112 protein-coding genes, 1 pseudogene and 3 other annotated features (2 of these 116 running past the window's edge) are annotated in these 115,343 nt (G+C 49.1%); of the genes and pseudogenes, 92 read left to right on the top strand and 21 right to left on the bottom strand.

Features of this window, described 5'->3' with window-relative positions:
* The 3 genes from BBB58_RS12675 to BBB58_RS12665 form a co-directional block, all read left to right on the top strand.
* A protein-coding gene (locus tag BBB58_RS12675; RefSeq protein ID WP_074037579.1) for a DEAD/DEAH box helicase family protein crosses the window boundary here: on the top strand, positions 1-2,346 show its 3' portion. Its footprint begins 18 nt before the window's first position; the window shows 2,346 of its 2,364 coding nt (coding positions 19-2,364); the start codon falls outside the window, past its left edge; the stop codon is at positions 2,344-2,346.
* A gap of 45 nt (positions 2,347-2,391) precedes the next feature.
* Positions 2,392-2,637: a hypothetical protein gene (locus BBB58_RS12670; protein ID WP_074037577.1), complete on the top strand. Its 246-nt coding sequence runs from the start codon at positions 2,392-2,394 to the stop codon at positions 2,635-2,637.
* Between the two features lie 140 nt (positions 2,638-2,777).
* Positions 2,778-4,316, top strand: coding sequence for a hypothetical protein (locus BBB58_RS12665; RefSeq protein WP_074037576.1), 1,539 nt, complete (start codon positions 2,778-2,780; stop codon positions 4,314-4,316).
* A gap of 491 nt (positions 4,317-4,807) precedes the next feature.
* Here the strand turns inward: BBB58_RS12665 and BBB58_RS12660 are convergent, their stop codons facing one another.
* Both BBB58_RS12660 and BBB58_RS12655 read right to left on the bottom strand, forming a co-directional pair.
* On the bottom strand, positions 4,808-5,701 hold the full coding sequence (locus BBB58_RS12660; protein WP_084543102.1) for a S8 family peptidase: 894 nt from the start codon (positions 5,699-5,701) through the stop codon (positions 4,808-4,810).
* Between the two features lie 242 nt (positions 5,702-5,943).
* Complete coding sequence (locus BBB58_RS12655) at positions 5,944-6,375, bottom strand: helix-turn-helix transcriptional regulator (RefSeq protein WP_074037572.1); 432 nt, start codon at positions 6,373-6,375, stop codon at positions 5,944-5,946.
* 274 nt (positions 6,376-6,649) lie between these two features.
* Between BBB58_RS12655 and BBB58_RS12650 the strand changes: the two genes are divergently transcribed.
* The gene (locus BBB58_RS12650; protein ID WP_074037570.1) at positions 6,650-7,501 is read left to right on the top strand and encodes an SAR2788 family putative toxin; all 852 of its coding nucleotides are present in this window, start codon (positions 6,650-6,652) and stop codon (positions 7,499-7,501) included.
* Positions 7,502-7,516: 15 nt separating this feature from the next.
* Positions 7,517-7,996, top strand: a complete 480-nt coding sequence (locus tag BBB58_RS12645; RefSeq protein ID WP_074037569.1) for a YxiG family protein — start codon at positions 7,517-7,519, stop codon at positions 7,994-7,996.
* Between the two features lie 169 nt (positions 7,997-8,165).
* On the opposite strand, the gene BBB58_RS12640 is transcribed toward BBB58_RS12645, so the two are convergent.
* The 5 genes from BBB58_RS12640 to BBB58_RS12620 form a co-directional block, all read right to left on the bottom strand.
* Complete coding sequence (locus BBB58_RS12640) at positions 8,166-8,528, bottom strand: DUF1304 domain-containing protein (RefSeq protein ID WP_074037567.1); 363 nt, start codon at positions 8,526-8,528, stop codon at positions 8,166-8,168.
* A 1-nt stretch (position 8,529) separates the two neighbouring features.
* Entirely contained in the window at positions 8,530-8,814 is a 285-nt protein-coding gene (locus BBB58_RS12635; protein WP_074037565.1) for a putative quinol monooxygenase, read from the bottom strand.
* 27 nt (positions 8,815-8,841) lie between these two features.
* Positions 8,842-9,480, bottom strand: a complete 639-nt coding sequence (locus tag BBB58_RS12630) for a nitroreductase family protein (protein ID WP_031421356.1) — start codon at positions 9,478-9,480, stop codon at positions 8,842-8,844.
* Positions 9,481-9,503: 23 nt separating this feature from the next.
* Entirely contained in the window at positions 9,504-9,914 is a 411-nt protein-coding gene (locus BBB58_RS12625) for a MarR family winged helix-turn-helix transcriptional regulator (RefSeq protein WP_074037564.1), read from the bottom strand.
* A gap of 104 nt (positions 9,915-10,018) precedes the next feature.
* A complete protein-coding gene (locus tag BBB58_RS12620; protein WP_074037562.1) occupies positions 10,019-10,786 on the bottom strand; it encodes a hypothetical protein in 768 nt (255 codons plus the stop codon).
* Between the two features lie 180 nt (positions 10,787-10,966).
* Here BBB58_RS12620 and BBB58_RS12615 point away from each other — a divergent pair, with 180 nt between their 5' ends.
* From BBB58_RS12615 to mnhG, 16 genes are all read left to right on the top strand, one after another.
* The gene (locus BBB58_RS12615; protein ID WP_074037561.1) at positions 10,967-11,356 is read left to right on the top strand and encodes a GntR family transcriptional regulator; all 390 of its coding nucleotides are present in this window, start codon (positions 10,967-10,969) and stop codon (positions 11,354-11,356) included.
* On the top strand, positions 11,343-12,224 hold the full coding sequence (locus BBB58_RS12610) for an ABC transporter ATP-binding protein (protein ID WP_074037559.1): 882 nt from the start codon (positions 11,343-11,345) through the stop codon (positions 12,222-12,224). The genes BBB58_RS12615 and BBB58_RS12610 overlap by 14 nt, the downstream gene beginning before the upstream one ends.
* A complete protein-coding gene (locus tag BBB58_RS12605; RefSeq protein ID WP_074037557.1) occupies positions 12,214-13,344 on the top strand; it encodes an ABC transporter permease subunit in 1,131 nt (376 codons plus the stop codon). Before BBB58_RS12610 ends, BBB58_RS12605 begins: the two co-directional genes overlap by 11 nt.
* 12 nt (positions 13,345-13,356) lie before the next feature.
* Positions 13,357-13,821 (top strand): DUF4825 domain-containing protein, encoded by a 465-nt coding sequence (locus tag BBB58_RS12600; RefSeq protein ID WP_074037556.1) that lies wholly within the window; start codon positions 13,357-13,359, stop codon positions 13,819-13,821.
* Positions 13,822-13,957: 136 nt separating this feature from the next.
* The gene (locus BBB58_RS12595; protein WP_074037555.1) at positions 13,958-15,631 is read left to right on the top strand and encodes an AMP-binding protein; all 1,674 of its coding nucleotides are present in this window, start codon (positions 13,958-13,960) and stop codon (positions 15,629-15,631) included.
* 79 nt (positions 15,632-15,710) lie between these two features.
* Positions 15,711-16,289: a fatty acid metabolism transcriptional regulator FadR gene (gene fadR / locus BBB58_RS12590; RefSeq protein WP_074037553.1), complete on the top strand. Its 579-nt coding sequence runs from the start codon at positions 15,711-15,713 to the stop codon at positions 16,287-16,289.
* A 79-nt stretch (positions 16,290-16,368) separates the two neighbouring features.
* On the top strand, positions 16,369-17,142 hold the full coding sequence (locus BBB58_RS12585; protein ID WP_015881088.1) for an electron transfer flavoprotein subunit beta/FixA family protein: 774 nt from the start codon (positions 16,369-16,371) through the stop codon (positions 17,140-17,142).
* Between the two features lie 14 nt (positions 17,143-17,156).
* Positions 17,157-18,122, top strand: coding sequence for an electron transfer flavoprotein subunit alpha/FixB family protein (locus BBB58_RS12580; protein ID WP_074037552.1), 966 nt, complete (start codon positions 17,157-17,159; stop codon positions 18,120-18,122).
* Between the two features lie 107 nt (positions 18,123-18,229).
* Positions 18,230-18,544 carry a thioredoxin gene (gene trxA, locus BBB58_RS12575; protein WP_015881090.1) on the top strand — a complete coding sequence of 105 codons (315 nt, stop codon included), beginning with the start codon at positions 18,230-18,232 and terminating at the stop codon, positions 18,542-18,544.
* 346 nt (positions 18,545-18,890) lie between these two features.
* A complete protein-coding gene (locus BBB58_RS12570) occupies positions 18,891-21,332 on the top strand; it encodes a Na+/H+ antiporter subunit A (RefSeq protein WP_074037551.1) in 2,442 nt (813 codons plus the stop codon).
* Entirely contained in the window at positions 21,304-21,741 is a 438-nt protein-coding gene (locus BBB58_RS12565; RefSeq protein WP_015881092.1) for a Na(+)/H(+) antiporter subunit B, read from the top strand. Before BBB58_RS12570 ends, BBB58_RS12565 begins: the two co-directional genes overlap by 29 nt.
* Positions 21,741-22,082 carry a Na(+)/H(+) antiporter subunit C gene (locus BBB58_RS12560; RefSeq protein ID WP_074037549.1) on the top strand — a complete coding sequence of 114 codons (342 nt, stop codon included), beginning with the start codon at positions 21,741-21,743 and terminating at the stop codon, positions 22,080-22,082. Before BBB58_RS12565 ends, BBB58_RS12560 begins: the two co-directional genes overlap by 1 nt.
* Entirely contained in the window at positions 22,075-23,559 is a 1,485-nt protein-coding gene (locus BBB58_RS12555) for a Na+/H+ antiporter subunit D (RefSeq protein ID WP_074037548.1), read from the top strand. Before BBB58_RS12560 ends, BBB58_RS12555 begins: the two co-directional genes overlap by 8 nt.
* A gap of 7 nt (positions 23,560-23,566) precedes the next feature.
* Positions 23,567-24,052 (top strand): Na+/H+ antiporter subunit E, encoded by a 486-nt coding sequence (locus BBB58_RS12550; RefSeq protein ID WP_074037546.1) that lies wholly within the window; start codon positions 23,567-23,569, stop codon positions 24,050-24,052.
* Positions 24,052-24,348 (top strand): Na(+)/H(+) antiporter subunit F1, encoded by a 297-nt coding sequence (locus BBB58_RS12545; protein ID WP_026826530.1) that lies wholly within the window; start codon positions 24,052-24,054, stop codon positions 24,346-24,348. The genes BBB58_RS12550 and BBB58_RS12545 overlap by 1 nt, the downstream gene beginning before the upstream one ends.
* Entirely contained in the window at positions 24,326-24,685 is a 360-nt protein-coding gene (gene mnhG, locus BBB58_RS12540) for a monovalent cation/H(+) antiporter subunit G (RefSeq protein ID WP_074037545.1), read from the top strand. The genes BBB58_RS12545 and mnhG overlap by 23 nt, the downstream gene beginning before the upstream one ends.
* 42 nt (positions 24,686-24,727) lie before the next feature.
* Here mnhG and BBB58_RS12535 read toward each other — a convergent pair whose 3' ends face one another.
* A complete protein-coding gene (locus tag BBB58_RS12535) occupies positions 24,728-26,041 on the bottom strand; it encodes a dihydrolipoyl dehydrogenase family protein (RefSeq protein WP_074037543.1) in 1,314 nt (437 codons plus the stop codon).
* Positions 26,042-26,111: 70 nt separating this feature from the next.
* On the opposite strand from BBB58_RS12535, the gene uvrC reads away from it, so the two are divergent.
* Together uvrC and BBB58_RS12525 are read left to right on the top strand one after the other, a co-directional pair.
* Positions 26,112-27,902: an excinuclease ABC subunit UvrC gene (uvrC, locus tag BBB58_RS12530; protein ID WP_074037542.1), complete on the top strand. Its 1,791-nt coding sequence runs from the start codon at positions 26,112-26,114 to the stop codon at positions 27,900-27,902.
* Positions 27,899-28,675, top strand: a complete 777-nt coding sequence (locus BBB58_RS12525) for an aminoglycoside adenylyltransferase domain-containing protein (RefSeq protein ID WP_074037540.1) — start codon at positions 27,899-27,901, stop codon at positions 28,673-28,675. The genes uvrC and BBB58_RS12525 overlap by 4 nt, the downstream gene beginning before the upstream one ends.
* A gap of 24 nt (positions 28,676-28,699) precedes the next feature.
* Here BBB58_RS12525 and BBB58_RS12520 read toward each other — a convergent pair whose 3' ends face one another.
* Positions 28,700-29,092: a YslB family protein gene (locus BBB58_RS12520; RefSeq protein ID WP_244150747.1), complete on the bottom strand. Its 393-nt coding sequence runs from the start codon at positions 29,090-29,092 to the stop codon at positions 28,700-28,702.
* A gap of 222 nt (positions 29,093-29,314) precedes the next feature.
* Between BBB58_RS12520 and BBB58_RS12515 the strand changes: the two genes are divergently transcribed.
* The 24 genes from BBB58_RS12515 (at position 29,315) to BBB58_RS12395 (ending at position 55,153) form a co-directional block, all read left to right on the top strand.
* Entirely contained in the window at positions 29,315-29,932 is a 618-nt protein-coding gene (locus BBB58_RS12515) for a succinate dehydrogenase cytochrome b558 subunit (RefSeq protein ID WP_015881102.1), read from the top strand.
* 16 nt (positions 29,933-29,948) lie between these two features.
* Positions 29,949-31,706 carry a succinate dehydrogenase flavoprotein subunit gene (gene sdhA / locus BBB58_RS12510; RefSeq protein WP_015881103.1) on the top strand — a complete coding sequence of 586 codons (1,758 nt, stop codon included), beginning with the start codon at positions 29,949-29,951 and terminating at the stop codon, positions 31,704-31,706.
* Positions 31,707-31,714: 8 nt separating this feature from the next.
* Positions 31,715-32,503, top strand: a complete 789-nt coding sequence (sdhB, locus tag BBB58_RS12505; RefSeq protein WP_193343274.1) for a succinate dehydrogenase iron-sulfur subunit — start codon at positions 31,715-31,717, stop codon at positions 32,501-32,503.
* Positions 32,504-32,511: 8 nt separating this feature from the next.
* Positions 32,512-32,952 (top strand): acyl-CoA thioesterase, encoded by a 441-nt coding sequence (locus tag BBB58_RS12500; RefSeq protein ID WP_074032771.1) that lies wholly within the window; start codon positions 32,512-32,514, stop codon positions 32,950-32,952.
* 74 nt (positions 32,953-33,026) lie between these two features.
* A complete protein-coding gene (locus BBB58_RS12495) occupies positions 33,027-33,290 on the top strand; it encodes a phosphocarrier protein HPr (protein WP_015881106.1) in 264 nt (87 codons plus the stop codon).
* A gap of 112 nt (positions 33,291-33,402) precedes the next feature.
* Complete coding sequence (gene racE, locus BBB58_RS12490; RefSeq protein WP_074037958.1) at positions 33,403-34,206, top strand: glutamate racemase; 804 nt, start codon at positions 33,403-33,405, stop codon at positions 34,204-34,206.
* The gene (gene rph, locus BBB58_RS12485) at positions 34,199-34,948 is read left to right on the top strand and encodes a ribonuclease PH (protein WP_074037537.1); all 750 of its coding nucleotides are present in this window, start codon (positions 34,199-34,201) and stop codon (positions 34,946-34,948) included. Before racE ends, rph begins: the two co-directional genes overlap by 8 nt.
* Entirely contained in the window at positions 34,945-35,535 is a 591-nt protein-coding gene (locus BBB58_RS12480) for an XTP/dITP diphosphatase (RefSeq protein WP_074037535.1), read from the top strand. The genes rph and BBB58_RS12480 overlap by 4 nt, the downstream gene beginning before the upstream one ends.
* 5 nt (positions 35,536-35,540) lie before the next feature.
* Positions 35,541-36,053: a metallophosphoesterase family protein gene (locus BBB58_RS12475; RefSeq protein ID WP_015881110.1), complete on the top strand. Its 513-nt coding sequence runs from the start codon at positions 35,541-35,543 to the stop codon at positions 36,051-36,053.
* A gap of 538 nt (positions 36,054-36,591) precedes the next feature.
* A complete protein-coding gene (locus tag BBB58_RS12470) occupies positions 36,592-37,503 on the top strand; it encodes a hypothetical protein (RefSeq protein WP_074037534.1) in 912 nt (303 codons plus the stop codon).
* 89 nt (positions 37,504-37,592) lie between these two features.
* The gene (tig, locus tag BBB58_RS12465) at positions 37,593-38,885 is read left to right on the top strand and encodes a trigger factor (protein ID WP_074037532.1); all 1,293 of its coding nucleotides are present in this window, start codon (positions 37,593-37,595) and stop codon (positions 38,883-38,885) included.
* Between the two features lie 211 nt (positions 38,886-39,096).
* The gene (clpX, locus tag BBB58_RS12460) at positions 39,097-40,365 is read left to right on the top strand and encodes an ATP-dependent protease ATP-binding subunit ClpX (RefSeq protein ID WP_015881113.1); all 1,269 of its coding nucleotides are present in this window, start codon (positions 39,097-39,099) and stop codon (positions 40,363-40,365) included.
* A gap of 72 nt (positions 40,366-40,437) precedes the next feature.
* Positions 40,438-42,738, top strand: a complete 2,301-nt coding sequence (lon, locus tag BBB58_RS12455; RefSeq protein WP_074037530.1) for an endopeptidase La — start codon at positions 40,438-40,440, stop codon at positions 42,736-42,738.
* Positions 42,739-43,332 carry a ribosome biogenesis GTP-binding protein YihA/YsxC gene (yihA, locus tag BBB58_RS12450; RefSeq protein ID WP_015881115.1) on the top strand — a complete coding sequence of 198 codons (594 nt, stop codon included), beginning with the start codon at positions 42,739-42,741 and terminating at the stop codon, positions 43,330-43,332. It begins immediately after the preceding gene.
* Positions 43,333-43,442: 110 nt separating this feature from the next.
* Positions 43,443-44,612 (top strand): AI-2E family transporter, encoded by a 1,170-nt coding sequence (locus tag BBB58_RS12445; RefSeq protein WP_015881116.1) that lies wholly within the window; start codon positions 43,443-43,445, stop codon positions 44,610-44,612.
* Between the two features lie 185 nt (positions 44,613-44,797).
* Positions 44,798-46,144: a glutamyl-tRNA reductase gene (gene hemA / locus BBB58_RS12440; RefSeq protein WP_074037529.1), complete on the top strand. Its 1,347-nt coding sequence runs from the start codon at positions 44,798-44,800 to the stop codon at positions 46,142-46,144.
* A gap of 52 nt (positions 46,145-46,196) precedes the next feature.
* Positions 46,197-47,114 carry a hydroxymethylbilane synthase gene (gene hemC, locus BBB58_RS12435; RefSeq protein WP_074037527.1) on the top strand — a complete coding sequence of 306 codons (918 nt, stop codon included), beginning with the start codon at positions 46,197-46,199 and terminating at the stop codon, positions 47,112-47,114.
* 25 nt (positions 47,115-47,139) lie between these two features.
* Positions 47,140-47,772 carry a uroporphyrinogen-III synthase gene (locus BBB58_RS12430; protein ID WP_074037526.1) on the top strand — a complete coding sequence of 211 codons (633 nt, stop codon included), beginning with the start codon at positions 47,140-47,142 and terminating at the stop codon, positions 47,770-47,772.
* The gene (gene hemB, locus BBB58_RS12425) at positions 47,769-48,749 is read left to right on the top strand and encodes a porphobilinogen synthase (protein WP_074037524.1); all 981 of its coding nucleotides are present in this window, start codon (positions 47,769-47,771) and stop codon (positions 48,747-48,749) included. Before BBB58_RS12430 ends, hemB begins: the two co-directional genes overlap by 4 nt.
* Positions 48,746-50,050 carry a glutamate-1-semialdehyde 2,1-aminomutase gene (hemL, locus tag BBB58_RS12420; protein WP_031421390.1) on the top strand — a complete coding sequence of 435 codons (1,305 nt, stop codon included), beginning with the start codon at positions 48,746-48,748 and terminating at the stop codon, positions 50,048-50,050. The genes hemB and hemL overlap by 4 nt, the downstream gene beginning before the upstream one ends.
* A gap of 47 nt (positions 50,051-50,097) precedes the next feature.
* Positions 50,098-50,319: a binding site (T-box leader), on the top strand.
* Between the two features lie 58 nt (positions 50,320-50,377).
* The gene (locus tag BBB58_RS12415; protein ID WP_074037522.1) at positions 50,378-53,029 is read left to right on the top strand and encodes a valine--tRNA ligase; all 2,652 of its coding nucleotides are present in this window, start codon (positions 50,378-50,380) and stop codon (positions 53,027-53,029) included.
* Between the two features lie 94 nt (positions 53,030-53,123).
* A complete protein-coding gene (locus tag BBB58_RS12410) occupies positions 53,124-53,888 on the top strand; it encodes a hypothetical protein (RefSeq protein WP_074037520.1) in 765 nt (254 codons plus the stop codon).
* A 46-nt stretch (positions 53,889-53,934) separates the two neighbouring features.
* The gene (locus BBB58_RS12405; protein ID WP_084543101.1) at positions 53,935-54,381 is read left to right on the top strand and encodes a GNAT family N-acetyltransferase; all 447 of its coding nucleotides are present in this window, start codon (positions 53,935-53,937) and stop codon (positions 54,379-54,381) included.
* A gap of 424 nt (positions 54,382-54,805) precedes the next feature.
* Positions 54,806-55,153 (top strand): hypothetical protein, encoded by a 348-nt coding sequence (locus BBB58_RS12395; RefSeq protein ID WP_074037518.1) that lies wholly within the window; start codon positions 54,806-54,808, stop codon positions 55,151-55,153.
* Positions 55,154-55,213: 60 nt separating this feature from the next.
* On the opposite strand, the gene BBB58_RS12390 is transcribed toward BBB58_RS12395, so the two are convergent.
* Positions 55,214-56,650: a protein adenylyltransferase SelO gene (locus tag BBB58_RS12390; protein ID WP_074037516.1), complete on the bottom strand. Its 1,437-nt coding sequence runs from the start codon at positions 56,648-56,650 to the stop codon at positions 55,214-55,216.
* A gap of 109 nt (positions 56,651-56,759) precedes the next feature.
* On the opposite strand from BBB58_RS12390, the gene BBB58_RS12385 reads away from it, so the two are divergent.
* The 3 genes from BBB58_RS12385 (at position 56,760) to BBB58_RS12375 (ending at position 62,456) form a co-directional block, all read left to right on the top strand.
* Positions 56,760-57,962 (top strand): bifunctional folylpolyglutamate synthase/dihydrofolate synthase, encoded by a 1,203-nt coding sequence (locus BBB58_RS12385; RefSeq protein ID WP_074037515.1) that lies wholly within the window; start codon positions 56,760-56,762, stop codon positions 57,960-57,962.
* A gap of 92 nt (positions 57,963-58,054) precedes the next feature.
* Complete coding sequence (locus tag BBB58_RS12380) at positions 58,055-61,789, top strand: DUF5057 domain-containing protein (RefSeq protein ID WP_084543100.1); 3,735 nt, start codon at positions 58,055-58,057, stop codon at positions 61,787-61,789.
* Between the two features lie 22 nt (positions 61,790-61,811).
* Positions 61,812-62,456, top strand: coding sequence for a hypothetical protein (locus tag BBB58_RS12375; protein ID WP_074037513.1), 645 nt, complete (start codon positions 61,812-61,814; stop codon positions 62,454-62,456).
* Positions 62,457-62,501: 45 nt separating this feature from the next.
* Here BBB58_RS12375 and BBB58_RS12370 read toward each other — a convergent pair whose 3' ends face one another.
* Genes BBB58_RS12370 through BBB58_RS12360 form a run of 3 tightly spaced genes read right to left on the bottom strand, consistent with a single transcriptional unit; the run spans position 62,502 to position 65,134 of the window.
* On the bottom strand, positions 62,502-64,151 hold the full coding sequence (locus BBB58_RS12370; protein WP_074037511.1) for a hypothetical protein: 1,650 nt from the start codon (positions 64,149-64,151) through the stop codon (positions 62,502-62,504).
* Positions 64,152-64,167: 16 nt separating this feature from the next.
* Entirely contained in the window at positions 64,168-64,731 is a 564-nt protein-coding gene (locus tag BBB58_RS12365; protein WP_244150746.1) for a prepilin-type N-terminal cleavage/methylation domain-containing protein, read from the bottom strand.
* Complete coding sequence (locus BBB58_RS12360; protein ID WP_047795513.1) at positions 64,679-65,134, bottom strand: type IV pilus modification PilV family protein; 456 nt, start codon at positions 65,132-65,134, stop codon at positions 64,679-64,681. Before BBB58_RS12360 ends, BBB58_RS12365 begins: the two co-directional genes overlap by 53 nt.
* A 157-nt stretch (positions 65,135-65,291) precedes the next feature.
* On the opposite strand from BBB58_RS12360, the gene BBB58_RS12355 reads away from it, so the two are divergent.
* From BBB58_RS12355 to BBB58_RS12230, 25 genes are all read left to right on the top strand, one after another.
* Positions 65,292-66,506, top strand: a complete 1,215-nt coding sequence (locus tag BBB58_RS12355) for a G5 domain-containing protein (RefSeq protein WP_047795512.1) — start codon at positions 65,292-65,294, stop codon at positions 66,504-66,506.
* Positions 66,503-66,793 (top strand): hypothetical protein, encoded by a 291-nt coding sequence (locus BBB58_RS12350; RefSeq protein WP_047795511.1) that lies wholly within the window; start codon positions 66,503-66,505, stop codon positions 66,791-66,793. Before BBB58_RS12355 ends, BBB58_RS12350 begins: the two co-directional genes overlap by 4 nt.
* 1 nt (position 66,794) lies before the next feature.
* Positions 66,795-68,465 (top strand): GspE/PulE family protein, encoded by a 1,671-nt coding sequence (locus tag BBB58_RS12345; protein WP_143180251.1) that lies wholly within the window; start codon positions 66,795-66,797, stop codon positions 68,463-68,465.
* Complete coding sequence (locus tag BBB58_RS12340) at positions 68,458-69,495, top strand: type IV pilus twitching motility protein PilT (RefSeq protein WP_031421415.1); 1,038 nt, start codon at positions 68,458-68,460, stop codon at positions 69,493-69,495. Before BBB58_RS12345 ends, BBB58_RS12340 begins: the two co-directional genes overlap by 8 nt.
* A 6-nt stretch (positions 69,496-69,501) precedes the next feature.
* Positions 69,502-70,719, top strand: coding sequence for a type II secretion system F family protein (locus BBB58_RS12335; protein ID WP_074037509.1), 1,218 nt, complete (start codon positions 69,502-69,504; stop codon positions 70,717-70,719).
* Positions 70,720-70,860: 141 nt separating this feature from the next.
* Positions 70,861-71,337, top strand: a complete 477-nt coding sequence (locus tag BBB58_RS12330) for a prepilin-type N-terminal cleavage/methylation domain-containing protein (protein WP_074037507.1) — start codon at positions 70,861-70,863, stop codon at positions 71,335-71,337.
* Positions 71,338-71,426: 89 nt separating this feature from the next.
* The gene (locus tag BBB58_RS12325) at positions 71,427-72,179 is read left to right on the top strand and encodes a prepilin peptidase (RefSeq protein WP_074037505.1); all 753 of its coding nucleotides are present in this window, start codon (positions 71,427-71,429) and stop codon (positions 72,177-72,179) included.
* 12 nt (positions 72,180-72,191) lie between these two features.
* Positions 72,192-73,763 carry a pilus assembly protein PilM gene (gene pilM, locus BBB58_RS12320; protein ID WP_074037504.1) on the top strand — a complete coding sequence of 524 codons (1,572 nt, stop codon included), beginning with the start codon at positions 72,192-72,194 and terminating at the stop codon, positions 73,761-73,763.
* Entirely contained in the window at positions 73,760-74,467 is a 708-nt protein-coding gene (locus BBB58_RS12315) for a hypothetical protein (protein ID WP_074037502.1), read from the top strand. The genes pilM and BBB58_RS12315 overlap by 4 nt, the downstream gene beginning before the upstream one ends.
* 140 nt (positions 74,468-74,607) lie before the next feature.
* The gene (locus BBB58_RS12310; RefSeq protein WP_074037500.1) at positions 74,608-75,192 is read left to right on the top strand and encodes a Maf family protein; all 585 of its coding nucleotides are present in this window, start codon (positions 74,608-74,610) and stop codon (positions 75,190-75,192) included.
* A 20-nt stretch (positions 75,193-75,212) separates the two neighbouring features.
* Complete coding sequence (radC, locus tag BBB58_RS12305) at positions 75,213-75,842, top strand: RadC family protein (protein ID WP_074037954.1); 630 nt, start codon at positions 75,213-75,215, stop codon at positions 75,840-75,842.
* A 431-nt stretch (positions 75,843-76,273) separates the two neighbouring features.
* Entirely contained in the window at positions 76,274-77,107 is an 834-nt protein-coding gene (locus BBB58_RS12295) for a DUF2785 domain-containing protein (RefSeq protein ID WP_074037497.1), read from the top strand.
* 69 nt (positions 77,108-77,176) lie between these two features.
* Positions 77,177-77,617 carry a hypothetical protein gene (locus BBB58_RS12290; RefSeq protein ID WP_074037495.1) on the top strand — a complete coding sequence of 147 codons (441 nt, stop codon included), beginning with the start codon at positions 77,177-77,179 and terminating at the stop codon, positions 77,615-77,617.
* A gap of 198 nt (positions 77,618-77,815) precedes the next feature.
* On the top strand, positions 77,816-78,853 hold the full coding sequence (locus tag BBB58_RS12285) for a rod shape-determining protein (RefSeq protein WP_074037493.1): 1,038 nt from the start codon (positions 77,816-77,818) through the stop codon (positions 78,851-78,853).
* Positions 78,854-78,866: 13 nt separating this feature from the next.
* On the top strand, positions 78,867-79,757 hold the full coding sequence (gene mreC, locus BBB58_RS12280; protein WP_047795500.1) for a rod shape-determining protein MreC: 891 nt from the start codon (positions 78,867-78,869) through the stop codon (positions 79,755-79,757).
* A gap of 1 nt (position 79,758) precedes the next feature.
* Entirely contained in the window at positions 79,759-80,253 is a 495-nt protein-coding gene (mreD, locus tag BBB58_RS12275) for a rod shape-determining protein MreD (protein ID WP_049759982.1), read from the top strand.
* Between the two features lie 5 nt (positions 80,254-80,258).
* On the top strand, positions 80,259-80,927 hold the full coding sequence (locus BBB58_RS12270) for a septum site-determining protein MinC (RefSeq protein ID WP_230872790.1): 669 nt from the start codon (positions 80,259-80,261) through the stop codon (positions 80,925-80,927).
* A 5-nt stretch (positions 80,928-80,932) separates the two neighbouring features.
* Positions 80,933-81,790, top strand: coding sequence for a septum site-determining protein MinD (gene minD / locus BBB58_RS12265; RefSeq protein WP_074037492.1), 858 nt, complete (start codon positions 80,933-80,935; stop codon positions 81,788-81,790).
* A gap of 43 nt (positions 81,791-81,833) precedes the next feature.
* The gene (locus tag BBB58_RS12260; protein WP_074037489.1) at positions 81,834-83,159 is read left to right on the top strand and encodes a ribonuclease E/G; all 1,326 of its coding nucleotides are present in this window, start codon (positions 81,834-81,836) and stop codon (positions 83,157-83,159) included.
* Between the two features lie 55 nt (positions 83,160-83,214).
* Positions 83,215-83,288 (top strand) — a sequence feature (ribosomal protein L21 leader region).
* Between the two features lie 15 nt (positions 83,289-83,303).
* Complete coding sequence (gene rplU, locus BBB58_RS12255) at positions 83,304-83,612, top strand: 50S ribosomal protein L21 (protein WP_015881153.1); 309 nt, start codon at positions 83,304-83,306, stop codon at positions 83,610-83,612.
* Positions 83,613-83,615: 3 nt separating this feature from the next.
* Positions 83,616-83,951 carry a ribosomal-processing cysteine protease Prp gene (locus BBB58_RS12250; protein ID WP_015881154.1) on the top strand — a complete coding sequence of 112 codons (336 nt, stop codon included), beginning with the start codon at positions 83,616-83,618 and terminating at the stop codon, positions 83,949-83,951.
* 12 nt (positions 83,952-83,963) lie between these two features.
* Positions 83,964-84,245 carry a 50S ribosomal protein L27 gene (rpmA, locus tag BBB58_RS12245; protein ID WP_015881155.1) on the top strand — a complete coding sequence of 94 codons (282 nt, stop codon included), beginning with the start codon at positions 83,964-83,966 and terminating at the stop codon, positions 84,243-84,245.
* Positions 84,246-84,311: 66 nt separating this feature from the next.
* Positions 84,312-84,752: a Spo0B domain-containing protein gene (locus BBB58_RS12240; protein WP_074037487.1), complete on the top strand. Its 441-nt coding sequence runs from the start codon at positions 84,312-84,314 to the stop codon at positions 84,750-84,752.
* A complete protein-coding gene (obgE, locus tag BBB58_RS12235) occupies positions 84,753-86,042 on the top strand; it encodes a GTPase ObgE (RefSeq protein WP_015881157.1) in 1,290 nt (429 codons plus the stop codon).
* Between the two features lie 40 nt (positions 86,043-86,082).
* Positions 86,083-87,357 (top strand): hemolysin family protein, encoded by a 1,275-nt coding sequence (locus BBB58_RS12230; RefSeq protein WP_015881158.1) that lies wholly within the window; start codon positions 86,083-86,085, stop codon positions 87,355-87,357.
* A 43-nt stretch (positions 87,358-87,400) separates the two neighbouring features.
* On the opposite strand, the gene BBB58_RS12225 is transcribed toward BBB58_RS12230, so the two are convergent.
* The 4 genes from BBB58_RS12225 to BBB58_RS12210 form a co-directional block, all read right to left on the bottom strand.
* Entirely contained in the window at positions 87,401-88,174 is a 774-nt protein-coding gene (locus BBB58_RS12225) for an NUDIX domain-containing protein (protein ID WP_074037485.1), read from the bottom strand.
* A 118-nt stretch (positions 88,175-88,292) separates the two neighbouring features.
* Positions 88,293-88,871, bottom strand: a complete 579-nt coding sequence (locus BBB58_RS12220) for a DedA family protein (RefSeq protein WP_074037484.1) — start codon at positions 88,869-88,871, stop codon at positions 88,293-88,295.
* 107 nt (positions 88,872-88,978) lie between these two features.
* Positions 88,979-89,518: a transcription repressor NadR gene (locus BBB58_RS12215; RefSeq protein ID WP_074037482.1), complete on the bottom strand. Its 540-nt coding sequence runs from the start codon at positions 89,516-89,518 to the stop codon at positions 88,979-88,981.
* Positions 89,496-90,626 (bottom strand): cysteine desulfurase family protein, encoded by a 1,131-nt coding sequence (locus tag BBB58_RS12210; protein ID WP_074037481.1) that lies wholly within the window; start codon positions 90,624-90,626, stop codon positions 89,496-89,498. Before BBB58_RS12210 ends, BBB58_RS12215 begins: the two co-directional genes overlap by 23 nt.
* 95 nt (positions 90,627-90,721) lie before the next feature.
* Between BBB58_RS12210 and BBB58_RS12205 the strand changes: the two genes are divergently transcribed.
* From BBB58_RS12205 to yajC, 8 genes are all read left to right on the top strand, one after another.
* Entirely contained in the window at positions 90,722-92,155 is a 1,434-nt protein-coding gene (locus tag BBB58_RS12205; RefSeq protein ID WP_074037479.1) for an L-aspartate oxidase, read from the top strand.
* Positions 92,109-92,978 (top strand): carboxylating nicotinate-nucleotide diphosphorylase, encoded by an 870-nt coding sequence (gene nadC / locus BBB58_RS12200; RefSeq protein WP_074037477.1) that lies wholly within the window; start codon positions 92,109-92,111, stop codon positions 92,976-92,978. The genes BBB58_RS12205 and nadC overlap by 47 nt, the downstream gene beginning before the upstream one ends.
* Entirely contained in the window at positions 92,941-94,020 is a 1,080-nt protein-coding gene (nadA, locus tag BBB58_RS12195; RefSeq protein WP_074037475.1) for a quinolinate synthase NadA, read from the top strand. The genes nadC and nadA overlap by 38 nt, the downstream gene beginning before the upstream one ends.
* Positions 94,021-94,113: 93 nt before the next feature.
* Positions 94,114-94,701, top strand: a complete 588-nt coding sequence (ruvA, locus tag BBB58_RS12190) for a Holliday junction branch migration protein RuvA (RefSeq protein WP_074037474.1) — start codon at positions 94,114-94,116, stop codon at positions 94,699-94,701.
* 10 nt (positions 94,702-94,711) lie between these two features.
* A complete protein-coding gene (gene ruvB / locus BBB58_RS12185) occupies positions 94,712-95,713 on the top strand; it encodes a Holliday junction branch migration DNA helicase RuvB (protein ID WP_074037472.1) in 1,002 nt (333 codons plus the stop codon).
* A gap of 3 nt (positions 95,714-95,716) precedes the next feature.
* Entirely contained in the window at positions 95,717-96,775 is a 1,059-nt protein-coding gene (gene queA, locus BBB58_RS12180; RefSeq protein WP_074037470.1) for a tRNA preQ1(34) S-adenosylmethionine ribosyltransferase-isomerase QueA, read from the top strand.
* Positions 96,772-97,917, top strand: a complete 1,146-nt coding sequence (tgt, locus tag BBB58_RS12175; RefSeq protein ID WP_074037468.1) for a tRNA guanosine(34) transglycosylase Tgt — start codon at positions 96,772-96,774, stop codon at positions 97,915-97,917. Before queA ends, tgt begins: the two co-directional genes overlap by 4 nt.
* Before the next feature lie 84 nt (positions 97,918-98,001).
* Positions 98,002-98,280 (top strand): preprotein translocase subunit YajC, encoded by a 279-nt coding sequence (gene yajC / locus BBB58_RS12170; RefSeq protein WP_026826452.1) that lies wholly within the window; start codon positions 98,002-98,004, stop codon positions 98,278-98,280.
* A gap of 25 nt (positions 98,281-98,305) precedes the next feature.
* On the opposite strand, the gene BBB58_RS12165 is transcribed toward yajC, so the two are convergent.
* Positions 98,306-99,457 (bottom strand): NAD(P)-binding domain-containing protein, encoded by a 1,152-nt coding sequence (locus tag BBB58_RS12165; RefSeq protein ID WP_074037953.1) that lies wholly within the window; start codon positions 99,455-99,457, stop codon positions 98,306-98,308.
* 180 nt (positions 99,458-99,637) lie between these two features.
* Between BBB58_RS12165 and BBB58_RS12160 the strand changes: the two genes are divergently transcribed.
* Positions 99,638-101,410, top strand: coding sequence for a methyl-accepting chemotaxis protein (locus BBB58_RS12160; RefSeq protein WP_074037467.1), 1,773 nt, complete (start codon positions 99,638-99,640; stop codon positions 101,408-101,410).
* Positions 101,411-101,445: 35 nt separating this feature from the next.
* Here BBB58_RS12160 and zupT read toward each other — a convergent pair whose 3' ends face one another.
* On the bottom strand, positions 101,446-102,306 hold the full coding sequence (gene zupT / locus BBB58_RS12155; RefSeq protein WP_074037465.1) for a zinc transporter ZupT: 861 nt from the start codon (positions 102,304-102,306) through the stop codon (positions 101,446-101,448).
* A 211-nt stretch (positions 102,307-102,517) separates the two neighbouring features.
* Between zupT and secD the strand changes: the two are divergent.
* From secD to aspS, 7 genes and pseudogenes are all read left to right on the top strand, one after another.
* Positions 102,518-104,735 (top strand): annotated as a pseudogene (gene secD / locus BBB58_RS15470) (protein translocase subunit SecD).
* A gap of 99 nt (positions 104,736-104,834) precedes the next feature.
* Positions 104,835-107,129, top strand: coding sequence for a single-stranded-DNA-specific exonuclease RecJ (gene recJ / locus BBB58_RS12145; protein WP_074037464.1), 2,295 nt, complete (start codon positions 104,835-104,837; stop codon positions 107,127-107,129).
* A 1-nt stretch (position 107,130) separates the two neighbouring features.
* On the top strand, positions 107,131-107,649 hold the full coding sequence (locus BBB58_RS12140; protein ID WP_074037462.1) for an adenine phosphoribosyltransferase: 519 nt from the start codon (positions 107,131-107,133) through the stop codon (positions 107,647-107,649).
* A gap of 188 nt (positions 107,650-107,837) precedes the next feature.
* Positions 107,838-110,027 (top strand): RelA/SpoT family protein, encoded by a 2,190-nt coding sequence (locus BBB58_RS12135; RefSeq protein WP_074037461.1) that lies wholly within the window; start codon positions 107,838-107,840, stop codon positions 110,025-110,027.
* A gap of 16 nt (positions 110,028-110,043) precedes the next feature.
* Entirely contained in the window at positions 110,044-110,487 is a 444-nt protein-coding gene (gene dtd, locus BBB58_RS12130) for a D-aminoacyl-tRNA deacylase (RefSeq protein ID WP_031421442.1), read from the top strand.
* Positions 110,488-110,525: 38 nt separating this feature from the next.
* Positions 110,526-110,760: a binding site (T-box leader), on the top strand.
* A gap of 43 nt (positions 110,761-110,803) precedes the next feature.
* Positions 110,804-112,084, top strand: coding sequence for a histidine--tRNA ligase (gene hisS / locus BBB58_RS12125; RefSeq protein WP_074037952.1), 1,281 nt, complete (start codon positions 110,804-110,806; stop codon positions 112,082-112,084).
* Positions 112,081-113,853 carry an aspartate--tRNA ligase gene (aspS, locus tag BBB58_RS12120; protein ID WP_074037459.1) on the top strand — a complete coding sequence of 591 codons (1,773 nt, stop codon included), beginning with the start codon at positions 112,081-112,083 and terminating at the stop codon, positions 113,851-113,853. Before hisS ends, aspS begins: the two co-directional genes overlap by 4 nt.
* Positions 113,854-113,961: 108 nt before the next feature.
* On the opposite strand, the gene BBB58_RS12115 is transcribed toward aspS, so the two are convergent.
* On the bottom strand, positions 113,962-114,183 hold the full coding sequence (locus BBB58_RS12115; protein ID WP_143180248.1) for a hypothetical protein: 222 nt from the start codon (positions 114,181-114,183) through the stop codon (positions 113,962-113,964).
* Entirely contained in the window at positions 114,156-114,506 is a 351-nt protein-coding gene (locus tag BBB58_RS12110; RefSeq protein WP_015881180.1) for an iron-sulfur cluster biosynthesis family protein, read from the bottom strand. The genes BBB58_RS12115 and BBB58_RS12110 overlap by 28 nt, the downstream gene beginning before the upstream one ends.
* A 119-nt stretch (positions 114,507-114,625) precedes the next feature.
* Between BBB58_RS12110 and BBB58_RS12105 the strand changes: the two genes are divergently transcribed.
* Positions 114,626-115,343, top strand: the 5' portion of a protein-coding gene (locus BBB58_RS12105) for an ABC transporter ATP-binding protein (RefSeq protein ID WP_074037457.1). It continues 995 nt past the right edge of the window; only the first 718 of its 1,713 coding nucleotides appear in the window; the start codon lies at positions 114,626-114,628; its stop codon lies off the right edge, out of view.

Genomic DNA, 115,343 nt, shown 5'->3' with positions numbered 1-115,343 from the left:
CATACGAGCAATCTTGGCATCCCTTTACAAGAACACATAGACGCGGCGACTGAAATTTATATGGTCGTCGCGTTTGCTCAAGTGTCGGGAGTGAAGGAATTATCGGCTTCTTTAAGAAAAGCGAGTGAACGTGGCGCTCAAATCAGAATCTTGTTAGGAGACTATCTGTACCTCACCGATCCTGATGCATTGGATATGTTATTCCAAATACCGAATGTTGAGCTCCGGCTATACCGCTCAAAAGGGAGGTCGTTCCATCCAAAGGCATATTTGTTCCGTACAATAGAAAGCGGTACGTTTTTTGTAGGTTCCTCGAATTTGTCGCATAGTGCGTTAAATCATGGTGTCGAATGGAATGTTGAAATTCCTTCGAATGTATCAGAGGAAGTGTTTGAAGAGTCAGTCGCTGCGTTCCATGAATTATTTTATAGTGAATATGCGCAAATAATGAATCCAGTCTCGTTACAGCCTTATCGCGAAGAGTATGAAGCGCGAAAGGATCGAACGAAAGAATTGGAGGTCGCTGAACATTCTCCCGTCTACATAGAAGATGATTCGATTACCCCGACGTCTGTCCAAGACGCAGCGTTATTGGCACTCCGAGAAACGATGGCGGAAGGTCGGAAAAAAGCGATGCTCGTCTTGGCGACAGGATTAGGGAAAACGTATTTGAGTGCATTCTTTGCACGACAATTCAAACGTGTCCTTTTCGTCGCACATCAAAGAGAACTTTTGTTACAAGCAGAAAAGTCATTCCTCAATGTGGCGACCGACTGGAAGACCGGGTTACTACTCGGTGGTGAATCAAGAAATCAAGATACTGCTGACGTCGTGTTCGCCTCGATTCAAACGTTAGCTTCGAAACAAAGAATGGAGCAATATGACCCGGAGCAATTCGATTTGATAATCGTGGATGAGTTCCATCATTCGGCTGCTCCTTCCTACCGTCGGGTGCTAGATTATTTTCAACCGAAGTTCTTACTCGGTTTGACTGCAACGCCTGACCGTTTAGACGGAGGAGACGTATATGCACTTTGTGATGATAACGTCGCCTTCCAGATGCACTTTACGGAAGCGATTGAAGAATCGTTTTTAACCCCGTTTCATTACGTTGGAATCTATGATGAAATCGACTACTCTCAGATTCGTCTGATCAATGGACGTCGTTACGATCAAGAAGAGTTATTGGCAGAACAGTTAAAAGAAAGTGTTGCTGAGAAGATTTATAGAGCTTGGTCAGAGCATCATCAATCGAGAGCACTCGGCTTTTGTTCTTCCGTTATACAAGCTGAATATTTGGCTGATTATTTCAGGAGGCAAGGAGTACAAGCGGTAGCACTTCATAGTCAGGCCGATTATGATCGAACGGAAGTAATTACCCAATTAAAGCAAGGACAATTGGACATCATTTTTTCAGTGAATCTATTTAATGAAGGTGTAGATATTCCTGAAATCGATACGCTATTGTTCTGTCGTCCGACTGAATCATTGACAGTGTTCACCCAGCAAATCGGACGAGGACTACGTCTATCAAAAGGAAAGACACATTGTACGATTATCGATTTGATTGGGAACTATAAAAACATTGATAAGAAACTGGCGTTATTGACGACAGGCGGTCCAGATTCACTGAAGAAGGTTCCAACATCAAATAACTTACCTACTTCGTGTACAATCGAATTTGATTTAGAGACTGTCGATCTTTTGAAGAAAATGATGACTCGTCCTTCGACACGACATCAATTATTAGAACGAAATTATTTCATGGTGAAGGAAGAACTAGGGAGACGACCGACCTACCTAGAACTAATCCAACGAGGCGAATATTCATTGGAAGCTTATCAATCCGAAAGGAAGCACTTTGGTGGCTTCTTCGGCTTTTTAAAGAAGATTGGTGAGTTAACAGACAGTGAGTTAAGTGTTTTTGAAAATATGTATCCTCTTTTGTACGAAGTGGAGGATACAAGAATGACAACAAGTTATAAGATGGTTGTATTATCCGTCATGTTAGAGCGGGGAGAACAAATGTGGTACACTCCTTTGAAAGCATCTGATTCCGCTTATCCGTTTTATGATTACTTGACGAGCGTACCTTATCGTCAACAGATTGATGGAAAGACAAAAGACTTTCAGCAACCTTTCCATCAACAACGGATTGAAAAATTGTTGTTGCGGATGCCATTCGATAAAATTGCCAAAGGACCGTTTTATGTAGAAAATGAAAGCCTACATATCGAATTCAATGAAGCGCTCCGCAATCCGGTAGTTTATGAATGGGTGAGCCAGATTGTAGAAGTTCGCTTACATTACTACTTCAGTCGGAAAGCACAACGATCATCAGATTGATTGATTTAGTGATGTTGAATGAAAAATTAGAGAGGTGGGGATAAGGTGAAACGCCTGTTACTACGTAAAATCCAATTCGCCCTCCAACACCACGGTGGGACAGCATCTTTAAAAGACATTTATGCGTATGTCGAAAAATCATACTATCAACTCGAACTCGATCGATATAAAGATTGGAAAGGGCACATCAATAAACAGATTCGTGCGCATTCCAGTGATTCGGCGAGCTTTACCGGAAAAGAAGACCTCTTTTATTCCACGGGAAATAAAGGCATTTGGGGTCTTAGATAATCCAATAACTAACGAAAGCGGGACCAATTTCACTTGGTTCCGCTTTCAATGTTTACAAAACATCACACCCTATTGTCACACAATGTTCATTCCTGTACACTTCGATATTGTGTGCTAAAAATTATGTTAGGGGTTAGTCAATGGAACTTGTACAGCAATTATCTCAAATGCAACTCATCAACCAATTCTGGTTGCTTATGGCCTTCGTCATTCCAATGGTCATTTTATCTCGTATGGTCGTGGCTGGGACGCGCTTCTCACCGATCCTCGTCATCGTCATCTTCGGTCTCGGTCTCGGATTCGGTATGGTCGAGCTCGGTATCGCGACGCCGGGTCTTCCTGAATTCCCGCTCGTCGACTTCTTGTCACGGACGACGATCATTGCGTTAGTCGTTTCATTCTTCGTCGGCGGACAAGAACTTCGTAAAATCTTGAGTAAACAAGAGCTCGACATGGAGGACATCGTCATTCCTGCCAAAGAGGAAATGTTCCTCGGGACAGGACGTACGCAGTTCATCTTCATCCTTCGTTCGTTCTTCTTGCTCGTCGGTTTGGAAGGGTTCTTCCGTATGGCAATCGAGCCAGGTACGGCAGAAGGGATTGCGCTTTACTACCCAATCCTCGCACTCCTCGGTCTTGCCGTGTCGTTCTTACTCATCGACCATAAAGCACAAATTCAGGACAAGAAAGTATACATGCAAAAAGGTCTTATCGAGACAGTTCTCTTGCTTGTCATCTTGTTCGTTTCGTTCTTGATTGCGACAGCGATTCAGCCAATTATCGCACTTCCGCAAATCTTCTTCGCGATGTTGATTTCGTCAGCACTCGGTGCCATCTTCCATAACTGGACGTATGGACCGACTGTCCGCGCGCTTCTCTTCGCAGGGATTCCGGTCGTCTTGGCTGCCAACTTCATGGTCGGGGGTTCAAGAATCGGTGACGCGTTCGCAATCGAAGGCATGAATTCGATTCTCGTGTACGGTTTCTTCGGTCAGTTGTTCTGGATGTTCGGTGGAATCGCACTCATCATGTGGTTCGCTCGCACGGGTCACATCCGTAACCTCGCACCAGGTATGGCAGGTTCACTTTCACACAGTGGTCTTACAGGAGCGTGTACGGCTGGTGACTTCGGTCAAGTAGCAGCGAAACGTGCGCCAATCATGATCAACATCCCGTTCTTCGGACATATCTTCGTCTTCTCCATCCTCGCGGTCAGTGCCGACAACGGTGCTCTCTGGATTTGGCCGACAGCCATCATCGTCTTGGTCGGTCTCGTACTCACTGCGCTCGCGTTGAAAAACTTACGCGCGGCGAACGGGGAAGACTTCAAAGAAGTCAAAGCCCTTATGCAGTTCTCGTTCGGGTGGCAGATGATGGCCGTCTTCGGTGGTCTCGTCATCTTGACGTTCAGCACGATCGCATTCGACTACACGACGATGGCACAATCGTCAGCGATCTCGCACTTCGGCTTGTTCGCAGCGGTTCAAGGTGGAATGTTCGGGACGGAAGCCTCGCTTCTCATCCCGCTCATCTTCTCGATGCCGTTCCTCGTGCACCCAATCGTCTTCTACATGTTCGGGAAAGCGCTCGACAACAATGGCGAAATGCCACGTGTGCCGGTATATGCGATGGCGCTCGTTGGTGTCGTCGGTGTATCTGCTGCGATTTTCGCCTTATAATAGGACTCCGCTCTGACTTCGGTCAGGGCGGTTTTTTTGATGAAATCGATATGATGAACAATTAACTGTGAAGAGGGGGAACGTGTATACATAGTCGCTCATTACTTTAGTTGAATGAATTGTAATTAGAGTCTGGATTTTAAATAATCTTATAGATGAGCTTGACTAAGCAGTCATAATCTACTTCAAAGAACTATATTTTATTCAATTTATAGGTGAAATTGTGACTTGCGCAAACAAATTAAAGTTGTAAAGAAATCTCGTTTACTATGAAAAAATATTTTATTTGTACAAGACGAAAGAACATTTCGATTTTCTATACAAATTAGTACTGAATCCACTGTAAAAAGTAAAACAGAGAACCATTCATTGTTTGAGGTGATGATTTTCTGTTGAATAGCATTTAAAAAAATAATAAGTCACGATACTCTGATTAAATGCAAGTTAGATAATAATCATCTAAATATTTTTAAACGCACTATAAAGTGTTTTTAATTTTCGATGTATTGAATCAATCCATTTCCATACTGATTAATTGGACCTAAATTTATAGAGTTTTGCTCTAATTTTGCTATTAAGTTTTTTCTTTCTTCATTGTTGAGTAATAAGGAAACAACAGCAGTGGCATATGCGGTTGAAAAAGATGTTCCTGATTGAGATTCGATTTTACCGTCTAGGTTTAGAACAGGCACTTCCACTCCTGGTGCTACAAAATCGACTTTTCCTTTAGCGGCATATGCATAGATTGATTTATTTTTATCAATAGCAGAAATAGATAGTACTTCTTCATAGCGGGCGGGGTAATCTGTCGATAAACCGAGTGTATTACCAGCAGCTGCTAAGATTATGATTCCGGCATCGTGGGCCCTCTTAATAGCATTCTCTAAAGATTTATCATGATGGGAAAAACCGTAGCTCATGTTAATGATATCTACGTTTTGTTTTATAGCCCAATCAATTCCTCTAACTGTATTATCAAGTTCTCCGTTTGCTTGGTCATCTAAGGTTTGAACATCATACAAATGTATATTCTCGTTGATTCCAATCTTTGAATTTTCAAAAGAGGTAGCGGCGATGATACTTGCAATCATAGTTCCGTGAGGATGTATAGCTGAAGTATTCGAAGAACTATCTAGCGTATTATACTGTTTGATAACGTACTTATGTAATTGAGTAATATCACTATTGATTCCTGTATCCATTATCGCAATCTTAATTGGTTGTTTAGAGGATGATAATTTGTTTTTAGTTAACGAAAGAGCACAATGCGTCCAATTTTGTTCACACTCCATTCCTTGCTTGATATTCGTTGAACGATCACTCCCTGTTACGATTGTTGAAATCAAAACTACTACTGCTAGAGTGCATATTTTTAGTTTGATCATATTGATTTTCCTTTCTGAGTAAAACTTAATACTGAATAAAAAACGCTATTTTAAAGTTTATATTGAGTCTTTCTTTTCTTAAATTACTTCTTTATATTTTTTTGATAATTGTTTGTTTCATTCTTAATTTAAAGAATCTGAATATACCAAGGCTACTACACAATTTGATAACGTGTTTTACCAACTATCAGTTCGTACGATGAGATTCATGAAAAAGTAAGAGAAGATAGTTATTTTAAACACTAGATATAATAAGTAGAGTGGATATTTTTAATTAAAGCCATTAAGGATAAAAACGTAAGTAATAAACGATGTTCGTCTGTTCTTTTCATAAAAAAAAGTACTGCTGCCAACGTGATAAATCCGAAAGGCGCAAGAAAGTAACTTGCGACAATGGTCAAAACCAATGCACAGTGTCTCATCTCAGATCGAACACTATTTTTTCGGACGTTTATTTTCTCTTCAGTAAGAACTGAATTTTCAAGAATATTGTCTAAAGAAACGTTATAGATTTCACAAAGTAATTTCAAATTTTCAATATCTGGTATAGATTTACCATTTTCCCATTTGGATACTGCTTGCCTGGTGATGTTAAGTTTGTCAGCAATTTGCTGTTGTGAATATTTATTTTCTAATCGTAACTGTTTTAATCTCTTTTTCAATTTACAGTTCATAACTCTTTACACCCCTTAAAAGACTGATACGACAACAATGCCACTATTAGTTTACATTAAAAAAACCAATGAGGAACCGATAGTTTCTTTTTTGAAAAGCTAGTATAGTTCAGAATGATTATATGATTTGTAAGATAAATACATTGAATAAAGATGGGGGAGGGAGTAATTTTATTGGAAATAGTCACTGCTATTTTCTTTTCTTATTTTGTCAAACAAATCAGTACGATTATTTATTTGGGTTATTCGATTTTAGAAAACAGGGGGATATATTATGAGAAGTTTAATAACAAAATTAATTGTAATTACATTAATATTTAGTTCAGTAATCAGTGGTTCCAACGTTTCGGCATCAGATTCAAAAAAATCAGAGATAAATATAATCGAAGAAAAAGTTCAAGAAATCCAGAGTAATCCGTCTTCTACAGAAGATATTGATGTTCAAGAAGAGTTAGGGTTGAATGATGAAAATTTGGACATGAAATTATTAACGTCAGGTTCTCAAGATGTCCTAGTAAATTCGAATATTGAAATCGATAATCAAAGTATTGAATCGAATATTATTTTTAATGAAGAGGATTTAGAGATTAAGGCTACTATCTCTTCAAATGATACTGAAAATAGTATTAAAGAAGTTTATACTGTAGAAATCAATAGAATCGAAGGGGAGAACTTCGAGGGGGAAATCAGGAGCTTAAATAGTGGTGAAACATTTTCTGTAAATACGATTGAAGCTTCTGCATCTGTACTTCCGGCTCTAATCCCGCTTATTCTTAGAGCTGGTCTGCAATACGTGATTAAGCATTACGGTAAAAAAGTCGCTATGCAGGCTATGATTGATTTAGGAGTTTCACAAATTACAAAAGCGTATGGTGGAGTAGTTAAAGATGCTAAAAATGGTAAAGGTAAGGTAATTACGATACCAAATAAGAAGCAAGAAATTGTTATTCGATTAATGGAAGCTGGATCCGGTGGGCGTAAAGAAGCATATTGGAGAATGTCTGTCGGTAACAAGGCGTTAAACCGAGCCGGTAACTTTTCGAATAACGCTTCTGAAACTCACATTACATTGCAAGAGTCATCTCCATCAACCATTATTTCGCTTATAAAAAAATTTAAAAAGTGAATGAGGTAAGGGAAAATGAATGAGAACGAAATCAAAATGAATGAGTCTTTAGAATTCTTGGTCAACGGTTGGGAAATTGCAAAGTTAGATATCGATTACTTCAATGAGACGATTACACTCTTGGTAGAAAGTGTAAAACAGCAATCTATATTAAAAACACGAGTTTCTTTCAAAGAGGTTCTTTCATACTATGTTTATCAAGAAGAAGTCGTTTATAATGAAGATCCTTATGAAACGTATAGACTTAACAACCGTGAGAAAGATGATAGTTCTTTCGTCAGCGAGATTGGTTATCACCCAAATGGATTTGCACACATAAAAATTAAGAGCTTAGATTCTGAATTAACAGCGATTGAAGAAATAACATCAAAGACTAACTTATATTTTCAAGTGAACAACAAAGATCATTTCTTTATCGAATGCAATGTCATTGAAATCAATGACGAGACTTTTGAAGACTTGATTCAAACGAGCGATAGTTTAAGAATTACTTAATACTTTTCCAGTCATACAAGGAACGGATGTCTACTAATGATGGCTATCTACCTTTTCTTGAAGAAATACCTGTCGAAACTGTTGTTATCAAGAATCTTTCCATTGTACTGGAACGATGACACTCAATAAAAAAGCGTCCGACCATTTCTCAGGTCGGACGCTTTTTCTGTCATAAGATCACCATCGAGATCAACGTCAAGATGGCAAGCCCACCTTGTGTCAGGATAATCTTCTTGTCACTCGTGATACTGCCATATAGGGCAACGAGAATGATATAGAGCAGAATCATGGTGACAATCTCGACCGGGTTGGGGGAAAGATAGAGTCCGTACAAGAGTCCGACCCCAATCAATCCGTTATAGACGCCTTGATTTTTGAACAAAACCGACACCGAGTCTCTCGTTAGCTCGTCTTTCGACATACGGAAGACGCGTGACGTCGACGAGGATGCCGTCGCAATCGTCTCTAAATAGAAGATATAGAAGAATTCGATGGCGACAAGCGTTCCGAACACAAGGGTGAGCGTCGACATATTAGTTGACCGCTGCTACTTGTACGACTGGTTTTGCAGACACGTAGTTCGCCACGTTTTGTGCGAAGTTGATGAGGACCTGGTTTTGGTTGTGCTGCTCGAGAGCGGCTTGGTCTTCCCAGTTCTCGATCATGACGAAACGGTTCTCGACAGACGTTGACTCGTATAGGTCATATCCGACGCAGCCCGCTTCTTGTTTTGATGAGTCGATCAAGACTTGGATGTCACGCAAGAAGTTCTCGCGTTGTGATGCTTGGATATCGAATGTGGCGTTGACTAAGATCATGGTTGATTCCTCCGATTGTGTGGTGAATTATTTGAACGATGTGACCGTTTGAGCGTCAAGACGGACTGATTCGTAACCTTCTTCTGCTGCTTTCCCTACAGACAAGATCATGACTGGTACGTAGCGATCTTTATCGAGACCGAACGCTTCTGCAAGCTGGTCTTTCTCGAAACCACCGATTGGGTTCGTGTCATAGCCGTGTGCACGGGCTGTGAGCATGAATTGCATCGCTGCAAGACTCGCATCGATTTTCACGATGTCGTTCATCTCTTGTTTCGAGAGGTTTTTGTAGTAAGGGATGATTGCGCCGAGCTGTTGGTCACGCACTTCTTGTGGCATTTTGCCTTCTGCGACCGCTTGATCGTAGATTTGTTCGCCGTACTCGTAGCACTCCATGTCTCCGAAGATGAGGAGCATCGCAGAAGACGTGTCGTTTTGACGTGTGTTGAAACGGATGAGTGGTTTGAGCGTCTCTTTCGCTTCTGGGCTCTCGACGACGACGAAGCGCCATGGTTGCATGTTGACCGATGATGGGGCAGTCGTTGCTTCTTGAATCATCTCGAGCATTTCTTCTTGTGAGATTTTCACGTTCTCGTCATAGACACGGATTGATTTACGACCGAACATAACGTCTGTAAATGTATTGTTTTCGAATGTAGTTGCCATTGGTGAATTCCTTCTTTCTCTGTTTAGGTGTGACTGTTCAATTTTTGAAGCAGTCCGGATAAGTGTTGAATCTCTTCAGCGGACAAGGCTTGTAAGACGAGGTGGTTGGTCTGTTCGTCTCGTTCGCAGTGCCCGAGGTCTTGCTCTGCTTTCTCTGTCACACGGACGAACATCTCGCGATGGTTCTCCGCGTTTCGCTCTCTGACGACATACCCTTTCTCTTCAAGGATTTTCAAATGTCGGGTGATGGCGGCATTGTCGATTTTCATCTCTTCTTTAATCACGCGTTGCGAACAAACGCCTCGTTCTTTGACGACTTGTAACATCTCGTAGCGGGTCAGGCTGAAGCCCGTCTCCCGTTCGAACGACGATGCGACGTTTTGTTCCGCCAACTTGATTTGGTAAAGTAATCGGCTGATTTCACGTAGGTCCATTGCGTCCCACCTTTCTCAATTGACTTATCAATCGTTGACTTGTCAAACGATACAACGTTTTGGATTGCCTGTAAAGTCAAACGCTCGAAAAAGACGACACCGGATTATTGTGTCGTCTCCTCTTCGATAGGGGTGCCATCAAATCGATATTCTGTCGTGAATGTCGTCTCGTCGAATCCATACATTCGGTCGTAGGCATTCAAGTCCTCAATCGTCCGCACGTCGAGGAAGGACGGGTCGATGTCAGACGCTTTGCGCGTGAACATCATGTACCGTTCTGTGTAATCGTCATTTCCTCCAGGCTTTCCGTCGAACGAGAAGTGAATCCAATAGACATCGGATTCCACTACGCGCATGACGTCGAGAATCCGTTGTTTCTGTTCGTCCGTATTGTTCCAGTCTTCATGAAACATGATCGAGACGTCGAGATACGTCTTCGGATTCGTTTCATAGATGGACGTCGGGGTCGGGCTGACTTTTGCTTGCGCATCATCGGACACTCCGGTCGGTACTTCCGCACGGACGGTCTCTTCTTCTTTTATGATTCCTTGCGACACGAGTCGCTCGTGAATCGTCCGCTCTGCCTCGCGTTCCCAATACGTCTCGAGCACGTTATCGTGGATGGAGCCGTCACCATACGTTTCAAGATAGTAAGTTCCAACGAATGGTTCTTTCGTCAATGTCATTTCCCCGATATAACCGCCCATATGCCAGTCGCGAGACAGTTCGATATCGGCTTGTTCGTTGTACGTTTCCTTCACATACGCGGTATAAGTCTCCCGTGCCTCTGACTTTTCAAGCGTCGTATATACGAAGAGGCCGCCAGCAAGAAACCCACCGGCCATACCTGCCAGTAATCGTTTTTTAATCATTTCGTCACCTCTCGTTCAATCTACCTGATATTGAAGGAGAATACCTCGGTCCAAAGTCTTATTCAAATCATTTCCATTTCGCTGTAAACTAAAAGTGCCCTCAAAGAACTATTGTAATTGCGTGTACTAATACATATAATACACTTAAAGAGTAACATTGATTATGAGAGGGTGTGACCCATGTTATACAAAATCGATATGAAAAGTTCAGAACCGCTATACGAGCAAATCGTCAATCAAACGAAAGAACTTGTTATCCGTGGAATTTTACGACCAGGAGATAAGGTGATGTCCGTGCGTGAACTCGCCACCGATCTCGTCATCAATCCGAATACGGTCAGTAAGGCGTATCAGGAGTTGGAACGGCTCGGGCTGCTCGAGATGCGACGTGGACGTGGGACGTTCGTCTCCGAGGACTGGGTGGACGATGATGCGGCACGTGAGCCGGTCATCGCCTCGATCAAAAAGATTGCGATCGATTGCCACTATGCGAACGTGCCGTTAGACGAAGCCATTGACGTATTGCGAACGGAATATGAGAAAGTAGGGAAATCCAATGCTGAAAGTTGAACAGTTAAGTAAAAAAATTGACCGTCAAACGATACTCGATGGCATCGACTTTACGGTCGAATCTGGAGAAATTATTGCGCTCGTCGGACGTAACGGTGCCGGTAAGACAACGCTTCTCCGCACGATGGTCGGCATCATTCGCCCAGATATGGGCGACGTGCTCTATGGTTCGAAAAGTATCTTTAAAGATGCGGGATTGAAGCGTGACGTCATCTTCGTACCGGATTCAGCCGATGCGCTCAAAAATTATACGGTGAACGAGGCGACGGACCTGTATGAATCGATCTATCCATCCTTCAACCGTACCGTCTTCCGTGAGACATTGACACGATACAACATCGACAACAAAAAGATCCGCCAGCTTTCTAAAGGACAAAAGGCACTCGTGACGTTATCACTCGCCTTCGCCGTCCAAGCGAAGTACTACCTGCTCGACGAACCGACGGACGGACTTGATGTCGTCGCCAAATCCGATGTGTTAAAACTGATGATTGCCCAAGTCGAGAATCGGAACTGCTCAATCATCGTCTCAAGTCACCAACTCCATGAACTCGAACGCATCGCTGACCGCATCATCATGATTGAGAATGGACGTGTCAAAGCGATCTTGTCACTCGAAGAGGCACGTGCCCTCAGCATCAAGTGGCAAGTCGTCTTCAACGACCATGTCCCGGTCGAACTGCTCGAACGAAAAGATATCGAAATCATTAGCGTGACGGGACGTGTCGTGCTGTTCATGGCGAAAGAACGGACGGAAGAGCTCGAAACGTTCATCGATTCATATAATCCGATGCTCATCGAAGAGATTCCGATGTCTCTTGAAGACGTCTTCCGTGTCCAGTTAGGAGGAGAAGCCCATGTTGTCTAAAGTATTGTTAAAGAAAGATTGGAAGCAAGTGTCGTTGCTTTGGATGCTGCTCGTCTTCTTAGGAGTCGTCGCCTTCACTGTGCCGGCTTGGACACAATTCGAACAGTTTGATGAGCAGATTAAAGATGCACGAGCGAATTCTGTAGATTACGGGATCCCGTTTGAAGAACGAGATCGCCTGACGGTTGAGTCCTTCTTCGACCCTGATTCGAGTTTAGCTTTCTATCTTGGTGACATAGGTGATGTCATTCCGGTAGGACCAGTTGTATTCTTATTCGTCGTGTTTAGTGCGCTCATGGCCACGTCGCTCATTGGTGCCGAACGAAACAGTCAAATGTCGGACTTTTCGATGTCGCTCCCCTTCACCCGCACCCAGCTGTACATATCAAAATGGGTGTTGGGGGCAAGTGGGATTATCATGTCCACGCTGTTAGGAAGTATCGCGATGTTTGCATTGGTCGCCACTTCCCGTTATTCCTTCTTATTAGAAGGGACCGTATTTAAATCGATCGTGATCGTCCTGTATATCGCCTTGATTGGGATCTCGTTATTCTCGTTGGCTTTATGGATGGGATCGTTCGGTGGGGAATCGATTTCTCAATCAGTGTGGTCGTTTGTCGCCTTGATTTTCCCGTTAGGAATTCTCGCATTGATTCAAGGATCAGCTTACTCGCTGACTGGTCGAGGTGATGCGTTGGGTTGGTTAATCGATTCAGCTTATGAAAGTGTATTTATTCAAGCCATCTCACCACTCGGTAACTTGATGAATTTATCTTTATATGAATACATTCGATCCGATCAGTATTGGCAAGAGTTCGTCACGATTAGCATTCCATCGTCTATCGTCTTTATTGTCTTGTCATTATGGTTAGGAGCTTGGATGTACAATCGTGCACCGCAAGAAAACAACGGTCGTTTCTTCATGTTCAACAACTGGTTATGGCTCGTCCACATTATCATCGTTGGATGTATCGCGATGTTCACAGGAATTGTGTTCACGACATTCACGTATCAAGCGAACAGTATGTTATACATCGTAGGCTTTGTGATCGGAGCGTTCTTAGCACACTTACTCGCTAAGCGTTTGCTTTATCGCTTCAACTTGAGACTCAAATCGTAAGGAGGGACACCTATGAAACGCTTCTGTCTGTTGCTCGTACTCGTCATTTCACTGGCAGGATGTATGAACCCGGAACCGGACGCCTTTGAATACAAAGGGGCGAAAGTCGGGGACAATGCAGCCGTCGTCGGCATTGCCGGAAGTTTGCCGCTACATGAATGCTATCGATCGGTCGAACTGCAGACGAAGAAGCGTCCTTATGGGTTGACCGTCCGTTACGAAGACCCGGGTATGGAACGAGCGGAACAAGAACATCTGGCGATTCGGAATGCGGCTGCCTATTTCACCCTCATCCCGAACGCCGAAATCGTCCGTTTTGCTTTCCCGAACCGGACCTATGCCTTCTCTCGACCTGAAATGGAGGCATGGTTCGGGACTGACTTCTCAAATATTCATCATGAAAAAGAATTGCAACAACTCATGAATCAGAAGCTTGAAAAACTGGATTCGAAAGATGCCTATTTTAGGCGGGTATGACAGCGATTGGATGACAAATCCAATCGCTTTTTTTGATATTTTCTGAAAATTATCGGGTAAAGGGTAGATGAAAGCGTTTTCTTAGCATTATAATAGGGTTAACTGAATGAGTATTCATTTCCAAGGAGGAACAGCGATGAACAAACCGTGGTTACAAGATTATCCAGAAGGAATGCCCCAGTCAATCGATTATGAGGTAAAGCCGCTCTATGAGGCGTTGTCTCGCGCAGCAAAGGATTATCCAAATCGTAAGGCCGTCTCCTTTATCGGAAAGGAGTGGACATTCGCGGAAATCGATGATGCCGCACGTCGACTCGGAACGATGCTTCAAGCGAAAGGGCTTGAAAAAGGCGACCGCGTCAGCCTCATGCTTCCAAACTGTCCTCAATACGTCATCTCGTTCTATGCCGTACTCTATGCAGGAGGGACGGTCGTCCAGACGAACCCACTCTATACGGAACGTGAGCTAGAAAACCTCGTCACGGACGCAGGTGTCAAAATCGTCATCACCCTCGACCTGTTATATCCGAAAACGCTTCGCGTCAGTGAGAAGACGGAGATTCAAACCGTGATCACGACGAGTATCGCTGATTACTTACCATTCCCGAAAAACAAACTGTATCCAATCAAAGTGAAACGTGAGAACAATATCGTCATCGATACGACCGGATCGACGCCGTTCAAAAATTATAAAGACTTTAACCCTATCACGCCACTCGACATCGAACCGAAAGAAGATGTCGCCGTTCTTCAATATACAGGGGGGACAACGGGACTTCCGAAAGGTGTCATGTTGACCCATTTCAACTTGACCGCGAACGCCGATCAAATCACGAACTTATTCTATAAGTACAATCGCGGGGACGAGAAACGCGTATTGTGTGTCGTGCCGTTCTTCCACGTCTATGGGATGTCTTGCTGTCTGAACTTTGGGGTCACGAACGGCTATGAGCTTGTCCTCGTGCCACGTTTCGAAGTGACGGATGTCTTAAAGACGATTCAGAAGAAAAAGCCACACTTCTTCCCGGGCGCACCAACGATGTATGTCGGAATCTTGAACGACCCGAAACTGAAGAAGTATGATTTGTCTTCGATTGAGGCGTGTATCTCGGGTTCGGCACCACTTCCAATCGAAGTGCAAGAGGAATTTGAGAAGATCACGGGTGGTCGCATTGTCGAAGGGTACGGTCTGTCTGAGACGTCGCCGGTCACGCATGCGAACTTCTTGTGGGATAAAAGGATTGTTGGCTCAATCGGTGCCCCGTTATCGGATACTTCTGCTAAAATAGTAAAAGCAGACGGAGAAACAGAGGCGGACATCGGTGAAATCGGGGAGATCATGCTGAGCGGTCCACAAGTCATGAAAGGCTACTGGCAGAAACCGGAGGAAACGGCAGCCGTCTTGAAAGATGGGTGGCTCGCAACCGGTGACCTCGGCTACATGGGCGAGGACGGGTTCTTCTATATTGTCGACCGGAAGAAGGACATGATCATCGCAGGTGGCTTTAATGTCTATCCGCGTGAAATCGAAGAAGTCCTCTACGAACATCCGGCCGTGAAGGAAGCGGTCTGTATCGGTGTCCCAGATCCATATCGGGGTGAGACGGTCAAAGCGTTCATCGTCCTTCGCGATGGCTCGAGTGTGAAGGAAGAAGAACTCGACAAACATTGTCGTGAGAAGCTTGCGGCCTATAAAGTGCCGAAGTTGTATGAGTTCCGCGACGAGTTGCCGAAGACGTTCGTCGGTAAGATTTTACGCCGTGTCCTCGTCGACGAAGAGAAGGCCAAACAAGTGAAACAAAGCAGTTGACACCAAGCGTACGCATGATAGAATAATAAATGAATGAACCATCATTCATTTTTCTGCAACGGTAAGGAGCTTGGGGTTAATGACAAATCATATTTCGAAAAGTGACCGAATCATTGATGCGGCGGTCAAAGTAATTGCCAATCATGGCTATCACGGTGCAAAGGTGACAGCCATCGCCAAAGAGGCGGGTGTCGCGGACGGCACGATCTATTTGTACTTCAAAAACAAGGAGCATCTCTTAATCGAATTGTTCCAAGCGAAGATGGGGCTGTTCATCGACTACTCGAAACAACAAATCGAGAGCGAGACGTCAGCTGGGAGTAAGTTGTATCAGTTGATTGAATCACATTTAAAGCAACTGTCGGCAGATTACGACCTCGCCGTCGTGACACAAATCGAACTGCGGCAGTCGAACTTGGTACTTCGCCAAAAAATCGGAGAAGTGCTCAAACCGTATTTGAACTTAATCGATTCTGTCGTCAAACATGGAATCGAGACAGGAGAGTTTGACAAGGATTTAGACTATCGACTCGCCCGTCAAATGATTTTCGGCACAATCGATGAGGTTGTGACGAGTTGGATGGCGAGCGGCTTCAAGTATGATCTGTTGTCGACGCTTCCAAATGTGCACCATATGTTGAAAAAAGGGCTTACGTAACAGTGAGCCCTATCACTAGCTCAAAAAATGAATGCTGATTCATGAATGATGGGAAGAATTGACTAAAGGGGGATCAACCATGAATATTTTTGTTTTGCTGAAACGTACGTTTGATACTGAGGAAGCGATTCAGCTCGAGAATGGGGAAATTCAAGAAGATGGCGCTGAGTTCATCATCAACCCGTATGACGAATATGCGGTCGAAGAAGCGATTCAAAAACGTGACGCACTCGGGGGAGAGGTCACGGTCGTCACGGTAGGACCAGAAGATGCGGATAAAGAATTACGTACAGCGCTCGCAATGGGTGCGGACAAAGCCGTTCGCATCTCAATCGAGGACGATGTCGAGGATGCGGACCATGTCACGATTTCAAAAGTGCTCGCCACATACTTGAAAGAACAGGACGCAGACCTCATCTTCGCAGGAAACGTGGCAATCGATGGCGGTAGCGGACAAGTCGCACCACGTGTCGCAGAACTTCTCGACATGAACTACGTGACGACGATCACGGGTCTTGAAATCGATGGTACAACGGCTACGGTCACACGTGACGTCGAAGGGGATACGGAAGTGATCGAAGTCGCACTCCCACTTCTCGTGACGGCACAACAAGGGTTGAACGAGCCACGTTACCCGAGCTTGCCAGGAATCATGAAGGCGAAGAAGAAACCGCTCGAAGAACTCGAACTCATGGACATCGATCTCGATGAAGATGAAATCGAAGCGAAAATCGAGACGATTGAACGATTCTTGCCAGAAGAGAAGAAAGCGGGCCGTATCCTTGAAGGCGACATGTCGACACAAGTGAGCGAACTCGTACAACTTCTTCGCACGGAAGCGAAAGTCATTTAAGGGGGAGATCATAGATGAAAGCTTTAGTACTCGCAGAAGCGCGTGAAGGCGCGTTACGTAACGTATCATTCGAAGCCATCGCTGCGGCGAAGCAATTGACAGACGATGTGACGGCAGTCGTGATTGGGGATCACGTGCAATCACTCGCACAAGAACTCGGGGAGTATGGTGCAAGCCGCGTCCTCGTCGTCGAAGATGATCGCCTCAAGCATTATACGCCTGACGGCTACGGTCAAGTGCTCCGCCAGTTGATCGAGCAAGAAAATCCGGAAATGATCGTTCTCGGGCACACGGCTCTTGGAAAAGACATCGCACCTAAACTTGCGGCACGTCTCGATGCCGGACTCATCAGTGACGTTGTCTCCATCGAAGGAACTGGACATGATGCAGAGTTCGTGCGTCCAATCTACTCAGGGAAAGCGTTCGAAAAAGTGAAGTTCAAAGATTCGGTCATGTTCTTCACAATCCGTCCAAACAACATCGATGCACTCGCACGTCAAGCAGGCGCGAGCGTCTCTGTTGAAACGCCAGCCGTCGAATTGAAAGACCTCGCGATGATCGTCAAAGAAGTCGTGCGAAAAGCGACTGGGAAAGTGGATTTGGCGGAAGCGAAAGTCATCGTCGCAGGTGGACGTGGCGTCAAGAGCGAAGACGGGTTCAAACCACTTGAAGAGTTGGCAGAGCTTCTCGGAGGCGCGGTCGGTGCTTCACGTGGAGCATGTGACGCCGACTACTGCGATTACGCCCTTCAAATCGGACAGACGGGTAAAGTTGTCACACCGGACCTCTACATCGCATGTGGGATTTCGGGAGCGATTCAACACTTGGCTGGGATGAGTAACGCGAAAGTCATCGTCGCCATCAACAAGGACCCAGAAGCAAACATCTTCAGCGTGGCAGACTATGGTATCGTCGGCGACTTGTTCGATGTCGTCCCGATGTTGACGGAAGAGTTCCGTAAGCACCTCGTCAATAGCTAATAAGCAAAACGTTTTGGGGTTGTTACCCTCCGTGGTATACTCTGAACATGAATTGCATGAGAGTTCTCTATCAGGACTCTCTCATCTTATTGGGGAGGTTTTTACAAATGGCTATTAAACATGCAACGACTCAATCGTTTGAACAAGATGTAAAAGAGGGCGTCGTCCTCGTAGATTTCTGGGCAACTTGGTGTGGACCATGTCGCATGATTGCGCCAGTTCTTGAAGAACTCGATCAAGAAATGGGTGACCAAGTCCAAATCGTGAAACTCGATGTCGACGAAAACCCTGAAGTCGCAGGTGCTTTCCAAATCCAAAGTATCCCGACACTCATGATGTTCAAAGATGGTGAGCCTGTTTCGAAAACAATGGGCTTCCAACCAAAAGAAGCATTGAAAGAGTTTATCGCGACAGCACAATAATTGCGTAGCAGCCGATTGAGATCGGCTGCTTTTTTGTTTTACTGAGTAGAAAAGAAGGAAAAGGACAGGCAAGTAGGGAATAGGATGAGTTATTCCACGCACCCTCAATCCGGTCATATTCCGATACATAACGTCTGATTTCAAATTTTTTTTGAAGAAATTCCGTCGGCTTCCTTCATATTTAACAGATTCGGAATTTTGACGGGGGAGCGCTTGAACTGGAAGCTTTTATCATGGAAACAGACTGAAAATTTACGCTATACTCATGAGGAAGACATGATGGAGTCAAGTGACCTTACTTTACGGCTCAATCTATTGTACGACTCTGTTCGAAGGAGGAATTTTCTTGTCGCTGTTACATTTAGCTATTTTGTTGCCGCTTCTTGCGGCACCATTCATCCCGCTTTTGTTCCGGGGGATGAAACAAATTCATACAGGCTGGTTCGTCTTGATCGTTCCGGTCGTGCTCGTCACCTACTTCGCCGGATTCATTCCGATCACGAGTGCAGGGGACGTCGTGACAGAGACGATTGCGTGGATGCCATCCCTCGGGATTAACTTCACGGCATACGTCGATGGACTCAGTCTCTTGTTCGCCCTTCTCATCACGGGAATCGGCGCACTGGTCGTCCTTTATTCGATTTACTATTTGAATAAGGACAAAGAGTCGCTCGGGCATTTTTACGTGTATCTCTTGATGTTCATGAGTGCGATGCTCGGGGTCGTTCTCTCGGATAACATGATTGTCATGTATATGTTCTGGGAGCTCACATCGATTTCATCATTCCTGTTGATTGGATATTGGTATGAGAAAGAACGTTCCCGCTATGGGGCGCAGAAGTCGATGCTTCTCACCGTGTTCGGCGGATTGTCGATGCTCGGGGGGATCGTCTTACTCGAATCGATGGTCGGCTCGTACAGCATTCGCGATATGGTCGCGAACTCGGGCGTCATCGCCGAGAGTCCGTTCTTCCTCGTCGCGATGATTCTCATCTTGCTCGGGGCGTTCACGAAGTCAGCGCAGTTCCCGTTCCACATCTGGTTGCCTGACGCGATGGAAGCACCGACTCCGGTCAGTGCGTACCTCCACTCAGCAACGATGGTCAAGGCGGGTCTCTACCTTGTGGCCCGCATGAGCCCGGTGTTCCAAGAATCATCCGTCTGGCTATGGACGATTGCCGGAGTCGGGATGTTCACGATGTTCTGGGGTTCATTCAATGCCGTGAAGCAGACCGACCTGAAGGGAATCCTAGCGTTCTCGACCGTCAGTCAGCTCGGGTTGATCATGTCACTCCTTGGTCTCGGAGCGGCGGCGCTCCACTATGACGGCATGGATGACAACATCTTTATGGTCGCGACGATTGCGGCGATCTTCCATTTGATCAACCACGCGACGTTCAAAGGCTCGCTCTTCATGATGGTCGGGATTGTCGACCACGAGACGGGCACACGTGACATTCGTAAACTCGGTGGTCTGATGACCGTCATGCCGATTTCATTCACGGTCGCCGTCATCGGTTCGTTATCGATGGCTGGTCTTCCGCCATTTAACGGATTCTTGAGTAAAGAGATGTTCTTGAAGGCGACGACGAAAGTCTTCTCGGCCGACTTCTTCGCGCTCGATACGATTGGGATTCTACTCCCGGTCATCGCTTTCGTCGGAAGTGTGTTCACGTTCATCTACAGCATCATGCTGTTCACGCGGACGTTCATGGGCAAGGCGAAGTTCGATCAATTGCCGAAACAACCCCATGAGGCACCGATCGGCATGTTAATTTCGCCGGTCATCCTCGCGATTCTCGTTGTCGGTCTCGGGTTCTTCCCGAACGTGTTGTCGAACTCGCTCATCAAGCCAGCCGTCGAGTCGATCTATCCGACACTCGTCGCGCAAGGGCAAGATGTTAAAGTAGATATTTACTTCTGGCACGGTTTGACGCCTGAACTATATATGACAATCGGGGTGATCCTTCTCGGTTCATTGCTGTTCTGGCAAATGGGTAAATGGATGGGCATCTACAACCGCATCCCACATCGTTTGACGCTCAACGGGATGTACGACGGTACGCTCGTATGGTCGAACAAGGCGGCATATCGCTTTAAAGACAACTACATGACTGGTTTCATCCGGTCGTACTTGATCTATATTTTCGTCTTCCTTTCAGGTATGATGCTCTTCAGCATCTGGTGGTTCGACATGTACGGCTTCTCGTTTGAGAACCTGGCTGAGATTGCACCTTATGAATATGTGCTCGGAGCTGTCGTCATGCTAGCGGCGCTCGCGATTCTCTTCATGAAGTCGCGTCTCCCGTCCATTATCCTACTTGGGGTCGTTGGATACGGCGTGGCACTGTTCTTCGTCTTCTTCGGTGCACCGGACTTGGCGCTCACGCAGCTCGTCATCGAGACGGTCTCGGTCGCATTGTTCTTGCTCGTCTTCTATCACATGCCGGACATCAGCAAGAAGGAAGTACGGATGCGTTTCAAAGTCGGGAATGCCATCGTTGCTGTTCTCGTCGGGACGACCGTGACGCTTCTCAGCTTCATGGCGCTCACAAACAAATCGCTCACTTCGATCTCAGAGTATTACAAAGAGAACGTGTATGAGCTTGCAGCAGGTAAAAACATGGTTAACGTCGTTCTCGTCGACTTCCGTGGATTTGATACCTTGTTTGAAATCGTGGTTCTCGGGATTGCGGCTTTCGGGATCTACACGATGATTAAATTTAGAACAACACGACGTACGAAAGGAGAAGGTGAACATGAAGCAAAACAGCAGACGCGTCAATGACGTTATTTTGCAGACGGCCGCGATTATCATTTTCTTCATCATTGTCATCTTCTCCATCGACTTGTTCTTTGCCGGTCACTATTCACCAGGTGGAGGATTCATCGGTGGATTGATGACATCCGCGGCACTCGTCTTGTTGCTACTCGCATTTGATTCGAAGACGCTCGCGAACGTGCTCCCGATTGACTACCGTCTCATGACGGCGACCGGATTACTGATTGCGCTTGCGACAGGTCTTCACTCGGTTTTCTTGGGTCGTCCGTTCTTGACGCACGCATACGGGAAGTTTGACTTACCACTTCTCGGTGAACAGACGCTTCACACGGCGATTGCGTTCGACTTAGGGGTTTACCTCGTAGTCATCGGAATCACGTTGACGATTATACAAACGATTGGAGAGAGTGAATAATGGAAATCTTCGTTAGCATCATCATCGGTGTCCTGACGATGTGTGCCGTCTATCTTGTTCTCTCAAGAAGTTTGTTACGCATCATCATCGGCACTGCCTTGTTCAGTCACGCGGCACACCTTCTCGTCTTGACGACGGCAGGTTTGAAGACAGGGGCTGCCCCTGTCCTCGTCGACGGTGTGACGGATTTCACAGACCCGTTACCGCAAGCGCTCGTCTTGACGGCAATCGTCATCAGTTTCGGGGTGACGGCGTTCTTCCTCGTACTTGCCTACCGCACGTATCAGGAGCTCAGCACGGACAATATGGAAGAAATGAAAGGAACAGAATCGTATGATTAACTTACCGGTCTTTCCAATCGTCATTCCTGCGCTTGCGGCCATCCTTATGATGTTTATGCCAAAACGGGTCCAGCTGCAGCGCGCGATGGCTCTTGGAGCTTTAGTTATTACGGCGATCGTGTCACTCTTTCTCGTGCATACGGTCTCCACGGAGGGAATTCAAACCCTCAACCTCGGGAACTGGCAAGCACCGTTCGGCATCACGCTCGTATCGGATATGTTGTCAGCCCTACTCGTGACGACGTCGACTCTCCTCACGCTCTTCATCGTGTGGTTCGCCGTCCATTATTTCTCTGACTCATATGAAGGCAACTACTTGTACATCTCGATGCTGTTCTTGCTCGTCGGGGTGAACGGTGCCTTCACGACAGGTGATATCTTCAACTTGTTCGTCTTCTTTGAGGTCTTCTTGATGTCCTCATACGTATTGATTGTACTCGGTGGACGTGGCGTCCAGTTACGTGAGTCAATCAAATACTTGCTCGTGAACATCATCGCCTCGGCGCTCTTCGTCATGTCGGTCGCCTTGCTTTACGGTGTCACAGGTACACTCAACATAGCGGACTTGGCGATGAAGATCCCGCTTGTCGATAACCCGGACGTCATCACCGTCATCGGTGTGCTATTCGTCATCGTCTTCGGGATGAAAGGGGCACTCGTCCCACTTCACTACTGGCTCCCTGGAGCGTACGTGGTCGCACCGACCCCGATTCTCGCCATGTTCGGGGCTCTCTTGACGAAAGTCGGGGTGTACTCGATCTTGCGGACGTACACGCTACTCTTTGATGGGAACGGTGAGTTTTTACAGACGTTCCTCATGGTGCTCGCTGTCCTCACCATCTTCATCGGGATGACAGGGGCCATCGCCTATAACGACGTGAAGTTGATCATCATCTACAACATCATGATCGCAGTCGGGGTCATCTTATACGGGATTTCGGTCAACACGCAGACGTCCCTTGAAGGGTCGCTCTACTACTTGATTCACGATATGATCATCAAGGCCGTTCTCTTCATGCTCGTCGGGATGATGATCGGAATCACCAAATCCGGTCAACTCCGTGATATGGGCGGACTCATCACTCGCTTCCCGTTGTTCGGATGGACGTTCTTCGTCGCAGCGCTCTCGCTCGCTGGGATTCCACCACTCAGTGGATTCTTCGGGAAATTGTTGATCGTCTCAGGTGGGATGGACGAAGGCGAGCTGTTCGGACCACTTCTCGTCCTCTTGTCGAGTCTCTTCGTCCTCTATTCGGTCATGAAGATTTTCTTGAACGGGTTCTGGGGCGAGGCGAAGCGCGAGTATGATGGACCGCTCGTACCGTATACGAAGCGTTTGATTGTACCGGTCTTCTTGTTGCTCATCATTGCGGTCGCATACGGATTTGGGGCAGAAGCGATCCATCCGTATATTACGCAAGCGATTGAGCCGCTCGTCAATCCAGAAATCTATATCGATGCCGTGATAAAGGAGTGAATGACAGATGGCTTATCAACTATTGATTAACTTTTTCCTGGCGTTCATCTGGATGTTCCTCACGGGGTCGTTCACATCGAGCGGATTCTTCATCGGGTATCTACTCGGCTTACTCATCTTGTTCATGATGCGCCGATTCTTTAAATCTAGTGGGGGCGGTTTTTACTTCACACGCGTCTGGCGTCTGTTTAAACTGCTTCTCATCTTCATCCGTGAATTGTTCCTCGCGAACTTTGAGGTACTGCGCCTCGTCCTTAGTCCGAAGTTGAAGATTCAACCAGGAATTTTCCGCTATGAAACGTCGCTCGACAAAGGATGGAAAGTCAGCTTGCTCTCGATGCTGATCACGCTCACACCAGGGACGCTCGTCGTTCAGGTGTCAAAAGACAATTCCGTGCTCTATATCCACGCACTCAACATGCCGGATAAAGAAGCGCTACAAAAAGACATTTATGATAACTTTGAATCAAGCATTAAGGAGGCGACAGAGTGATGGATTTACTAGACATTCTCATCTACATCTCGCTCGCCATTCTCTTGCTTGCGATGTTGATGATGTTGTATCGTGTCGTGAAAGGACCGACGACGGCAGACCGGGTCATCGCACTCGACTCAATCGGGATCGCGCTCATCTCGGTCGTCGCGTTACTGTCGATTCTGCTCGATACGACCTTATATTTTGAAGTCATCTTACTACTCAGTATTTTGGCCTTCATCGGAACGGTGGCGTTCTCGAAATTCTTAGAGAGGGGAGAGATAATCCAACATGACCGCGACAATGATCTTTGATCTCATTACCGGCATCTTCACGATCATCGGCGTCTTCTTCACGGTCGTCGCCGCGATCGGTCTCATCCGTCTCCCTGATATTTATTCGAGAACACACGCTGCCTCGAAGAGCGCGACACTCGGTGTCATGTTCGTCCTCTTTGCGGCCGTCCTTCATGTATATGTCGATGAACGGGTGTTTGATGCAAGACTCTTGCTCGGGCTCTTCTTCGTCCTCTTGACGGCTCCTGTTGGGGGTCACCTCATCTCGCGTGCGGCGCACGCGAAAGGGGTCTCGCTCTGGGAGAAGTCGTTACAAGACGCACTGAAAGAAGACAAGGACAAAGGAATCGAATAAGAAAAAGACGGGATTTGCCAAGAGGCAAGTCCCGTCTTTTGTTTAGATGAGATAGGTCAGGTCGGAGGCGGCGGTCGGATAGGCGACTTCTAAGTGCTTCACATGTTGATGCGACAGTTTGTTCTGTATAATGAAAGAGAACAGGTTGATGAGTTCAGGGGCGTGGTGACCAATCAAATGAGCCCCGATGACGTGCCCTTCTGCACTCAGTAACACTTTTGAATATGCGGTTGCGTCGTTGATTCGTGAATAGGTGAGGAAGTGCGACATGTCCGTTTCTTTCACGTCGAAGTCAATTCCCTCAGCTTCCGCTTCCTCGACCGTAAGACCGACTTTGGCAATCGGTGGCGTCGCATAGACGATGGTCGGGGCCGGACGCTCAGGGAGTGACCGTGTATTCCCGTGAAGCATATTGAGTGCGGCGAGGCGCCCTTCCTGACCGGCGAATGGAGTGAGCGCAGGATTGGGACTTTTGGCGACGTCGCCCGCGGCGTATATATTCGGGTTACTGGTTTGCAGATGCTCGTTCACGTGTACACCGTGATGATCCGCTGTGACACCGACCGCTTCAAGCCGGAGTCGCTCGATGCTTGGAATTCGTCCTGTGGCGTTAAGGACCACGCCTTCGAGGGTAGAGTCATCTGATAACGTTAAGACGTTGCCATCGATTCGTGTTGGTTCGACGTCATGTCGGATGGTGATGCCGATTCGCTTCGATTCCTCAATGAGCCGATGGACGACGTTCGGGTCGAATGCTTTCAACGCACGTGAACGGATGAGGAGTGTCACGTCGCTTCCGAATCGTCGGAAGATATGGGCAAACTCAAATGCGATATACCCGGCGCCTACGATGTGAATCGAATGGGGAACCGTGTCAAGGTCGAACACATCATCGCTCGTGATCGCCAGTTCGCCACCTGGGATGTCAAGAGGGCGGGGCGTTTGACCCGTAGCGATTAAAAATTGAGTGGCAGAGAGCTCGTGACCATCGATGACGATTGAATCCTCATCGATAAAGTGAGGCTCTCCCTGATATAAGTCAATGTTCATCTCATCCCAATGCTGTTTTTTGGATGTTGGGATAGAGAGGCGGTACTCATCAATCCGCTTTTTAAAGGACGACCAATCCAGTGACAGGCTTCCTTCGACGCCAAGCTCACGCATACGTTCCGTTCGGGCAAGGAGTTCTGCTCCTTCGGCAAGCATCTTCTTCGGGTCACATCCGCGTTGAGGACATGTTCCCCCGAACGTCCAATTCTCAATGATGGCGATCTCTTTACCGGCTTCGCGTAAAATGGAAGCGGCTTGACCCGCTGCGGATCCGCTACCGATAATGATGACATCGTATCGTTTCATAATATAAAATCCTCCTCTGACGAGATATCACACTCTTTTTCCCGTCCAGGAGGAAGCTAAACTGAGGTGAATGGAATTGAGTCATACCGACCACATTAAACATAAATTAGCGCTGCTCCCGGACGAACCGGGTTGTTATCTGCATAAAAACGAATATGGTGAGGTCATCTATGTAGGGAAGGCAAAAAACCTCAAGAATCGGGTCCGTTCTTACTTCACGGGCGCACACGACATCAAGACGATGCGCCTCGTCGCAGAGATTCGTGACTTCGAGTACATCGTGACGGCGAGTGAACTCGAGGCGTTATTGCTCGAAATGACGCTCATCAAAAAGCACGACCCGAAGTACAACATTCGCCTCAAAGACGACAAAACATATCCGTACATCAAAATTACGAACGAACCGTATCCGCGTCTATTGACGACACGGAAATTGAAAAAAGACGGCGGACATTACTTCGGACCGTATCCGAACGCATACGCGGCGAACGAGACGAAACGTCTGCTCGATAAACTGTATCCGCTGCGGAAATGTCAGCCGATGCCGAAAAAGCTCTGTTTGTATTATCACATTGGGCAATGTCTGGGACCTTGTGAGCTCGCAGTCGATACGGATTCGCAAAAAGAGATTGTCAACGAGATTCGCCGCTTCTTGAATGGTGAGACGAGTGAGACGCTCGCGAAGCTGAATGTCGAGATGGGACGTGCCGCTGAGGACATGCAATTTGAACGGGCGGCTGAACTACGCGACCAAATTCGAGCAGTCGAATCGATCATGAACAAACAGAACATGATCACGGCCGACCCGACAGCGCGTGACGTCTTCGGCTATACTCTCGACCGAGGCTGGATGTGCGTTCAAGTATTCTATATGCGTGGCGGCAAGATGATTGAGCGCGATGTCTCACTCTTCCCGATGCATGGAGAGCCTTCGGAAGAACTCGAAAGTTTCATCGTTCAGTTCTATGAACAAAACGTCGTGCCGAAAGAGATTCTTGTACCAGAGACGGTCCGGCTTGATTTACTGAATGACGCCATCGGAACGAAAGTGATGCAGCCGAAACGAGGGGCGAAGAAACAGCTGCTTGATTTGGCGACGAAGAATGCGACAATCGCCTTGAACGAGAAGTTCGAGTTGCTCGCCCGAGATGAAGAACGGACATTGCTTGCGATGCGTGAACTTGGTGAAGCGATCGGGATTCCCAACTTGTCACGTGTCGACATCATCGACAACGCCAACATTCAGGGCGCGGACGCCGTGTCGGCACTCGTCGTCTTTGAAGACGGGAAGCCGCTCAAGAAAGAATATCGGAAGTATAAAATTCGGACGGTCCAAGGACCGGACGATTACGAGACGATGCGTGAAGTCGTCCGTCGACGATTCCGCCGTCTCTTGACGGAAGACAAACGATTACCCGATCTCCTACTGATTGATGGGGGGGTCGGGCAATTGAATGCGGCGCTCGACGTCATTCAAAATGAGTTCGGGCTCGACTTGCCGGTCGGCTCGCTCAAAAAAGATGACCGACATCGGACGAGCCAACTGTTGTTCGGAGAAGGTGGGGGCGTTGTCGAGCTCCATCCACGATCGAGCGCCTTTTATCTGTTGCAGCGGATGCAAGATGAGGTCCACCGTTTCGCCATCACGTTCCACCGCAGCCTACGGACGAAGAAGATGACGAAGTCGATACTTGATGAGATTCCGGGTGTCGGTCCGAAGCGTCGTCAACAGCTCATCCGCCATTTCGGGTCGATGAAACAGATTCGTCTGGCATCACTCGAACAATTGAAGGAAGCAGGGTTGCCAGAAAAATTAGCGGAGACCGTACTTCAATACGTGCACGAGGAGACGGATGAATGAGAGAGGTTTCAAAAAACGTAGAAAACTTCATCGCTTCTTTCATAAACGCGATCGATGGGTTCCTACCAACTGTTCAGCATATATATATCCACGGTTCACTGGCGATGGGTGGTTTTCATCCGGAACAAAGTGATGTAGATTTGTTGCTCGTCGTATCAAACGCATTGACTCGGGAGGAACGACAAAAACTCATCGACTGCTGTCTCTCGTACTCCAACGAACCATATCCGCTCGAACTGAGCATCATGACGATGGCGCAGCTAAAAGATTGGTATCATCCAAGTCCTTTTGAGTTTCACTATAGTGAAGGGTGGCGTTCACGTTTTGAAGAAGCTAGTAGGGAAGAAAGAACCGAATTGCAACAAGGATTCACCGATCCTGATTTGGCGGCTCACGTCCAAGTGATTTTAGAGCGTGGTATCACATGGCGAGGGCAACCACTTCATAAACTCCTTTCTGGATTCGATTCAGCTCATTTTTCTGATGCGATTCGAGCGGATGCGCTCGATTGTCTTGACTCGATTGAAGAACAGACGGTGTATAGCGTATTGAACTTGATACGTGGCCTGGCCTATGAACAAGAACGTGTTCTGCTCTCAAAACAAGAAGCACTCCATTGGTTAGTGAATAACGGACATTTTCCAGGAAATATTGTCGAAGTTGTTCGTAAGGCGACTCGGAGCTATGAAGGGGGAAGTGTGACGTTTCATCGACAAGAACTCAATGAATTCCGTCGCTACATGTGTCAACAACTTCAGCGGAAACAAAAATAAGAGTCGATGCGTTGGCATCGACTCTTATTTGTAGTCGTCTTTTCGGTCTAGTTGGACGGTGATTTGGACAGCTTTTCGGGTTGGATCGGCGTAACCTTCCGCGACGCACTGGAAACGACCAGCAATCTGTTCGGCTAAAAATCCAGCTTCAAGCTGATAATAACCTGTCGCTTTGGCCTGAGTCGCAGGTGGTGGGATCAATTCATAAGTAAACTTGCTCCCACGTTCCTTCTTGATTGTCAACTCTCCCCAACCTGCCTCTGCGAAGAAAGCAGTCAGTTCATCGTCGGACATCGTCGGGAACTTACGGGCGACCCGTTTTCCTGACCAATAGATGACTTGGGCGTAATCTTCGCCAAGCAAATCCGTCAACACATAGTCGCGAAGCAGTTCAATCGCGAAAGTTGGTTGGCTCATCGTTTCCATTCTATCCCATCACTCCAATCTCTCTATATCATTATAACGACCAATTGGAATTTGGTCATCCTGTAATTTTGAAAAGAATGTGGCACAAATCGGCTAGGTTGTCTTGTCATACAATTTTCACAAGAGTAGAATAGGAGACAGAAAGCTATATCTGCATTTGAAAACGCTTTTATTGACAATACGAGCCAATGCTCGTGAAAAGGGGGAACTAGAATGGCAGCGCATCGTGACTATTTCAGTCGTAAAGTCCATTCGCTACTTGGGGTCATTCCAATCGGTTTGTTTTTGATCGTCCATTTATCGGTCAACTACTACATCGTCGATGGGGTGGAGTCATTCAACAAAGCAGCAAAATTCATGGAGAACTTACCGTATTTGTACTTCCTTGAAGTGACAATTATCGCATTGCCGATGATTTTCCACGGGGTGTACGGCGTGTACTACGCGTTTCTCGGGTCAATCAACTCGAACCGCTATTCATACGCGCGCAACTGGTTGTATCTCTTCCAACGCTTCACAGGAGTTTTCCTCGTGATCTTCATCGCTTGGCACGTTTGGGAAACGCGTCTTGCGAAATTGCGCGGGGTAGAAGTCAATGCGGAGATGATGCAAAACATCGTCGACAACCCGCTCATGTTGATCTTCTACATAGTCGGAATCCTTTCGGCTACGTTCCACTTCGCGAACGGTCTTTGGTCGTTCTCGATCACGTGGGGTATCACACAGTCACCTCGTTCGCAACGTCTCATGAGCTACGTATCAGGTGTCGTGTTCTTGGCACTATCTTTTGTCGGCATCCGTTCGATTTTGACGTTTGCAGGCATCTTGTAATTAGGGGGAATTTTACATGGCAAATCAAAGTTTGATCGTCATCGGTGGCGGTCTAGCTGGACTCATGGCGACAATCAAGTCGGCAGAGATGGGTGTTCCGGTAAAACTATTCTCGCTTGTACCGGTCAAGCGTTCACATTCAGTTTGTGCCCAAGGTGGGATTAACGGGGCCGTCAACACGAAAGGGGAAGGTGACTCTCCTTGGCAACACTTTGACGACACGGTCTACGGAGGCGACTTCCTCGCCAACCAACCGCCTGTCCAAAAGATGGCGGAGAATGCTCCGAAAATCATTCACATGTTCGACCGGATGGGCGTTATGTTCAACCGTACGCCAGAAGGTCTCTTAGACTTCCGTCGTTTCGGTGGAACGCTTCACCACCGTACGGCATACGCCGGAGCGACGACAGGACAGCAACTTCTTTATGCACTCGATGAGCAGGTTCGTCGTTACGAAGCGCAAGGTCTCGTCGAGAAGTATGAGGGCTGGGAGTTCCTTCGTGCGGTCATCGACGAAGAAGGCATTTGCCGCGGTGCGGTATGTCAAGATTTGCGCTCGATGGAAATTAAAGCGTTCCCATCGGACGCGGTCATCTTGGCGACAGGTGGCCCAGGGGTCATCTTCGGTAAGTCGACAAACTCGGTCATCAACACAGGACAAGCAGCGGCAGCGGTTTATCGCCAAGGCGCGGTTTACGCGAACGGGGAGTTCATCCAGATTCACCCGACGGCGATTCCAGGGGATGACAAACTTCGTCTCATGAGTGAATCGGCTCGTGGGGAAGGTGGACGTGTCTGGACATACAAAGACGGGAAGCCGTGGTACTTCCTCGAAGAGAAGTATCCAGCATACGGAAACCTCGTACCGCGTGACATCGCAACACGTGAGATCTTCGATGTATGTGTCAACCAAAAACTCGGCGTCAACGGCGAGAACATGGTCTACCTCGACTTGTCTCACAAAGACTCGAAAGAACTTGACATCAAACTTGGTGGAATCCTTGAAATCTACGAGAAATTCGTAGGCGACGACCCGCGTAAAGTACCGATGAAAATCTTCCCGGCAGTCCACTATTCGATGGGCGGACTATGGGTCGACTACGATCAGATGACGAACATTCCAGGACTCTTCGCAGCCGGTGAATGTGACTACTCGATGCACGGTGCGAACCGTCTAGGTGCGAACTCTCTTCTTTCAGCCGTTCATGGCGGAATGGAAGCAGGGCCTGCGGCAGTCAACTACATGCGTGGTCTCGATCAAGCGACAGAAAGCGTTTCAGAAGCGCTCTTCAACTTCAATGAACGTGAAGAAATCGAGCGATTCAACAACATCCTTGCGATGGATGGAACAGAGAATGCTTATCAGATCCACCGTGAACTCGGTGAACTCATGACGGACAACGTCACAGTTGTTCGCTACAATGACAAACTTGAAGCGACCGACAAGAAAATCCAAGAATTGCGTGAACGTTTCCATAAGATTTCAGCTACGGATACGGCACGTTGGAGCAACCAAGGGGCATCGTTCATTCGACAACTCGACCACATGCTCGACCTCGCACGCGTCATCACACTTGGCGCGCTCAAGCGGGACGAGAGCCGTGGTGCCCATTACAAACCGGAGTTCCCGGAACGTAATGATGAGCAGTTCATGAAGACGACGATGGCACGTTACAAAGATGGGGAAGTCGATATCTCGTATGAAGACATCGATGTTTCGTTAATCCCGCCACGTAAACGGGATTACTCGAAGAAAGGGGCGAAGACGAAATGACGACGCCAATGCAATCTGAACAAAAAGACATCCGCTTCATTATCGAACGCCAAGATGGACCGGATCAAGCGACGTATACGGAAGAATTCACGGTACCATACCGTCCAAACATGAACGTCATCTCGGCATTGATGGAAATCCGCCGTAACCCGGTCAATGCGAACGGGGACAAGACGACACCGATCAACTGGGACATGAACTGTCTTGAAGAAGTATGTGGTGCCTGTTCGATGATTATCAACGGGAAGCCGCGCCAGTCGTGTACGGCACTCGTCGATAAGCTCGAGCAACCGATTCGTCTTGCACCGATGAAGACGTTCCCGGTCATCCGTGACCTTCAAGTCGACCGTCAACGCATGTTCGACGCGTTGAAAAAAGTGAAGGCATGGGTCCCGATCGACGGCACATACGACCTCGGTCCAGGACCGCGTATGCCGGAGAACAAACGTCAATGGGCGTACGAACTATCGAAATGTATGACGTGTGGTGTTTGTCTTGAAGCGTGTCCGAACGTGAACGACAAATCGGACTTCATCGGTCCAGCGGCGATTTCGCAAGTCCGACTCTTCAACTCACATCCAACAGGTGCCTTCCACGCGGAAGACCGCCTCGAGGCACTCATGGAAGACGGCGGCATCATGCAATGCGGAAACGCACAAAACTGTGTCGAAGTTTGTCCGAAGGGCATCCCGCTCACGACGTCAATCGCTTCGATGAACCGTCAAACGACGCTTCACTCGTTCAAACAGTTCTTTGGTAGTGACAAAGGTCGCACCGGTTCTGCGGTCGAGGCGTAAGCGAGCCGATGACCAAGTACTTTCGAGAGCCAGGTTGGGAAACACGTGTCAAAGCAGGGGTCGCGCTCGATGTGAAAGTCCGCTTTTCGGAGTGCGACCCGTATGGTCACATGAACAACACAATTCCGTTCATCTATTTCGAAGATGCCCGGATCGAGTTGTTAGAGGCGACAGGATTCTCCTTAAAGGACGGATTCGTCGTTGTCGCCGATGCGCAATGTGACTATGTTCGACAAGTCATGCCACGTCAACAGCTGACTGTGCATGCCAATATCTTGACGGTCGGAAACACTTCATGTGATATTCATTACGGGGCATATGACGGAGAGCAACTCCTTTTCGCCGGACGGACAAGCCTCGTTCATTTAACGAAGGAAGGTCGTCCTACGGAATGGACTCCGGAATATAAAAACCGCTTGCAGAATTTTTGCGAATCCGCTATCATTTGATAATGAGTTCACAAACAAAAAATATTCTGCTGGTTCGCCTGTAGAATTGAATTTTGAAGGGAGACCATCATCTCATGGAAAAAACGTTCACAGTCGTTGCTGATTCAGGAATTCACGCTCGTCCAGCTACTCAGTTAGTTAACACAGCTTCTAAGTTCCAATCAGACATCAACCTCGAGTACAATGGTAAAACAGTTAACTTGAAGTCGATCATGGGTGTACTTTCACTCGGTATCGCAAAAGATTCTACAATCAAGATCACTGCTGAAGGTGAAGATGCAGAAGAAGCGATCAACACGCTTTCTGACATGCTCACTAGCGAAGGTCTTGCTCAGTAATTCGGGTAAGGGACGAGGCGCCACTGGCGACCTCGTCTTTTTTTGTCATGGGAACGTTTCTTTTTCCGTCCGAGGTTTTTTGGTAAGATAGGTGAGAATGGAAGTGATGAAAATGAAACGAGCGATTGGAGTTCTCGATTCAGGAGTCGGCGGGTTGACGGTAGTCAAAGAATTGATGCGCCAACTCCCTAAAGAAGAAATCGTCTATATCGGAGATACAGAACGCTGTCCGTACGGGCCGCGTCCGCACGATGAGATTGAAGCATATACATGGGAATTGATTGAATTTTTATTGAAGAAAGACGTTAAAATGATTGTCATCGCCTGTAATACGGCGACAGCGGTCGTATTGAAGGAGGCGCGCAAACGTCTCGACATCCCGGTCATCGGTGTCATCGACCCGGGTGCCCGCGCGGCTGTCAAAGGAACGCGCAACAAGCATATCGGTGTCATTGGTACGAAGATGACGATTGAAAGCGGTTCATATGAGAAGGCGTTACGTCACGTAGCAGGTGAGGTCGATGTGTATTCACTCGCGTGCCCACCGTTCGTCCCGCTCGTAGAGGCTGGAGAAGTGTCTGGAGAGCGCGTGCGACAAGTGGTGGAGGAGACGCTTCGTCCACTTCAACCATCCGAGATGGATACGTTGATTCTCGGTTGTACGCATTACCCACTACTTGCTCCGGTCATTCAAGATGTGGTCGGACCGGACGTCCACCTCATCTCATCAGGTGACGAGACGGCACTTGAAGTGGCAGCGATGCTCGATTATCAGGAACTTGAAAACGGGTTGGATGCAGTCCCGGCACATTCCTTCTATGCGACGGGTGACATCGAACTATTTGACCGACTCGCGAGCGAATGGCTCGGACGTCCGGTTCATGCGGAGAAAGTCGAGGTGACCGGCATTGCGTGAAGCGAGACGATTTGATGAACTGCGCGCAGTCGAGATTGTGCCGCACGTGAACAAACATGCGGAAGGGTCCGTTTTAATATCAATCGGCGATACGAAAGTCATCTGTACCGCAACTGTGGAAGAGCGCGTACCAAATTTCCTTCGTGGAAAGAAACAAGGTTGGATCAATGCAGAATATGCGATGCTACCACGGGCGACGGGAGACCGTACTGTCCGAGAAGCGGTACGCGGAAAACAGTCGGGACGAACGATGGAGATTCAGCGTCTGATTGGTCGGTCGCTCCGCTCGGTCGTGGACTTAGAACGCCTCGGCGAACGAACGATTTGGATCGACTGTGACGTCATTCAAGCGGATGGCGGGACTCGGACGGCTTCCATCACAGGTGGCTTTTGCGCGCTCGTGTTGGCCGTCGACCGCTTGATTCGCCAAGGGAAACTTGGCGACACACCCATTAAAGAAGGGGTGGCTGCGATTTCTGTCGGACGGACCGATGAGCTCGTCTTGGACTTGGATTACCTAGAAGACGCTGCGGCAGAGGTCGATATGAATGTCGTCATGACGGCAAGCGGACGATTCGTCGAAGTACAAGGTACAGGGGAAGAGGCGACGTTCACGCTACAAGAGATGAACGAGATGCTCACGCTCGCGCAACACGGCATCGAATCATTATTCAAGACGGCGGAAGCGGCACTCGGTGCTTCTTGGTGGTACGTCGGAGAACGTTCGGAGGAGACATTATGAAGTTGATCATTGCGACACACAATCCTGGAAAAGTGAAAGAACTCGAAGGAATGCTGACGCCGCTCGGGTTCGAGGTCGAATCACTACTCGACTATCCGGATGCACCAGAGACGGAAGAGACCGGCACGACGTTTGAAGAGAACGCGGCGTTAAAAGCGACCGAGGCGGCAGCTTATTTTGGACATGCCGTTCTGGCGGACGACTCCGGTCTTGAAGTCGACGCACTTGACGGGGCACCGGGAGTATATTCAGCCCGCTTTGCAGGTCCAGAAAAGTCAGACGAGGCAAACAATGCGCTTCTTCTTGAAAAATTGAACGGAGAAACGAATCGTACGGCTCGTTTCGTCTGTGCGCTCTGTCTCGCAAAACCGAGCGGAGAGACGTTGACCGTTCGTGGAACGATCGAAGGGACAATCGGTTATTCCCCACAAGGCGAAAATGGCTTCGGATACGATCCACTCTTTATCGTCCCATCGCTTCATAAGACAGCGGCAGAGTTGGAGCGTGACGAGAAGGCGGTCGTCAGCCACCGTGGACAGGCACTACGAAAACTGGAGGCAGAAATCATACCATTCATGAAAGGATGAAGCTTATGCGTTTTCTAATAGTGAGTGATAGTCATGGTTTGACCGAAGAGTTGACGACGATTTTTGAAAGGCACGAGGCGGAAATTGATGACGCCTTCCATTGCGGGGATTCACAACTCGCTCTTGTCGATGAACATTTGTTACCCTATCGAACGGTTCGGGGGAATTGTGATTTCGGTGGAGATCTTCCCCTCGAACGCATCGAGACGACGGATGCCGGTACGATTTTAATCGTTCACGGGCACCATCATGACGTCAAATTCGATTTGAACCGTCTACGGTATCGAGCGGAAGAAGTGGGAGCGAATGTCGTCTTGTTCGGTCACTCGCATGTGGCGGGTGCGCTGATCGAGGACGGGGTTGTCTACATCAACCCAGGTTCGATTCGCATGCCGCGAGGACGGACGGACAAAACGTATGCGTTACTCGATCTCGAAGCGGGGGAAGCAACAGTGCGTTTCTATCGTTCAGAAGACGGTTCTCACGTCGAAGACTTGGACATCTCAGGAAAACTATGAGTTTCGAATGGGAAATCGATTGACAGGAAACCATTTTTCTATTATAGTTTTCATGTCAATGTCCCAATAGCTCAGCAGGATAGAGCAACGGCCTTCAAGACAAATAGGAGCCTTTATAGGGAAACAGAAACCTATAAAGTGGACGACACTATATCGGTGAAGCCTTAACAGATGATGCTGATGGTAATACCGAGGAAACTCATTCCCGATTGGGTCGAGTTGATTCGAATGTCTATGCATGTAGAGGTAGAATCAATGGAGGAGCATCATGCTCGTGAGGTTCCGTAGAGACTACACGTGTCGCACCTGAAACGGTGAAGATATAGTCCAGACTACAAACAACACGATGTTGGTGACGAAAGTCATGGTGGTAAGCTAAGCCGTCGGTCGGGGGTTCGAATCCCTCTTGGGACGCTTCCATTAAAATAGAGACGCTCTCTACGGAGAACGTCTCTTTTTTCATTTTCCGGGAAATCGATTGACAAGGAATCGCGTCCTAACGGAAGATGAAGGGGAATGGAAGAGAGGGTGAGGGAAGATGGAGAAGGAAAAGGATCAGGACTATCCGTTCCCTGGGAATTGGGCGCGTCTGCATAAGATGATTCAGGAGGCAGATGCTTCTGGGGAACGACAGCGGATCGAACCGATTTTATGGGATTGGTATCAGACGATTCCAGGTGACCCGTTTATTTTCATGGAAATCTTCCAATGTGCAATGGAACGGCCGGACGATCCAGAGACACTCGAGAAGCTGCAGGAACTCGTCAGCATCCATATGTCCGAGGCGGAAGAACCGGCCTCAGGTGGGTTGCAGATTGCGCAGTATTACATCATGCGTGACCAACCGTTTGAAGCGGCGCACTGGATCAACCAGTATCTCGAATGGCAGGACAAGAAGGATACGGTAAACACACAGGCACATCAGGTACTTCAAGTGTTGAAGATGACCGAATTTCCGGCGGCAATTGCCAAGTTGAAACGAACGCTGACGCGAGGGAGTACGGGGGAACAGATTGAAGCATTACAACATGTTCACTTTCAAATCGACCCGGTGCTCGACAATGTGCTACATGAACTGCTCGTGTCGGAGCGTCCGAAGCTCGTCAAACTGATCGTGTTGGAAAAAGCGTTTGTCGAACTAGATGTCATCGAATGGACGGATGGGGACGTTTCGAACAAGGTGACACGAACGGAAGCAAAAGCGCAGATTGAAACGTGGGAGCAGACCGTCTTTTCTCTTCAAAAATCAGTTGAAGGCGATGAGATCGGGACCCAGCTGTTGATGAATTACATGTATACGCATTATCCGTATGTGCCGACCGAAAAAGCGGATGTGGAACAGGCGCTCGTAAAGGCGAAACAAGCGATTTTACATGACGAACCGGTCGACGGTTTAGCCGCGGAGATTTTAGAGGCGGACCTTCGCTTTACACAGGCGTTATTAGACTAAATCCTTGTGTGCTTACCGAGGATTTATGCTATAATACGGATTGTTGTACATTTTTGTACGGTATAAACGAATTGTTGGAGGGACTTAGCATGACAGCAAAATGGGAAAAAACATCAGGTAGCCAAGGCGTACTCACGTACGAAGCTCCTGCAGAAGCTTTTGATAAAGCAGTTGACGCCGCATTTAAAACAGTCGTCAAAGACTTGAACGTGCCTGGCTTCCGTAAAGGTAAATTGCCACGCCCAATGTTCAACAAAATGTATGGAGAAGAAGCACTCTATCAAGATGCGCTCGACATTCTCTACCGCGACACAATCCAAGGTGCGGTTGAAGAAGCTGGTTTCGAACCAATCGCGCTCGAAAACATCGATGTAGACGGCACGCTCGAGAAAGGTAAACCAGTCACTTTCAAAGTGACATTCGTGGTTGAGCCAGAAGCTGAGCTTGGCGAATACAAAGGCCTCGAGTACGAAGCTGTTTCAACTGAAGTAACAGAAGATGAAGTAACAGCAGAACTTGAAGCACTTCAACAGCAAGGCGCAGAACTAGCTGTTAAAGAAGGTGCAATCGAAAACGGCGATACAGCTGTATTTGATTTCGCAGGTTTCGCTGACGGTGAGCAGTTCGAAGGCGGCACAGCTGAGAACTACACACTCGAAATCGGTTCTGGTCAATTCATCCCAGGATTCGAAGAGCAAATGATCGGCATGACTGCTGGTGAAGAAAAAGACGTTGAAGTAACATTCCCTGAAGAGTACCACGCTGAAAACTTGGCGGGTAAACCAGCGACATTCAAAGTCAAACTTCACGAAGTCAAAACAAAACAAGTTCCTGAACTCGACGACGAGTTTGCAAAAGACATCGACGAGTCTGTTTCGACACTCGACGAGTTAAAAGCAAGCATCCGTGAGCGTTTAGAAGCTGGTAAGAAACAAGAAGCTGAAGGTACAATGCGCGACCAACTCGTAGAGCAGGCAACTGCTAACGCGACAATCGACGTACCGGAAGTTCTCGTTGAACAAGAAGTTGACCGCATGGTACAAGAGTTCGGTTCACGTGTATCTTCACAAGGAATCGACCTTAACATGTACTTCGAGCTCACTGGTACTTCTGAAGAAGCAATGCGCGAAGAGATGAAAGAGCAAGCTGAAGAGCGCGTAAAAGCTCGTCTCGTCTTGAAAGCAATCGCTGACAAAGAAGCAATCGAAGTATCTGACGAAGATGCTGAGAAAGAGCTTGAAGAAATGTCTAAACTTTACAACATCGCCCCGGACCAACTCCGTACGATGCTCGCTCCGCAAGGTGGACTTGAGACACTTAAAGGTGACCTCAAATTCCGTAAAGCGATCGACATCCTCGTTGAAAACGGTAAAGCGAAGTAAGCTGATATTCGAAAGGACGACTGCCTAGCGGTCGTCCTTTTTTCTGTCACAGCACATTGCATGTGTAATTCTTTGAAGTCGCAATATGTTCATGCTACAATTATTTCAACGCAGAGATGTAAAATGTCTTTTCGCGGTGCATCGCACCAGAAAATTCAAATCGCGATTTATCGCACTTACATCCATTTTCACCACAGAAGGGGTGTATCGAATGTTCAAATTTAACGAGGAAAAGGGGCAACTCAAGTGCTCGTTTTGCGGAAAATCGCAAGAACAAGTTCGTAAGTTAGTCGCCGGTCCTGGCGTATACATTTGCGATGAATGTATCGAACTTTGCAATGAAATTGTTGAGGAAGAGCTCGGTGTAGAGGAAGAAGTTGAATTCAAAGACATTCCAAAACCACAAGAGATTCGTAACATCCTAGACGATTATGTCATTGGTCAAGACCGCGCCAAACGTGCGCTTTCAGTTGCTGTCTATAACCACTATAAACGTATCAACGCCGGTGGCCGTTCGGATGATGTCGAACTTGCGAAGTCGAACATCGTCATGATTGGACCAACGGGTAGCGGAAAAACGCTTCTCGCTCAGACGATGGCTCGCGTCTTGAACGTCCCATTCGCAATCGCGGATGCGACGAGCTTGACGGAAGCTGGTTACGTCGGGGAAGACGTTGAGAATATCTTGCTTAAATTGATTCAATCGGCTGACTATGATGTCGAGAAGGCTGAAAAAGGGATCATCTACATCGATGAAATCGATAAGATTGCCCGTAAGTCTGAAAACCCATCGATTACGCGTGACGTATCCGGTGAAGGCGTTCAGCAGGCGCTCCTTAAAATTCTTGAAGGCACGACAGCAAGCGTACCGCCACAAGGTGGACGTAAGCATCCGCATCAAGAATTTATCCAAATCGACACAACAAACATTCTCTTCATTGTCGGTGGCGCATTCGCCGGCATCGAATCGGTCGTCAAACGCCGAATCGGGAAGAAAGTCATCGGTTTCGGAAACGACCAAGAGAATCGCGAGTTGACGCAAGAGGACTTGCTCGCCCGCGCACTCCCTGAAGACCTTCAAAAATTCGGCTTGATTCCTGAGTTCATCGGACGTTTGCCAGTCATGGCGACGCTCACGACACTCGATGAAGAAGCGCTCGTTGAAATCTTGACGAAGCCGAAAAATGCTCTCGTCCGTCAGTACGAGAAAATGCTCGAGCTTGACGATGTCGAATTGACGTTCACAGACGAAGCATTGATCGAAATCGCCAAACTTGCAATCAAACGTAAGACTGGCGCGCGCGGTCTCCGCTCGATTATCGAAGAAATGATGCTCGATGTGATGTTCACTGTCCCATCGCGTGACGATATCGAGAAAGTCATCATCACGGATGAAACGATTACGGGTCTTGCCGGTCCGAAATACGTCCTTCGTGACGGTACTGTCGAACAGACAGGGGACAACAAAGAGACAGCATAATTCTTTAACGAAGAAGGCTCAAACACTCGGCACATCCGAGTTTTGGGCCTTTTTGCACAGGAGGCGTTGTATATGGAAAAATTACCAATCCTTCCTTTGCGAGGAGTCGTCGTATATCCGCTCATCGGTGTGACCATCGATGTCGGACGCCCGTTATCCCTTCGGGCGCTCCTTGCTGCAAAGGAGCATGAAACAGATTTGATTGTCGTGACACAGAAAGAAACAGGGAACGAGTCACCGGAACCTGAAGACTTATACACGGTTGGAACGCGTGTCCACATCGCGAAGATGAGTGAACTGTCGAACGAGACGATTCGGGTTCGGATCGTCGGGAAAGAGCGCGTCCGTGTCGACTCGGTCGAATCGACGGATGAAGGTTGGTTCGCCAACATCGAACCGGTCGAACTCGTAGAAGGGGAAGAGGTTGAACGAACAGCACTCGTCCGTCTGTTGAAAGAACAGTTCGGAAAACTCGTCGCAAACATTAAGGGTATGTCGCCAGATGAGCGTCGCCGTTTCGAGATGTATGAGCGGCTTGAATCACTCACGGACTATATCACGTCAAAACTCGATGTCGACGTCGAGCTTCGCCAAGCGATGCTCGAAGAGGCAGATGCCGTCAAGCGAGGACTTGAACTGCTTGAAATCATCGCACATGAAGTCGAAGTGATTGAGCTCGAGCAAGAGATGCGTGAGCGGACGAAGAAGTCAATTGAGCAGTCACAGCGCGAGTACTACTTACGAGAACAAATGAAGACGATCCAACAAGAACTCGGTGACCAGACGCAAGAGTCAGAACCGAACCGCCTTCGTGAGAAGCTAGAGGCGCTCGACTTGCCAGAGACGACGCGGAAGAACGTCATGCGTGAAGCGGAACGATTGAACGTCGTGCCGCAGACGTCTCCGGAGTATGCGGTCATCCGTAACTACCTCGACTGGGTCACCTCTCTTCCGTGGGGCATTGAGACGGAAGATAAGCTTGACGTGAAACATGCGGCAGACGTCCTTGATGATGACCATTACGGCTTAGAATCGGTAAAAGACCGTATCCTCGAGTATTTGGCCGTCCGCCAGTTGACGAACTCGCTTCGTGGACCAATCCTCTGTCTCGCCGGACCTCCAGGGGTCGGGAAGACGTCACTCGCCCGTTCGATCGCCTCGGCACTTGAACGTCACTTCGTTCGTGTCTCACTCGGTGGTGTGCGTGATGAGGCGGAAATCCGTGGGCACCGTCGTACGTATATCGGTGCGATGCCAGGACGGATCATCCGTGGGCTGAAGCAAGCGGAAAGCAAAAACCCGGTCTTCTTGCTCGATGAGATCGACAAGATGGCTTCTGACTTCAGAGGGGACCCGGCGTCCGCGATGCTAGAAGTGCTCGACCCGGAACAAAACGTCTCCTTCTCGGACCACTACATTGAAGAACCGTTCGATTTGTCGAACGTTCTCTTTATCGCAACTGCGAACGATGTCTCACAAATCCCAGCACCGCTTCTTGACCGGATGGAATTGATTCAAATCGGTGGGTACACGGAGCTTGAGAAAGTAGAGATCGCGAAGCGTCACTTGGTGCCGAAACAGTTGACAGAGCACGGATTGAAGAAGAGTCAGTTGACGATTAAAGAAGATGCGCTCTATGAAGTCGTACGTCGTTACACACGTGAAGCCGGCGTCCGGAACTTAGAACGCGTCATCGGATCACTCTGCCGAAAAGCCGCGAAACAAATCGCCATCGGGGAGAAGAAACGGGTCACGATTTCGAAAAAGGCGATTATCACGTATCTCGGGAAGCCGAAGTATCGCTACGGAAAAGGGGAGACCGAGGACTCCATCGGTGCGGTGACAGGCCTTGCCTACACGGCGTTTGGTGGCGACACGCTCACAATCGAAGTGGCGCTCGCTCCAGGGAAAGGCAAACTTCAGTTGACGGGTAAACTCGGTGATGTGATGCAGGAGTCGGCACAAACAGCATATAGCTATGTCCGTGCAAACGCAGAGCGGTTCGGGATTGACCCGACGTTCTATGAGCGACAAGACATTCACATTCACGTGCCAGAGGGTGCCGTGCCAAAAGACGGACCGTCGGCAGGAATCACGATTGCGACGGCCTTGATTTCCGCATTGACCGGGAAGAAAGTCCATCGTGATGTCGGGATGACAGGTGAGATCACACTCCGTGGACGTGTCTTGCCGATCGGCGGATTGAAAGAAAAAGCGCTCGCTGCTCATCGAGCCGGGTTGACGACCATCGTCATTCCGAAAGATAATGAGCGAGACATCGATGATATTCAAGAGACGGTTCGTGAGAAATTGACGTTCGTTCCCGTGACGACACTCGATGAAGTACTAGATGTAGCATTTGGAGGAAATTAAATGAAGATCAACAAAGCAGAGTTTGTGACGAGTGCCGTCGCGCCAGACCATTACCCGGTCCATGAATTGCCGGAAGTGGCACTTGCCGGGCGGTCGAACGTCGGGAAATCGTCGTTCATCAATAAGATTTGCCAACGGAAGGCGCTCGCACGGACGTCTTCGAAACCAGGGAAGACACAGACCCTTAACTTCTTCAACATCAATGATGAGATCATGTTCGTTGACGTTCCGGGATATGGATATGCGAAAGTATCGAAGACGGAACGTGAGAAGTGGGGCGTCATGATGGAACAGTATTTGACGAGTCAAGAGGCGCTTCGCGGCGTCGTCTTACTCGTCGATATCCGTCATGATCCGACGGGTGACGATGTGACGATGTACAACTTCTTGAAACATTATGAGATTCCGGTCATCGTTGTGGCGACGAAACTCGATAAAATCAAGAAGAGTCAGCGTCAAAAACATGAGGCGGCGGTGAAACGCAAGCTTCAATTCGATCCATCTGACCGTTTTGTCGCCTTCTCAGCCGAGACGGCAGAAGGAAAAGACGAGGCGTGGAAAGCGATTTACGCACTCATCACAGAAGGCGAATAAGGAGAAGGCGAAGGGATTCCTTCGCCTTTTTGTTTTTGTCAGCCCGCAAGCGGGTAATTATCGTATAATCATAGTTAGTACATAGTCATCATTGTAAACGAGGTGGAGAAATGCAACGCATGTTTGAAAACAAATGGTATCGCGCCCTCTTTTGGACGCTGACCATCTTTTTAGTCATTTGGGTCGGGACACAGATCTCATTCGTGTTTGAACCGATTCAAGTTATTTTGGCACTCGTCACGGTTCCGCTTATTGTGGCCGGACTCTTCTTTTATTTCCTGGTCGGGATTGTCGACTTCTTAGAGAAACGCTTAAAAGGGAAGAGAACACTAGCTGTAGCCATCACACTGATCGGACTCGTGCTTATTTTTACACTTGTATTCAGTATTCTCGGACCGGTTTTAGGCGAACAAATCACGTCGCTCGTCAACGCTATGCCGAGTATCGCAAAAGAACTTCAGAAACAGGCGTTCGCTGTCCGTGACACGTTGCTACAAAATGAGTTCTTTGCACGCTTCATGGCAGAAAATGACGAGATGTTCCGTAACTTGACAACGAACATCACTTCGTACTTAGGTGATCTGTTCGGAAATATCGCCTCGTCATTTGGGCAAGTCGTTGGTTTCGTGACGTCAGCGGTTATCACGATCGTTGTGATCCCGTTCATGCTTCTTTACATGTTACTCGATGGGAAACGTTTACCAGACGCTATCGTCAAACTCTTACCCTCGAGCTATGAGAAAGAGACGCGCCACATCTTGCATGACATGCACGAGACGGTGCGGAGCTACGTCAATGCACAGTTGCTCGTCGCATTCTTCGTTGGAATCACGTCACTGATCGGTCTATGGATCGTCGGTGTAGATTATGCCATCTTGCTCGCACTCTTCATGATGGTAACAAATATCATCCCTTACGTTGGACCGTTCCTAGGGGCTGCACCGGCAGTGGTCGTGGCATTCATTCAAGATCCGATCAAGGTATTATGGGTCATCGTTGTCATCATCGTCGTGCAACAAATTGAGTCGAACGTCATCTCGCCACTCATTCAAGGGAAGTCGTTAAAAGTACACCCGCTCACGATTATCATCGTCTTGCTCGTGGCAGGAAATTTGGCCGGTATCATCGGAATGCTCATCGCTGTACCGTTTTATGCGGTCGCCAAAACGGTTGTCCAGAATATCGTTCGCATCTATAAATTACGAGAACGTGAGCATTATTTAGACAAAGAGGAGCCCGAGAGTCCGATTATTACGGACCCGAACTCGCCAAATCCATAAGAAAAAAGGGTAGGAATGGAGTTTCGCCATTTCTACTTCTTTTTGTCACAAAAAGTTCTTATTTTATTTCAGGAAAATCAAACAGAAGATTATAGTTACCAGATAAGAACTGTTATAATGTACGGTAGAGATTGAAAAAAAGAAGAGACAACCGTCGGTGGATTTTAGATGAGGGGAAGAGATACATGCATATTGTCGTAGTTGGACTAAATAACAAGACAGCCCCTGTCGCGATTCGGGAGCAGTTCTCGTTTGGGGAGCAAGAAATCGTGGATGCGATGATTGCACTTCGCGAAGAGAAGAGCATTTTCGAGTCGGTTATTTTGTCTACGTGTAACCGGACGGAGCTGTACGTCGTGACAGATCAACTCCATACTGGACGTTATTACACGAAACGTTTCTTGGCGAACTGGTTCAACCTAGAGATGGAGCAGTTCACACCATACTTGTCGATTCGAGAAGGGGAAGAGGCGATTCGCCACTTGTTCCGTGTCACTTCGGGCCTCGACTCGATGATCATCGGGGAAACACAAATTTTAGGTCAAGTGAAGACGAGTTTCTTCCGTGCCCAGGAGCATGGAACGACAGGAACGGTCTTCAACAAATTATTCAAAGAAGCGGTCACACTCGCCAAGCGCGCCCATACGGACACGCAAATTGGGGAAATGTCTGTATCGGTCAGTTCGGCTGCCGTGACGCTCGCACAAGAGATGTATCAACAGCTTGAAGACAAACAAGTCGTCGTCGTCGGAGCCGGTGAGACGGGTGAATTGACGACACTCAACTTATTTGAAGCAGGTGCGAAACAAATCGCTGTCTTCAACCGGACGGAGAGCAAAGCAAAAGCTGTAGCGGATAAGTTCAAAGGCCGTGCCCATTCGATTCGTGAAATCGCATGTGGATTACTTGATGCAGATATTTTGATTAGTTCGACCGGGGCGAAGGATGCCGTCATTGGATACGACGATGTAGCGGCTGCACAGTTGTTGCGCCGCGAACGTCCGCTTCTTCTCATTGACATCGCTGTGCCGCGAGATATCGATCCAGCGGTCGCGACACTTCCGGGTGTGCATTTGTTCGATGTCGATGATTTGAACGGAATCGTAAACAAAAATCTTGAAGCGCGTCTCGTCGAGGCTGAAAAGATTGAAATGAAAATCGATGAAGCGATTCAAGAGTTCCAAACATGGCTCATCACGCTTGGTGTCGTGCCAATCATGAACGAGTTGCGTGCTCGTGCCCTTGATATTCAAGAAGATACGATGACGAGTCTTGAGCGTAAGCTCGACCATTTGTCAGCACGAGACAAGAAAGTCATCGGGAAGCACATGAAGTCGATCATCAATCAAATGCTTCGTGACCCGATTGACTACATTAAAGATGCAGCGGCTCAACCGGATGCGAACGTTCGAATCGCTCAATTCATCGAGACGTTCGGACTTGATGTCGAGTTGCCGGAACAACCTGTAGACGAAGTGGAAGAAACAGATGCCACTTCTGCCAAAGCACCACTTCGCGCATTGATGCGCTAACAAGACAAAAAGGCGACGCGTGTCGCCTTTTTCTATGAAGGAGAGATTGAACATGCGGAAAATCATTGTCGGCTCACGCCGTTCCCAACTCGCCATGACTCAAACAAAATGGGTCATCGAGCAGTTGAAGCAAGCTGGAGCAAAGAACGAGTTCGAGATTAAAGAAATCGTGACGAAAGGTGACCAAATCGTCGACGTGCAATTGTCGAAAGTCGGTGGGAAAGGGTTGTTCGTCAAAGAGATTCAACAACAGATGCTCGATGGGGACATCGATTTCGCCGTACACAGCATGAAAGACGTTCCGGCCGAACTACCAGAAGAACTCTATATTAGCTGCATGCCGAAACGTGTCGATGCGCGTGACGTCCTCATCTGTGAGAACGGCTACACGTTCGAGACGCTTCCAAAAGGTTCGATTGTCGGAACGAGCTCACTCCGTCGTGGTGCTCAAATCTTGGCAGCCCGTCCTGACCTTGAGATTCAATGGATTCGTGGAAACATCGACACGCGTCTGAAGAAGTTAGACTCCGAGAACTACAATGCCATCTTGCTCGCGAAAGCAGGACTCGAGCGGATGGGATGGACGGATCGTGTCGATTTTGAAGCGCTCGACCCGGACGTCATGGTACCGGCTGTCGGCCAGGGCGTACTCGCCATCGAGAGCCGCAAGGACGATGCAGAAGTGACAGCAGTGCTTCAATTGTTGCATGATGATGTGACGGCGAAAGCGGCTACAGCAGAGCGCACCTTCTTAAAAGCGATCGAAGGAAGTTGTCACGTACCGGTCGGCGGTTATGCGACGGTCGACGGTGACGACGTGACACTGACAGGTCTCATCGCGTCAGTGGACGGGAAAGAAGTGCTTCGCGTGACGAAAACGTCAACGGACGGAATCGCACTCGGAATGGACGTCGCAGAAGAATTGCTCGGTCGTGGCGGGCGTGAAATCCTCGCCTCGGTCAATGAGTGACGTTTGGTACACGGGAACGAAACGAATGACCGCTTCGCAACGGGCACGGCTCGAGGCGAGCGGTCTTTCCGTTCATCATGTCCCGCTCATTCAAACGAGAGAGACGTATACACCGCCACCCGTGGAACGATTCGATTGGCTCGTCGTCACGAGTCAAAACGCGGTGCAAGCCCTTCGGAATCTGACGCGTGACGTCAAGGTCGCCGCTGTCGGAGAGAAGACGAAGCGGGCGCTTGAAGCGGAGGGCTTTACCGTCTCACTCATGCCGGAGACGTATACGGGTGAGGCGCTTTTTGAGCAGTTATCTGACGTTGTTTCGACCGATGATGTCGTCTTGTTTGCACGTGGCAATTTGGCGAACATGTCGCATATGTCGATGCTGCCTTGCGTGTATGACTGGGTCGTGTATGAGACGATTCCAATCCGATTGACCTCGGCCCAACAACAACAACTCGAGACGGTGAAGGCGTTACTCGTCTTGAGTCCGTCGGCCGTCGATGCGCTCACACCACACTTGTCCCACTTCAACGGGACGTGGTACGCCATTGGCGAAGTGACCGAACGCGCCGTCCGACAAGTGTCGACATTACCGGTACGAGTGCCAGAATGTTATACTATGGATGCATTAATACAGTGTGTAGGGGAGGATTTTTCATGAACCAGTTTGACCGTCACCGTCGTCTTCGCTCATCGAAGTCGATGCGTGCCCTCGTACGTGAAAATCATGTTCGAAAAGAAGATTTGATTTACCCGCTCTTCATCATTGAAGGGACTAACATTAAACGTGAAGTCAGCTCGATGCCTGGCGTCTTCAATTATTCACTTGACCGACTCGAAGAAGAGATTAAAGAAATCGTCGACCTCGGTCTTCAATCTGTGCTTTTGTTCGGTGTGCCGGAACATAAAGACCCGGAAGGCAGCGAAGCGTATCATGACCACGGCATCGTCCAGGAAGCGATTCGTAAAGTGAAGGAGTGGGCGCCACAGCTCACGGTCATCGCCGATACGTGCCTTTGTGAGTACACGTCGACAGGTCACTGTGGTCTCGTGAAGGATGGGGACGTCGATAACGACGCATCACTTCCACTTCACGTCCAGACAGCCATTACGCAAGCACAAGCGGGTGCCGATGTCATCGCACCGAGCTCGATGATGGATGGATTCGTCGCAGCTATCCGTGAAGGTCTCGACCAAAACGGATTCAGTCACATTCCAATCATGAGCTACGGCGTCAAATATGCGTCTGCGTATTACGGACCGTTCCGTGACGCAGCCCAATCGGCTCCTGGTGAAGGCGACCGTAAAGGGTATCAGATGGACCCGGCGAACCGTCGTGAGGCGTTCCGTGAGTCACAATCGGACGTCGAACAAGGTGCCGACTTCATGATCGTCAAACCGGCTCTCGCGTTCATGGACATTATCCGTGACATGCGCGACTCACTCGATATGCCAATCGTGGCGTATAACGTGAGCGGTGAGTATGCGATGATCAAAGCCGCGTCACTCAACGACTGGGTCGATGAAGAACGCATCGTCATGGAGACGATGGTCGGATTCAAACGTGCCGGTGCCGATCTCATCGTCACGTATTTCGCAAAAGACGTCTGTCGCTATTTGGAAGGAGACTACGCATGACATACAACCAAACGCGCTCACAGGAAGCGTTCGAACAAGCTCGTCCACTCATGCCAGGCGGTGTCAACAGCCCGGTCCGTGCCTATAAATCGGTCGGGATGACGCCAATTTTCGCCGAACGTGGTGAAGGCTCACGCGTCTATGACATCGATGGCAACGAATATATCGATTACGTCCTCTCATGGGGACCACTCATCCTCGGTCACCGTGATCCGGTCGTCACGAAAGCGATCCAAGAACAAGCTGAAAAAGGCTGGACGTTCGGGACGCCGACCGAGCTTGAGACGAAGATGGCAGAACTCGTCATCGACCGTGTCCCATCGATCGAGATGGTCCGCATGGTCAACTCGGGAACGGAAGCGACGATGGCGGCACTTCGCCTCGCACGCGGCTATACCGGAAAGACAAAGATTTTGAAATTCGAAGGATGTTACCACGGACACGGTGACTCGCTTCTCATCAAAGCCGGGTCTGGCGTCGCGACGCTCGGTCTTCCAGACTCACCAGGTGTACCGAAAGAGCTCGCGAGCCATACGCTCACGGTTCCTTACAATGACTTGGACGCAGTCCGCGTCGCCTTTGAAAAATACGGTGATGATCTCGCTGGCGTCATCGTCGAACCAGCAGCAGGAAACATGGGTTTCGTGCCACCACAACCAGGGTTCCTCGAAGGACTTCGTGAGATCACGGAACAAAACGGCGCGCTCCTCATCTTTGATGAGGTCATGACGGGCTTCCGTGTCGGGTACAACTGTGCACAAGGGTACTTCGGTGTCACACCGGACCTCACATGTCTCGGAAAAGTCATCGGCGGCGGACTTCCGGTCGGTGCATACGGTGGGAAACGCGAGATCATGGAACAGATTGCACCACAAGGTCCAATCTATCAAGCAGGTACGCTCTCGGGTAACCCTCTCGCGATGATTGCTGGTTACACGACACTCTCGCAACTCAAACCTGAGCACTACGCCGAGTTCGAGCGTAAAGCAGACCGTCTCGCCGAAGGCTTCACGCAGGCTGGTGAGAAATACAACATCCCACACGACACGAACCGTGCTGGCTCGATGTTCGGTTTCTTCTTCACGAACGAGAAAGTGACGAACTTCGAGAAAGCGAAGTCGGCAAACCTCGAGATGTTCCGTTCGTACTATCAGAAGATGGCGGCGCGCGGCGTCTTCTTGCCACCGTCACAGTTCGAAGGATTGTTCCTATCGACGGCTCATACGGACGAGGATATCGAGAAGACGATCGCAGCGGTCGAGGCGACGTTCAAGGAGCTTCAAGAAGAGTTTTCACTCTAATCTTGACTGCTGACGTTTCTGTCGCTACAATTATTTAACAGATACGATGAAAAGCATTGATGAGGAGTAGTACGCATCCTCCATTCCTTTTAGAGACGCGACCGCTTGGTGAAAGGTTGCGAGGGATGGACGCGGAAGTCGCCTCGGAGCTGACTTTCTGAATGGAGTAGGAAAGTTCGGTCCATCGACCGTTATTCGATTTTGAGTGCGCCACTTTTTGGCGAACTAAGGTGGTACCGCGGAAGATCACGGCTTCTTTCGTCCTTAGCGTATAGGACGAGAGAAGCCGTTTTTGTGTTCACCAATAACATAGAGGAGGCGCTACACATGGCCCATGAGACAAATGAAATCACCATGCCGACGAAGTACGACCCAAGTGCGACGGAGTCAAAATGGTACGACTACTGGTTAGAGAACGATGTATTTAAAGCAGACGAGGACGATTCGAAACAACCGTACACGATTGTCATCCCACCACCGAACGTTACCGGGAAACTTCACCTCGGTCACGCCTGGGATACGACGCTCCAAGATTTATTGACACGCCTCAAGCGTATGCAAGGCTATGACGTGCTCTGGCTCCCAGGGATGGACCACGCCGGGATTGCGACACAAGCGAAAGTCGAGCAAAAGCTCCGTGAAGAAGGCGTCATGCGTTACGACCTCGGACGTGAAAAGTTCCTCGAGAAGACGTGGGAATGGAAAGACGAGTACGCGAAGACGATTCGCGACCAATGGTCAAAACTTGGTCTCGGTCTCGACTACTCGCGTGAGCGCTTCACACTCGACGAAGGGCTCTCAAAAGCCGTTCAAGAAGTATTCGTCCGTCTTTATGAAAAAGGCTTGATTTACCGTGGCGAATACATCGTCAACTGGGACCCGGCTCAAAAGACGGCCGTTTCAGATATCGAGGTCATTTACCAAGAAGTCGAGGGTGCATTCTATCACATGAAATACCCACTCGCTGACGGTTCGGGTCACATCGAGATCGCGACGACACGTCCCGAGACGATGCTCGGTGATACGGCGGTTGCCGTCAACCCGAAAGATGAGCGTTACACACACCTCATCGGCAAGACGATCATGCTTCCAGTCATGAACCGTGAAATCCCGATCGTTGCCGACGACTATGTCGACATGGAGTTCGGTACAGGTTGCGTGAAGATCACGCCAGCACACGACCCGAACGACTTTGAAATCGGAAACCGCCACGAGCTTCCACGCATCCTCGTCATGGATGAAGGCGGGAAGATGAACGAGAATGCTGGTAAGTACGAAGGGCTCGACCGCTTCGAATGCCGCAAGCAACTCGTCAAAGACCTTGAGGCGGACGGCACACTCGTGAAGATTGAGCCGCACACGCACTCGGTAGGTCATTCGGAACGTTCTGGCGCGGTCATCGAACCATATCTTTCGAAACAATGGTTTGTTGATATGGAGCCACTCTCGAAAGCAGCACTTGAAGCACAAGGGAACGACGATACGAAAGTCAACTTCGTCCCAGAGCGCTTCGAAGGCACATACCTCCGTTGGATGGAGAACATCCGCGACTGGTGTATCAGCCGCCAACTTTGGTGGGGCCACCGCATCCCGGCTTGGTACCATAACGAGACAGGTGAAGTATATGTAGGGAAAGAGGCGCCAGCGGACAGTGAGAACTGGACACAAGACGAAGACGTTCTTGACACATGGTTCTCGTCAGCACTCTGGCCGTTCTCAACGATGGGCTGGCCGGATACGGACGCACCGGACTTCAACCGTTACTTCCCGACGAGCGCGCTCGTCACGGGATACGACATCATCTTCTTCTGGGTATCGCGTATGATCTTCCAATCACTCGAGTTCACAGGGAAGCAACCGTTCAACGATGTCCTCATCCACGGTCTCATCCGTGACTCGGAAGGACGCAAGATGTCGAAATCTCTCGGTAACGGCGTTGACCCGATGGAAGTTATCGACCAATACGGAGCGGATTCACTCCGTTGGTTCCTCCTCACAGGTTCGACACCAGGGAACGACCTTCGTTTCTATTGGGAGAAGATCGAGTCGACATGGAACTTTGCGAACAAGATTTGGAACGCAAGTCGTTTCGCGCTCATGAACATGGATGGGCTCAAAGTCGAAGACATCGACCTCACGGGCGAGAAGACGCTTGCCGATAAGTGGATCTTGACACGCTTGAACGACACGATTGACCAAGTGACACGCCTCGTCGACAAGTACGAGTTCGGTGAAGCTGGTCGTTACTTGTACAACTTCATCTGGGAAGAGTTCTGTAACTGGTACATCGAGATGGCGAAACTCACGCTCTATGGTGAGGATGAAGCGGCGAAGCACACGACACGTTCGGTCCTCGCGCATACGCTCGATTCGATCATGCGTCTCATGCACCCGTTCATGCCGTTCCTCACAGAAGAAATTTGGCAACACTTGCCGCACGAAGGCGATTCAATCGTTCGTGCAAGCTACCCGACGCGTCGTGACGATCTTCATTTCGCAGACTCGGTTCCAACGTTTGAAGCTGTGATGAACGTCATCCGCTCGGTTCGTAACATCCGTGCCGAAGTGAACGCACCGATGTCGAAACCGATCCAGCTCTTCATCTCGACGAGTGATGATGCGACACAAGGTTACTTGAGCGCGAACGAAATGACGATCGGCAAGTTCACGAATGCGACAGAGCTTGAGATCGGACGTGGTCTCACGGCTCCGGACAAGTCGATGTCCGCGATCATGACGGGAGCGGAGCTCTTCATCCCGCTCGCAGACCTCATCAACTTCGAAGAAGAAATCGCTCGTCTTGAAAAAGAAGTGGCGAAGTATGAGAAAGAAGTCGAGCGCGTGCAGAAGAAACTCGGAAACCAAGGCTTCATCGCCAAGGCGCCGGCTCACGTCATCGACGAAGAGAAAGCAAAAGAAAAAGACTACCTCGACAAGCGTGACGCGGTCCGCGCCCGTTTGGAAGAGTTGCGTAAGTAAGACTCACACCTTCTTTGGAGATTGATTCTCTGAAGAAGGTTTTTTTGTGTTTTGGTAGAATTTGGAGAGATGGGCGTAGAAAAGGGGATATGAGATGAAGCGAATCGGGGTAATATGTGTTCTTGTGTTGGGACTAGCGGGGTGTATGACACCAAAAGAGACGAAATCTATCGAAACAGTGGATGTGATGGATGTGGAAGAGATCGAGAAGGAGAGAGTGATTGATGAATCCCAATTTCCAGACGTAGAAGTGACGGGGACGACGATTGTTGAAGTGCCAGCAGGAACGAAACAGATTTCAGATGCCGTTGTGGCACAAACGACCCTTCAATATGAAGATGGGTCGACGAGACATTTATCGAAAGATCACATTTTAACGGAGACGATGGTCGGAGGAATTGGTTTAGTTGCGATGACCGTCCCTGACCGTGAGAACCCGTTTGGCGTATTCATTTACGATGTGAGAAATGAGTGGGCGCAGCGTGGAATGCAACGTTTCGGGATTCCAGAAACATCATCAGCGTTCGTTCACGGATTAGATCTTCCTAATAAAGAGATGGAGGCCATCAGTACGGATTATTCAGGTAGCGATTGGTCGGTGAAGCTTTGGACGTTATATGACGAGACACGCCTCATCAGTATCATTGTGACGGATTCTTTCACTGAAGTAGAAGGGGAGATGTCGGAACAGCCAGAACCGTATGTTTTGGAACAATCATATGGGAACGGTTTATACTATTTATCACAAGGAAGACTGATTATCGTGACAGGAAATATCTCAGAAGAAGAGTTATTGGTACTCACTGACTCGCTACCGGAACCTTCGTCCGTATCGTTTCCGTTTCATGATCCGGAGTAAAGATGAACACGCACACTTATAGAACCGATGAAAAGGAGGGGGCCTGTTGCTCAATCGAAAGGAAATGATTCTACGAATTCGTACTGCTGAAATGAATGATGTAGCTGCACTGTCAGAATTAATGGGAGAGTTGGGATACCCGACTACAGAAAAGCAGATGGCAATCCGTTTGATGAATATTCAACAAGATTCGAATTATCACACATTTGTAGCGGTGGAAAATCAAGAAATTGTAGGGATGATTGGTTTTTTTAGAGGAGTGTCTTATGAAGTAGATGCATCCTACATTCGAATCATTGCTCTTGTAGTGAAGGCATCTCATCAAAAAAATGGGGTCGGGGCTTCTTTAGTGAATCATGTTCAAGATTGGGCACATCAACATGGCATAATGAAAATAGCGGTCAATACAGGAAATCGACGAACGGGTTCACACGTATTCTACAAAAAGATGGGCTTTGATGGAACAGGGACAGGCTATTATAAGTCCATTTAGTAGGAAATAAAGAAAGCATTTTTCAAATTCAAATTGGAGCAGAAAAAACGATGGAAGGACGTCATATATTTTGCCAATCCATGAATTCGATACATGGCATCGAGAGTTAGATTTACCAGTCTACGTATCAAATCATCCTACATATACGAAGGTTCATGACGAATTGATCCAGGAATTGATGGAGGCGTGTTCGATTGTACGTACCTACTATCATTCATACAATCGCTTTCGGTTTGGATTGTGTTATCACGGCATAACCATTATCCCAAACGAATCTTTGCCACATCTTTATGAGATTGTCATAGAATCACAATCTTTCATTCATGCCGAGGAGTTGAATGACTTGGCAACCCTCATTCTCTCAGCTCAACGCGAAGGAAAGGATGTAGTTCATTTTGGTATATAAAGATATGGGGGGAGTATTGTGTCTTATTATCACGAATTTGGAATAATCGATTCCATTCATGGGGAAGAGCTTCATGTGCAGTATATGCCGGAAAGATACGGATGTGTTGTGGTGGATGGGGAAGAAGTGGAGCAATGGATTGAACAGTTAAGTGACATGCGCACATTCTTTCACTCATATCATTGTCCTGGCCATGGATTGGATGAGTGCGGCATTACATTGATTCCGCATGCATCTTTATCATTCCTTTTTGAAGTTGTGTTGAATAGAATGAACAATCAGGCAACTTCGGAATTGGGGCAGCTGATTATAAAAATTATCAAGGCGCGAGATGAAGGGAAAGATATGATTCATTTTGGTCTTTGAATTAAAATGTAATGTAAAACAATCCCTCGAACAGATTGAAGTGTTCGAGGGATTGTTTCATCACGTACCACAAAACGTTTGATACGGATACGTTCGTGGTGGACCTGCCGATATATATTCAGCCGGTTTGTCGTAGTTATATGGGTCACGCAAAATGGTGAGTAGTGACTCGGTCGGACCGAAGTCGCCTCGTTCTGCTGCTTGGATCGCTTTTTCAACATGATGATTTCGGGGAATGACGGCCGGGTTATATTGGCGCATGATTCGACTGACGTCCTCGTCCGGGAGACCTTGCTCACTCAAACGTTTCTGCCAAGCGTCAATCCACGCCTTCCCATCTTCCCGGGTTGAGAATGGGAGAGATTCACTCTCACCAAGCGTCAGCGAACGGAACGTATTCGTATAATCTGCCTCCGTCTCCATCATCAAGCGAAGCAGTTCATCCGTTAGCTCATCGTCACCATCTTTTCGGACGAATAGGCCAATCTTATGTGCGAGTCCGGTAAAGTACGCTTCTTTATACAACTCGGTATAACGGGTGAGTTGCTTGTTCGCGACATCAACCGCTTCTTCTTTCGTTTCGCCAAGGAGCGGCAGCAACGTCTCCGCCAGTCGGGCGAGGTTCCAAGACCCGATATATGGTTGATTCGCATAGGCGTAACGTCCATCTCGGTCGATCGAGCTGAAGACCGTCTCCGGATGATACGTGTCCATGAACGCGCATGGTCCGTAATCGAGACCTTCACCGCTGATGAACATATTGTCCGTATTCATCACCCCATGAATGAACCCGACGAGTTGCCAGTTGGCAATCAGTCTCGCCTGTCTTTCGACGACGCGTCCGAGGAACTGTTCATAGCGATTCGGTGCATCGATCAAGTCTGGGTCGTGTCGTTTGATTGCTACTTCAGTAAGAGCGATGACGTCATCGATGGAGCCGGCGCCTGCTGCGAATTGGAATGTTCCGACACGAAGATGACTTGAGGCGACCCGAGTCAGGATCGCTCCATGCTTCGGACCTTGACGCATGATGGCTTCCCCTGTCTGAACGACGGCGAGCGCCCGGTTCGTCGGAATGCCGAGGGCGTGCATCGCCTCGCTGATGATGAACTCGCGTACCATTGGCCCGAGTGCGGCTCGTCCGTCGCCCCCTCTAGAATACTCCGTCGGTCCGGATCCCTTCAGTTGCACATCGACACGCTTCCCGTTCGGAGTCACATGTTCCCCGAGCATGAGGGCGCGTCCGTCCCCGAGCATCGTCAAGTTGCCGAATTGGTGTCCAGCGTATGCTTGTGAGAAAGACGTCTCTGTTTGACGATTGCCGGCAAGTAAATCGATATCTTGTTTGAGACTTTGCGCATCAAGGCCGAGCGAAGCGGCTAATGCATCGTTAAACAAGACGAGTGTCGGATTGTCGACCGGATGGATGGGTCCGCGGTCGTAAAAGATGTCACGTAGTTCGAGGTACGTCGCCTCGAAGTTCCAGTCAGTTGTCATGGCGCATGCCTCCTTCTTCGCTTCGAGTATAGCACAGACTGTTTTCCATAACGGCTGTCGTGAATTTTGATAAGATGAAACAGAAGTGTAAACAGTAGGAGTGTGGAAGATGAAGACGAGACAAGATGTATTCGATTGGTTGAGTGGACAGCTTCGCTTCGGGATCAAACCGGGTCTTGAGCGGATGAGCTGGATGATTGAGCAATTAGGGTTAGAAGAACGCCGATCCATCCATGTGGCCGGGACGAACGGAAAAGGGTCGACCGTCGCGTTTTTACGGGCGATGGCGATGGAGAACGGCTTATCCGTCGGCACATTCACCTCCCCTTATATCATTCAGTTCGAGGAGCGGATCATGTTGAACGGGGAACCGATTCCTGAAGACGCGCTCGTCGACGTGGCGAACCGTGTCAAATCCTGTGCGGACGAGACGCCAGAGACGCTGACGGAGTTTGAGCTATTGACGATGATGGCATGGTGCTATTTTGATGACACACGTCCCGACTTGATCATTTGGGAAGTCGGTCTCGGGGGACGACTTGATTCGACCAATGTGTTGACGCATCCACTTGCGACCATTGTCACGTCAATTGGACATGACCATCAAGGCATTCTCGGCGATACGCTTGAAGAGATTGCACAAGAGAAATACGGCATCATGAAACGCAGCGTGCCGATGTTCCATAGTATCGAGAAGAAATCATTGATTGAGTTGTTGCATCAAAAAGGGGACGATGTAGGTTCTTCCATTCATGATGTTCGTCCACTCGTGAAGAAAATTGTGGACGGGGCAGACACAGTTGTGACGTATGAGAATATGCCATCTGTCGTGCTCGGATTGACAGGACATCATCAAGCGTATAACGGGGCGTGTGCCGTGGCGGTGGCGCGTCACCTCGGTTGGCGCGATGACGCCATCCAAAAAGGGCTCGAGCGAGCACAACATCCGGGGCGGTATGAGCTCGTCTGCAAACGACCGCGTATCATTTTAGACGGGGCACATAATCCGGAAGGCATCGAGGCCTTGGTTTTACAAGCCAAATATGAGACAGACGTGACAGTGTTGACGGCGATTTTAGAAGATAAAGACCGTGACAAGATGATTCATGCGCTTCAAGAAATTGGAGACGTTTACGAAACGACATTTGAGTTTCCGCGTGCTAGAACGAAAGCACAACTAGAGAAAGATGGAGCGCGCTTTGTCGAATGGAAAGCATGGCTACGGAAGTGGGTCGAGTCGCCGACAAGCGAGACGTTGATTGTGACCGGGTCTCTTTATTTCATCAGTGAAGTGAGACGTTTCCTAAGCTAAAACATTTACCTGATGTCAAAGAAATAGATGTATATTTTTTCAAGTGGGTGGGATAATTAGTAGTGAAGACTAAAAATAGGGAGGACTATTCATTGCGTAAACTCATGCAATACATAGCGGTTCTCGTATTAATCATATCCATTATTCCACAGAGAGTAGTTGCGGAGACCAATCAACCGATTTTAAACGTGTTGGTTCTTCGTGATGCTTTTACTGCTTCGAAAGTACTTTCAGTGACTGAATACAATAATGCGGTGAATTCGTATCGTGCTTCACTGAATGTAAATACTGCAAAAGTGAATGTGCAATTCATGACAATTAAACAATTTAACGCATCCCGTTTTCCGATGACAGGTGCATTCGATGCGGTCATGATTGGGAGCAGTCCTTTAACTGAGAAATATAAAAATGGGACGCTTGTCGTCAACTCGAAAAATCATGACACGACAAATCAATTGAACGATTTGACAGAATTGAAAGCTACGGAACTATTCAATACAGTTGTCCGTGTCGGCTTGCCGCTTCTGATGCATGAGGATGCTACGAACGGCGATACACAGTTAAAACGCTTGGCAGCCTATCAACGTGATTATGCGAACGTGAAAGTCTTTAATCGAAATGATCAACAGAATGTCGATCGTGAGATGGCGCAGCAGTTGAATCAACTCACCATTTCCCGTCCGAGATTTCAATCAACTGAAGTGAAGTACAACAATCAGTCGATTAGCAATCAGACGATTCAAGTAAAAGATGGTGTCCGTCATCCAATCAACTTTGCCTATACTTTATCGCAACCACCAACTCCTTCGGCATTCGTAGAATTGTATATCGATTACGACCATAACGATCGATTTGATGCGGATGAAAAAGTCATTGAGCAACAGGCAAAAGAATCGGGAACGCTCAATTTCACATTATCGCGTCCGACGTTTAGCGGACCGAAGAACTGGATGCTCGTCGTCAAGGATTCGTTGACAGGTCGAGCGGATTATCGTAAGGGGAGTATTCTTTACCTCGATGAAAAAGTGAAAGCGAACATCTTACAGCTCACTGCAGGAACCGGCACGAACGGAAGAATTTCAAGCTATTTATCTAATATGTTAGTAGACCCGTCTGGGAATTATGAATTCAATTTAACGGACGGTACAACGAGTCAGTTTGAGGGTGGTACTTATGATCAGGCATTACTCAATAACGACTACGATATGCTGATCTTTGGTTTCCAAGATTCGTACAACGTTTATGGAAGCATGAATGCTGCGGCCACTGCGAAAGTCAAACGTTTCAGTGAAACAGGACAAGGCGTCATGTTGACGCACGATACGATTTTCCGTACGAATAGTTCGTCATCGCCTACGTCCGAGTGGGAACGTCAATTTGTGAATGCCAATCCTTCACTGAATATCTCAGGGCAAAAAATGTACACGAACATGGGATTTGGTGCTCCTGAAACAACCAATAAGGCAGTCAAGGTACAGGATGGGATTTTCACTTCTTATCCGTATCGCCTCGACGATTCGATTAAAAATATCTCAAATACCCATAACCAATATTTCACACTCGATTTGAATGATCCGGATGTGACGCCTTGGTACAACCTGTATTCAACAGGTGGAAATCGTGTATATGGAGATGCAAACAATCATTACTATACGTATACAAAAAACAATTTCACCTACTCCGGTGCTGGGCACACAAACAAGTTTTCGGTAGAAGATGAGAAGAAAATCTTCATCAATACGATGTATCGCGCCTTTATCGGAGCAAATCATAAACCTTACAACGTGATTGAGTCCGTCAGTGATTCAAACCAGTCCTATACTTCTGCTGATTTAAAAGCCGGGTCTGTCGAAGTGACTGCGGGACAAGATGTCAAATTGATGTGGCGGCCGAGCGATTATGACTTCCAAGACTTGTTCCTCAATTCAACAATCACGTATAACGGGAAACAGGTCGCATTCGATAACTTACGCAACTACGAAGTTAAAGAGTTTACGATTCCGGCAGCGGATGTTGTCGCAGATTGGCCGATTGAAGTGAAAATCGAGACGTCCGATCAACGGAATGCGAAGGTGATCGATACGTTCACCATCAACGTCAAACGTGCGGAGAATGTTTCCGACTTGATTCAAGTGTCCCGTTCGATTGACCCGTCGACAATCAACTTGTACGAAACGGGAACGATTCACTATCAAGTTCAATATCCTGAACGTTTCGATCGATTGCCGAATCAGTTGGGCGATAAGTTTTTACGAGTGGATTCAACCTCTTTCTCAGAAAAACTGCCAAGTCAACTCGAAGTCGTGGCGATTCGTGACACGAACGGAAATGAATATCCTGTCACGAAGCCGAATGAAATCAAGTTACAGTTGAAGCCGGACTTGTACTATGAACGAAATGGGAACACGAACATTTTCCTCCCGAACGATAGTGGAGACCGGACCGTGAAGTTTGAAGTAGTCGTCCGAGCCATCGAGCCTTCTGCCTCACTCATCCAGTTGAAAAAAGCGGATAACCAATTAACGACGTTAATTGAGTATTCGAAGAAGCAAGATCACATTTTAGATAAACTCAACGACTGGGATAAGGAATTAGAGGTTCAATCATCGTTCCCAGACTTGCTGATCAATATCGGGGCGCCGTATGCGTATGAAGCGAAGATTCCTGACGTCACCTTACAAATTGGGGCACAGCAAATTGTGAGTCCGACCATCACGGATGCGAAAGGAAACACCTTTACGAACCCGAAATGGAGTAGCTTGAAGTGGGAAATCGTCGATGCGAGCGGTGTCGCGAGACTCGTCACGCAAGGGAACAATGCGATTGTGACCGGTTTGAAAACAGGAACTGCGAAGTTGCGATTGACAATCGATCCGGGCGATAAGAGACCCCTTGTCGTAGCGGAGTCGAAAGTCAATGTAATCAGTCCGCCTGAGCAACTTACTATTCAGTCGAAAGAGTTGTATGTCGGTCAAACGACTACGGTCACACCAAAAATCATGCCCGAAACGGCTCAATACAAGTCGGTTCGCTATGTCGTCGAATCTGGGGATAGTGTGAAGTTTGAACAAGTTGGCAACAACTTGAACATCATTGGACTGAAACCGGGTACGACTCAGTTTAAGGCGACTGTGGATGTCGGTGACCTCTTCGGTGGCTTGAATATCGCTACTCCGAGCACCGTCTTTACCATCCAAGTCAAGGCACCATCCTTGAGCCAAACGCCGAGCCAACTCGACCTTTGGGTATGGGATAGTTTGGATGAAGAAAAACGCGTGAACGAAGTCGCCTCGATTCAAGTGACCTCAACACCAACCGTATCCATTCCGTTTGAACGAATCGGGTCCATCCCATCTGCTTTGACGGTGACACAAAGTGCGACAGGATATGAATTACGTGCCAACCATGGTTACGGAAATAATGGTGTCGTGACTGACATTCCAATTCAGACGACATTCGATGACAATGCGTTACAAAACATTCGTTCGAACACGTCGGTTGTCCGTGTCAACGAATACCCGAACCAATTGATGTCAAAAGACATGACAATCAATATTGGTGAAGGGACGGCACCACGACTACCTCTCCTTGAGTACTGGCCTACGACTTCGACTTGGCGTGACTATCGCATGAAGATTGTATCCGGCGAAGAATATGTTCAAGTGAGTGGATCAGGAAAAGAGTTGATTCCAGTGAAACCTGGTGTGGCGAAAGTGGAAGTCTACACGACGCTTCCGGCTGGAAAACCGTTTGAAGCCGTGAAGGATACGTTTTATGTACGCATCATCCAAACGAATGCCTCGGGACAGGATGATGACCGTTATTAAGTGAATGGCAGAAAGTTGGCGAATGATGAATCGCAAGCGAATAATGATTGGCATCACCGGATTGATTCTCGTCATCGGATTGGGAGGGCTCCTGTACTGGAGTCAATCCCAACCCGAGCTCTCGCAGTTATCCGGTGACGATTTAGTAAAAGAAGTGAGTCAACGCTCTTCGGTGACAGAAGAAGAATTGACAGATTTACAGGCAAGGGAAGAATGGGAGGCCGTCCGACTTGTTTTAGAGGACCAAAAAGTTGTGCCGACAGCCGAGCAATTCGCCACAGCAGTGACGCTCGCACCTCTAGACGTGATTGAAGCATACTTCGAGCAAGGGATTGACCCGTTCGAGGAAGTGGAAGGGATTCCCGTTATCACACCATTGTTCAGTGCGAACGGCAGTCCGGATCAATGGAAGTTGGCGATGCGTTTTGTTGAAGACGATCGACTTCTCGGCATCGCGGTCGACTCGTTGAACCTTGATGCGGTCAAAGAACTCCTCGGACAAGGCTATATGATTCGAGATAACGAATCGGTGTTATTGCAGCCGGTCCGTCACAATCAGGTCGAGTTGACGCAACTGCTTCTTGAAAACGGCGCGCAATGGACAAAAGAGATGGAACAGACGGCCAAAGACTACAACTCGGATCTCATTTTAAAGATGGGGAACTAAAAAATCGGTTTCTTCTCAATCAGAGAGGAAGCCGATTTTTTGAATTCATTTCAATTGAACCGGATGACTGACGAAGAATTGAAGTTGATTCGTGACCGGTAATGTTTCAAGTTGATTGAACACGGAATCGTTATACGTCAGTTTTAATCGAGACTTTTCGGCCTCGTGAGCTGGAACTTGACGGTCGAAGTTCTCAGCTGGGCTTAAGCCGTTGCCCCCAGTAAATTCCCCTCTAAAGACGTTCACTTCGAGTGGTCCTTTACTGTACAGACCTCCGTTGACTTCGAGAATAGATCCGACCGCATACACATAGGTCGGTTCGTTCGAGTCACTATACATGAACGCCTGTAGCGTCGTCGGAGTGTCATCAAACTCGTTGATTCGGTTCAACAGAATCTTTCCTTTGGATAACAGGATGAGTGAGTTCCCTTTGTCTGCATCAATCGGAAGAATATTGGCTCGGTCGATGAACGTATCACCGAGCGTGTAGACTGTCGAACTGAAGGAGACGTTCCCTTTAATTGTCAAGTCACCACGTACGATCAGTGGCCGTGCAATCGTCAGCTTCTCGAGTGATTCAATGACGACGTCCCCGTCGAAAAGAAGCGGGGCATTCGACTCGGTGATGGATTCCGTGACATACATGGCGCGATCCGAAATGGCATCCGGTAATGTCACGATGGTCGGGTCGGTGAGTGCGTTGTAGGCATCCGCCCGTAAGTACGAAGTTGGGCGTTCGATAATCGATGTCCCATCTTCCGAAAGCACGCGCTCGAGTTCGAACACTTGATTGGTCGAGCGAATCAGGCTTTCTTCAAAGATTTTTGAATCGACGTCATTTGTGTATGCGAGCGGTGTGTCGAGTCGTCGATTTAAAAATTCGATGATTGAGTAGTCGTATTGGAATGGAGAAAAGCGACTCGGGGACACCCCGGCGTCCGCCTTCTCGCCAGCTTGTTCCGGACCTACCGTGAAGTAGTTCTCTTGCTGGCAACTCAAGCAATCGCTCAATTCGACTAAATCGATTCGGCCATTCAGGTGAAGACGACTGGAATCGACATTTTCAATCTGCTTCGCCACACCATTTAATTGGAAGTTCGCTTGACGCATGAAAGCGAGAGGACCACCTGAATAGATATTTCCTTGAATAGTCGGCATGCCGTTCACGTCCAACTGTTGGTCGGACCCGAGGACGTAGTATAAAAAGGACGGGAGAGCCGTCAAGTATAAGTCTTGCGTGTATTCAACGGTAAGCATCGGTTGTTCCGGATTCACTTGTCGCGATGCCGTGACGTTCACTTGGAGAATCGTCGTGAACGGCGCCGTCTGAATGGCGGTATCTGTAGCATCTTTCTTCAGCTCGATGGAATAGCGGACCTCACTATCCGTAGTCAATGCCGTGAACGGTTCGTCACTGACGATGAGCGACTGAACCTTGCTTTGGAATGCCGCTTCCGATTCCATATGAGTCGGGACTTCCGCTTCTCCGTGAAGCGGGAACTGGGTCCGAACCTCATCGGTGATGAGGCGAAGTGCGCTTTTCGCATCTTCATTCAGTTGAGTATCTTCCGTACGGATGACCGTCAATTTATTCGACGCCAAGTTGACTTGCATGGCGGCGAGCGAGAGGACGGCGAGAGCCGCCATCGTCACGAGAACAAGCACGAGAACATATCCGTCTTCACGTTTTCGCATCAGGATGCCTCCTTTCTTAGAATGGGATGGAGCTTTCAAATGTCGTAACAGAATCGGAATCGTTTGATTGAGTCAAATCCAACTCGATTTCGATGAGTCCACCGGTCATGTAAGTCGGGCGTCTCGGATCGAACACGGGATCTTTTAAATGGATGGTCATCCGTTCGACTGTGATTTGTGGATTAGAAGGCGTAAACGAATCCTCTGAGAGAACCAAGTCGGTCGGGACGTATCCCGCCTCCCGGTAAATCATTCCGGCTTCCGATATGTCTGGAGCGGACAATCGATAAAATTGAAACGAGCCGTCCACTTCCGTCACGGCGTCGAATTCGGTCCGGTTCACGTCAGAGAGCACGGAGGCAATCAAATAGTCGGCCTCGCTTCGAAGGTCACTCGTCTCGTTCGTCATTTGAAAACCGAGCGTTCCAGTGATAAAGGCCGTAATGATGACGCCACTTAAAATCGAAGCGACGACGACTGTGACGAGCAACTCGACGAGCGTGAAGCCGTCTTCACGTTTCTCCATCTCAGTCAGTTGTCGGGACAGCCGTTTCAGGGAACGGTTCGCGCAATGTCGCATTCGAAATGACTCCTTTCAAGGTGACGGGCGTTTGCAAACGGTCGGTCGTCACCGAAATTTCAACTTCAATTGTATGTCCGGGTGAAGTGGACAGCGATTGAATGGTTGCGATATACGTATCCCCATGGATTCGGGTATCTTCGCAGAAGTCGCACGTCGAGCTGATCCCGTCCCGATTCAACAATTGACGCAGTTCGAGCGGTTCATCAACGGACGCGGCCCTTCGATTTAAAGTATGTAACGTGTTTTGCGCGACTTGGTTCGCAATCGTTTGATTGAGGCTGTCGTGTGTCGTCTTCAAACTTTGGCTGAAAATCGAAAGTAAAGAAAATGAGACAATTGAAAGAACAACGATGGAGACGAGCACTTCGACGAGCGTGAAACCTTTTTCGGAATGCGACAAGACATTGACCTCCTATTCAAAAAAAGTAAAACAATCGGAAAATAACGTATGCAATACTGAATTAAATGTTATTTTTTGTACAATACATATTATACTAAAGTTATACGCTGAACGGATATATAGAATAGAAGTCGGATTAGACACGGGGGGATTTTACATGAAGCGGTATGGGATGCATCTTATCATTTTGATTGGACTCGTCGTACTCGTGACATTACCGACGATTGGACTCGTCAATTACTTAGATGCGTCTGCTGAGTCGAGTGCTACATATAAAAAAGATACGATGGTCGCAGGTGTCGACGTATCAGGGATGACGAAAGAAGAAGCGGACGTTCGTCTCGATAATGCGATTAAAGATTTTAATACGACACCCTTTTCAATCAATTTGATGGATGGGACGGTCATGGAGATTGGAAAAGAAGTCGTGACGTTCGATGTATCGAATACGTTAGACTCCATTAAAGATACAGGTGCCTATCCGCTGTTGACATCCGTAGATGAAACGAAAGTCGAGCCTTATCTCGAAGGTCAACCCGTCACGCTGACGATGATTGCCCCAGCGTTGATGGATGCCGCATCGATGTTGGAGTCATCTGTGACATTAGAGCAAGTCGCGGCAGAAAATGAAGTCGTCGCCTCGTTCACTGTGAGCCCGACACCGGCTATGCAGTCAGCCCTTGATCGAATGAACGGATTCGAGATGGCAGCGGGAGACATCTTTAGTCTCAAATCGTTCGGAGAAGATTACGAAGCGCTCACGACACTAGGGTCTTCATTCTATCGCTTATTTGCGGCGACACCGTTCGCCATTCTCGAACGTGTGCCTCACGAAACACTTCCTTCCGGGGTGGAGCTAGGCTATGACACGAAAGTAGATGAGCGCTCGAACTTTGCTGTTCAAAACCGAGAAGACACATCATATGCCATCCTCGTCTTGAATGAAGGGGGTTCTGTGACGGTTCAATTGCTCGGTCAACCTTTTGACGCCGCTTTCGAAGCGAGAGTTGAAGAAGTGAAGACGGTACCGCATCAAAAAGTCGTGCGCTTCTCATCTTCGCTCCCGTCAGGCAGTTCATCGGTCACCCAGTCAGGTCAAGATGGACAGTCAGGTAAGCTCTACCGGGTCACTGTGACTGAAGAAGGGGAGACGTTGGAATTACTCGGGTTTGATTTTTATGCACCGACACCGGAAATCGTGACGAAGAGTTCCGTTCCGCTTCCGCCACCGGATCCGGTCGAACCGGTCATCCCGACATTCCCGGATGAGGACGAGGAAGAAGACCCGTTCCCGAATGATTCGAACGACGACCCATTTGAGGCAGAACCGCCCGTATTAGAAGAACCTGCAGAAGAGGAGGCAGTGGGATGATCGGCTATTTGATTTTACTCGGCTTTTGGGTACTCGCCACATTGACACTGTTCGCTTTATCCGTTCCGATGACGAGAAAACGTGAAACGAAGCTTGTCATCAGCCTGTGGACTGCCCTTCTGTCTGGTGGCGTCTATTTGATGGTAGAAGAATCACTCGTTCAAACATGGTGGGCATGGGTGATTCTTATCGTTGCATTGATTGGAGGGGTGGCTGCAAGCGTCTTTGTCGAAGAACGGAACGACAAGACCGAGCAGGAGGAGGCTCCTCAAAGGATGGTGAAGTAACGTGAGACGAACGAAACGAAGATTAGGTGAGATGCTCATCGAGGCTGCGCTCATTACGACGAGTCAGCTCGATGAGGCGCTTGAACAGAAGCGTCCCGGAGAAAAACTAGGGGATGCTTTAATTCGACTAAACCATATTACCGAGACACAGTTGATTCAAATGATTCACGAACAGCTGCATGTGCCGATCATTGAGTTGTACTCCTACGACATCAATGTGACGGTCACGAAGCTCGTACCGAAAGCGTTGGCACAAAAGCACGATATCATGCCATTTGAATTGAACGGGAATACGCTTCATGTCGCGACGGCCGACCCACTCGATCTCATTGCCATTGATGACGTCCGTCTTCAGACCGGGATGAACATCGAGATCGGAATCGCCACGAGAGAGCAGATTCGAAAGACAATCAGTCGTTACTACGAGATGGACCACTCCCTCGTCGAAATTTTGAAAGAGGATGCTCCCGAAATCGAACGACAAGAAACAATTAGTCGAGACGATGCACCGATTATCCGCCTCGTGAACCAATTGTTCTTAAGCGCAATCGACCAACGTGCATCGGACATCCATTTCGATCCACATGAGAAGCAACTCCACGTCCGTTTTCGAATTGATGGGGACTTGCGTACCGAGACGGTCTATCCGAAAAAGATTCAGAGCGTCATGCTGACGCGTCTCAAAGTCATGAGTAACCTCGACATCACAGAAAGTCGTCTGCCACAAGATGGACGGATCAAGTACACGCTACGCAATCGCGCCTATGATTTCCGCGTCTCGACGCTCCCGACGATGTATGGAGAGAAAATCGTTATTCGGGTCCTCGACTCATCTCAAGGACTGACCGATTTGACGAAACTCGGATTTGGCGAACGAAACGAACAGGCGTACCGTGACATGCTGAAACGTCCGAATGGAATTATCTTGATCACCGGTCCGACCGGTTCAGGGAAATCCTCGACATTGTATGCTTCGTTAAAAGAACTGAATGATGAGACGAAAAACATCATTACGGTAGAAGACCCGGTCGAGTATCAACTTGACGGCATCAACCAGGTTCAAGTCAACTCGAAAGTCGGCTTGACGTTCGCGTCAGGGCTTCGTTCGATTTTACGTCAAGACCCGAACATCGTCATGGTCGGAGAGATTCGAGACACGGAGACAGCTGAGATTGCCATTCGTGCCTCGCTCACCGGTCACCTTGTGTTGTCAACGCTACATACGAATTCAGCAATCAGCTCCATCACCCGTCTCATCGATATGGGGGTTGAGCCGTTCCTCGTCGCCGCTTCGACGACGGGACTCGTGGCACAACGACTCGTTCGACGCGTCTGTCGTGACTGCGGTCAAGTCGAACCGGTATCGAAGAGTGAACGTAGCCTGTTCGACGCAGAGGGTGTACACATCGACCACATCGTTCGAGGAAAAGGATGCTCGTCATGCAACTTCACAGGGTACCGTGGGCGCCTCGCCATTCACGAAGTCATCCCGATTGATGAAGGCTTGCGCCGGATGATCATGAACCAGGCGACCGAGTCTGAGATGGTCGACTATGCCAAGTCACAAGGAGCGACATTCCTGCTTGAGGACGGATTAGAAAAAGTCGCCGCCGGTTTGACGACGACCGAGGAAATATTACGAACGGTCATTACGGAGAATGCTTATGATTAATCAATCGATCGAAACCATCTTGACGAATGCGGTCGAGAAACGTGCCTCGGATATTCATCTGACAGCCGGTTCTCCTCCGATCATTCGAGTAGACGGGAGTCTTATTACGATGGGCGAGGAGAAGGTGTTGCCGCACCATCTCGAAGGATATTTAAAAGAAATCATGACCGACGATATGCGCGAACGTCTCGAGCATGAACGAGATCTTGATTTCTCGTTCGGCGTCCCACGTGTCTCCCGTTTCCGGGTCAACGCCTATTATCAACGAGGCACGATTGCCATCGCGTTCCGGTCCATTTCCGGGGAAATCCCGACCTTGAACGAACTCAATCTGCCGACGGTACTGAAGCGTCTGATTGAGAAACCACATGGTCTCATCTTGGTCACGGGTCCGACGGGTTCAGGGAAATCGACGACGCTCGCGGCGATGATTCATGAAATCAATCGGACGCAGCGAAAACGAATCATCACACTAGAAGATCCGATCGAGTATTTACATTCCCACGACCAAAGTATTGTCGACCAACGGGAAATCGGCTCTGACGTCATGAAATTTGTGAGTGGTCTAAGGGCCGCCTTACGGCAAGACCCTGACGTCATTCTGCTCGGGGAGATGCGTGACTTGGAGACCATCTCGACGGCGATGACCGCTGCAGAGACGGGGCACCTCGTCATGGCAACGCTCCATACATCGAGTGCGATGTCGACGGTGAGTCGAATCATCGACGCGTTCCCAGCTGAGCAACAGGACCAAATCCGGACACAACTCGCGAACGTCTTACTCGGTGTCGTGAGTCAACGGTTATTTCCAAGGATTGATGTGCCGAAAGGACGCGTCGCCGCCATGGAAATCATGTTAGGGAATCCGGCTGTTGCCAACTTGATTCGAAATGAAAAAGAGTTCCAGTTGCCGACCGTCATCCAGACGAGTCGCCAGCACGGGATGCAGTCGATGGATGCTGCCATCGAACAACTTGTTCGGCAAGGGATCATCAATCCGAACGCCGTCCCGACAGAAGAGATGAGGTGATGAGTGATGGCGATATTTCAGTATGAAGGAAAGCTCCTGAACGGAAAGCGTAAGAAAGGTCGCGTCACGGCCGTCTCGCTTCGGGAAGCGAAAGAAAAGTTGCGTCAAGAATCTATTCTCGTAACGGACTTGGCCGAGCTCGAATCGACCGGACTGAACAAAGAGGTCAACTTGCTGCCAGAACGAGTCAAAATCGAACACTTGATCATGTACGTCCGTCAGTTCGCGACGCTCATCCGGGCGGGTGTCCCTATTGTTCGTGCGACTTCAATCTTACGGGTACAGACCGAGTCGAACGTATTGAAGAAAGCACTGAGTCAAGTCGAGGATGATTTGAAGGAAGGAATTGCCTATTCCGAGGCGATCAAAAACCATCCACGCGTCTTTTCGAACTTCTTTAGTTCGATGGCACTTGCCGGGGAGACGAGCGGGAACTTGGAGGAGGCGCTCGATCAAATCGGGCTCCAACTTCAAAAACAATATGATGTGAAGCGGAAGGTCATTTCTGCCCTCACGTATCCGTTGGTCGTCTCCATCGTCGCCATCGGCGTTGTCGCCTTTTTAATGGTGAACGTCGTCCCGACGTTTGCGAGCATCTTTGGTCAACTCGGCGGTGAGCTTCCGCTCATCACGCGCATTGTCGTCGCGGTCTCCGATTTCATCGCGGCCTTCTGGTGGTTGTTACTCGGACTCGCGATTCTTGGAGTTCTCACCTTCACCTGGATGTTGAAGCGGGACCGGGAACGGTTCGTCATCGATGGCTTGCTATTGAAGATGCCGATTTTCGGAACGATTGTGATGAAATCTCAGATTGCATTGCTAACGCGAAGTTTAGCGGTCCTTCTACAAGCGGCCGTCCCGATTTTGACGGCGATTGAAATCACCGAACGTATCGTATCGAACCGCGTCATCCGGAAAGGACTGACGGAGGCACGTGACATGATGGCGCAAGGGGTCCCGCTTCACGAGCCGCTCATGCGAAATGCGAACTTCCCGGCACTCATGACTCAGATGATCGCCGTCGGGGAAGAAAGCGGAGATTTGGATTCGATGTTGAACGAAGTCGCTGAGTTTTATGAGACGGAGGTCGAGACGACAACCGACCGCTTGAAGTCGATTATCGAGCCGCTTCTCATCGTCGTATTGGCAAGTGTCGTCGGAGTCATCGTCATCTCGATCGTCGTCCCGATGTTCCAAATCTATGGTGATATTCAGAATCAGTAAAGCAATATGCAAGCTTTTGAAAATATACCTTTTCAATACTATATTTAGAAGGTATAGTAAAATTGTTCTACTTCTATATTAGGTCTAAAGTAATTTATCTAGTTTACACACAGCACATTACGTAAAAGGGGAGAATGAATTATGGTAGAGAAGTTGAAAATGATTTGGCAAGATGCCAAACAGTTAAAAGATGAGCGTGGGCTCACACTTGTCGAGTTACTCGTCGTCGTCGTTATTTTAGGAATTATCGCAGCCATCGCAGTCGTTGCGATTGGTGGAATCATCGAGAACTCGAAGAAAGATGCAATGGTTGCCGATGCGAAGCAAATGGTCAGTGCGGCGAAGTTGTATGTTGCTTCGAATGAAGTCGGTAACGGAGCAGTGATTCGATTTGTCGGAGACGTAGGAACTAGTGAGCTCGACGCTAAAAATATGATTGATACAATGAAAGATCCGTTCGGTTCTAACTACAATAACGGGGTTGTATATGTCACAAAAGGGTCAGACAATAAGTATGCGTATAAAGTATGGCTTGATGGAGCTAAAGATATCGGAACTGCAGCTACGGATGCAGGCACGGTTGCAAGTAGTGGATTGAAGAAAGACTCAGTTAACTAATATTTGTTTATGCCGGCTGGCGCTGGGCACTCGCTCAGCCTAGCCGGTTTTCTATTTTTGGCATATACTGACAAAAGGAGGGTCCTTCCTTGATTGAATCGATTGGATTCCTATATAGCATCGTCCTCGGGGCGGTCATCACATCGTTCACCAACGTCGTCGGGCTCCGCGTGCCACGTCAGCAATCGATCGTAACGCCGCGGTCACAATGTCCGTCTTGCGGTCACGAATTGTCACCGTGGGAACTCATCCCGATTTTTGGCTATCTCGCCTTAAGAGGCAGATGTCATGGGTGTGGCGAGCGGATCGCGCCGACGTATCCGATCTTTGAATTACTTGGAGCCATTGGATATGGTTATAGCTTTTCACTCTACGGATTTAGTGTGACGACGCTTCTCGCGTTCGCTTTCTTGTCGACCTTACTCGCTTTGGCGATGTCTGATTTATCGACGATGCTCGTGCCGAATGTCATCTTGCAATTCACGGCACCGGTATTACTCCTCCTCACCTATCTGACAGGGGCATCTTGGTGGACGCCACTTGTAGGGGCGTTGCTCGGATTTTCGCTCCTAGCGACCGTCTTTTTCGTGTCAAAAGGGGGACTTGGGGCAGGGGACGTCAAATTGTTTACTATGATTGGTCTTGTGCTCGGTCCGCGTGACGTGCTAGTTGCCTTGTTTCTATCGAGTTTGATTGGGGCAATTGTCGGGATCGGGTTGATGATCACAAAAAAAATAGGGCGAAAGCAACCGATTCCGTTTGTCCCGTCGATTGCGCTCGGGACGATGTTGACGTTTTGGTTTAGTGAAAGTTTTTTTGATTGGTATTTTGAGTTGATGTAGGGGGAAACGATTATGAGTCGTGGGATAGAGAAAGGGACGGTCACGTATTTTTCGTTTGATGCGCTCAGCATCCACGGGGCCGTCATCAAACAAGGGGTGTTCAAGCGAAGCGCCTCGGTTCAGTTAGCAAAAGATGCGTATGGAGAAGGGAAGATTCTCGATGAGACGGCGTTCAGTCTCGTTTTCGATGAACTCTGTCGCAAGTTGAAAGTGCGACGCGGGATGACGTGTGCGGTGGCATTGGACGAGACCGAAGTGTTGTCACGGAAAGTCGAGATTCCTTCTTCGATTCCGAAGGACGAGATTCGTGGCTATCTCTTCATGGAAATCGGGAGTTCGATCATCTTGCCGTTCGATGACGTGTCGTTCGACTACGAAGTGTTAGGAGAAGACGGGGTCAAGACGGACGTTATGTTGCATGCCGTTTCGATTGAATTGACGAAGTCGCTCCGTGCGTACATGAAAAAGCGTGGTCTAGCGTTGAAGAAGATCACGCCACGTTCTGTCGCGGTCGCCAATGGGGTCATACGTTTATCGGAGATTGATCCGCTTCAATCGACATTACTCTGGCATATCACGCCGTTTTCACATCAATTGCTCGTCCTTGAGGAAGGGCAGATCCGTTTCATCCGCTCGATTGAACTGGACCTCCCGTACCAAGTCGGGACGAAAGATGGTGTCGTGACCTATACATATGATGGGACAGATGAGATGAAGGCTAATCAGTTGGATGACTGGTTGAACGAACTCGCTCGCTTCCTCGATTTCTATCGTTACTCGCTGCGGACGGATGGTCGGGCCATGGATGAGTTATACGTCTCTGGAACTGTTCCGGAAGTCGATGATCTCGTCCGTATGATTCAGGCTGAGTCCCTCGTCTCGGTGACGCGTGTCGAGCAACCGCTCGCCATCGCTCACGGGACACCTCTATCGCATCAAATGTTGCCACTCCTTGGGATGGCGACGCTTCAGCGCGATCGTGACACGAACTTCATCAATTCGACGGACGTGACACTCCGTTGGCCGATCGTGACAGGTCTCGTCGCCCTTCTTCTCGGAGGAGGGGCGGCCGGATACTTGTACTATGAGGTCGACCAACTAAAAGCAGAACAGACGCGAATCGAAGAAGAGTTACAGCTCGTTCAAATTTACCAAACCGAACAAGTGAATTCGAAAGCGCAACAAGTGCTCTCGCTCGACCAAACCGTGACGGCGTTGACCGACATGGAAAAGGATGCGGTCCCAGCACTGCGCGCGTTGACTGAGCAGTTGCCGCCTACTGGTTACGTCTTGACGTATAACTACGCGGATGGCTCCATCATGAGCGTCCGAACTCAATTCGAGACGTTAGAAGACTTGAACGCATTCCAGCGCTCGCTCATGACCGATGAGCGGTTCCTCGACGTCAAACTCCTCGGTGTGACGACGGAGTTGAAAGCGGATGTGGATGCAGAAGAAGAGGAAAACTCATTAGAAGAAGATCCGCTTCCACGCTATATCGGAGAGTTTACGTTCATGTTCCAAGACGTGGAAGACGAGTTGACAGAGGAAGAGGACACGGATGAGGAGGTGGTGAGTCAATGAAACGTTCGACAATCTACGCGTTATTTGCGATTTGCCTCCTTGCCGCAATCATCGCACCGGCTTACTTTGGCTATACGTATTACGTCAAACAAGGAGAGGTCGAAGCGCTTGAACGCGACCTCTCGCTCGAACAAACAAAACTGGAGTTATTGCGCCAAGAAGGAAAAGCCGTTGATGTAGCGGACTCTCAGACGCTTCAGACACGGGTTCCAACAGTTCCTGCCCTCGACACGGTCGTTGAGGCGTTGTCGCAGGCAAGTCTTCTTGCGGGTGTCAATGTGACAAGTATCGCATTTGCGGATGGCGTTGTGGCTGAGTCAGAAGTGCCGGAAACGGTCGAGCCGTTCAATCCGGCTGATGTGAGTGCGACGAATGAACCGGCTGAACCAACGGACGTTGCACCTGTCAACGCTTCTACGGTCCGTTCAACGGTCAACTTGCAAGCAGAGACGTATGAAGCGCTCGTCTCCTTCTTGGAGTCGATCGAGTCGATGAATCGGATTCACGTGTTACGGACGGTTCAATTTACCGGACCTGCCGAGACGGGACCGAATACGGTCGAAGAAGTGCAGTCGCTCGAGTTTACAGTCGAGCTTGATGCCTTCTATCGTCCGGACCTCGACCAACTCGTTCCAGACCGATACATTCCGGAACCGGCGTTTGAGCAAAAGGATATCCCGGTATACGACTATACGACACCATAAGTCGGCACGTCCCTTCGCAATTGAAGGGGCGTGTTTTTCGTCGCGGGTAATTGTGTTTAGGAGGCACGTTGCCTACAATCAACAGTGAAGACCGAAACGGGAAGGAACGCCGTTTTGGAAGAAGAGAAGGAGTCGATACAATGAATTCAACACAGAAGCGTGTCATTCTCGCCTCGATGTCACCGCGACGTACCGAGCTATTGACGAAAGCAGGAATCAAACATGAGGTCATCCCATCTACCTTGACGGAAGGGACGGACGGTCGGGAGACACCGAGTGATTACGTGGCTCGTCTGGCACGTGAGAAAGCGATGGACGTAGCAAGGCATCACCGTGATGCCATCGTCATCGGCGCGGACACGGTCGTCGTCTTAAACGGCATCATTTTAGAGAAACCGACAGACCGGGAGGATGCGAAACGGATGCTTGAACGATTATCCGGTTCGACCCATGAAGTGCTGACGGGTGTGAGCATCATCGGTAAGTCCCAAGATTTGTTCGTCACGACGACGCGTGTGACGTTCGCTGAGATTCCTGAAACCTGGCTAGCGGATTATTTGGATTCGACAGAGCCCTACGATAAGGCGGGTGCGTATGGGATCCAAGGATCGGGTGGTCTCTTCGTCGAAGGAATCGAAGGGGATTTTTATAATGTCGTTGGATTGCCGATCCATCCGCTCGTCAAGACGCTCGACCAGCATGGGGTGACGCCTCGCTTCCTGTGAACTTGAAAGTAGGTGAAGGAATGACCATGGTGCTTGACCGTAGTGTAGAGACCGCCATCGCCAGATTGCTTCAAATCGGAGGACGGGGACCGGACCCGATGGAGACGGCTCGTCGTATCTCGGACGTCTACCCGACGTTACGGGCGTTGTCGCAAGCGTCCGTACACGATTTGTGCAAAATCGAAGGGATGACGAAGAAGAAGGCAGAGCAACTCCTCGCCGCGTTCACAATTGGGATTCGATACGTCGAGGAACCGAAAGTAAGTATGCCGACGATTCGTTCACCGCAAGACGCCTATGAGTTGTTGCGAGATGAATTGAGACTGTTGAATCAGGAGCATTTCGTCTGTTTGTATTTGAATACGAAGAACCAACTGATTGCGCGGAAGACACTCTTCGTCGGAGGGCTCAACTCGTCAATCGTCCACCCGCGTGATGTGTTTCGTGAGGCGCTCAAGTTGTCGGCGGCATGCTTTATCGCTGTGCACAATCATCCGAGCGGGGACGCGACCCCGAGTCGGGAAGACATCGAGGTGTCTGAACGATTGGTCGAAGCAGGCAATATCGTCGGCATCGCTTGTCTCGACCACGTCATCATCGGGGAAGACCATTACGTCAGCATGAAGCAGCGGGGATATATGAATGGGTAAGGAGTAGAGAGCAGGCATCGTGATGTCTGCTTTTTTGTGTTTACGAGAGAACTGGTACCTCATTAAATTTTGGATATAGTTGGAAAATGATAAGTGGAGATGTAAAATTCGAAGAGAGCAGAAATGATTATGAATTACTTTGCGCACGGGAGGTGTCTAATTTGTCGCGTATTACGATATGGAATGTGATCGGATGGGGGTTTCTTCTTTTCTTAGCAGTCAGTAAATCCTTTTTTAGTGAGCAATTGTCTTTGATCACGACTGGTCTGGGCGGATTGATTTGTTTGATGTTGAGTTTGTGGATGATCTATTCCGGAGAAGAAGAATCATCACAACATCCGAATGAAAGGTCTGAATGAACAGCGCTATTTAAACTGTCATTTGGCTAAAGAGTAGATGATGAATCAAATTGAGAAGAGCAGTGTACGCATATGAATGTACTGTCGGAAAACGAATTAAAAGAAGCCCTTCAGATGATGAAAGATGGGGATTTGACGTATTACGAAAAAAACAAAGAAGCCATTCTCACCAGCATGGTTCAGCATATCGGGTCACCGGACGGCGAACTCCGTGATCGACTCATATACACGATGTTCTTTCGCCTCATCATCGAACAAAAAGACATCGATTTCGACAAGATGAGTGAACTCCTTGAGACGTCCTTGCATGCTCTTTTGTTTCATAGAATTGAGGAAACGCAGTCGGACGCTGTCTTCACGAGAGCTTTCACGACTCTATTGATGGCTTTGATTCTGCATCGAGACGTTGAAGAGGACTTTTTGACAGAAGACCAATTCCGGAAGGCAGCAGAAGGTTTGATTCGATATCTTCAGCTCGAGAGAGATACAAGAGGTTATGTGAATGGCAAGGGATGGGCCCATTCGATTGCCCACGCGGCAGATGCGGTGGACGAACTGATCGCAAATCCGAAACTGGATCCAGCGTCATTTCCGGAACTCTTCCACGTCATTATCAATCAAATCATGCGTTCTGAGGTATTGGCGCATGATGAAGACGAACGTCTCATCCATCTGCTCCTACGTTTACTCGAACGAGGGATGGATTCTGAAGTCATTCATCGCTATGTAGAGCAGCTTCCACATCACTTAGAAGGATGTAAGCAACATCTTGATGATGAGGAAAAATATTGGTACGTCGTCCATAATGTGAAAACATTCTTGAAGAGTCTATATGTCCGTTTAAACGAAGAACAGCGGCATGATCTGATCCAACAATCTATTCTCGTCACACTGAAAAAGTTGTGATGTGATCAATTAAAGTAGTTTTCTCTAATCGAATCAAGATGTTGATTAGAAAACAAATGAGGTGTTTTTATGGAAAAAATAATTTGGATACTGATGGTCGGATTATCGCTTTTTGTGAGTTACATACATCTAGAACCAACCATCTTCTCTATCGTTGTGTTCATCCTGTTTTTATTTGTGAGCACAGCGCTATTTATGCGGTTCGATCAGGACCACTGGCTCGACCGCGTCTCGCCGCTCGTCGGTGTCAGCGTAGGGGTTCTATCGCTCATCGCTTATCTCGGTATGATCGTGCTCTCTTTCAATGAACTCGATCAACTCGGCATCTGGACGGTACTCGTCCGCCTCCTACTCATGTACATCGGAATTTACATTTTCGTCGTGACGACATCGAGCTTTTTGGCAGGAGCGACCCGACTCAAGCCATCCCGCTTCTTTCGGCCGGTGTTGATTTTCTCGGTATTCTTTTACGGCGCGATGTTACTGCTTCCGCTCCAACCGGGATTGTAACCGTTCTCTCCTTAGGCAGACGCTCACTTGCGTCTGCTTTTTTGATTTGCCTTTTTGCCGAAAAGAAGGCAAACTAATAGACGGTGAGACAGGACTGAGATGCGGTTATTGTAAATAACCTGTAATCGAATGAACGTTTTCAAACATGATTTTTCCGTTATAATAAAAAATAGTGTAATGAAGAGAGGAGCAACACCTATGTTTCGTAGTTTTAACCGAGAGATCGGAATCGACCTTGGAACGGCTAACACGCTCGTTTATGTAAAGGGTCAAGGAATTGTTGTTCGTGAACCGTCCGTCGTGGCGTTCCGCACAGATACAGGTAGAATTGAGGCCGTTGGTAACCAGGCCAAAGATATGATTGGACGTACTCCGGGGAACGTCTCTGCACGTCGTCCGATGAAAGACGGCGTCATCGCTGACTTCGAAACGACAGCGACGATGATCAAATACTTCATGGAGCAAGCTCAAAAATCAAAAGGCGGTTTGTTCTCATCGAAGACGAACGTCATGATTTGTGTCCCAAGCGGTATCACGTCTGTTGAAAAACGTGCCGTGGAAGACGCTGCGAAACAAGCAGGCGCTCGTGAAGCATACACAATCGAAGAACCGTTCGCGGCAGCAATCGGTGCAGGCCTCCCAGTTTGGGAACCGACTGGCTCGATGGTCGTCGATATCGGTGGCGGTACGACCGAAGTCGCAGTGATCTCACTCGGCGGCATCGTGACAAGCCAATCGATTCGTGTCGGTGGTGACGAAATGGATGATGCCATTATTCGTTACATCAAGAACAAGTACAACCTCATGATCGGGGAGCGTACATCTGAGACGCTCAAAATGGAAGTCGGTTCGGCGCGCATTGATGCATCGAACGAAGCGGAGAAGATGGAAATCCGTGGTCGCGACCTCGTAACAGGACTTCCAAAACAAATCGAAGTCACGTCTGCAGAAGTGTGTGAAGCTCTTTCTGATACAGTCGAAGCGATTTTAGCAGGGGTCAAGCAAACGCTTGAGCAAACTCCTCCAGAACTTGCGGCTGACGTTATGGACCGCGGAATCGTCTTGACTGGCGGCGGCGCCCTCCTCAAAAACTTGGACGACGTGATCTCAGACGAGACACACATCCCGACACTCGTTGCGGATGAGCCACTCGACTGCGTAGCGGTCGGGACTGGAAAATCTCTTGAAATGATGGACGTCCTCCGTTCGAAATCAGGCATCTCGTCACGTCGATGAGAGGTGAGACACGATGAGCCGATTCGTACGTAATAAAAAGCTCATCATCACGCTAATTGTACTGATCTTGTTTTTCGTCATTTTAGGTGTTTCGATTCGAGGACGATCGGAATCAGCCTGGTACCAAGATGTCACGCGTGATGTGGTCGGCACGTTCCAGCGAGTGTTCGCGGTACCAATCGGGTGGATGGACTCAACGGTCTCGTCCATCTCAGATGTCCGCGATATCTACGAAGAGAACCGCCAGCTGAAAGAACATTTGGCGAAGTACGCCGAGGTATCGGTTGAAGCGGATGATTTGCGCCGTGAGAATGAGGAGCTTCGAAAGATGGTCGAAGCAAGAGACGAGTCGTTACGTGACTTCGACCTCATTCCGGCGGAGGTCATCGGTCGGACACCGAACGATTGGCAACGCTACGTCACCATCAACGTCGGTTCAGAACGCGGCGTTGAAAAGGGCATGGCCGTGACCGCAGCGAGCGGGATGGTCGGTCGTGTCATTCAGACGAGTGCCTATACGTCGCAAGTTCAACTGCTCAGCGACAACAACCGGACGAACAACGTCTCGGCAGTGGTCAAAGATGCGGACGGCAAACCGACGTATGGGACGGTTGACGGATTCGACACGGAGACGAATGAATTGTTCTTCACGAAAGTATCGAATAGCGTCAAGCTGAAAGAAGGAGAAATCGTATCGACGTCCGGACTCGGTGGACGTTATCCGGCTGGACTCGTCATCGGTACGATCGAATCGATCGAGACGGATGAATATGGCGTCTCACAAGTCGCCCGGATTAAACCGGAGGCCGACTTCAATGAGTTCTCACAAATGTACGTGATTGATCGGACACTAGACGAACCGTTTTTAACGGGTCCCGAGGAAGGAGGAGCAGCGGGTGAGTAACATGAAAGTGTTCATCGCCCTGTTCCTCCTTTTTCTTATTGAAGGAACATGGGCATCGATTTTTTCTTGGCACTACGCCACGCCGTTTCTTTTGTTGACGTTGATCGGGTTGATGTTTGTCAGTCTGTACGGTCGATGGGAGACGGCACTCGGGTTTGGGCTTGTATTCGGACTGCTGTATGATATCGTCTACACCGACCTGATTGGAATCTATGTATTTACTTTTTCACTCATTCCTCTCTTAGCCAGCTTCGTGTTAAAATATATAGGTGAGAACTTCTTCTCCGTCACCATTACGTTCACGTTTATGATTCTCGTTTTCACCTTTGCGATTTACGGGATCATGGCGGCGATTGGTGGGACGTTGATGACGATTCAAACACTATTGGTTGAACAGATTCCAGGGACGATGCTCGTCAATGCCATCGCCATCGTGATTCTTTATTATCCGATGACGCGTTATGTGACGACACGCCCTGTTGCGAAAAGAGGGTAGCCATGATGGAGCGTAAACGACACATTACGATTAAAGGACATCGCAACGGCATTGCCATTCACTTCAATCCGAAGAGTGGCATCGACGAGGTGCTTACGGACTTAGAAGCGACATTACAAGAAATGGAGCCGCCGTCCGGAAAGATTGCCCTGAAGTTGCACGCGGGTACTCGTTATATTGACGAGGAGCTGTCACGTCAAATTCGTGAGGTCGTCGCTCGTCATGGCGTTTTTTATATTGAAGACTTGTCGAGCGATGTCATGTTGACAGAAGAAGCGAAAGCGACGTACGGCAGAAAGACATTCCACTATCACAGCGGGACGATTCGGAGTGGGCAAGTGTTGACGTTTGACGGTTCGGTGCTCGTGATCGGGGATATCAATCCCGGGTCAGAGGTCCGGGCGACAGGAAGTATTTATTGTTTAGGGACGATACGAGGAAATGTGCGCGCCGGTGTCGAAGGATGGGAAGAAGCGGTCATTACCGCGAGCCTGCTCCATCCGAAGTTTTTAGCAATCGGTGAACATGTACTCACAGCCGATGACGAGGAAGAACTTCCTGAGATTGAGATGGGTTGTGCGTATCAGACGAGTGATGGGATTGAGATGACACGTCTCCGCCACGTCATGACAGGTCTGAAAGACGCATATGCAATGGAATTACAGAGAGGGTGAGTGGAATGGAGCAAGTAGTGGAGCCTGTACATACAGAAAAAGAAGTTAAAAACGGCAGAGCCATCGTCGTGACATCAGGAAAAGGGGGCGTCGGCAAGACAACGACGACCGCCAACATCGGGACGGGGCTCGCCTTGTCTGGACACTCGGTCTGTCTCGTCGATACAGATATCGGGTTGCGTAACCTCGATATCATTCTCGGTCTCGACAACCGGAGCATTTATAACCTTGTCGATGTCATCATGGGTCAATGTAAGTTGAATCAGGCGCTCGTCCGCGATAAACGCTTCGAGGAGATGTATTTACTCCCGGCCGCACAGTCGAAAGACAAGACGTCAGTGAATCCTGAACAAGTGAAGGAAATCGTTGACCAGTTGAAGACGGAATATGATTTCGTCTTGATTGACTGTCCTGCTGGAATCGAGCAAGGGTTCATGAACGCGATTGCCGGTGCGGATGAGGCGATCGTCGTCACGACACCTGAAAAGGCGGCGGTTCAAGATGCAGACCGAATCATCGGGATGCTCGAACAAGCGGAACATATCGATGCGCCTAAACTGATTGTCAACCGAGTCAAGAATCATCTCGTCGAATCGGGCGACATGCTCGACATCGATGACATCATGCGCATCCTGTCGATCGACTTACTCGGTGTCGTCATCGACGATGAGGAAGTCATCGCAGCCGCGAACCGCGGTGTCCCGGTCACGATGAATCCGGATAACTATGCCGGGCAGGCGTACCGGAACATCACGCGCCGTATTCTTGGCGAATCGGTCCCGCTCATGTCGATTCAGACGGAGACGGCACCGGTCGGCTTCTGGGCACGACTCATGATGAAATTTGGAATGAAAAAAGCGTAAAGGCAACGGAAGTTGCCTTTTTCTGTCGAAAGGAGTGATGCAGATGAAGCTAATCTACGAACGAACACCTTCCATCGAACGGGCGATGCTCGTGGACGGCGAACGATTACTCGAAGTCGAGGAACGGTTTGTCGACCAACTGTCTGTCGGGACCATCGTCGAAGCCGCAATTGAAAGGATCCACCCGTCACTCGGGGCAGCCTTTTTGACGGATGGGGAGACGACATACTTTCTCCCGATCGCAGAGACGCTCCGTGCGCTCGCCTCGTATCCGGAAGTGCCCGCCATCGGGCAAGCGGCAGTCGTCGGAGAAAAGCGACTCGTCCAAGTGACAAAAGAAGGAATCAACGGCAAGCATCATAAAGTGACAGAGAACATTCGATTCGGTGGGCGATATCTTGTGTATTTCCCATTTGGACGTCGTCAACTGTTCAGCCGGAAACTCGACCTCGTCACGCAGGACCGCCTCTCAAAGGCGCTCGACTTAACGGAAGAGGAAGGGGTCTTATTTCGGACGGAAGCCGGACGAGTGGCCCAGGAAGCGTTACAGGAAGAACTGAATCGATTGCGTAACCGTTCGACCATAGTGATCGAGCAACGGTTCGGGCAAGACGAGCTACTATGCGAACAATTCGTGAGACGTCATGCAGTCGAGTCCGTGCTGTTGAATGACAAAGAAGGGCAAACGCGACTCGAACGATTGGATGTCCCGGTGAAACGTCATATCGGAAAAGGGCGGATGCCTGAAGCGAAACGTCTCGATGGAGCCATCGAGAAACTGGAGAGTCGTGCCGTCTGGTTGGATGGTGGGGCGTTCGTCTTGATCGAACAAGTCGAGACGATGACCGTCATCGACGTGAATAGTGGCAAAAATGTCGCCGTCAAAGACAAGGGGCGTGCGGCCGATACCATCAATGAAGCCGCGCTCTATTCGATCATGGAGCAGTTGCGTCTGCGAAATATCGGCGGCATGGTCATCATCGATTTCTTACGTGGTTCAAAGGAAGGGCAGACCCGTCTCCTTAAAAAGATGAAAGAACTCGGGGCGCGTGACCCACGACGTGTCGAAGTGTACGGCTTCACACGGATGGGGCTGTTCGAGCTGTCACGGGAACGGACCGGGCGCTCGATTCAAGACCGGATGTTTCATGCCGGCAAGCCTTCAAAATTGGCCATCTTCTCACAGTTTGAACGGTCGCTCCTTGATTTGAATGATCAATACGAAGCGGTCGTGCTCTCACTCCCTAATAAGTGGCATGACGCTTCTTGGCACGGATTTGACATTGAGGTGCACCTCGTCGAAGGGGAGCCGGAGTTCGTCTTTTATGGGACGTCCGAAGAATGTCAGAATTTCTTATCTCGTCGTTGACAATGATTAATTGAGAATGGTATTATCTATAACGTTAGTTCGTTTGGAAGCACCCAAATGGCTACAACCGCACAGAACGGGTTTTTAAAGGTTTTTGCCCTGCCCAGGATGGCGAGTCTGAGTTTAACAAGGAGGTGCACGTATATGTACGCAATCATCAAAACTGGTGGTAAGCAAATCAAAGTTGAAGCAGGTCAAGAGATCTACATCGAAAAACTCGATGCTGATGTCGAAGGTACTGTAGAATTCGGTGAGGTTCTTTTCGTTGGTGGTGACGATGTTAAAGTCGGCGCTCCACTCGTAGAAGGCGCTAAAGTTGTCGGTACTGTGGTAAAACACGGTCGCGCTAAGAAGATCACTGTCTTCAAAATGAAAGCTAAGAAAAACTACCGTCGTAAGCAAGGTCACCGTCAGCCTTACACGAAAGTTCGCATCGAGAAAATCGAAGCGTAAGTTATGATTCGGGTCAAGGTAAGACGAGACGAGGCGAAGTCGATTCGCTCCGTCGAAGTGACTGGTCATGCCAATTTTGCAGAACCTGGTTCTGACTTGGTGTGCGCCGGTGTTTCAGCCATCATCTTTGGTGCCTATAACGCCGTCGAAACGCTTGCGGGTCAATCGCTTCTTGTAGAAATGGCAGATCAAACAGAGGGTGGTTACTTTTATGTCGAGACGTATCCTGACTTATCACCGCAGGATATGGAACGCACCCAACTGTTATTAGAAGGGATGCTCGTGCAGTTAGACACGATCGCCCAAAGCTACGGTGAATATATCCAAATTGAACAATAGGAGGTGGACCTCATGTTACAATTGAACCTTCAGTTCTTCGCTTCGAAAAAGGGAGTTGGTTCGACTAAAAACGGTCGTGACTCAATTTCGAAACGTCTCGGTGCAAAACGCGCTGACGGACAAACAGTTTCAGCTGGATCAATCCTTTACCGCCAACGCGGTACAAAGATTCACCCAGGTGAAAACGTTGGCCGTGGTGGCGACGACACTTTGTTTGCGAAAGTTGACGGCGTAGTACGCTATGAGCGTCTTGGTCGCGACAAGAAACAAGTGAGCGTTTACCCAGTCGCGTAAGTTGAACGACGCAGAAGACTCTAGCCACTTATTTGGTTAGAGTCTTTTTTTCTAGGAGAGGATCAAATGGATTCAGAACAGACACTCGAGCTCTTATCGACCGTCCGTCACGAATGGATGAATCGGCTTCAATTGATCTCGCTCTATGTGGCTCTCGATCCGACTAAGCTCGAGGAACTTTACGAACGCTATCGGAAACAGGCCGATGAAGAGAGTGCGCTCGTTCGTTTGAACGTGCCACAGACGAGCCTAGTCGTGATTCAAGCGAATTGGGAGGGACGGATGACGTATACGATTTCAACCGACCAACTCGCCATCGATGACGCGCGAGTGGCAGAGATGCTTGTCCGCTTGTTAGACAACACGGATGGGCCGATTCATGTGACGTTCACGGACGGACTGATGGTTCGCGTCACGGGCGCTGTCCCGGACGATGTGAAGGCATCAGCCGATGTGTACGAACAGAACGTAGATACCACTACGTTTCACATAAAGGAGGGGAAATAAATGTTTGTCGATCAGGTTAATATTTTTGTAAAAGCTGGAGACGGCGGAAAAGGGATGGTCGCTTTCCGTCGCGAGAAATACGTTCCAGACGGTGGTCCTGCAGGTGGTGACGGTGGTCACGGTGGGGACGTCATCTTTGAAGTAGAGGAAGGATTGCGGACGCTCGTTGATTTCCGCTATTCGAAGAAGTTTATCGCCCACGATGGCGAAAAAGGGATGTCAAAAGGGATGCACGGACGTAAAGCGAAACCGCTCATCGTCAAAGTCCCGCCTGGCACGATTGTGTTCGATGCCGAGACGGATACCGTCATCGCAGACTTGACCGAGCACGGCCAACAAGCGACGATCGCCAAAGGCGGTCGTGGTGGTCGCGGGAACTGTCGTTTTGCGACGCCTGCCAACCCGGCTCCGGAAATCGCGGAGAACGGGGAACCAGGTCAAGAACGTGAGTTGCGTCTCGAGTTGAAACTCCTCGCAGACGTCGGTCTCGTCGGATTCCCGTCTGTCGGGAAGTCAACGCTTCTCTCTGTCGTCTCGTCGGCACGCCCGAAAATCGGTGCGTACCACTTCACGACGATCACACCGAACCTCGGTGTCGTCAAGACAGCGGACGACCGTAGTTTCGTCATGGCCGACCTTCCAGGTCTCATCGAAGGGGCGAGCCAAGGCGTCGGTCTCGGTCACCAGTTCCTTCGCCATATCGAACGGACGAAAGTTATCGTTCACATGATCGATATGAGTGGTATGGAAGGGCGCGACCCGTTCGAAGACTACACGACGATCAACCGTGAGCTCGAGTCGTACAACTTACGTCTCCTCGAGCGTCCACAAGTCGTCGTGGCTAACAAAATGGATATGCCGGACGCAGCGGAACATCTTGAAGAGTTCAAGAAGAAGGTAGGGGACGATGTCAAAGTCTTCCCGATCTCAGCACTCGCTCAAGACGGTCTTCGCAACTTGTTGATTGAAGTGGCGAACTTTGTCGATACGACACCAGAATTCCCACTCGATGAGCTCGAAGAGAAGACAGCGACGCCTCGTGTCGTGTATCGTTATGAGAAGGAAGAGAAAGGCTATCAAATCCACATCGATGAATACGATCGCTTCGTGATCACGGGACCTCGTATCGAGAAGCTCTTCAAGATGACGAACTTTGACCATGATGAGTCGATTAAACGATTTGCTCGTCAAATGCGTCAAATGGGCGTCGATGACGATCTTCGTAAGTTGGGTGCCGAGGACGGTAGTGTCGTGGCAATCCTCGACTTCGAATTCGAGTTTGTGGAATAAAAAAATTATTTGTTAAGAAGAAACGGAGTGTGAAGCTAACGTGGACCCTGTGCCCTCGTCAAGTTTAATTCTATATGTAGTTCTCGTCATGTTGTCAGCGTTTTTCTCATCGGCAGAAACGGCGCTCTCGAGTGTGAACCGGGTCCGGATGATTCGGATGGCGGAAGATGGTGATAAAGCCGCAAAACGTGTCCTCAGTCTCGTCGACCGTTTTGATGATACCCTCTCGACGATTCTCGTCGGGAACAACATCGTCAACATCGGTTCGGCGACGGTGTCGACCGCCATCGCCACATCTATTTTCAGTGGGGGAACCGGTCTTCTCGTGTCAACGTTCGCGACGACGGTCATCATCTTGATTTTCGGTGAGATTTTACCGAAATCGCTCGCGAAAGAGTTTGCGGAGAAGTATTCGCTTCTCATCAGTGGAATCCTTGTGTTCCTCGTCAAAGTCCTCAAACCGGTGACGATGATTTTCACCGGCTTGAAGAAGTTGACGCTGCGGATGATCGGGATGAAAGACAAGGAGCCATCCGTCACCGAAGAAGAGTTGAAAGTGCTCGTCGATATGGGAGAAGAGGAAGGTGTGCTCGGAGAGACGGAAGCAGAGCTCGTCCATAGCGCCTTTGCCTTCAACGATATTACGGTCGATGATGTGCTGACGCCACGAATCGATATTCTGGCCGTCGACATCGACGATTCGCTCGATGAAATCAAAGACACGATTTTCAGTGGTGGACATTCGCGTTTACCGGTCTACAAAGACTCGATTGACAACGTCATCGGTGTCTTGTCGGAACGTGACTTCTTGCGTTCGATGATGAAGGATGAAGTGACGGATGTCCGTTCGCTCATCCGACCGCTCACGTACGTGTCACCGCAGACGAAATTGATTGAACTACTTCCGATTCTCCAGCAAAAACAATCTCACATGGCTGTCGTCCTCGATGAATTTGGGGGCACGGCGGGTCTCATCACGTTAGAAGACATGCTTGAAGAACTCGTCGGCGACATCTGGGATGAGCACGACGAATCCGTCGTCTATCTCAGACGTCTCCGTGAAGGGGTCTATGAGTGTATGGCTGACATGAACGTTGATGAATTCGCGGAAGAGATGGGGATTGCAGAACCAGACGTCGATTCCAACACGATGGGCGGTTGGTTCGTTGAATTGCTCGGTGACATCCCGGAGAAAGGTGCACAAGTCACGTATCAAGACATGACGTTCACCGTTCTCCATGTGGAGAAACGCCGTGTCCGGAAACTGTTAGTGGAGACTGGACAATCTCAACAAGAAGACATGCAAGAAGCATAAAGAAAAGGGATGATTCGCACATAGCGGATCATCCCTTTTTGCGTCATACGGATTGGCGTTCAATGCGCTCAATCAGTTCATATGGTCGTACTTTATAAATGGCGTAAGGCATATAGGTCGGGTCCATGGCATCGAGGAAGCGCATCTGGAAATGCTCTCGTTTGATGTAGTCGCCGACGTTGCTTGCGTCAACTTTATAGAATCCAACTTCCTGTGTCTCGCCAGCCTGCGGTTTGAGGTCACCTGATACATAAGTGGCGCGGAAGGTGACACAGAGGACGCGGGACGACACGTTTTGATAAATCCCGGTGATCCCTTCTACTTTGATTTCCGCACCGGTCTCTTCGCGTACTTCACGATGGATGGCATCCACGATGGACTCATGTTCTTCCACTTGTCCGCCAGGCATTTCAAACGAATCGTTCCGATGCATATTTTTGACGAGGAGAACTTCACCTGCTTCGTTCGTAATGTACGCCGTCACAGAAACGATGGTGCGGGGTGGCGTATAGTGACCGGTCGGCATCATGAATTCTTCACTCGACTTGATATACAAATCTTTGCCTAGTCGGGCCCGCTTCTTCATCGCTTCCCGTCGTAAGGCGCTGCCCCGATAGTCCCGTTCGACTTGCTCATAATGTTCACGGTCCCGGTATTCCCATAATGCCATGACCTCGGACTTGTCTTCGGTCACCCAGCGTCCGACGAGGCGGGCGCCATGCGACGCCTGGATCGGATAAATGTATGTATGGAAAAAGTCGGTGAATTCTTGCAGGCGTTCAGGTCGAATCGTATACGTTTTACGACGATGGAACATGATGATTCCTCCTTTTTCGTTGTGCGGTGTCCTATATATATGACCGCGATTCGCTTACATGGTTCTTATTCGACAGATATTAGCGTTTCCCTTTCCAACAAAAAAGAATCAGCTTCAGTTAAGCTGATTCTTTCACACGTTTTGGTTGCTGACGAACATGTCGAACGACGAGGATAATCCCGACAGCAAGAGCCAAGAAGGGGATGACATCGTCCATGAAGTGACCGATCATGCGCCAGTTGCTACCAAGCATCATCCCGACATGGATGAAGATGAATGACCAGACGGCGAAAATCAAGGTCGTCACCGACAAAAACTTACGGAACGATAGACGCATCACCCCGGCGCTCACGGCGAATAATTGACGCCAAAACAGGCTGAGACAGACGATCCATGCACCGTATTTCTCAAACCAGCGCTCGGCCCGGAGTTGCTTGTCTTGCCGAATTCGAAAATACCGATACAGTTTGAGCGCGACGGGACGCCCACCATATCGACCGATCCAGTACAGACCGATTTGGCTGAGCGTGAAGGAGACCCACGCCAGTAGGAACGTCAGGAAGAAGGGCGCGTCATGCGAGTCGACGAGGAAGCCTCCGTATGCGAGAACGAGTTCGTTCGGGATGAATTGAACCAAGATACCGATGGGAATGCTGAAGACCCCACAGACGGCGAGTAGATGCTCGAGGACGTTCAAAACGTAGCCCTCCTTTCAAATGATTTCAGGAAAGATGTTCCATCCATCAGTATAACGGACATGACTGAAAAGAAAAAGAAGAGATGTCACATATTCGTGACGTCTCTTCAATCTAATTCGGATACGAGAATCCCGAGGCGGTCCAATTCTTTTACCGCAGCATCGATTGCCTCTTTATGGTCTGATTCGAGCGTATGGATATGGAAGCCACCCGTCAACTGGGAGAGCGGGGAAGCCCCATGCGTCTTCACTCGTTCGAGGAAGGCGCGGACGTCGCGGCGACTCTTCACCATGAGTTGTCCCGTGATAGACCCGTATACAGGATGGTCGATGATGACGTCTTTGATGGTGACCCCTTCATCGACGATGGCGTTCATCTCTGTCTCCATCTCTTCTGCCGTATGACGACAGGCTACCTTTTTCGAATAGGTGGAGGGGGTGAGGTCTCCATGCAAGTAGACATACCCACGAGCGGTCGCGACGATTTGATGGCCTTTCGCTTTTAGCAACGATAGGTCTTGGACGATGACCTGACGACTGACGGATACATGTCTTGCCAGTTCAGATCCTGTGATTGGCTCATTGCTCGATTCAATCAATTGTAATAGTGTGCGACGGCGTTCTTCACCGGCTAAACGTTTGTTCATGATGTTCGACTCTCCTTGCTAAAATGACGATGGCATCGGCGAGGGCCGATGTGTCTTCGGCGGTCGTTTGCGCGCCGAAGGAAATGCGGACGAGTCCATGACAGGCGCTCGTCTCATATCCGAGTGCTTCGAGCATGCGATTTGGTCCATTTTGACCTGCTCGACATGCCGACCCAGCCGATACTTGGAACCCGAGATCGTCGAGCTCGGTCATCCACCATTGTCCGTCGCGTTGATGGGAGACGAAGGAGAAAATGGCGGGACTTTGTTCATCAAACTCGAGCCAATGGACATGCGCTGACGTCTTCTCTTTCAAGATAGCACGAAACGCCATGAAATTTCTCTGAAAACGTGTCAATTGTTCCTGACGTTCTCCGAGTGCTTTTGCAAAGGCACTGATTCCAGGAACGTCAATCGTTCCGGGACGAATCCCGTATTGATGATGCCCCGGATAGTATGGGGGAGGAATCAAACGTTCCATGTAGAGGGCGCCGACTCCTTTCGGTCCACCTACTTTGTGGGCACTGAACGAATAGGCATCGATGCCTTCGACAGAAATCGGGATTTTACCAAGTGCCTGGATCCCGTCCACATGGAAGAGGATTTTCTTATATTTCAAGACGCATTGGATGTGGTGGAGCGGTAACACCCAGCCTGTGTCGGAATTGACATGCTGGAGCGTGACGAGCCCGATGTCACGGTCGAGTAGGTGTGTGAATGCATCTAAATCAAACTTCCCATCCTTCAGTTTCAACCGATGAACGATTATTCCTTCCCGTTCCCACTCTTCAAGTAAGAGGGCGACCGAATCATGTTCATGCCAAGACGTGATCACTTCTTTGCCCTTCATCCGTTTACGTAAACTTGTCAGTGCGATGTAATTGCTCTCCGATCCACTCCCAGTGAATAATAATTTTCCTCGTAACATATCAAGACCGAGCGCCTGTTTGATCAAGCGTCTTGCTTCTGTCAAATAATCTTCTGCCATATAACCTTGGGTATGGAGTGATGATGGGTTCCCATAAACGTTTTTGGCCATCGCTACGTAATGGTCTAATGCTGCATGCGTCATCGGGTGTGTAGCGGCGTAGTCGAAGTAGCGGTTCATCATGGACTCCCCTTTTCTCATGTTGTCTTCTACACAAAATTATGCGAAACTAGTTTACAAGTCAACATTACATATGAAAAACAGGTGATATATAAGTGTCTTTACACATAGAGAAAACTGACATTTTGATTATCGGAACGGGACTTGCCGCCGTCGCAACGGCTTTGCATCTATCAAAATCATTCTCCATTCTTCTCGTCTCAAAAGGTGAGATGACAGAAAGCAACTCCGATTTGGCACAAGGCGGGATTGCGAGCGCGTATCTTGAGAAATCGAGTACGGCCCATAAAGAAGACACAATGCTCGCTTCTAAAAACACATCGTGCGCTGAGCGCGTCGACATTCTCGTAGAAGAAGGGCGTCAAGCGATTGGAGAAATGGAACGATTCGGTGTCCGGTTCGATCATGAAGAAGGCGGCTATGCCCTCGGACGAGAAGGCGCACACCGATTGAATCGGATCTTTCATGTCGGTGGCGACGAGACGGGACGTCATGTCATGAGGCAATTGCGTCAGTCGATGCCTGATAACGTGAACGTATTGGAACGGGTGCTCGTGCACGATCTCATTACGAAAGACGGGAAAGTCGTCGGCGCGATGGCGTTTCGTGATGAAGTGCCCATTCGAATTGAAGCCGGCGCTGTCGTATTGGCGACAGGTGGCATCGGTGGGCTGAGCGATTGGACTTCAAACGCGCGTACCGTGACCGGTGATGGTCTCGTTCTGGCAAATCGATGTGGGGCCAAGCTGACACATTTACAGCGGATCCAATTTCACCCCACCTTACTGGCGACCGAAACGCCTCACCTCGTGACCGAAGCGCTCCGGGGAGCCGGAGCGACGCTCGTTGATGACGAAGGGAATCACGTGATGGCGCATCATCCGCTCGGGAGTCTCGCGCCTCGAGATGACGTGGCACGGGTACTGACAGAACGGATGGGTACGGTCTATCTCGATACGACAAACGTGACACGGCTTCGTGAACGGTTTCCAAAACTTGCTTTGACATGTGACAAACTTAGGATTGATCCTCGCCGCATTCCGGTACGTCCAGGTCTCCATTTTCATATGGGTGGAATCGAAGTGGATGATATGGGACGGACAGGCGTTGACGGATTATATGCCGTCGGTGAAGTGGCGGATGCGGGCATACATGGGACGAATCGTTTAGCCTCGAACTCACTTTTAGAATGTTGGGTATTTGGAAAACGAGTCGCGCGGGCGGTGCGTTTGAATAGGACGGCTATGGTGACGAAGGAGACGCTGGTGTACGACATCTCACCTTTGGCGTTTCAAGCGTTCCGTGCTCAAATTGGAAGATGGTTGACGATTTCACCAAGTCTTGATGAATTGAAAGGTTTCTTACAAAATACCCAAACGTTGACCATGACGAAACACGTGACAAGACAATTAAGTGAACAAACTTTACAACTCGATGCGGCGCGTCTTCTCGCGCAAAGCATCCTCGAAATGGAGCGGTATGATGAACACGATATACCTACGCGAACAGCTACGTCAGTTCTTGATTGAAGATATCGGTTATGGGGACTTATCGAGTGCGCTGATTGATGCACAGGACGAGTCGATCGCAACGATTGTTGCCAAAGAACAGGGCATTTTCTGTGGGAAGCCAATCGTAGAAGAGCTGGCAACTATGCAGCGGCTTGAATTGGTCTTTTGCCAAGAAGACGGGAGAGCGGTTGTCCCTGGAGACGAGCTCGTCGTCTTGAGAGGAAAGACACGCGCAATTTTAGAGACGGAGCGTGTGCTGTTGAATGTCATCCAACATGCGAGTGGAATCGCGACGATGACAAAGCAGTGCATCGATGCGCTAGATGATGACTCGATACACGTGACCGATACACGGAAGACGACTCCGGGACTTCGGATGATTGAGAAGTACGCCGTACGTGTCGGTGGGGGATACAATCACCGTTTAAGACTCGATGACGCCGTCATGATCAAAGACAATCATATCGTCGCACTGGGTGGTGTAACGAACGCGATTCAAGTCGCGCGTGAGCGTGTCGGTCATACGACCCCGATTGAAATCGAAATCGAGTCATTCGAACATCTGATGGAGGCGGTTCAAGCCGATCCGGACATCGTGATGCTTGATAATCGGACGCCAGATGAATTGAGGGACTGGGTCCGTCATATACCGACGCACATCAAAATTGAAGTGTCTGGTGGAATCACGCTCGACACGATTGACGATTATCGAGGCATTCGCATCGATGTCATCTCGCTCGGTCAATTGACTCATTCGGTCCGCGCGCTTGATTGCAGTTTGAATTTACAAGGAGGAATGAAAGATGCAACTACTCGGAACACTCCCACCGACGTACGCTAACCTGTCAGTGGAGGAGATGGAGACTCGGATTCAGGCGGTCAAAGACCGACTCGGGACTCGTCTCTTTTTACCGGCCCATCATTATCAAAAAGACGAGGTCGTTCAATTCGCGGACGCGACAGGAGATTCGCTCCAGCTCGCACGACTCGCAGAACAGATGAGCGAAGCCGAATTCATCGTCTTTTGTGGTGTCCACTTCATGGCAGAGACGGCAGACATGTTGACACGGGACGACCAGATTGTCGTCCTACCTGATATGCGTGCCGGCTGTTCGATGGCAGACATGGCCGATATCGATCAGACGGAGATTGCTTGGGAAGAACTGACGGAACGATTTGGAGAGGACATCATCCCGATTACATACGTCAATTCAACAGCGGCCATCAAAGCGTTCGTTGGTCGTCACGGTGGGGCGACCGTCACATCGTCGAACGCCCATGAAATCGTCCGGTGGGCGCTTGAGGCAGGTGAACGCATCTTGTTCCTACCCGATCAGCATCTCGGGCGGAACACGGCGTTCGACCTCGGCATTCCGCTCGCGGCGATGGCTGTTTGGGATCCGCTCCGTGAAGAATTGGTCTCAGAAGGCTATGACGATCAAGTGAAAGTCATCTTATGGAAGGGACACTGTTCTGTCCATGAGAAGTTCACGGTATCGCAAATTCAGGCGTTCCGTGACCGTGAGCCGGATCGTCGCATCATCGTCCATCCGGAGTGTACGTTTGACGTCGTCCAATTGGCAGACGAGGCGGGATCGACGTCATATATCATCGACAAGATTGATGCGAGTGCACCTGGGACGAAGTGGGCGGTCGGAACGGAGATGAACCTCGTCAACCGGTTGGCGGCAACGTACCCACATCTTGATATCGTCTCGTTGAACCCATTCATGTGTCCGTGCCTCACGATGAATCGAATCGACTTGCCACATCTTCTCTGGGCGCTCGAGTCACTCGAGACGGACCCTGTGAACGTCATTCGCGTCGATCATGAGACGACAGAGTGGTCGAAACGCGCACTTGAACGAATGCTTGCACGGTAATCGCTTCAGGACAGGTAAACGCCTGTCCTTTTTTCGTGTCGCCCATTATGGTACAATAAATGCAGTTTTTCCGACCAAAAAGGAGAGTACATCGTGATTGAATTCGTAAAAGGACCCGTCGCCTATGTGTGTGCGGAATATATAACGTTAGATGTCTCGGGCGTCGGCTACAAAGTACATGTGCCTAACCCGTTTTTTTATCGTGAACAAGACGAACATGTAATCGTGTTTACGCATCATTATGTGCGTGAAGACCAACAGACGTTATACGGTTTCCGGTCACGTCGTGAGCGTGAGCTGTTCAATAAACTCCTCAGCGTGAGCGGGATCGGACCAAAGGGTGCGCTTGCCATCGTCGCGTCCGGCGATATCGACGCGTTGATCGATGCGATTGAAACCGAGAACGAGAAGTATTTGACGAAGTTCCCGGGAGTCGGCAAGAAGACGGCCAAACAGATGGCGCTCGACTTGAAAGGGAAGTTATCCGAGCTCGCACCGGATTACGTGCCGAACGAAGGGTTGTTCGCCCAAGGTGCATCTGAACTCGATGAGGCGTGTGAGGCGCTCGTCGCGCTCGGCTACTCTGAACGGGAAATCCTAAAAGTCCGCAAAGCATTGAGCGGAGAAATATTGACGACCGACGCGTACATAAAACGCGCGCTACAGCTGTTACTGAAATAAGGAGGAAGCTATGGACGAACGATTGTTGTCACAATCTCATCAGCAATATGAAGACTCTGAAGAGTGGAGCTTACGTCCGCAGCGCTTCGAGCAATATATCGGGCAAGAAAAGGCGAAAGGCAATTTGTCGGTCTTCATTCAGGCCGCTAAACTTCGTAGTGAGACGCTCGACCACGTGCTCTTATACGGTCCCCCGGGACTCGGGAAGACGACGCTCGCCCAAATCATCGCCAACGAGATGGGCGTCGGAATTAAGACGACAGCAGGACCGGCAATTGAACGACCGGGTGATTTGGCCGCAATCCTCTCGACACTCGAGCCGGGAGACGTCTTGTTCATCGACGAGATTCATCGTTTGAGCCGGACGATTGAAGAGATCCTCTATCCGGCGATGGAAGACTACTGTCTCGACATCGTCTATGGGCAAGGGGAGATGGCTCGTAGCGTCCGCATCGACCTACCACCGTTTACGCTTGTCGGGGCGACGACACGGGCCGGGATGTTGTCGGCGCCTTTACGTGACCGTTTCGGCGTCACGTTGAAGCTCGAATATTACGAAACACATGAGTTAGCGGCCATCGTCAACCGGACGGCCCAGTTGTTCCGTCTCTCGATTTCACCGGAGGCGAGCGGTGCGATTGCGAAACGCTCACGAGGGACGCCACGAGTTGCAAACCGTCTCTTGCGTCGTGTCCGTGATTTCGCACAAGTGGCTGGTACGAAAGAAATCGATCCAGTGCTCGCATCTGATGCGCTCGACCGGCTACAAGTCGATGCGCTCGGACTCGATGAAGTCGATCATCGGTTACTGAGAGCCATGGTGGAGCGGTTCGGAGGTGGACCGGTCGGGCTTGAGACGCTCGCTGCGACCATCGGTGAGGACGCTCAGACGATTGAGGATGTCTACGAGCCCTATTTATTGCAACAAGGATTCCTGCAGCGCACGCCGCGAGGACGGATGATCACACAGTTTGCCAAGTCGCATTTTGGTTATGAAGAGGAAGAGGAGTAAGGTATGCAAGACATTCAATTGAACGTAAACGATTATGATTTTGAATTGCCAGAAGAGTTGATTGCGCAAGTCCCATTGCTTGATCGGACAAGCTCACGCTTGCTCGTATTAGACCGTGAGACAGGGGACATCGAGCATCGCCATTTCCGTAACGTGCTCGATTATTTGAACGAGGGGGATGCGCTCGTCGTCAACGATTCGCGCGTCTTACCGGCACGCCTTTTTGGGGCAAAGCAAGAAACAGGCGGGAAAGTCGAACTGCTCTTGTTGAAGCAGACGGAAGATGATGTATGGGAAGCACTCGTCAAACCGGCGAAAAAAGTTCGTGTCGGCTCCATCGTTGAGTTCGGGGACGGCCTTCTCCGCGCAGAATGCGTCGAGGAGCTCCCAGAAGGTGGACGTCGTTTCAAGTTTGACTACGACGGCATCTTCTATGAGATTTTAGACGAGCTTGGAACGATGCCGCTCCCGCCGTATATTCGCGAACAACTCGATGACCAAGACCGTTATCAGACGGTCTATGCCCGTGAACGAGGCAGTGCGGCCGCTCCGACAGCCGGTCTTCATTTCACTGAGGAACTGCTTGAAGCGGCCAAAGCGAAAGGTGTCCGGTTGATCCCGCTCACACTTCACGTTGGCCTCGGGACGTTCCGTCCGGTGACGGCTGATTCTATCGAGGAACATACGATGCATAGTGAATATTTCGAGTTGTCGGCTGAATCGGCAGCTGCGCTTCGGGAGATTCGAGCGAATGGCGGTCGCATCTTTGCGGTCGGGACGACATCGACGCGCACGCTTGAGACGATCATGCGAGATCACGGGGACTTCGTCGAGTCATCGGGCTGGACGGATATCTTTATTTACCCTGGTGTTGAGTTAAAGGCAATCGATGGATTGATCACGAACTTCCATCTCCCTAAATCAACGCTCGTCATGCTCGTCTCGGCATTCGCGACGCGCGACATCATCTTACACGCTTATCGGACTGCGGTCGCAGAACGATACCGCTTCTTCAGCTTTGGAGACGCGATGCTCATCACGAGGAAGGAAGTAACAAAATGACAAAACATGCAGTCACATACGAACACATCCACACATGCAAACAGACCGGAGCGCGGCACGGAATCGTCCATACGCCGCACGGGTCGTTCGAGACACCGGTCTTCATGCCGGTCGGGACGCAAGCGAGCGTCAAAACGATGGCACCTGAACAGGTCAAGGCGATGGGTGCGAACATCATCTTGTCGAACACGTATCACCTTTGGGTTCGTCCAGGACATGAGGTCATCAAACAAGCCGGTGGACTTCATAAGTTCATGAACTGGGACGGGGCAATCCTCACAGACTCGGGTGGATTCCAAGTGTTCTCACTTGCCGACCTCCGAAATATCCAAGAGGAAGGCGTTCATTTCCGTAACCATTTGAACGGCGACAAGTTGTTCCTGTCACCGGAAAAGGCGATGGAGATTCAAAACGCGCTCGGGTCGGACATCATGATGGCATTCGATGAGTGTCCGCCTTATCCGGCGACGCATGAATACATGAAGAAGTCGGTCGAGCGGACGAGCCGTTGGGCGGAACGTTGCCTCGAGGCACATGAACGTCCAGAAGACCAAGCGCTCTTCGGCATCATCCAAGGTGGAGAATATGAGGACCTTCGTCGTCAAAGCGCCCAAGACCTCGTCTCTCTTGATTTCCCAGGATATGCGGTCGGTGGTCTCTCGGTCGGTGAACCAAAAGATGTCATGTATCGTGCCCTCGAATTCACAACACCGCTCATGCCAGAGAACAAACCACGTTATTTGATGGGTGTTGGCTCACCGGATGCGTTGATTGAAGGGTCGATTCGCGGAATCGACATGTTCGACTGCGTTCTGCCGACTCGCATCGCACGAAACGGAACGCTCATGACGTCGAAAGGTCGCGTCACGATCAAACAAGCGAAATATAAGACGGACTTTGGTCCAATCGATGAGAAGTGTGACTGCCATACGTGTAAGAACTACTCGCGTGCGTACGTCCACCACTTGATTCGTGCGGATGAGATGTTTGGTCTTCACTTGTGTACGACACACAATCTTCACTTCCTCGTGAAGTTGATGGAGCAGGTTCGTCAAGCGATTCGCGAAGACCGCTTGCTCGATTTCAAAGAAGAGTTCTTCGAAGAATACGGCTACAACAAGCCGAATGCGAAGAATTTCTAAAGAAACGTGTCGGACATTGTGTGACAATGCTTCAGTTTCACGGTATAATGAACCTGATATTGAAGGAAAGGGTGAATGTTACTCATGGAAACACTCGTTGCGTTATTACCAATGATCTTGATTTTCGTCGTATTTTACTTCCTTTTGATTCGTCCACAGACGAAACGCCAAAAAGAAGTACAATCGATGCAAAACGCCCTCGAGCGTGGCGACAGCGTTGTCACAATCGGCGGTTTACACGGCGTCGTTCATCAAATCGAAGACACACATGTCGTTTTGAAATGCGATCAATCGCTTCTCCGTTTCAACCGAAGCGCAGTTGCGGAAGTCGTGAAAAAAGCGAATGCCTCATTTGAGGAATAAGCAAGTAAGCGTCTGACCATCATGGTCAGACGCTTTTTTGTGTGGCTAGAAGTTGGGGGAGAATTCTACGAGCGGCCTCTTGTCCACCATAGATGGCTCTTGAGAACGGGCCGATGATCAAATCGGCGTAAGGACCGGTCAAGTAAAGTCCAGGCGTCCATTCAAGATGCTCATTCAGGACAGGGGTGCCACATGGGGTGAGAGGTAGGTTGAATTGTTCGATCACGGGCTGAAGAAATGTCTCTTTCACAGGATGAGGTCTGATTCCCGTACAACAGACGACTTCTTTTCCGGCAAGTTGTTCACCGTTTACAAATAGCGAACCACTGTCCCGCTCGACTTCTCCGATGATGTGCGTCACAGCGTTCGTCTGTATGAGGCGCTTCACTTTTAAGACGAGATCGTTCGGAGCCGATCCCGGTTTTCGTTCACGGGCGATGAATGATCGTTTTGTCGTCCAGTCTTGTTTTAGACGATGGAAGTCATCTAATCCTTTCGGTCCCATGAACTGTCGATCGGCGTCAAATTGACTCACTTCGAGCGGACGTCTCGTCACAAGGGTGACACGGTGACCTTGATTGGCACGCTTCACGACATAGTGAAGTGCTGTGATGCCACCGCCGACGACAGTCACTTGATTCGATTCATCCGATTGATCTTTTTCGAACACGTGTCGACATTGTTCGTCGGCCCATTCAGGTAACACGACATTTTCCGATTGACCGATCGCGACAATGACCGAGTTCGCGATAATGAGGCGATGATTTGTTCGGGCATGATAGTGTGCGCCATCTTTGCGGAGCGTCATCACTTGTTCATTTCCGAGGAACCGCTCATCAAGGCGATATGCGTTCCATGAGGATTCGGCATGGTCGTTGAACAGTTCGAGCGATGGACGTCCGAACGTATCTTTGAAATGATTGGAACGATAGGCATAGCGCGAGGCGAACTGTTTCAACGCATGGGGATTCGAAGAAACGTGATGCACTCGGGTCGAACGTAGGTGCGACATAGAGATGGATGAAGTTTGTTGTTTCCAGTTCGATAACGGGTCAGTGAGACGGTCGACAATAATCAAATCCTCCAAGCACCCGCCTTGTTCCATATATGAGATGGCGAGGGTCATTCCGTGTACACCAGCACCAATGATTAATAACTTCGTATTTTCCACAATCATAGAGAATCCTTTCAAAACGTAATTATTACGATTTAAAGTATACAAAGATGACTTCTTTTTGTCAAAACGAATCCGATTCAAAATTTATCCACCTCATTTCGAAAAATCGATTTGATTAATGAAAACGTTTGCACTAATCTCAAGTTGAGAAGAAATCCGAGATGAAGGAGAACGAATGACATGGACGTGAAACGATTGCTTAACCAGATGAAGAAGTGGAAAGGATGGAGCATAAAACGAAGTGGTACGAAACAGAGAGGACGCTCATCGCTGAGACGACGTATGTCCATCGCGCTCATTCCGACGATCATTGCGCTCGTCATTGTCGGCGCGCTCGGATCTTATCAATTGAGACAATCGACTGCCGCTTATGACCGGGTACTCAGTGAAGGCACGCAGGAGATGCTGCTTGCAGAGAATTTATCACTAGCGGTGACGGATGCCGAACGCTACTTGAACTACTATATGCTTGTAGCCAATCCGAAGACGCTCATCAGTCTCCAGGGAGTTCAAGAACAACGAGACGAATTGATGGCTTCACTCAAGGCATCTTCTTCAGATGAGAAGATCTTGTCTTGGTTGGGAGATTTGGAGAAATTTAACGAGCTATTAGACCGTGAGATGAATCGTGCCGTCGAACTTCGTCAACAACAAGACGAAATCGGCTTCAAAACCGTTCTCAACACGAGTGTGACACCGACGACGGATCGGGTACGCATGACCGTGACCGACCTTGTCGAATATAAAGGGGAGCTCCTCGAGTCTGAGACGAAAGCGGTACAAGCAGATGCAGAAAGTTCAATCCTTTGGATGCTCATCATCAGTGTTGGTGGTGTCGTGATCGGGATTCTGTCCTTACTTGCGCTACAACGGCTTTTCCTAAAACCGATCAATCGACTCGGTCGTCAAGCACGCATCATGGCAGAAGGGGATTTGACTGGAGAAGATATCGAGGTCGCCTCAAACGATGAACTAGGGGACCTGGTTACGGCGTTCAATGAAATGAAGCATAATCTGGTCGGCTTGATTCGTCGGGTTGGTGAAGCGTCGGACAAAGTGACTGCATATTCTGAAGAACTTTACGCAAGCACAGACCATGTCGCGACAACGACCCAAGGCGTGTCCCGGTTGTTCGAAGAGATGAACGTGGCTGCGCAAGGATCCTCGAAGCGAGCGGAAGAAGGGACGATTGGCGTCAATCAAGCGGTGGATGGATTGAATCAAATCGCTGCGGCCTCACAAGGTGTGAATGAGCAGACGATACATACACTTGAGGCGGCGAATGGTGGACTTGAGACCGTTCAATTGGCAGAGAAACGGATGCAAGAAATTCGCCGTGCCAACGAGCTCACTCAACAGATGGTGAACCGTCTATCGAACCAATCGCTTGAAATCGAGAAAATCACCCGTTCGATCACGGCAATCACGGAACAGACGAACTTGCTTGCCTTAAACGCGGCGATTGAAGCAGCACGTGCGGGTGAGCACGGAAAAGGGTTTGCCGTCGTCGCGGCTGAAGTCCGGAAACTTGCCGAGGAATCGAAACAATCCGCCATTCAAATCCAGACCGTTGTCCGCGACATTCAACGTGACACGGAGCAAGTCGAATCGGCGTTCGAAGAATCGAGCGTACATGTGGAGAATGGGGTATCGCAAATGGGAGAAGTGGCCGAGGCGTTCCGTGAGATCGTATCGGTCATCGAAGAGACGTCCCGTCAAATGAGTGAGATTGCGGCAGCAACAGAAGAAGTGAGTGCCAATACGACTGAAGTTGCCGTCTCTGTTGAAGATATGTCGACAAACGCCGTCTCGACACAGCGAAGCGTCGAAGAAGCCGGTGCGAACGTCGAAGAACAGCTTGCCGCCATTCAAGAGATCAACGGCATCGCTGAAACGATGAGTCACATGTCGTCTGAATTAAAAGATGTCGTCCATGTGTTTAAAACGACATAACAAATGCCCTGACGCGCGCGTCAGGGCATTGCTCGTTACATTAATAGGATTAGACTTGTCGCCATGACGATCATACCAGCAACCATTCCATACATTGAATGATGGGCGTGTCCGTATTCACGGGCGGCAGGGAGCAATTCGTCAAGCGAGATGAAGACCATGATGCCACCGACCGCCGCGAACAAGAGTCCGAAGACGGTGTCGCTCAAGAACGGCATGAGTAACAAGAATCCGATGGCCGCTCCAGCTGGCTCGGCAAGCCCTGACAACATCGAAAGCTTGAACGCTTTCTTCCGTGAGCCCGTCGCATAATAAATTGGGACGGAGACGGCAATCCCTTCCGGAATGTTGTGTAGGGCGATGGCGATGGCGATAGCTAAGCCGACGGCCGGGTCATCTAGTGCCGAGACGAACGTTGCAAGTCCTTCTGGGAAGTTGTGAATCCCGATGGCGAGTGCCATGAAAATCCCCATTTTTTTAAGTCGATTTTGTACCTCTGGATGATTGATTGGAGCCGCTTCATTTGTCGTCGTCGTTGCGAGTTCATGTGTTGTCGGGTCATTCTGCATCGACTCGACAAACTTGACTTCGTGTGGATTCTCCATTTTCGGAATGAACTTATCGATCATGCCAATCAAGAACATCCCACCGAAGAATGCGAGAACGGTGTAGATTGTACCCGTATATTCTCCGTGAGCGCCGACGAGTTCCTCGAGCGCTTTCGGGAAAATCTCGATGAACGACACGTAAATCATGACGCCTCCGGAAAATCCAAGCGAGATGGAGAGGAATGCCGTGTTCGTCCGTTTCGCAAAGAATGCGATCATACTCCCGATTCCGGTAGCTAGACCGGCGAATAGAGTAAGGAGAAAGGCATAAATAACTGTGCTGTCCATATGGAAAGACTCCTTTGATGTTTTGATGTTAGCTACATCATACATGAAGTTTTGCCCATGCGCAACATTTAGTCTTATATGCAAACTCAGTCGAACAATCCGTGAAGGTCGTTACAATTTTAGGAAAATGATTGATAAATGTTTAGAAAATTTGTAATGTTAACGAGAGAAGTTTTTATCAAGAACAGTGGTTTAGAAAGGAAATAGTCGTATGTACAAAAAAGGCAACATTGCGATTTTTGCGATCATCATGATTGCGACAATCCTGCTCGCAGTGTTCACGACACCATGGGTCGTCAAGAACACGAACCTCGGACTCGACTTAAAAGGTGGATTCGAAGTTTTGTATGAAGTACAACCGCTCGAAGACGGCGACGTCATCGACGAGTCGGCGATGAATGCAACCGTTCGCGCCATCAATAACCGAATCAACGTCCTCGGAGTTTCCGAACCGGACGTTCGAATCGAAGAAAACAATCGCATCCGTGTCCAGCTCGCGGGCGTATCGAACCAAAACGAAGCGCGCGAGGTTCTCTCGTCAACGGCACAATTGACATTCCGTGACGTGAACGACAACGTCTTGCTCGATGGGAAAGACTTGGCGCCGCGTGGGGCAGCGCTCAGCTACAACCAACAAGGACAACCGGTCGTTGAGCTGACACTTCAATCGGCCGACAAGTTTGGCGAAGTGACATCTGAGATTGCACAACGTCCAGCTCCTGAGAACCGTCTGGTCATCTGGCTCGACTATGAAGAGGGCGACACATATGAGGAAGAAGTTCAAAAAGAGAACTCGAAAATTGTGTCAGATGCTTCGGTAACGAGTCCGATCTTATCGGATAAAGCCATCATCTCAGGTGGTGGAATTGACGCGGAAAGCGGTCAACGCCTTGCGGACATCTTGAACGCAGGGGCGCTCCCGGTCAAACTAGATGAGATTTACTCGACATCCGTATCGGCCCAGTTCGGTCAAGATGCTTTAGAAGAAACGGTATTTGCCGCAACAATCGGAATCATCGCCGTATTCCTCTTCATGTTGTTCTTCTATCGTCTCCCAGGACTCGTATCGATCATCACGCTTGTTCTGTACATCAACTTGATCATGTTGTTCTTCAACGGAATCAATGCGGTATTGACGCTTCCAGGGATTGCAGCACTCGTCCTCGGGGTCGGTATGGCAGTCGATGCGAACATCATTACCGCGGAACGAATCAAAGACGAACTCCGCTCTGGAAAATCGGTCTTATCGGCATTCCGTGCAGGTAACCGTCGTTCCCTCAGTACGATCATCGATGCCAACTTGACGACGCTCATCTCGGCTGCGGTCTTGTTCTATTTCGGACAAAGCTCGGTCAAAGGATTTGCTGTCATGCTCATGATCTCAATCGGGATGACGTTCATCTCGAACGTATTCATCTCACGTTATTTGATGCACCTCCTTGTCTCAAGTCGTCTGTTCGACAAACGCAAAGGATGGTTTGGTGTGAAGGAGAGTGAAATCCGTGAACTTTAAGCTTACTGAATGGAATTACGTGAAACATATGCGCACGATGTTCTTGGTTTCGACGGCAATCGTCGTTCTCGGAATCGGTCTCTTGTTCTTCCGTGGGTTGAACCTCGGAATCGATTTTGCTTCAGGGACGCGGGTCGAAGTACTAACGGAAGAACGTGTGTCGCAAGAAGAATTCACGAAAGCGTTTAACGATGCCGGAGTTGACCAAGAGATTTCAAGCGTCCAATATGCAAATGAAGGTCGCTTGGCATACGTGACGTTCGTTGGCCAATTGGGCCAAGAGGAAGTCGCGAACGTCAAGACGGCGTTCACTGAACAATTCGGGAACGACCCGAACATCAGCACCGTCTCGGCTCAAGTCGGTCGTGACTTGGCGAAAAATGCTTTGTATGCGGTAGTCGTCGCTTCGATCGGGATTATTCTCTACATCACGGTGCGTTTCCAATTCTCATATGCACTTGCAACTGTTATCGCGATGTTACACGATGCCTTCTTCATGATCGTCGCGTTCTCGCTCTTTGGGATCGAGGTCAACTTGTACTTTATCGCCGCGATCTTGACCATCATCGGTTACTCGGTCAACGATACGATCGTAACGTTCGACCGGGTCCGCGAGAACATCACGTCGTATGAAAAGGAACGAAAAATCAAGTCGATGGAGGTCTATGAGTCGATCATCAACAAGTCGATTCAAGAGACAATCGTACGGTCCGTGAATACGGTCATCACGGTACTCGTTACAGCGATTGCCTTGTATGTATTCGGGGCAGAGTCGATTCGCAGCTTCTCGCTCGCGCTCATCGTCGGACTTTTCATGGGGATGTATTCTTCGATCTTCATTGCATCGTATTTATGGCTCCTCATCAAACGTACGACAATCAACAAGAAAAAAGATACGCCGGTCACAGAGGCGTAACAAGTGGGTCTCCCTTCAATCGGGAGACCTTTTCAAATGTCAAGACGGCACATCTTTCACGCGGTCTGCTATAATCTACAATTGATTGGAGTGAAGGACATGTACCATTCGAAAAAACAGTGGCTCTATCCGGAAACAAATCCGGACGACGTCACGCGTTTACAAAACGAATTAAATATATCAGCACAACTGGCGACGTTGCTCGTTCAGCGTGGTCATCAAGACGTAGAAGCGGCCAAGGCATTCTTGTATGCCGAGGATGAACTCGTCTTTCATGACCCGTATTTGTTTGAACAGATGGAGAAAGTCGTAACCCGCATCAAACGGGCAGCAGACGATGGGGAGATGGTGCTCATCTATGGTGACTATGATGTCGACGGGGTTAGTGCCTCATCTGTCATGTGGCATGCGTTGACCGAAATTGGTGTCATGGCCGAGTGTTATATCCCGAACCGTTTCACTGAAGGTTATGGACCGAACAAAGAAGCGTTCCAGTGGGCAGCGAACGAAGGATTCACCTTGGTCGTCACGGTGGACTGTGGAATTTCTGGGATTGAAGAAGCCACACTCTTAAAAGACCTTGGCGTCGATTTGATCATCACAGACCACCACGAGCCGAAAGAGACATTGCCGGACGCCTATGCAATCATTCATCCACATATCGACCCGGGATATCCATACGATAAACTCGCCGGTGCGGGAGTAGCTCTCAAAGTGGCGCACGCCGTTTTAGGGAGAATGCCGGAAGAACTCCTTGATTTGGCCGTCCTCGGAACGATTGCCGACCTCGTCCCACTCGACGGAGAGAATCGGTTGCTCGCGAAGAAGGGGATTGTCGCGCTCGAGGCTTCAAAACGTCCAGGTATTCTAGCATTACGTGAAGTATGTGGTCTCGGTGACAGCGTATTGAACGAAGAGTCGGTCGGTTTCGCGTTCGGTCCACGCATCAATGCCGCAGGTCGACTCGATTCAGCGATGCCGGCATTACAAATGCTCCTGGCTGAACATGTCGAGGAAGCGCTCGAGCTCGCGAAACAGCTCGATAAGCAAAACAAAGAACGACAAGACATCGTCAAGACGATCGCTGCTGAAGCGAAAGAACTCGTTGAAGCGTCGATGACCGAGGACCGTGTACTCGTCGTGGCGAGTGAGAAGTGGAATCCTGGCGTCGTCGGGATTGTCGCATCTCGTCTCGTCGAGGCGTACTATCGTCCAGTCATCCTCCTTTGCCACGACCCCGAGACGGGTAAGGCGAAAGGATCGGGGCGCTCCATCGATGGATTTGACCTCTTCAAGGAACTTTCGAAGAATGAAGATATCTTGCCACACTTTGGCGGACATCCAGCCGCGGCCGGGATGACCCTTCAGTCGGAACACGTCGCCGAACTACGAGAGCGACTGAACCGTCAGGCGGAGTCCATCCCCGATGACGTGTTTGTACCACGAGTCAACGTCGACTTGAAACTCTCCGTTAACGACGTTTCGCTCGATTTGATCTCAGAGATTGGAAAGCTCGCGCCATTTGGTATGGGGAATCCATCCCCTCGCGTCGTTGTCGCAGATGCGAAACTGCGAGATATTCGCCAAATCGGACGGGATGCCACGCATTTGAAAGTACAGCTCGCCGGAGACAAGCGTGAGCTCGATGGTATTGGATTTGGATTCGGGCACGTCGTTTCAGAGATTTCAAAGATGGCTCATATCTCGGTGATGGGAAGTCTTCAAGTCAACGAATGGAACGGAATGCGTAAACCGCAGCTCATGATTCAAGATTTACGGGTCGATGACTTCCAAGTGTTTGACTATCGTGGGAAGAAAAAATCAATGCAAGAGTTGAAAGATTTGCCGAAAGAACAGACGTCATTTTTATCTTTCCAAGGGACGAACGAAGATTTTCCACTCCATGAAGGAGATGAACCGCTCAACCGTTTCGTCGTTCTGCTCGATCTTCCGGACGATGAAGAGGTGCTCGCAGAAAAACTTCATGAGGGGATTGAACGTATTTATTGTGCCTTCGGTCAAGGAGACTCGTTCTTTGAACGTCTTCCGTCCCGTGAGGATTTCCGAACGTATTATGTCCATATGGCAACATGCGAACGGAAAAATCTACGTGAAAACCTGATTCGTCTGTCAAAAGAGCGAAAATGGTCAAAAAATACGATTCAATTTATGCATCAAGTATTCTCTGAACTCGAATTTCTTGTTACAATGGAAGACGGACTGCCTGGAGTCAATCCAGAAGCACCGAAACGCGATTTGACCGAGGCGCCGTGCTATCAACGCCGGATTGGGCGCCAACAACTCGAAGAGCGTTTCGTATACGCGTCATTGGCGGAGCTCAAAGAGCGGTTACAATCGTTGCGATCGAACAAGATGCAGGAGGCATACACATAAAATGGATTTCAAACAGCATATTAAAGAAGTAGCAGATTACCCGAAGGAAGGAATCAGCTTCAAAGATATCACGTCACTCATGCAAGATGGCGAAGTCTACAAGAAAGCAGTAGATGAGCTCGTCGTTTATGCACGTGAACGTGGAGCGGAGTTGATCGCTGGTCCGGAAGCACGCGGATTCGTCGTCGGTTGCCCGGCAGCGTATGCGCTCGAACTCGGGTTTGTACCAGTACGTAAAGAAGGAAAGTTACCACGTGAGACAGTACGAGTTTCATACGGTCTTGAGTATGGAACGGACATTTTAACGATGCACAAAGATTCAATCAAACCTGGACAACAAGTCGTCATCTTGGATGACTTGCTCGCAACAGGTGGTACGATTGAAGCAACGATTAAAATGATTGAACAACTCGGTGGTGTTGTGGCAGGGATCGGGTTCTTGATCGAACTCGACGGACTTGGTGGACGTGAGCGTCTTGAAGGATACGACGTGTTCTCACTCATCCGCTACGAAGACTAATTTGAACGGGAAGCGATATGCTTCCCGTTTTTGAATAGTTTTTAAGGAAAATAACCTACAACCTTTGACAGGTCGTCAGATTTTTTCGATAATGGTTATAAAAATCACAGAATCTTGAATACAAACTACTACCATGCTGCGACGAATCCGAGGCGATTGGAGCGGTTAGAAAAAGGGTGTCGAATGTTATGACCAAAAAACAAATCGTAAGTATTGAGGATCTTCTCGACGCGCTCGGGGAGTATATGGGTGACGACGATATAGCCGAAGTGAAACGCGCTTACGAATACGCAAAACTTCATCATACCGGTCAGTTCCGACGTTCGGGCGAGCCCTATATTCTCCATCCGGTCCAAGTGGCCGGCATTCTCGTTGATATCGGCTTAGACGCCACAACGATTATTGGAGCGCTCTTGCATGATGTTGTCGAAGATACGGATGTTTCGTTACAGCAATTGACGGACGATTTTGGTCCAGACGTGGCCATGCTCGTCGATGGCGTCACGAAACTTGGTAAGATTAAATATAAATCGAAAAAAGAAGAACTTGCTGAAAACCACCGGAAGATGATTATCGCCATGGCAGAAGACGTGCGCGTGATCTTGATCAAACTTGCGGACCGGCTCCACAATATGCGGACACTGCAGCATATGCCGAAAGAGAAACAAGTCCAAAAAGCGGAAGAAACGCTTGAAATCTTTGCGCCTCTCGCACACCGGATGGGGATTTCGACAATCAAGTGGGAGCTCGAGGATATTTCGTTACGTTATATCAACCCGCAGCAATACTATAAGATCGTCTCGATGATGAAACAGAAACGGACGGAACGGGAAGCACTCGTCACCTCTGTCATCACGGAAGTGAACGGGGTTCTTGAGGAAGTGCATATCGATGCCGACGTGAACGGTCGACCGAAGCACATCTATTCTATCTATAACAAGATGGTGAAGCATAAAAAAGAGTTCAATGAAATTTACGATTTGATGGCGGTCCGCATTATCGTCGATTCGATTCGTGATTGTTATGCCGTGCTCGGAATCATCCACACCCAGTACAAGCCGATGCCGGGACGTTTCAAAGATTATATCGCTATGCCGAAGCCGAACATGTATCAGTCGCTCCATACGACAGTGATTGGACCGAAAGGTGAGCCGCTCGAAGTCCAAATTCGGACGAAAGACATGCATTTCATCGCTGAGTTCGGGATTGCGGCACACTGGGCGTATAAAGAAGGGAAAAACGTCTCGACGAACGGATTCGACGAGAAGATCGCCCATCTTCGTGAGATTCTTGAGCTTCAAAAGGATACGACGGATGCCGAGGAATTCATGGAATCCCTCAAAGTCGATTTCTTTAGCGACATGCTGTACGTCTTCACACCAAAAGGAGACGTATTCGAGTTGCCGAAGGGCTCAGTCCCGATTGACTATGCGTACCGGATTCATACGGAGATCGGGCACCGGATGACGGGTGCGAAAGTGAACGGCCGGATGGTACCGCTCGACTACAAACTCGAGACTGGTGACATCATCGAAATCATCACGTCGAAGCATAGTTACGGACCGAGTAAGGATTGGTTGAAGCTCGCTGTTTCAAGTCAGGCGAAGAACAAGATTCGTCAATGGTTCAAACGTCAGCAACGTGAAGAAAACGTCGAGAAAGGGAAAGATCTCGTCGAAGCAGAAATTAAGAAACTTGGTTTTGAACCGAAAGAGATTATCGATGAACCTGCACTCAGTATCGTCGTCGAGAAGTTCAACTTCGGGAACGAGGAAGAGATGTACGCCGCTGTCGGTTATCAAGGCATCACTGCCGCACAAGTCGCACATAAGTTGACGGAGAAGCAGCGGAAAGAACCGAAACTCGAACTGTCGGAAGCCATCAGCGAATTGAAAGTCAGTCAGGCACCGAAGAAGAAAACGACGGAAGCGGGCGTGACGGTCAAAGGCATCGACAACATGCTCGTTCGCATGAGCCGTTGTTGTAACCCGGTACCGGGGGATGAAATCGTCGGATACATTACCCGTGGACGCGGTGTCTCAATTCACCGGAAAGACTGCTTGAACATTGTCAACGAACAACACCCAGAGCGTCTCCTTGACGTCGAATGGGAAGTCGGACAAGCGAAAGAGAAGAACTATAACGTCGACATCGAAATCACAGGATATGATCGCTCAGGTCTCTTAAACGACGTCCTTCAAGCAGTATCGGCGACGAATACGAATATCGTGGCCGTCAGTGGTCGGGGCGACCAAAACAAACAGGCCCGCATCTCGATGACCATCTCGATTCCGAACGTGAACCATTTGCAGAAAGTCGTCGAGCGCATCAAACAAATCTCAGACGTGTATTCGGTCAGCCGAGTCATGATGACGTGACGAAAGGAAGAGGAACGTGCGTGTATTATTGCAACGAGTGAAAGAAGCATCAGTCACAGTCGAGGAAGAAGTCGTCGGGGCAATCAACGCCGGGTACTTGCTTCTCGTCGGTGTGACACATGAAGATACAGAAGAAGAAGTGAACTGGCTCGCCGACAAGGTGACCGGACTTCGCGTCTTCGAGGACGATCAAGAAAAGATGAACTTATCGATTCAAGACGTGTCCGGACAAATTTTATCTGTCTCTCAGTTCACTTTATATGGAGACACGATGAAAGGGCGGCGACCTGCTTTTACAAAGGCCGCAAAACCGGATATGGCCGAGACGCTTTATGAAAAATTCAATGAGCGACTCCGGTCGAATGGGCTCGTCGTAGAGACGGGACGCTTCGGAGCGATGATGGACGTCGCCCTCGTCAACGACGGACCGGTCACACTCATGCTCGAAAAAAACGCTTGACAGATGCCGGCTTGATTCGGCATCATGAAGCATATAGTCAAACACCTACGATAAAGAAGAGTACGGTCAACCCACCAGCAAAGAGAGCGATGCCTTGGCTGAAAGCATCGACTGGATGATGACCCGAACGACACTTTGGAGGTGCTCCCTTGAAAGCGAGTAGGGGGAGCCGTTTCATCGGGCGTTAACCGATTTCGAGTGGCAGAGTTTCAAGTGATGGCTCTGCAACGAGGGTGGTACCACGGGAAACTGACACAGGCTCTCGTCCCTTTGCGGACGAGGGCCTTTTTGTATTATTAAGGAGGGAAATGTGATGATGAAAGCACCACGCGGTACACAAGACCTGCTTCCGGGCACGGTCGAGACGTGGCAATATGTCGAAGAAAAGCTTCGCGACATGAGCGCCCGTTATAACTATAAAGAAATCCGCACACCAATCTTTGAAACGACGAACTTGTTCACACGCAGTGTCGGGGAAACGACGGACATCGTCCAAAAAGAGATGTTCACGCTCGTGAAGAAAGGGAAAGACGAGTACACGCTTCGCCCAGAAGGAACGGCATCTGTCGTTCGTGCGTTCGTGACGAACAAACTGTTCGGAAATCCGGACCAGCCGACCAAGCTCTACTACATGGGACCAATGTTCCGCTACGAGCGTCCACAAAAAGGTCGCTTCCGTCAGCTTCACCAATACGGTGTCGAAGCAATCGGTAGTAGTGACCCGGCCGTTGACGCTGAGGTCATCAGCCTCGCCTATTCGATTTACAAGTCGTTCGGACTTCAGAAAATCAAAGTCGTCGTCAACTCGCTTGGGGACGCGGAAAGCCGCAACGCCCACCGCGATGCGCTCATCCGTCACTTTGAGCCGGTAGCAGGCGAACTTTGCCAAGACTGTCAGTCACGCCTGTATAAGAATCCGCTTCGCATTTTGGATTGTAAGGTCGACCGCGATCACCCGTCGATGAAGACGGCCCCGTCGATTCTTGAATATTTGAACGAAGAGTCGAAGGCCTATTTCGACCAAGTGCTCGCACAACTCGATGCACTTGGTGTCGCCTATGAAGTCGACCCGACGCTCGTCCGTGGACTCGATTACTACACGCACACTGCGTTTGAAATCATGTCTGAGGCAGAAGGATTCGGAGCCATCACGACGCTTTGTGGCGGCGGACGCTATAACGGTCTCGTACAAGATATCGGCGGACCGGACATGCCGGGAATCGGTTTTGGAATCGGGTTGGAGCGTCTCATCCTCGCATTAGAGAATGAAGGAGTCCTACCTGAACTCGAGACAGGACTTGATGTCTTCATCGTCGCCCAAGGCGGAAAAGAAGTCGAATTGACGGCGACACGCCTCCTACAACTCCTCCGCATGGAAGGGTTCAAAGCAGACCGTGATTACCAAGGACGCAAGTTCAAAGGACAATTCAAACAGGCGGACCGTCTGAAAGCCAAGTTCACAGTCATCTTAGGGGATGACGAAGTCGAACGAGGGTCAGCCGCCTTGAAAGATATGACGACTGGTGAACAAGTCGACGTGCCACTCTCGGCCGTCGCAGACAAAATTCGTGAACTATCGGAAGGAGCAGGACAATGATCGGACGCACACATATGAACGGCCGCGTGACAGAGTCACTCATCGGCCAGGAAGTACAATTAAAAGGATGGGTACAAAAACGTCGTGACCTCGGAGGTCTCATCTTCATCGATCTTCGTGACCGCACAGGGATCGTCCAAGTCGTCGTTCGCCCAGAGAACGAAGCGGTCCACCAACTCGCGGAGACGATTCGTAGTGAGTTCGTCCTCGACGTGAAAGGGACGGTTCTCGAGCGTGAGAACAAGAACCCGAACATGCCGACAGGAAATATCGAAGTCATCGCTTCAGAGATCAACATCTTAAACGCTGCGAAGATGACACCAATCCCAATCGGTGACGAAGCGGAAAACGTTTCAGAAGACCTGCGTCTCAAATACCGTTACCTCGACCTTCGTCGTCCGGCGCTCCAAGAGACGTTCCGTCTCCGCTCGAAAACGTCGAACACGATTCGTAACTTCTTGACGGAGCAAGAGTTCCTTGAAGTCGAAACACCGATTTTGACGAAGTCGACGCCAGAAGGCGCACGTGACTATCTCGTACCGAGCCGTGTCCATGGTGGTGAGTTCTATGCACTTCCACAATCACCACAGCTCTTCAAACAGTTGCTCATGGTCGCAGGATTTGACCGTTACTTCCAAATCGCACGCTGCTTCCGTGACGAGGACCTTCGTGCAGACCGTCAACCTGAATTCACACAAGTCGACATCGAAACGAGCTTCATGGACATCGAAGACTTGATGGCGATGATGGAATCGATGATGGGACAAGTCATGGAATCGACGCTCGGTCGTACGGACACACCAGCGAAGTTCGAGCGGATGACACACGCGGAAGCGATGCGTCGTTTTGGTTCGGATAAGCCGGACACGCGCTTCGGTCTCGAACTCATCGACGTGGCAGACGCTGTGAAAGGTGCTGGCTTTAAAGTGTTCGATGCAGCACTCGAATCAAACGGGCAAGTCAAGGCGATCAACGTCAAAGGTGAGGCGGACAACTTCTCACGTAAAGACATCGACAAGCTTCAAGAGTTCACGGCGGTGTACGGTGCGAAAGGTCTCGCATGGCTCAAAGTGACAGCGGAAGGCTTGAACGGTCCAATCGCGAAGTTCTTTGATGAGACATACGCACAGAAGCTAATTGAAGCCACAGATGCAGAAGCAGGTGACCTTCTTCTCTTCGTCGCATCGAAACCAACTGTCGTTGCAGACAGCCTTGGCGCACTCCGCGTCAAGCTCGGTCACGAACTTGGTCTCATCGACGAGTCGAAGTTCAACTTCCTTTGGGTAACGGACTTCCCACTCGTAACGTTTGAAGAAGAAGACGGTCGCTTCTATGCGAACCACCATCCGTTCACGATGCCAAACCGTGAAGACCTCCATCTTCTCGAGACAGATCCGGCAAGTGTACGCGCGGTTGCGTATGACCTCGTCTTGAACGGTTACGAACTCGGTGGCGGTTCACAACGTATTTATGAGCGTGACATTCAAGAGCGCATGTTCAAATTGCTTGGTTTCACACAAGAAGAAGCGGTTGAACAGTTCGGCTTCTTGCTTGAAGCGTTCGAATACGGTACACCGCCACATGCGGGAATCGCACTCGGTCTCGACCGTCTCGTCATGATTCTTGCAGGTCGTTCGAACCTTCGCGACACAATCGCCTTCCCGAAAACGGCTTCGGCAAGCTGTCTCTTGACGCAAGCACCGAGCCCTGTCGCGGACGCGCAACTCGAAGAGTTATCGATTCGTACGGCAATAAAAGAGAAAAAATAAGCATAAAAAAACGAGGGTTGCCATGGCAATCCTCGTTTTTTGTATGTGTGAAACGGATTTTGGATTCAACACGAGATGGTAGATATTTAATTGGAACACATCCTCTTGTTAACGTTTATCCTCTTCTCGCTGCATATATTTCGCTGTTCGCTGCAACGCGAAACCAAACGCAAACAGCGAGGCGATGACTGCGGACATCGTATAGACCGAATCGATAAACGCCAGATAGATTCCAAGTAGTCCGAGACCGAAACTCACGAAAAAGAGAATGAGGAGTCTCGGATGTTGTTTCAGTGTCTGTTTCATCGGCTCGGAACGTTCAACTGACATCCTGTGCCGTCCGTCACGAGTAGATTCGAATTGAACACTTGGCCGTCACTCTTCAAGACGAGCGTACGACGGTCTTCGAGGAAATCGATTTTCATCTGTTCATCTAAAAACACTTTTGTCCAGTTTTTGATTAAGATTGGTCCGATGTTTGATTCGATTTCAACGTCTTCCGGAGTCGTCTCGGTTACGTATCGAATCTCAAAGATTCCGCTGTTCCCACAACCACAACCTTCTGTCTCGTAAAAGAGGTGCATCTGTCCTTCGCGTTCGCCTTTCAATGACTCGATTCGTTCGAGGGCACGATCTGTAATGTGTACATGCATGTGTATCACTCCTTACTTTTATTATACGCCGTTTGAAAAAAGAATGAAAAAGGGATGCATCCTGTTTTCCACCTTTCGGAAAAAAGCGTACACTTAATGAAGAGAAGGGGGAAGAGAGAATGATTTCACGTTTTTTTAGTTATTATCGACCACATAAAAAGTTATTCCTACTCGATTTTTCATTCGCAATTCTCGTCGGACTGCTTGAACTTGGATTTCCGCTTGCCGTTCAATGGTTCATCGACGACTTGTTGCCGGGTGGAGAATGGAACTGGATTATCATCGTCAGCATCGGCCTGTTGATTCTATACATATTGGCCATGATGATGCAGTACGTCGTCAACTACTGGGGACATAAGCTCGGCATCAACATCGAGACGGACATGCGAGAAGAGTTGTTCACGCATATCCATAAACAGTCGTTCCGCTTCTTTGACAATCATAAGACCGGCCATTTGATGAGCCGGGTCACGAACGACTTGTTCGATATAGGGGAAGTGGCGCACCATGGGCCGGAAGACTTCTTTATCGCCATCATGACGTTACTTGGTGCGTTCGGGATCATGTTCTCGATCGACCCTGAACTCGCACTCGTCACCGTTGTCGCAGTACCGTTCCTCATCATCATGATCACGTATGCGAATAAGAACATGAACAAGGCGTGGCAAAAGATGTACACGAATATCGGGGAAGTGAACGCGCGCGTCGAGGACAGTGTGTCCGGGGCACGCGTCGTCCAATCGTTTACGAACGAGGCGTTCGAAATCGGGCGTTTCCAAAAAGACAACAACTTCTATCGCGGCTCGAAGATTGAAGCGTATCGCGTCATGAGTACGT

This window comes from Exiguobacterium profundum (genome assembly GCF_001909285.1).
Lineage (GTDB): Bacteria > Bacillota > Bacilli > Exiguobacteriales > Exiguobacteriaceae > Exiguobacterium > Exiguobacterium profundum.
The sequence above is the reverse complement of the archived record's forward strand: the minus strand, read 5'-3'. Positions and strand labels throughout refer to the sequence as shown.

What these genes read in the sequence shown, in the direction of transcription:
- BBB58_RS12665 (WP_074037576.1), top strand. Translation starts at nt 2,778, where the DNA reads ATGGAACTTGTACAGCAATTATCTCAAATGCAACTCATCAACCAATTC.
- BBB58_RS12660 (WP_084543102.1), bottom strand. Translation starts at nt 5,701, where the DNA reads ATGATCAAACTAAAAATATGCACTCTAGCAGTAGTAGTTTTGATTTCA.
- BBB58_RS12655 (WP_074037572.1), bottom strand. Translation starts at nt 6,375, where the DNA reads ATGAACTGTAAATTGAAAAAGAGATTAAAACAGTTACGATTAGAAAAT.
- BBB58_RS12650 (WP_074037570.1), top strand. Translation starts at nt 6,650, where the DNA reads ATGAGAAGTTTAATAACAAAATTAATTGTAATTACATTAATATTTAGT.
- BBB58_RS12645 (WP_074037569.1), top strand. Translation starts at nt 7,517, where the DNA reads ATGAATGAGAACGAAATCAAAATGAATGAGTCTTTAGAATTCTTGGTC.
- BBB58_RS12640 (WP_074037567.1), bottom strand. Translation starts at nt 8,528, where the DNA reads ATGTCGACGCTCACCCTTGTGTTCGGAACGCTTGTCGCCATCGAATTC.
- BBB58_RS12635 (WP_074037565.1), bottom strand. Translation starts at nt 8,814, where the DNA reads ATGATCTTAGTCAACGCCACATTCGATATCCAAGCATCACAACGCGAG.
- BBB58_RS12630 (WP_031421356.1), bottom strand. Translation starts at nt 9,480, where the DNA reads ATGGCAACTACATTCGAAAACAATACATTTACAGACGTTATGTTCGGT.
- BBB58_RS12625 (WP_074037564.1), bottom strand. Translation starts at nt 9,914, where the DNA reads ATGGACCTACGTGAAATCAGCCGATTACTTTACCAAATCAAGTTGGCG.
- BBB58_RS12620 (WP_074037562.1), bottom strand. Translation starts at nt 10,786, where the DNA reads ATGATTAAAAAACGATTACTGGCAGGTATGGCCGGTGGGTTTCTTGCT.
- BBB58_RS12615 (WP_074037561.1), top strand. Translation starts at nt 10,967, where the DNA reads ATGTTATACAAAATCGATATGAAAAGTTCAGAACCGCTATACGAGCAA.
- BBB58_RS12610 (WP_074037559.1), top strand. Translation starts at nt 11,343, where the DNA reads ATGCTGAAAGTTGAACAGTTAAGTAAAAAAATTGACCGTCAAACGATA.
- BBB58_RS12605 (WP_074037557.1), top strand. Translation starts at nt 12,214, where the DNA reads ATGTTGTCTAAAGTATTGTTAAAGAAAGATTGGAAGCAAGTGTCGTTG.
- BBB58_RS12600 (WP_074037556.1), top strand. Translation starts at nt 13,357, where the DNA reads ATGAAACGCTTCTGTCTGTTGCTCGTACTCGTCATTTCACTGGCAGGA.
- BBB58_RS12595 (WP_074037555.1), top strand. Translation starts at nt 13,958, where the DNA reads ATGAACAAACCGTGGTTACAAGATTATCCAGAAGGAATGCCCCAGTCA.
- fadR (WP_074037553.1), top strand. Translation starts at nt 15,711, where the DNA reads ATGACAAATCATATTTCGAAAAGTGACCGAATCATTGATGCGGCGGTC.
- BBB58_RS12585 (WP_015881088.1), top strand. Translation starts at nt 16,369, where the DNA reads ATGAATATTTTTGTTTTGCTGAAACGTACGTTTGATACTGAGGAAGCG.
- BBB58_RS12580 (WP_074037552.1), top strand. Translation starts at nt 17,157, where the DNA reads ATGAAAGCTTTAGTACTCGCAGAAGCGCGTGAAGGCGCGTTACGTAAC.
- trxA (WP_015881090.1), top strand. Translation starts at nt 18,230, where the DNA reads ATGGCTATTAAACATGCAACGACTCAATCGTTTGAACAAGATGTAAAA.
- BBB58_RS12565 (WP_015881092.1), top strand. Translation starts at nt 21,304, where the DNA reads ATGAAGCAAAACAGCAGACGCGTCAATGACGTTATTTTGCAGACGGCC.
- BBB58_RS12560 (WP_074037549.1), top strand. Translation starts at nt 21,741, where the DNA reads ATGGAAATCTTCGTTAGCATCATCATCGGTGTCCTGACGATGTGTGCC.
- BBB58_RS12555 (WP_074037548.1), top strand. Translation starts at nt 22,075, where the DNA reads ATGATTAACTTACCGGTCTTTCCAATCGTCATTCCTGCGCTTGCGGCC.
- BBB58_RS12550 (WP_074037546.1), top strand. Translation starts at nt 23,567, where the DNA reads ATGGCTTATCAACTATTGATTAACTTTTTCCTGGCGTTCATCTGGATG.
- BBB58_RS12545 (WP_026826530.1), top strand. Translation starts at nt 24,052, where the DNA reads ATGGATTTACTAGACATTCTCATCTACATCTCGCTCGCCATTCTCTTG.
- mnhG (WP_074037545.1), top strand. Translation starts at nt 24,326, where the DNA reads ATGACCGCGACAATGATCTTTGATCTCATTACCGGCATCTTCACGATC.
- BBB58_RS12535 (WP_074037543.1), bottom strand. Translation starts at nt 26,041, where the DNA reads ATGAAACGATACGATGTCATCATTATCGGTAGCGGATCCGCAGCGGGT.
- uvrC (WP_074037542.1), top strand. Translation starts at nt 26,112, where the DNA reads ATGGAATTGAGTCATACCGACCACATTAAACATAAATTAGCGCTGCTC.
- BBB58_RS12525 (WP_074037540.1), top strand. Translation starts at nt 27,899, where the DNA reads ATGAGAGAGGTTTCAAAAAACGTAGAAAACTTCATCGCTTCTTTCATA.
- BBB58_RS12520 (WP_244150747.1), bottom strand. Translation starts at nt 29,092, where the DNA reads ATGAGCCAACCAACTTTCGCGATTGAACTGCTTCGCGACTATGTGTTG.
- BBB58_RS12515 (WP_015881102.1), top strand. Translation starts at nt 29,315, where the DNA reads ATGGCAGCGCATCGTGACTATTTCAGTCGTAAAGTCCATTCGCTACTT.
- sdhA (WP_015881103.1), top strand. Translation starts at nt 29,949, where the DNA reads ATGGCAAATCAAAGTTTGATCGTCATCGGTGGCGGTCTAGCTGGACTC.
- sdhB (WP_193343274.1), top strand. Translation starts at nt 31,715, where the DNA reads ATGCAATCTGAACAAAAAGACATCCGCTTCATTATCGAACGCCAAGAT.
- BBB58_RS12500 (WP_074032771.1), top strand. Translation starts at nt 32,512, where the DNA reads ATGACCAAGTACTTTCGAGAGCCAGGTTGGGAAACACGTGTCAAAGCA.
- BBB58_RS12495 (WP_015881106.1), top strand. Translation starts at nt 33,027, where the DNA reads ATGGAAAAAACGTTCACAGTCGTTGCTGATTCAGGAATTCACGCTCGT.
- racE (WP_074037958.1), top strand. Translation starts at nt 33,403, where the DNA reads ATGAAACGAGCGATTGGAGTTCTCGATTCAGGAGTCGGCGGGTTGACG.
- BBB58_RS12480 (WP_074037535.1), top strand. Translation starts at nt 34,945, where the DNA reads ATGAAGTTGATCATTGCGACACACAATCCTGGAAAAGTGAAAGAACTC.
- BBB58_RS12475 (WP_015881110.1), top strand. Translation starts at nt 35,541, where the DNA reads ATGCGTTTTCTAATAGTGAGTGATAGTCATGGTTTGACCGAAGAGTTG.
- BBB58_RS12470 (WP_074037534.1), top strand. Translation starts at nt 36,592, where the DNA reads ATGGAGAAGGAAAAGGATCAGGACTATCCGTTCCCTGGGAATTGGGCG.
- tig (WP_074037532.1), top strand. Translation starts at nt 37,593, where the DNA reads ATGACAGCAAAATGGGAAAAAACATCAGGTAGCCAAGGCGTACTCACG.
- clpX (WP_015881113.1), top strand. Translation starts at nt 39,097, where the DNA reads ATGTTCAAATTTAACGAGGAAAAGGGGCAACTCAAGTGCTCGTTTTGC.
- lon (WP_074037530.1), top strand. Translation starts at nt 40,438, where the DNA reads ATGGAAAAATTACCAATCCTTCCTTTGCGAGGAGTCGTCGTATATCCG.
- yihA (WP_015881115.1), top strand. Translation starts at nt 42,739, where the DNA reads ATGAAGATCAACAAAGCAGAGTTTGTGACGAGTGCCGTCGCGCCAGAC.
- BBB58_RS12445 (WP_015881116.1), top strand. Translation starts at nt 43,443, where the DNA reads ATGCAACGCATGTTTGAAAACAAATGGTATCGCGCCCTCTTTTGGACG.
- hemA (WP_074037529.1), top strand. Translation starts at nt 44,798, where the DNA reads ATGCATATTGTCGTAGTTGGACTAAATAACAAGACAGCCCCTGTCGCG.
- hemC (WP_074037527.1), top strand. Translation starts at nt 46,197, where the DNA reads ATGCGGAAAATCATTGTCGGCTCACGCCGTTCCCAACTCGCCATGACT.
- BBB58_RS12430 (WP_074037526.1), top strand. Translation starts at nt 47,140, where the DNA reads ATGACCGCTTCGCAACGGGCACGGCTCGAGGCGAGCGGTCTTTCCGTT.
- hemB (WP_074037524.1), top strand. Translation starts at nt 47,769, where the DNA reads ATGAACCAGTTTGACCGTCACCGTCGTCTTCGCTCATCGAAGTCGATG.
- hemL (WP_031421390.1), top strand. Translation starts at nt 48,746, where the DNA reads ATGACATACAACCAAACGCGCTCACAGGAAGCGTTCGAACAAGCTCGT.
- BBB58_RS12415 (WP_074037522.1), top strand. Translation starts at nt 50,378, where the DNA reads ATGGCCCATGAGACAAATGAAATCACCATGCCGACGAAGTACGACCCA.
- BBB58_RS12410 (WP_074037520.1), top strand. Translation starts at nt 53,124, where the DNA reads ATGAAGCGAATCGGGGTAATATGTGTTCTTGTGTTGGGACTAGCGGGG.
- BBB58_RS12390 (WP_074037516.1), bottom strand. Translation starts at nt 56,650, where the DNA reads ATGACAACTGACTGGAACTTCGAGGCGACGTACCTCGAACTACGTGAC.
- BBB58_RS12385 (WP_074037515.1), top strand. Translation starts at nt 56,760, where the DNA reads ATGAAGACGAGACAAGATGTATTCGATTGGTTGAGTGGACAGCTTCGC.
- BBB58_RS12375 (WP_074037513.1), top strand. Translation starts at nt 61,812, where the DNA reads ATGATGAATCGCAAGCGAATAATGATTGGCATCACCGGATTGATTCTC.
- BBB58_RS12370 (WP_074037511.1), bottom strand. Translation starts at nt 64,151, where the DNA reads ATGCGAAAACGTGAAGACGGATATGTTCTCGTGCTTGTTCTCGTGACG.
- BBB58_RS12365 (WP_244150746.1), bottom strand. Translation starts at nt 64,731, where the DNA reads ATGCGACATTGCGCGAACCGTTCCCTGAAACGGCTGTCCCGACAACTG.
- BBB58_RS12355 (WP_047795512.1), top strand. Translation starts at nt 65,292, where the DNA reads ATGAAGCGGTATGGGATGCATCTTATCATTTTGATTGGACTCGTCGTA.
- BBB58_RS12350 (WP_047795511.1), top strand. Translation starts at nt 66,503, where the DNA reads ATGATCGGCTATTTGATTTTACTCGGCTTTTGGGTACTCGCCACATTG.
- BBB58_RS12340 (WP_031421415.1), top strand. Translation starts at nt 68,458, where the DNA reads ATGATTAATCAATCGATCGAAACCATCTTGACGAATGCGGTCGAGAAA.
- BBB58_RS12335 (WP_074037509.1), top strand. Translation starts at nt 69,502, where the DNA reads ATGGCGATATTTCAGTATGAAGGAAAGCTCCTGAACGGAAAGCGTAAG.
- BBB58_RS12330 (WP_074037507.1), top strand. Translation starts at nt 70,861, where the DNA reads ATGGTAGAGAAGTTGAAAATGATTTGGCAAGATGCCAAACAGTTAAAA.
- pilM (WP_074037504.1), top strand. Translation starts at nt 72,192, where the DNA reads ATGAGTCGTGGGATAGAGAAAGGGACGGTCACGTATTTTTCGTTTGAT.
- BBB58_RS12315 (WP_074037502.1), top strand. Translation starts at nt 73,760, where the DNA reads ATGAAACGTTCGACAATCTACGCGTTATTTGCGATTTGCCTCCTTGCC.
- BBB58_RS12310 (WP_074037500.1), top strand. Translation starts at nt 74,608, where the DNA reads ATGAATTCAACACAGAAGCGTGTCATTCTCGCCTCGATGTCACCGCGA.
- radC (WP_074037954.1), top strand. Translation starts at nt 75,213, where the DNA reads ATGACCATGGTGCTTGACCGTAGTGTAGAGACCGCCATCGCCAGATTG.
- BBB58_RS12295 (WP_074037497.1), top strand. Translation starts at nt 76,274, where the DNA reads ATGAATGTACTGTCGGAAAACGAATTAAAAGAAGCCCTTCAGATGATG.
- BBB58_RS12290 (WP_074037495.1), top strand. Translation starts at nt 77,177, where the DNA reads ATGGAAAAAATAATTTGGATACTGATGGTCGGATTATCGCTTTTTGTG.
- BBB58_RS12285 (WP_074037493.1), top strand. Translation starts at nt 77,816, where the DNA reads ATGTTTCGTAGTTTTAACCGAGAGATCGGAATCGACCTTGGAACGGCT.
- mreC (WP_047795500.1), top strand. Translation starts at nt 78,867, where the DNA reads ATGAGCCGATTCGTACGTAATAAAAAGCTCATCATCACGCTAATTGTA.
- mreD (WP_049759982.1), top strand. Translation starts at nt 79,759, where the DNA reads ATGAAAGTGTTCATCGCCCTGTTCCTCCTTTTTCTTATTGAAGGAACA.
- BBB58_RS12270 (WP_230872790.1), top strand. Translation starts at nt 80,259, where the DNA reads ATGGAGCGTAAACGACACATTACGATTAAAGGACATCGCAACGGCATT.
- minD (WP_074037492.1), top strand. Translation starts at nt 80,933, where the DNA reads ATGGAGCAAGTAGTGGAGCCTGTACATACAGAAAAAGAAGTTAAAAAC.
- BBB58_RS12260 (WP_074037489.1), top strand. Translation starts at nt 81,834, where the DNA reads ATGAAGCTAATCTACGAACGAACACCTTCCATCGAACGGGCGATGCTC.
- rplU (WP_015881153.1), top strand. Translation starts at nt 83,304, where the DNA reads ATGTACGCAATCATCAAAACTGGTGGTAAGCAAATCAAAGTTGAAGCA.
- BBB58_RS12250 (WP_015881154.1), top strand. Translation starts at nt 83,616, where the DNA reads ATGATTCGGGTCAAGGTAAGACGAGACGAGGCGAAGTCGATTCGCTCC.
- rpmA (WP_015881155.1), top strand. Translation starts at nt 83,964, where the DNA reads ATGTTACAATTGAACCTTCAGTTCTTCGCTTCGAAAAAGGGAGTTGGT.
- BBB58_RS12240 (WP_074037487.1), top strand. Translation starts at nt 84,312, where the DNA reads ATGGATTCAGAACAGACACTCGAGCTCTTATCGACCGTCCGTCACGAA.
- obgE (WP_015881157.1), top strand. Translation starts at nt 84,753, where the DNA reads ATGTTTGTCGATCAGGTTAATATTTTTGTAAAAGCTGGAGACGGCGGA.
- BBB58_RS12225 (WP_074037485.1), bottom strand. Translation starts at nt 88,174, where the DNA reads ATGTTCCATCGTCGTAAAACGTATACGATTCGACCTGAACGCCTGCAA.
- BBB58_RS12215 (WP_074037482.1), bottom strand. Translation starts at nt 89,518, where the DNA reads ATGAACAAACGTTTAGCCGGTGAAGAACGCCGTCGCACACTATTACAA.
- BBB58_RS12210 (WP_074037481.1), bottom strand. Translation starts at nt 90,626, where the DNA reads ATGAACCGCTACTTCGACTACGCCGCTACACACCCGATGACGCATGCA.
- nadC (WP_074037477.1), top strand. Translation starts at nt 92,109, where the DNA reads ATGAACACGATATACCTACGCGAACAGCTACGTCAGTTCTTGATTGAA.
- nadA (WP_074037475.1), top strand. Translation starts at nt 92,941, where the DNA reads ATGCAACTACTCGGAACACTCCCACCGACGTACGCTAACCTGTCAGTG.
- ruvB (WP_074037472.1), top strand. Translation starts at nt 94,712, where the DNA reads ATGGACGAACGATTGTTGTCACAATCTCATCAGCAATATGAAGACTCT.
- queA (WP_074037470.1), top strand. Translation starts at nt 95,717, where the DNA reads ATGCAAGACATTCAATTGAACGTAAACGATTATGATTTTGAATTGCCA.
- tgt (WP_074037468.1), top strand. Translation starts at nt 96,772, where the DNA reads ATGACAAAACATGCAGTCACATACGAACACATCCACACATGCAAACAG.
- yajC (WP_026826452.1), top strand. Translation starts at nt 98,002, where the DNA reads ATGGAAACACTCGTTGCGTTATTACCAATGATCTTGATTTTCGTCGTA.
- BBB58_RS12165 (WP_074037953.1), bottom strand. Translation starts at nt 99,457, where the DNA reads ATGATTGTGGAAAATACGAAGTTATTAATCATTGGTGCTGGTGTACAC.
- BBB58_RS12160 (WP_074037467.1), top strand. Translation starts at nt 99,638, where the DNA reads ATGGACGTGAAACGATTGCTTAACCAGATGAAGAAGTGGAAAGGATGG.
- zupT (WP_074037465.1), bottom strand. Translation starts at nt 102,306, where the DNA reads ATGGACAGCACAGTTATTTATGCCTTTCTCCTTACTCTATTCGCCGGT.
- recJ (WP_074037464.1), top strand. Translation starts at nt 104,835, where the DNA reads ATGTACCATTCGAAAAAACAGTGGCTCTATCCGGAAACAAATCCGGAC.
- BBB58_RS12140 (WP_074037462.1), top strand. Translation starts at nt 107,131, where the DNA reads ATGGATTTCAAACAGCATATTAAAGAAGTAGCAGATTACCCGAAGGAA.
- BBB58_RS12135 (WP_074037461.1), top strand. Translation starts at nt 107,838, where the DNA reads ATGACCAAAAAACAAATCGTAAGTATTGAGGATCTTCTCGACGCGCTC.
- hisS (WP_074037952.1), top strand. Translation starts at nt 110,804, where the DNA reads ATGAAAGCACCACGCGGTACACAAGACCTGCTTCCGGGCACGGTCGAG.
- aspS (WP_074037459.1), top strand. Translation starts at nt 112,081, where the DNA reads ATGATCGGACGCACACATATGAACGGCCGCGTGACAGAGTCACTCATC.
- BBB58_RS12115 (WP_143180248.1), bottom strand. Translation starts at nt 114,183, where the DNA reads ATGTCAGTTGAACGTTCCGAGCCGATGAAACAGACACTGAAACAACAT.
- BBB58_RS12110 (WP_015881180.1), bottom strand. Translation starts at nt 114,506, where the DNA reads ATGCATGTACACATTACAGATCGTGCCCTCGAACGAATCGAGTCATTG.